Annotated in this window: 79 protein-coding genes and 1 other annotated feature; of the genes, 15 read left to right on the top strand and 64 right to left on the bottom strand. The window is 48.1% G+C overall.

Features of this window, described 5'->3' with window-relative positions:
• Positions 1 to 160 precede the first annotated feature (160 nt).
• The 27 genes from thrS to dnaE form a co-directional block, all read right to left on the bottom strand.
• Complete coding sequence (gene thrS, locus BM124_RS13095; protein WP_170841141.1) at positions 161 to 2104, bottom strand: threonine--tRNA ligase; 1944 nt, start codon at positions 2102 to 2104, stop codon at positions 161 to 163.
• A gap of 394 nt (positions 2105 to 2498) precedes the next feature.
• The gene (locus BM124_RS13100) at positions 2499 to 3389 is read right to left on the bottom strand and encodes a putative sporulation protein YtxC (RefSeq protein ID WP_139217130.1); all 891 of its coding nucleotides are present in this window, start codon (positions 3387 to 3389) and stop codon (positions 2499 to 2501) included.
• Between the two features lie 120 nt (positions 3390 to 3509).
• A complete protein-coding gene (mqnC, locus tag BM124_RS13105) occupies positions 3510 to 4619 on the bottom strand; it encodes a cyclic dehypoxanthinyl futalosine synthase (RefSeq protein WP_093338173.1) in 1110 nt (369 codons plus the stop codon).
• A gap of 111 nt (positions 4620 to 4730) precedes the next feature.
• Positions 4731 to 5663: a primosomal protein DnaI gene (gene dnaI / locus BM124_RS13110; protein WP_093338174.1), complete on the bottom strand. Its 933-nt coding sequence runs from the start codon at positions 5661 to 5663 to the stop codon at positions 4731 to 4733.
• An 11-nt stretch (positions 5664 to 5674) separates the two neighbouring features.
• Complete coding sequence (locus BM124_RS13115) at positions 5675 to 7081, bottom strand: replication initiation and membrane attachment family protein (protein WP_093338175.1); 1407 nt, start codon at positions 7079 to 7081, stop codon at positions 5675 to 5677.
• Positions 7082 to 7129: 48 nt separating this feature from the next.
• Positions 7130 to 7591, bottom strand: a complete 462-nt coding sequence (nrdR, locus tag BM124_RS13120; RefSeq protein ID WP_093338176.1) for a transcriptional regulator NrdR — start codon at positions 7589 to 7591, stop codon at positions 7130 to 7132.
• A 171-nt stretch (positions 7592 to 7762) separates the two neighbouring features.
• Positions 7763 to 8218, bottom strand: a complete 456-nt coding sequence (locus BM124_RS13125) for a DUF3237 domain-containing protein (protein WP_244504339.1) — start codon at positions 8216 to 8218, stop codon at positions 7763 to 7765.
• Between the two features lie 948 nt (positions 8219 to 9166).
• Positions 9167 to 10195 (bottom strand): glyceraldehyde-3-phosphate dehydrogenase, encoded by a 1029-nt coding sequence (locus BM124_RS13130; protein WP_093338178.1) that lies wholly within the window; start codon positions 10193 to 10195, stop codon positions 9167 to 9169.
• 171 nt (positions 10196 to 10366) lie between these two features.
• Positions 10367 to 10972, bottom strand: a complete 606-nt coding sequence (gene coaE / locus BM124_RS13135) for a dephospho-CoA kinase (protein ID WP_093338179.1) — start codon at positions 10970 to 10972, stop codon at positions 10367 to 10369.
• A 24-nt stretch (positions 10973 to 10996) separates the two neighbouring features.
• Positions 10997 to 11623, bottom strand: coding sequence for a sporulation membrane protein YtaF (gene ytaF / locus BM124_RS13140; protein ID WP_093338180.1), 627 nt, complete (start codon positions 11621 to 11623; stop codon positions 10997 to 10999).
• Between the two features lie 72 nt (positions 11624 to 11695).
• The gene (gene mutM, locus BM124_RS13145) at positions 11696 to 12523 is read right to left on the bottom strand and encodes a DNA-formamidopyrimidine glycosylase (RefSeq protein WP_093338181.1); all 828 of its coding nucleotides are present in this window, start codon (positions 12521 to 12523) and stop codon (positions 11696 to 11698) included.
• An 18-nt stretch (positions 12524 to 12541) separates the two neighbouring features.
• On the bottom strand, positions 12542 to 15163 hold the full coding sequence (gene polA, locus BM124_RS13150; protein WP_093338183.1) for a DNA polymerase I: 2622 nt from the start codon (positions 15161 to 15163) through the stop codon (positions 12542 to 12544).
• 106 nt (positions 15164 to 15269) lie between these two features.
• Complete coding sequence (gene hflC, locus BM124_RS13155; protein ID WP_093338184.1) at positions 15270 to 16214, bottom strand: protease modulator HflC; 945 nt, start codon at positions 16212 to 16214, stop codon at positions 15270 to 15272.
• Entirely contained in the window at positions 16204 to 17211 is a 1008-nt protein-coding gene (gene hflK, locus BM124_RS13160) for an FtsH protease activity modulator HflK (RefSeq protein ID WP_093338186.1), read from the bottom strand. Before hflK ends, hflC begins: the two co-directional genes overlap by 11 nt.
• A 368-nt stretch (positions 17212 to 17579) precedes the next feature.
• Positions 17580 to 19334, bottom strand: coding sequence for a two-component system histidine kinase PnpS (pnpS, locus tag BM124_RS13165; RefSeq protein ID WP_093338187.1), 1755 nt, complete (start codon positions 19332 to 19334; stop codon positions 17580 to 17582).
• On the bottom strand, positions 19331 to 20044 hold the full coding sequence (locus BM124_RS13170) for a response regulator transcription factor (protein WP_093338286.1): 714 nt from the start codon (positions 20042 to 20044) through the stop codon (positions 19331 to 19333). The genes pnpS and BM124_RS13170 overlap by 4 nt, the downstream gene beginning before the upstream one ends.
• A 136-nt stretch (positions 20045 to 20180) precedes the next feature.
• Positions 20181 to 21125, bottom strand: a complete 945-nt coding sequence (gene mdh / locus BM124_RS13175) for a malate dehydrogenase (protein ID WP_093338189.1) — start codon at positions 21123 to 21125, stop codon at positions 20181 to 20183.
• Positions 21126 to 21141: 16 nt separating this feature from the next.
• On the bottom strand, positions 21142 to 22431 hold the full coding sequence (gene icd, locus BM124_RS13180) for an NADP-dependent isocitrate dehydrogenase (protein WP_342028637.1): 1290 nt from the start codon (positions 22429 to 22431) through the stop codon (positions 21142 to 21144).
• A 32-nt stretch (positions 22432 to 22463) separates the two neighbouring features.
• Positions 22464 to 23579, bottom strand: coding sequence for a citrate synthase (gene citZ, locus BM124_RS13185; RefSeq protein ID WP_093338192.1), 1116 nt, complete (start codon positions 23577 to 23579; stop codon positions 22464 to 22466).
• 261 nt (positions 23580 to 23840) lie between these two features.
• Entirely contained in the window at positions 23841 to 24314 is a 474-nt protein-coding gene (locus BM124_RS13190; protein ID WP_093338194.1) for a DUF441 domain-containing protein, read from the bottom strand.
• Positions 24315 to 24399: 85 nt separating this feature from the next.
• Positions 24400 to 24795 carry an FxsA family protein gene (locus BM124_RS13195; protein WP_093338195.1) on the bottom strand — a complete coding sequence of 132 codons (396 nt, stop codon included), beginning with the start codon at positions 24793 to 24795 and terminating at the stop codon, positions 24400 to 24402.
• Positions 24796 to 24846: 51 nt separating this feature from the next.
• Positions 24847 to 26601, bottom strand: coding sequence for a pyruvate kinase (pyk, locus tag BM124_RS13200; RefSeq protein ID WP_093338197.1), 1755 nt, complete (start codon positions 26599 to 26601; stop codon positions 24847 to 24849).
• A 59-nt stretch (positions 26602 to 26660) separates the two neighbouring features.
• Positions 26661 to 27620, bottom strand: coding sequence for a 6-phosphofructokinase (gene pfkA, locus BM124_RS13205; protein ID WP_093338199.1), 960 nt, complete (start codon positions 27618 to 27620; stop codon positions 26661 to 26663).
• A gap of 110 nt (positions 27621 to 27730) precedes the next feature.
• Complete coding sequence (gene accA / locus BM124_RS13210) at positions 27731 to 28708, bottom strand: acetyl-CoA carboxylase carboxyl transferase subunit alpha (RefSeq protein ID WP_093338201.1); 978 nt, start codon at positions 28706 to 28708, stop codon at positions 27731 to 27733.
• 2 nt (positions 28709 to 28710) lie between these two features.
• On the bottom strand, positions 28711 to 29586 hold the full coding sequence (accD, locus tag BM124_RS13215) for an acetyl-CoA carboxylase, carboxyltransferase subunit beta (RefSeq protein WP_093338202.1): 876 nt from the start codon (positions 29584 to 29586) through the stop codon (positions 28711 to 28713).
• 95 nt (positions 29587 to 29681) lie between these two features.
• A complete protein-coding gene (gene ystJ, locus BM124_RS13220) occupies positions 29682 to 30920 on the bottom strand; it encodes an NADP-dependent malic enzyme (RefSeq protein WP_093338288.1) in 1239 nt (412 codons plus the stop codon).
• Between the two features lie 102 nt (positions 30921 to 31022).
• Positions 31023 to 34355, bottom strand: a complete 3333-nt coding sequence (dnaE, locus tag BM124_RS13225; protein WP_093338204.1) for a DNA polymerase III subunit alpha — start codon at positions 34353 to 34355, stop codon at positions 31023 to 31025.
• 143 nt (positions 34356 to 34498) lie between these two features.
• Here dnaE and ytrH point away from each other — a divergent pair, with 143 nt between their 5' ends.
• Both ytrH and ytrI read left to right on the top strand, forming a co-directional pair.
• Positions 34499 to 34834, top strand: coding sequence for a sporulation membrane protein YtrH (ytrH, locus tag BM124_RS13230; RefSeq protein WP_093338206.1), 336 nt, complete (start codon positions 34499 to 34501; stop codon positions 34832 to 34834).
• Positions 34831 to 35346 (top strand): sporulation membrane protein YtrI, encoded by a 516-nt coding sequence (gene ytrI / locus BM124_RS13235; protein WP_093338207.1) that lies wholly within the window; start codon positions 34831 to 34833, stop codon positions 35344 to 35346. Before ytrH ends, ytrI begins: the two co-directional genes overlap by 4 nt.
• A gap of 70 nt (positions 35347 to 35416) precedes the next feature.
• On the opposite strand, the gene BM124_RS13240 is transcribed toward ytrI, so the two are convergent.
• A complete protein-coding gene (locus tag BM124_RS13240; RefSeq protein ID WP_093338209.1) occupies positions 35417 to 36370 on the bottom strand; it encodes a DHH family phosphoesterase in 954 nt (317 codons plus the stop codon).
• Between the two features lie 74 nt (positions 36371 to 36444).
• Between BM124_RS13240 and BM124_RS13245 the strand changes: the two genes are divergently transcribed.
• The gene (locus BM124_RS13245; protein ID WP_093338210.1) at positions 36445 to 36777 is read left to right on the top strand and encodes a YtpI family protein; all 333 of its coding nucleotides are present in this window, start codon (positions 36445 to 36447) and stop codon (positions 36775 to 36777) included.
• A 26-nt stretch (positions 36778 to 36803) separates the two neighbouring features.
• Here the strand turns inward: BM124_RS13245 and BM124_RS13250 are convergent, their stop codons facing one another.
• From BM124_RS13250 to BM124_RS13265, 4 genes are all read right to left on the bottom strand, one after another.
• Entirely contained in the window at positions 36804 to 38114 is a 1311-nt protein-coding gene (locus BM124_RS13250) for a CBS domain-containing protein (RefSeq protein ID WP_093338212.1), read from the bottom strand.
• Between the two features lie 226 nt (positions 38115 to 38340).
• Complete coding sequence (locus BM124_RS13255) at positions 38341 to 39021, bottom strand: metal-dependent hydrolase (protein WP_093338213.1); 681 nt, start codon at positions 39019 to 39021, stop codon at positions 38341 to 38343.
• Positions 39022 to 39106: 85 nt separating this feature from the next.
• A complete protein-coding gene (locus tag BM124_RS13260; RefSeq protein ID WP_093338215.1) occupies positions 39107 to 39484 on the bottom strand; it encodes a hypothetical protein in 378 nt (125 codons plus the stop codon).
• Positions 39485 to 39540: 56 nt separating this feature from the next.
• Positions 39541 to 40299: an SDR family oxidoreductase gene (locus BM124_RS13265; RefSeq protein WP_093338216.1), complete on the bottom strand. Its 759-nt coding sequence runs from the start codon at positions 40297 to 40299 to the stop codon at positions 39541 to 39543.
• Between the two features lie 152 nt (positions 40300 to 40451).
• Between BM124_RS13265 and BM124_RS13270 the strand changes: the two genes are divergently transcribed.
• A complete protein-coding gene (locus BM124_RS13270) occupies positions 40452 to 40886 on the top strand; it encodes a universal stress protein (RefSeq protein WP_170841142.1) in 435 nt (144 codons plus the stop codon).
• Positions 40887 to 40955: 69 nt separating this feature from the next.
• Here the strand turns inward: BM124_RS13270 and argH are convergent, their stop codons facing one another.
• The 14 genes from argH to BM124_RS13340 form a co-directional block, all read right to left on the bottom strand.
• Complete coding sequence (argH, locus tag BM124_RS13275) at positions 40956 to 42335, bottom strand: argininosuccinate lyase (RefSeq protein ID WP_093338219.1); 1380 nt, start codon at positions 42333 to 42335, stop codon at positions 40956 to 40958.
• On the bottom strand, positions 42332 to 43537 hold the full coding sequence (locus tag BM124_RS13280) for an argininosuccinate synthase (protein WP_093338221.1): 1206 nt from the start codon (positions 43535 to 43537) through the stop codon (positions 42332 to 42334). Before BM124_RS13280 ends, argH begins: the two co-directional genes overlap by 4 nt.
• A 350-nt stretch (positions 43538 to 43887) precedes the next feature.
• The gene (locus tag BM124_RS13285) at positions 43888 to 45078 is read right to left on the bottom strand and encodes an acetate/propionate family kinase (protein ID WP_093338222.1); all 1191 of its coding nucleotides are present in this window, start codon (positions 45076 to 45078) and stop codon (positions 43888 to 43890) included.
• 177 nt (positions 45079 to 45255) lie between these two features.
• Positions 45256 to 46248, bottom strand: a complete 993-nt coding sequence (locus BM124_RS13290) for a class I SAM-dependent methyltransferase (protein WP_244504340.1) — start codon at positions 46246 to 46248, stop codon at positions 45256 to 45258.
• A gap of 995 nt (positions 46249 to 47243) precedes the next feature.
• Entirely contained in the window at positions 47244 to 47744 is a 501-nt protein-coding gene (tpx, locus tag BM124_RS13295) for a thiol peroxidase (protein ID WP_093338225.1), read from the bottom strand.
• Between the two features lie 130 nt (positions 47745 to 47874).
• A complete protein-coding gene (gene ytfJ, locus BM124_RS13300; protein WP_093338227.1) occupies positions 47875 to 48306 on the bottom strand; it encodes a GerW family sporulation protein in 432 nt (143 codons plus the stop codon).
• The gene (locus BM124_RS13305; RefSeq protein ID WP_093338228.1) at positions 48306 to 48986 is read right to left on the bottom strand and encodes a DUF2953 domain-containing protein; all 681 of its coding nucleotides are present in this window, start codon (positions 48984 to 48986) and stop codon (positions 48306 to 48308) included. The genes ytfJ and BM124_RS13305 overlap by 1 nt, the downstream gene beginning before the upstream one ends.
• A gap of 193 nt (positions 48987 to 49179) precedes the next feature.
• Positions 49180 to 49695, bottom strand: coding sequence for an RDD family protein (locus BM124_RS13310; RefSeq protein WP_093338230.1), 516 nt, complete (start codon positions 49693 to 49695; stop codon positions 49180 to 49182).
• An 11-nt stretch (positions 49696 to 49706) separates the two neighbouring features.
• A complete protein-coding gene (gene sppA, locus BM124_RS13315; RefSeq protein WP_093338231.1) occupies positions 49707 to 50705 on the bottom strand; it encodes a signal peptide peptidase SppA in 999 nt (332 codons plus the stop codon).
• 15 nt (positions 50706 to 50720) lie between these two features.
• Complete coding sequence (locus BM124_RS13320) at positions 50721 to 52316, bottom strand: amidohydrolase (protein ID WP_093338233.1); 1596 nt, start codon at positions 52314 to 52316, stop codon at positions 50721 to 50723.
• Between the two features lie 110 nt (positions 52317 to 52426).
• Positions 52427 to 53638 carry a tRNA uracil 4-sulfurtransferase ThiI gene (thiI, locus tag BM124_RS13325; protein WP_093338234.1) on the bottom strand — a complete coding sequence of 404 codons (1212 nt, stop codon included), beginning with the start codon at positions 53636 to 53638 and terminating at the stop codon, positions 52427 to 52429.
• Positions 53635 to 54780 (bottom strand): cysteine desulfurase family protein, encoded by a 1146-nt coding sequence (locus BM124_RS13330; protein ID WP_093338236.1) that lies wholly within the window; start codon positions 54778 to 54780, stop codon positions 53635 to 53637. The genes thiI and BM124_RS13330 overlap by 4 nt, the downstream gene beginning before the upstream one ends.
• Positions 54781 to 54946: 166 nt before the next feature.
• Positions 54947 to 55357: a hypothetical protein gene (locus BM124_RS13335; RefSeq protein ID WP_093338238.1), complete on the bottom strand. Its 411-nt coding sequence runs from the start codon at positions 55355 to 55357 to the stop codon at positions 54947 to 54949.
• A 112-nt stretch (positions 55358 to 55469) separates the two neighbouring features.
• Positions 55470 to 57152, bottom strand: coding sequence for a septation ring formation regulator EzrA (locus BM124_RS13340; protein ID WP_093338239.1), 1683 nt, complete (start codon positions 57150 to 57152; stop codon positions 55470 to 55472).
• A 248-nt stretch (positions 57153 to 57400) separates the two neighbouring features.
• Between BM124_RS13340 and hisJ the strand changes: the two genes are divergently transcribed.
• Positions 57401 to 58198 (top strand): histidinol-phosphatase HisJ, encoded by a 798-nt coding sequence (gene hisJ, locus BM124_RS13345; protein ID WP_093338241.1) that lies wholly within the window; start codon positions 57401 to 57403, stop codon positions 58196 to 58198.
• A gap of 3 nt (positions 58199 to 58201) precedes the next feature.
• On the opposite strand, the gene refZ is transcribed toward hisJ, so the two are convergent.
• The gene (gene refZ, locus BM124_RS13350) at positions 58202 to 58849 is read right to left on the bottom strand and encodes a forespore capture DNA-binding protein RefZ (protein ID WP_093338242.1); all 648 of its coding nucleotides are present in this window, start codon (positions 58847 to 58849) and stop codon (positions 58202 to 58204) included.
• 187 nt (positions 58850 to 59036) lie between these two features.
• On the opposite strand from refZ, the gene BM124_RS13355 reads away from it, so the two are divergent.
• On the top strand, positions 59037 to 59522 hold the full coding sequence (locus BM124_RS13355; RefSeq protein WP_093338244.1) for a GAF domain-containing protein: 486 nt from the start codon (positions 59037 to 59039) through the stop codon (positions 59520 to 59522).
• A gap of 519 nt (positions 59523 to 60041) precedes the next feature.
• On the opposite strand, the gene BM124_RS13365 is transcribed toward BM124_RS13355, so the two are convergent.
• The gene (locus BM124_RS13365; protein WP_093338246.1) at positions 60042 to 61763 is read right to left on the bottom strand and encodes a sensor domain-containing diguanylate cyclase; all 1722 of its coding nucleotides are present in this window, start codon (positions 61761 to 61763) and stop codon (positions 60042 to 60044) included.
• 442 nt (positions 61764 to 62205) lie between these two features.
• Here BM124_RS13365 and rpsD point away from each other — a divergent pair, with 442 nt between their 5' ends.
• Together rpsD and BM124_RS13375 are read left to right on the top strand one after the other, a co-directional pair.
• Complete coding sequence (rpsD, locus tag BM124_RS13370) at positions 62206 to 62808, top strand: 30S ribosomal protein S4 (protein ID WP_093338248.1); 603 nt, start codon at positions 62206 to 62208, stop codon at positions 62806 to 62808.
• A 194-nt stretch (positions 62809 to 63002) separates the two neighbouring features.
• Entirely contained in the window at positions 63003 to 64520 is a 1518-nt protein-coding gene (locus BM124_RS13375) for an AbgT family transporter (RefSeq protein ID WP_093338249.1), read from the top strand.
• A gap of 162 nt (positions 64521 to 64682) precedes the next feature.
• Here the strand turns inward: BM124_RS13375 and tyrS are convergent, their stop codons facing one another.
• Positions 64683 to 65960, bottom strand: coding sequence for a tyrosine--tRNA ligase (tyrS, locus tag BM124_RS13380; protein WP_093338250.1), 1278 nt, complete (start codon positions 65958 to 65960; stop codon positions 64683 to 64685).
• Between the two features lie 50 nt (positions 65961 to 66010).
• Positions 66011 to 66215 (bottom strand) — a binding site (T-box leader).
• A 137-nt stretch (positions 66216 to 66352) separates the two neighbouring features.
• Here tyrS and BM124_RS13390 point away from each other — a divergent pair.
• Both BM124_RS13390 and BM124_RS19010 read left to right on the top strand, forming a co-directional pair.
• Positions 66353 to 69343, top strand: coding sequence for a transglycosylase domain-containing protein (locus BM124_RS13390; RefSeq protein ID WP_093338253.1), 2991 nt, complete (start codon positions 66353 to 66355; stop codon positions 69341 to 69343).
• A gap of 313 nt (positions 69344 to 69656) precedes the next feature.
• Entirely contained in the window at positions 69657 to 69827 is a 171-nt protein-coding gene (locus tag BM124_RS19010; RefSeq protein ID WP_170841143.1) for an RING finger protein, read from the top strand.
• Positions 69828 to 70348: 521 nt separating this feature from the next.
• Here BM124_RS19010 and acsA read toward each other — a convergent pair.
• Complete coding sequence (acsA, locus tag BM124_RS13395; protein ID WP_093338255.1) at positions 70349 to 72067, bottom strand: acetate--CoA ligase; 1719 nt, start codon at positions 72065 to 72067, stop codon at positions 70349 to 70351.
• 268 nt (positions 72068 to 72335) lie between these two features.
• Here acsA and BM124_RS13400 point away from each other — a divergent pair, with 268 nt between their 5' ends.
• From BM124_RS13400 to BM124_RS13410, 3 genes are all read left to right on the top strand, one after another.
• A complete protein-coding gene (locus BM124_RS13400) occupies positions 72336 to 72968 on the top strand; it encodes a GNAT family N-acetyltransferase (RefSeq protein WP_093338256.1) in 633 nt (210 codons plus the stop codon).
• Between the two features lie 86 nt (positions 72969 to 73054).
• Positions 73055 to 73702 carry an acetoin utilization AcuB family protein gene (locus BM124_RS13405; RefSeq protein WP_093338258.1) on the top strand — a complete coding sequence of 216 codons (648 nt, stop codon included), beginning with the start codon at positions 73055 to 73057 and terminating at the stop codon, positions 73700 to 73702.
• On the top strand, positions 73699 to 74892 hold the full coding sequence (locus BM124_RS13410) for an acetoin utilization protein AcuC (protein ID WP_093338260.1): 1194 nt from the start codon (positions 73699 to 73701) through the stop codon (positions 74890 to 74892). The genes BM124_RS13405 and BM124_RS13410 overlap by 4 nt, the downstream gene beginning before the upstream one ends.
• Before the next feature lie 86 nt (positions 74893 to 74978).
• Here the strand turns inward: BM124_RS13410 and motS are convergent, their stop codons facing one another.
• From motS to BM124_RS13430, 4 genes are all read right to left on the bottom strand, one after another.
• Positions 74979 to 75749 carry a flagellar motor protein MotS gene (gene motS, locus BM124_RS13415; protein WP_093338261.1) on the bottom strand — a complete coding sequence of 257 codons (771 nt, stop codon included), beginning with the start codon at positions 75747 to 75749 and terminating at the stop codon, positions 74979 to 74981.
• Complete coding sequence (motP, locus tag BM124_RS13420; protein WP_093338263.1) at positions 75739 to 76548, bottom strand: flagellar motor protein MotP; 810 nt, start codon at positions 76546 to 76548, stop codon at positions 75739 to 75741. Before motP ends, motS begins: the two co-directional genes overlap by 11 nt.
• A gap of 62 nt (positions 76549 to 76610) precedes the next feature.
• On the bottom strand, positions 76611 to 77612 hold the full coding sequence (gene ccpA / locus BM124_RS13425; RefSeq protein WP_093338265.1) for a catabolite control protein A: 1002 nt from the start codon (positions 77610 to 77612) through the stop codon (positions 76611 to 76613).
• A gap of 245 nt (positions 77613 to 77857) precedes the next feature.
• Positions 77858 to 78931 (bottom strand): bifunctional 3-deoxy-7-phosphoheptulonate synthase/chorismate mutase, encoded by a 1074-nt coding sequence (locus BM124_RS13430; RefSeq protein WP_093338266.1) that lies wholly within the window; start codon positions 78929 to 78931, stop codon positions 77858 to 77860.
• Positions 78932 to 79138: 207 nt separating this feature from the next.
• On the opposite strand from BM124_RS13430, the gene BM124_RS13435 reads away from it, so the two are divergent.
• Complete coding sequence (locus BM124_RS13435; protein ID WP_093338268.1) at positions 79139 to 81316, top strand: cell division protein FtsA; 2178 nt, start codon at positions 79139 to 79141, stop codon at positions 81314 to 81316.
• Positions 81317 to 81343: 27 nt separating this feature from the next.
• Here the strand turns inward: BM124_RS13435 and BM124_RS13440 are convergent, their stop codons facing one another.
• The 10 genes from BM124_RS13440 to BM124_RS13485 form a co-directional block, all read right to left on the bottom strand.
• Positions 81344 to 81778, bottom strand: a complete 435-nt coding sequence (locus tag BM124_RS13440; RefSeq protein WP_093338270.1) for a YtxH domain-containing protein — start codon at positions 81776 to 81778, stop codon at positions 81344 to 81346.
• 6 nt (positions 81779 to 81784) lie between these two features.
• Entirely contained in the window at positions 81785 to 82240 is a 456-nt protein-coding gene (locus BM124_RS13445) for a DUF948 domain-containing protein (protein ID WP_093338271.1), read from the bottom strand.
• Between the two features lie 377 nt (positions 82241 to 82617).
• Positions 82618 to 83916, bottom strand: a complete 1299-nt coding sequence (gene murC / locus BM124_RS13450) for a UDP-N-acetylmuramate--L-alanine ligase (protein WP_093338273.1) — start codon at positions 83914 to 83916, stop codon at positions 82618 to 82620.
• A 570-nt stretch (positions 83917 to 84486) separates the two neighbouring features.
• Positions 84487 to 85152: a hypothetical protein gene (locus tag BM124_RS13455; protein ID WP_139217131.1), complete on the bottom strand. Its 666-nt coding sequence runs from the start codon at positions 85150 to 85152 to the stop codon at positions 84487 to 84489.
• 20 nt (positions 85153 to 85172) lie between these two features.
• Positions 85173 to 86267, bottom strand: coding sequence for a nicotinate phosphoribosyltransferase (locus BM124_RS13460; RefSeq protein WP_093338276.1), 1095 nt, complete (start codon positions 86265 to 86267; stop codon positions 85173 to 85175).
• A gap of 180 nt (positions 86268 to 86447) precedes the next feature.
• On the bottom strand, positions 86448 to 86636 hold the full coding sequence (locus BM124_RS13465; RefSeq protein ID WP_093338277.1) for a hypothetical protein: 189 nt from the start codon (positions 86634 to 86636) through the stop codon (positions 86448 to 86450).
• A gap of 179 nt (positions 86637 to 86815) precedes the next feature.
• A complete protein-coding gene (locus BM124_RS13470) occupies positions 86816 to 89119 on the bottom strand; it encodes a DNA translocase FtsK (protein ID WP_244504341.1) in 2304 nt (767 codons plus the stop codon).
• Between the two features lie 65 nt (positions 89120 to 89184).
• Positions 89185 to 89808, bottom strand: coding sequence for a YtpR family tRNA-binding protein (gene ytpR, locus BM124_RS13475; protein WP_093338280.1), 624 nt, complete (start codon positions 89806 to 89808; stop codon positions 89185 to 89187).
• A gap of 66 nt (positions 89809 to 89874) precedes the next feature.
• Positions 89875 to 90672: a DUF1444 family protein gene (locus tag BM124_RS13480; protein ID WP_093338282.1), complete on the bottom strand. Its 798-nt coding sequence runs from the start codon at positions 90670 to 90672 to the stop codon at positions 89875 to 89877.
• A gap of 94 nt (positions 90673 to 90766) precedes the next feature.
• Positions 90767 to 91777, bottom strand: a complete 1011-nt coding sequence (locus BM124_RS13485) for a PTS sugar transporter subunit IIC (protein ID WP_093338283.1) — start codon at positions 91775 to 91777, stop codon at positions 90767 to 90769.
• A gap of 137 nt (positions 91778 to 91914) precedes the next feature.
• Here BM124_RS13485 and BM124_RS13490 point away from each other — a divergent pair, with 137 nt between their 5' ends.
• A complete protein-coding gene (locus tag BM124_RS13490; RefSeq protein WP_093338285.1) occupies positions 91915 to 92361 on the top strand; it encodes a YtoQ family protein in 447 nt (148 codons plus the stop codon).
• Positions 92362 to 92729: the final 368 nt, after the last annotated feature.

Consider the following 92729-nt stretch of genomic DNA (forward strand, 5'->3'; position numbering starts at 1 on the left):
ACATTTCTGTTATAATGGTTGTCATGAGAAGGCCTCTTTTCACTCTGTATTTGCTTCCTAGGCATACATGGATGATAGAGGACCTTCTCTTTTTTTGCCAATCATCAGCTTTCGTCGCTACCGAGAACTATTTTACACATACTTCTTACACCGGATCCAATCAATCCAGCCGGCGGTTGTCGATTTCATCTTTGATCCGGGCGGTGAAGCTCTCAAGAGAGGCGGATTCTGAATCCTGCTGTCCGTAACGGCGGACATTCACGGCATTGTCTTCGATTTCCCGGTCGCCGATGACGAGCATATAGGGAATCTTTTTCGTCTGGGCCTCCCGGATTTTGTACCCGATTTTCTCATCGCGGGTATCCACTTCCACCCGGACGCCGGCTTTACGGAGCTCATCCTGTACTTTATTGGCATAATCCAGATGAACGTCCGCCGATACCGGAATCACTTCCGCCTGCACCGGTGCGAGCCACGTCGGCAGCGCGCCTTTGTATTCTTCGAGTAGAAAAGCGATGAAACGTTCCATTGTGGATACAATGCCGCGGTGGATCACAACAGGACGGTGATCCTGCCCGTCCTGTCCGACATAGGTCAGGTCAAAGCGCTCCGGCAGATGGAAGTCAAGCTGTACGGTGGACAATGTTTCATCCTTGCCAAGCGCCGTTTTAACCTGGACGTCGAGTTTCGGACCGTAAAAGGCCGCTTCCCCTTCCGCTTCGACGTATTCGACATTCATACCGTCCATTGCCTCTTTCAGCATCGCCTGGGCTTTTTCCCACATCTCGTCATTGTCCACATACTTCTCTTTGTCCTCCGGGTCGCGGTAGGAAAGCCGGAAATAGTAGTCGTTCAGTCCGAAGTCCTGATAGACATGCTGTACAAGCTCGACGACGCGGATGAACTCTTCTTTCAACTGATCCGGACGGGCAAAGATGTGCGCATCGTTCAGTGTCATTCCACGCACCCGCTGCAGTCCGGAGAGAGCTCCTGATTTTTCATAGCGGTGCTGCATGCCAAGCTCGGCGATACGTACGGGAAGATCCCGGTAGCTGTGGAAATCGTTCTTGAACACCATCATGTGGTGCGGGCAGTTCATCGGACGGATGACGAGCGTTTCGTTGTCCATCTCCATAGGCGGAAACATATCATCCTGATAGTGATCCCAGTGGCCGGACGTTTTGTACAGCTCGGAGCTTCCAAGAACCGGAGTGTACACGTGGTCATAGCCGAGACGCTCTTCCATGTCCGTGATGTAGCGTTCAATCGTGCGGCGTATGGTCGCGCCTTTCGGCAGCCAGAGCGGAAGGCCTTGTCCCACCTTTTGATTGATGGAGAAAATGCCGAGCTCTTTACCCAGCTTCCGGTGGTCGCGCTCTTTCGCTTCTTCCAGCTGTCTCAGATATTCGTCGAGGTCAGCCTGTTTTTCAAACGCTGTTCCGTAAATGCGCTGCAGCATTTTATTGTCACTGTTTCCACGCCAATAAGCGCCGGAAATACTCATCAGCTTGAACGTCTTCAGCTTCGCCGTGTTCGGCACATGCACACCCCGGCAGAGGTCGAAAAATTCTCCCTGTTCATAGACCGTCACAGGTTCTCCTTCCGGAATATCGTCAATCAGCTCAAGCTTCAGATCATCCCCGATCTCCCGGTACATTTCTTTCGCTTCTTCCCGGGTCACTTCTTCACGGACGACGGCGAGGTTTTCATCGATGATTTTTTTCATTTCTTTTTCAATGACCGGCAGATCTTCGGGTGTGAGCTGGTGGGGCATATCGATGTCATAATAAAAGCCGTTTTCAATAACAGGGCCGACACCGAGTTTCACATCACTGAACAGCCGCTTGACCGCCTGTGCCATCAGGTGGGCGGTACTGTGCCGCAGAACATGGAGCCCGTCTTCACTCTTTACCGTGATGATCTCGATGTCACCGCCGGTATGAATCGGTGTGCGGAGATCGATATGCTCATTGTTCCACTTCCCTGCCAGGGCCTGTTTTTTCAGTCCCGGACTGATCGAAGCTGCAATCTCTTCGGTAGTGACGCCTTCCTCGAATGCCTTCTCGTTTCCGTCGGGAAAACGAATCTGAATGTTTACTGCCAATCCTGACTCCTCCTTTATGATATGTATAAAAAAACACCCCTTCCTCATCAGAAAGGGGCGTACACGGGACGCGGTTCCACCCTTGGTTTCAAAACGGTGTCTGCCGTTTTGTTCTCAAGCCCGGATATAACGTTCCGGTTCCGTCAGCGGTTATTAAGCATTACGCCGTTCCCCGCTGCAGCTCAAAGGGGGTGGAAAAGCCGTGTTTTCGAAAAGCTTCCAGCCGGGGCTTTTCTCTCTGGGGAAAAACAGACGGCTTTCCCGCGTCCTTATCTCTGCTTTCGTTATTGCGTATTCATGGTAGTCATTATAGAATCTAAGGCCGGAAAAATCAAGCCTTGTTTTCCCCGCAGAAACGCTTCTGAAAAAATATGACATAGATAGATAGCTGCCCTCAGCCTGAAGGCCATTCGTCCGGCGGAAGGACGATCAAATGTTCTTCAAAAATTTTTCTGAACGTCTGAACCGTGCCGTCTTCGTTGTCTGTGTACAGATACAGGTATTTTGGCGCCAGGCTGACCGCCGGGCTGATCACCATATACTCAAACGGAAGCTGATCTTCAAATACGATTTTCGGCTCCAGGTAATCTAGTCTCGTCCACTCATCAATCACCTGTTTGTCTTCATTCAGAAATACCGGTTCTTCCTGCAGCAGAATATGAACAGCGTCATGCCGAGGCTGTATCTGCTTCCGGTAGTGGCGGCAGCTTTCTACAAGCGTTTGATACTCCTGCTCCCATTTGTATTCATCAATGGCCGCCGATGCCGCTTTGACGAGCAGCTGATAATACGCGCCGAACCGGAATGTGAACATCGGGCGCCATTGTATGCTGCGGTGGTGTTTAATTTCTTCTGCCATTTCCCGGTAAATAAAATGCTTGCGTTTCTGGAGCAGCGTCGTTTCAGGGACTTCCTCGCGTTCCCCGTTCAGGAGAGAATGGGCAATTTCTGCAATCGCCGGGGCTTCTTCTTTATACAAAAAAGATTCCTCAATAAATTCCTTTACCCATTTCCATTCTTTCTCCCGGACGATGTAATCACTTAAACTCGCAGCAAGATACGGAACAAGACTCTCCCGCCACTCCCGTTCACTTCCGTGAAACTCCCAATGCAGCGCCGACTTATGTTTTTGAACAGCACCGGCTGGAATACCTTTGTTTCTCCACCTCAGCTGATCATCCCTGAACATATGATACACACCGAGGCTGTCCGCTTCGTAATCAAAATCGATGGAAAACAATCCTCTATTCCCCCTTGCTCCCAGCTTCACTATTTCTTGTTTCATCTGTTCTGCTGTTCTATTCGTATGGATGAACAAAGGGAAACATGCCTAAAATCAAAAAAGGGGAAATATCTTTGAAAATAAAAGACTTCCAGCTGTGCTGGAAGCCTTTTATCTTTCGCTTTAGTTTTGCATGACGAAGTCTTTGTCGGCGGTTTCTTCGCCTTCAAAACGCCGGAGAATATTGTATTTTGTGTCCCGCTGCACAGGGGTGCGGCCTGTTTCGCGGATGAGACGGAGAATTTCGTTTGTATTCACTTTATGTGTCGTGCCGGCGGCCGATACGACATTTTCCTCCATCATGGTACTGCCGAAGTCGTTGCAGCCGTAGTCGAGGGATTTTTTCCCGGTAACAGGACCCATTGTGACCCAGGACGACTGGAAGTTCGCAATGTTATCCAGAAACAGACGGGAAATCGCTACGTTCTTCAGATAACCCTCAGATGATATGATTTCGCCTTTCATTCCGTTATTGCCGGGCTGGAACGTCCAGGAGATGAACGCCAGAAAGCATCCGGTTTCATCCTGCGCATCACGAATCCGCTGCAGGTGCAGTGCTCTCTCTTCATATGTTTCCGTAAGCCCGATAACCATGGTGGCTGTGCCGTGCATGCCGACTTTGCTCACAGTTTTCATGCAGTCAATCCACTCCTGCCAGGAGGACTTCATTCGGCTTACTTTATGCCGTGTCTTTTCCGTCAGAATTTCCGCGCCGCCGCCCGGTACCGAATCGAGACCGGCACTTTTCAGCTCCTGCAGCACCTCTTCTATGGAAAGACCGGATACTTCCGACATCTTGTAGATTTCCGACGGGGAAAAAGAGTGCATGGTGATGCCCGGATAACGGTCTTTGATTTTCTTGAGCAGGTTGGTATAGTATTCAAACGGAAGATCCGGGTTGGTTCCTCCCTGCATCAGAATCTCCGTTCCATCCACATCCATGGTTTCCCCTATTTTCGCAAGAATATCTTCATCATCCAGCACGTAGCCTTCCGTCGATCCCGGTTTGCGGTAGAATGCACAGAAACGGCAGTATGTATCACAAAGATTGGTATAATTGACATTTCTGCCGATAACAAACGTCGTTTCTGGTTCCGGATGCCATTTTTTTGTTATTTCATTGGCGGCCTCGCCGATTTTTTCCGTCTCATCACTTTCATAAAGCTTTACAGCGTCTTCTGTGGTGAGGCGTTCGCCGCGCAGCGCCTTGTTTAAAATCGGATCGATGCTCATGATACCTACCTCCACTTAAAATATGTGACTCTCCTGATCGTGGTCTGCATCTTACCTCTTTTCCCATATTACCATATTTTCCATGGTGTGAGGGGGTCATTACGAAATTCTTCACATTTCCCGGCGGTTTTTTCCATCGACAAAGACCGGGGTGGTCATATGCCGGATCCGCTCCATGATCCGTTTCGCCTTCAGTTCCTCAATTCCGCCTTTCTGGGAATAGGCAAGGTGGTTTTCCAGTTCATCGTAATCATAATTGGAAGTATAGACCGTCGGCAGTTTTTCCATCAGGCGGTAATGAAGAATGACACCGAGTACATCATCCCGAATCCAGGCCGATGTCGTTTCAGCGCCGATATCATCGAGTATCAGCACTTCGGCGTTTTTCACTTCATCCATTTTTTCCTGGACGGTGCCATCGGAGAGAGCCTGCTTCATTTCCCGGAAAAAGTCAGGGGCATATACAATCATGGATGAGATGTCGCGCGCCACCAGTTCGTTGGCAATGGCGCCGATCATGAAGGTTTTCCCGACGCCGAATTTGCCGTGCAGATACAGACCCGTCACATTTTCCCCCGGCGCTGCCTCCAACGCGAACTTAAGACAGGCATTGCTCGCGGACAGACGACTGGCATGATCCTGTTCAATATCATCAAATGACGCTTCCAGGATTTCTTTTGGGATATACATGCTTTGTATTAAAGACTGCTGCCTTTTCTTTTCATCCGCCTGCTGCTTCAACTGGCAGGGATGATAACGGACGGTTAGCTGTCCGGTTTCCGAGTAAAGTTCAGGCTGAAATCCCTGCATCATGTTCGGGCAGTTCTCAAGACCCGGACAGGCATCGCAGTGTTCCCGCTCCCGTTTGTATTCGAACAGTTTCATCATGTTATTCTCAATCGTGGATTGTCCGATTTCCTCATGCTGCTGCAGAAAAGACTGGATTTTCGGATACGCCAGCACTTCCTCCCGCAGCTTCTCATAACGGCGGCGCCAGTTTGAATCGTTCATGTATCGGTCCAGCGAAGACCGGATGGAATCCATATGCGTTCACCTCATTGCTGCCGGCTGCTTCTGCGCAGCCTGAGCATTTCCTCAAATTGCTGTTTCTCTTTGTTGAGCTTTTCTTCGTCTTCCGCCCCCGATGCCTTTGCCTGCTCGTTCTGCTTATCCTGTTCAAGCCATTTCGGCAGTTTGTCCTTTCTTACATAAGGACGGGGCTGCGTGCCTGATGCCTGGGCCGCTTTAGCCTGGCTGCGATGTTTTTGCTGCTGGTACTCCCACTTGGCCAGCTGCATCGCATCTTTCACCGTGTTGATCTGTTTGCGCGCCCACTGTCCGGCGATTTTCTGAACAAAATTCTGGTTCAGCTTCATATTGTTCATCCGCATCACATAATCAATCAGGACATTGACGACGCCGGGCTGAAGCTGATAGTCACTCATCAACGATTCCACAAGCTTCACATCCGCCTGCGGCACTTTGGCCCCGTCAGCAATGGTTTCCAGAAAAGTGACCGGGGACGTCTGTTCACAGAAAACGGCCATCTGGTCATTGTCATCGGCCGGCTCCTTATCGTTCATCGTACGGTATTCTTCAGGCTGGGTTCTTCTTCCTAAAGCAGGCGGTTCATTGCCGTTTTCATTCCGGTACCAATCCTGCACCTGACGGCGGAACTCCTGTTCATCAAGCTTTTCATTGTCATCCAGCGAACGCTGCACAATCCTGCTGATCTGCAGGGGCTGCAGACGGTACACAAACGCCATGCGCTGTACGACTGCTTTCGCGTGCTCATCGAGAAGCTTGTCCCCATCCATAAAGACAGGAAGATCAGCTTTGAGCAGTTCAAAATCAAAATCTTCCTCCCGAAACGGAAGGCTTCCCTGATGCACCATTCCCTGATAGGCATGCGGATACTCTGCTTCTGTATCCGTTGCAGCCGACACCATTTCCGAGTGATGCAGCGAAGTATAGACTTCATTAAATGCAGCTGTCACCTCAGTGTAAGCCTCTTTGTCCACCGATTCCATCATAAAACGGCGGCGCAGCTCAATGTAACGGTTCCGGCCTAATCTGTTAAACAAAAATACACTTAACACGTCGTTTTGAAAAAACTGCGCCGGTGTCATAGGCGGCTGCAATTCGTAAACAAAAATAGTCGAGGTTTCTTCTTTACGTTGAAACGTCCGAAGCAGACCGATCCCTTCGAGTCCGCGCCGGGCTTCGAAAATATCATCCAACGGCAGATTCAGCATCGCCATCAGTTCGTGGTGAACGGATTCACTGCTCGTGAAGCTGTCTTTTTCCAGTCTGCTCCAAAACATGGTATAAAGGGAGACAGCCTTTGTTCCAATCAACGGCTGGTACAAAAGCTGCAGTGTTTTGTGTTCCCGCTCCCCAAGTTGATCCGCTGTCTGTACTTTGTACCGGTCTACTGGAAGAAGTTCTGTCCAATGCGGCATCTTCAGCTGTACCCCCTTCCTTATCGCTTTCGGAACGTACCGGCCGTTCTATTCTTCGTCTTTTTTTATCAAATCTTTCAGTTCATCGATAAACACATTGATGTCTTTGAACTGACGGTACACGGAGGCAAAACGCACGTAGGCTACGTCGTCGACTTCCGCAAGCCGCTCCATGACCCTTTCTCCGACTTCTTCACTTTTGATTTCGGATTTTCCTTCACTGCGGAAATCCTGTTCCACGTCGCTCACAATCTGCTCGAGTGTCTCTAATGCGACCGGGCGTTTTTCACACGCACGAATCAACCCGCGCAGTATTTTCTCACGGCTGAATTCTTCACGGGTCCCCTCTTTTTTCACAACAATCAAAGGAAGTTCTTCTACGATCTCAAAGGTCGTGAAACGATACCCGCAGGCATCGCATTCCCTGCGGCGGCGGATGGACTTTCCTTCACTGCTCGGTCTTGAATCCAGTACCCTTGTCCCATTCAAATGGCAGGCCGGACATTGCATTCTATCATCTCCACTACATGAACGGCTGCAGGCGTCCACGTTCGTTCATTCATATGTTCCATCATACCATTAACAAAAGTGGATTGGAAAGATGGAGTCCGGAGCAAAGAGATGGCATTCTTTTGATATGCTGAATCTATTTTTTAAAGCACTGTCGCAGGTTATGAGTTCTTACAATACCTGAAACACTTTTAATTTGACACAATCCGGTTCTCTCGTTCCTATTCCTACAAACAGGTTTCTATTCAGAAAGGCATACCTCTCATCACTCACTTCAAACGTGGGCATCGTTTTAAAATAGTAAGAGTTATCCGGCACAGGTTCTCCTTGTTTCAGTTTATTGATAATTTCTTCCGGGCCGTACCTGTATCCCCGGTTCACGATATAGATTGGTGTCCCATCTGTTGTCTGAAGCGAATAGTGAGCCACTACTTCCGTGACACCATCTCTCCTGATCACCTGATAATCAGCTCCGCCCGGCAGAATGACTCCTCTCATGTTCTTCCCTTCAAACGTTCCCCCGGTAATGTTAATAATACGCCGCTCTCCCGCAGAGACCGGACCAACTTCAATCGGAGAATCAACATAAATAGTTAAATCAAATACGTGTTTGGTTTCAATAGACATACAATTCATCCCTTATATAAGTTTATTACTGGTATTAACGTACAATTGTTTCCTGAGAGGAAAACAAAAATATTTCAGTGTTAAATACTATTCTTTCACATCCAATATTACAGCAACAACAATTAACCACTTACCCTACATGAAAGATCTTTATAAAAAGTATAGCATTAGCAGATTCAAAGCGATGCAACTACAAAATTTTTCGTAGATTTTTAATTAAGAATTGATGTTTTCTTTATCTCAAGCGGTGAGCATTTTCTTGTGAGTATGGGATACAAAAATATAGCGATGTTATCTACTCAAACATTTCGGATTCCGGGTTAAGAAACTCTTTAAAAACGAAGTTATAATACCAAGAGTTTTTGAGAAAAGCATATCCTCCAGGAACGGCTCTCTACAGCGATTGTTCAGCATGTGTCTCAAATCAACAACGTCACAAAATATAATTTACAGGATGTGGTGAATTTCATGGGAGACAAAACAGAAAATTCGATAACCACCAGCGAACAATATTGCCTTTGTACTCTGAAGTGAAAGCGAAGTACTTTGATGAAGTGTTGTATCATACACAACTCTGGTCTCTTTGAAGTGCTGTACCTTTTCCTACAGCTATCTTTACTTACACTCGAAGATGGGTGATTAGTGTACGTAAATCCTTGTGCAATGGACACTACGATGCTGAAATCAGGAAATAGTAGCCCCCGGGTAGAAATCACAGTACTCTAATTGCTCACATCGTAGTCATAGTGTACGTGAACCCAGCTTTTGTGGAGACTACAAACTGTTACAGTCTATTTAGTGTCCACAGCCCACTTACCATGAATAAAGTATTAGTCGTCCTAATGTAGTGGTAGTTCCAACCGTATCTCCCTGCCCCGAGGTAATAAAGCAGTCAACCGGACACAAACGGTTGACTGCTTTATTAAATTCCGATCGTCTATTTTATTTTCAGACGCTTACCATCGATTCTTTTTTCAGAAACCGGCCGACATAGCGTGCCAGATCCACAACACGGCAGGAGTAGGCCCATTCATTGTCGTACCAGGCTATGATTTTGACCTGCCTGTCATTTTGCACCATGGTGGACATGCCGTCGATGACAGCCGATCGCGGATCTCCGTTGTAATCGACGGAGACGAGCGGATCGCGGCTGAATCCAATAATGCCTTCCAGCTCTGAAGACGCAGCTTCTTCCAGCCGTTCGTTCACTTCTTTTTCTGTTACCCCCTGTTTCAAATCCACCACCATGTCCACGAGGGAAACGTTCGGAGTCGGCACCCGGAGAGCCATGCCATTCAGTTTTCCCCGCAGCTGCGGAAGGAGGTTTCCAATGGCGGAAGCGGCACCGGTGGATGTCGGGATAATCGACTGACCGCAGGACCTTGCCCGGCGGAGGTCTTTATGCGGATTGTCGATATTCATCTGGTCATTCGTGTAGGAATGCACCGTTGTCATCAAACCGCTCTCTATCCCAAATGATTGTTCCAGTACTTTTACAACAGGAGCCATGCAGTTCGTGGTGCAGGATGCATTAGATACCACGTGGTGGCGTGCCGGATTATAATCCGATTCGTTGACGCCCATCACGATCATAGCATCTTCCTGTTTCCCGGGGGCTGTGATGATCACCTTATCTGCCCCTGCCTGCAGATGACGGGCAGCTGCTTCGCGTTCTCTGAACTTACCGGTCGCTTCCACGACAAGATCTATGTTCATCTCCTGCCACGGAAGGTGCTCCGGCCTGCGTTCATTGACGATCTGAATACGCTTTCCATTCACGACAAGCGCGTTCTCTTCCGCTTTCACCCCGGCTTCAAACAACCCGTGCGTAGAATCATATTTCAGCAGGTGGGCCAGCGTCTCCACCGGGTATCCCGCATTCACCGCAGCTATATCCAGTTCATCTTCCATGACCGCTTTGCGAAGCACCATCCGCCCGATACGTCCAAATCCATTCACAGCTACCCGAGCTTTCATTCAAACATTTCCTCCTTCTTATTTGTGATATACTAATTATTCTTTAATATAAAATTAGTATATCACATTATGCGTAAAATGTGATATACATATTTAAAAAATCATACCTCGCTTCATGAACGGTGGAGCAAAAGCGGACGTACGGAATCTATCCATCTAAAAAACCCCTCTTCACAACGAAGAGGGGTGGATGTTCCATTCTTTTAATATGTGTTCCAGCTGCGCAAGGGATGCTTCCTGTGTGCCGTTGTTATCAATTACAACGTCCGCATGAGCTCTTTTGTCGGACATGGACAGCTGGGAGGCCATGCGTCTTTTGGCATCTTCTTCGCCGGCCTGGTCGCGTTCCATTAATCGTTGTTTCTGCTCCGCTTCATTCACATAAACAAGCATCACTTTATCTACCATAAAATGCAGGTTGTTTTCAATAAGAAGCGGGAGATCAAGCACGATGACTTCCTTCCCTTTTTTCTGCAGATCGGCTTTCTTTTGCAGAATACGCTGACGGATGGCAGGGTGCATAATCTGATTCAGCATCCGGCGCTGGTTATCGTCTGCAAAAATGCGATCAGCCAGTTTTTTTCGGTTCAACGTTCCATCTACTTCAAGAATCTCGATGCCGAACTGCTCCAGTATCTGTTCGTAAGCCTTCTCCCCAGGTTCTACGACTTCACGCGCTGTCTGATCTGCATCAATAACAGGGAAGCCATGTTGATGGAGGGCATCGGAAATGAAACTTTTTCCGCTTGCGATGCCCCCGGTCAACCCGATAATCATGTTCTTCCTCCTTATCCTGTCTGTTCACTGTAAATTCCACAATCCCATTCCTATCAGCAGAATACCGGGCAGAAAGGAAAACTGCTTCGTTAATCCCGTCCCGGCAAGGATCCGGCCGCCTTTTCTGCCAAGTGATAAAAACACCGCACACATAAAACCGACGGCACCTGCGAGATAGAATGGTGAAAACCCCAGCAGAGCTGCTCCCATACCCGCACCAAGAGCGTCGAGCGATAATGCAGCTCCAAGAAATACGGCTTCTTTCACACTGATTGTACCAGAGTGGTCCCAATCTGCTTCATCCGGTTTCCTCAAGACCGTTAAAAACTGCTTCCATGCTCCCTTTTCCCGCTCGATTCGATAGCTTTGGGAGGACGTATCCTGCTCCCGGAACACTTGAATCACGGCCCATAAACCAATCAAAATTAAAATCAGTCCGCCCGCGGCTTCTGTTACCCAATCAGGAAGGTACTGCTTCAAAAAACCAGCTGCGGCTCCACCGCCAAGTACAGACAAGGCGGAACAGACGCTGATGCATACGTAGGAATAGAAAGGCAGTTTCAATCTGCGCAGTCCGTAGGAAAGACCGGCACCAAAACTGTCCACACTTACCGCAAAAGCCAATACACATAACGAGAATAGTGACGCCATCGGAAGAGCCCCTTCCTGCTGTAATCTACGTTACTATATGGCAGGTCGGGCGCAGGCGTTCATACGCGCCTGTCAGCGTCTTTGACAGCCCGGGCAGTAATGGGTGCCGCGTCCGGCTGTTATGTTTTTTTCCACAGGGCTTCCGCAGTGCCGGCAAGATTCTCCTTTCCTACCGTATACGTTCAGCTCCAGTTGAAAATATCCGGTCTCCCCGTTGCCGTTCACATAGGAGCGAACGGAGCTTCCTCCTTTTTCCACAGCCCGCTCTATCGTTTCGGTAATTCGGCGGCGGAGCCGGTTGATGCGGTGCTGCGATATAACGGCAGCTCGTGCATCCGGCCGGATTCCTGCAAGAAAAAGGGCCTCATCCACATAAATGTTGCCAAGCCCGGCAATCTCCCGCTGGTCCAGCAGAACGGTCTTGATATCCCTGCTCGTTTTTCTGCAGCGGCGGTACAGGTACGCGCCCGTAAACTGCTTGTCTTCATAAGGCTCCGGACCAAGCTGCCGAAGCGGGAGTTCCTGCTCTTCCCGCCCCTTATCAAACAGATGCATCGTGCCGAACTTCCGGACGTCTTTGTAACGAAGCTCCGTCCCATCGGTAAAATAAAACCGGATATGGGTGTGTTTATCCGGAGCCTCCACTCCCGCCATTTCATACTTTCCTTCCATCCGCAGGTGGGACACAACAACGTAATCATCCAGATGAAACAATAGAAATTTCCCTCTGCGTCCGATATGCTGTATGGTCTGTCCACTGACAAGCCGGCGGAAAGCTTCGGCATCATCCGGTCTTTTTATCATTTTGGGCCAGTTCACTTCCACGTCCTGTATCGTTTTCCCTCCGGTCAGTTCCTGGAGGGTGCGTTTAACGGTTTCTACTTCCGGCAGTTCCGGCATCTTTCTTTTCTCTCCTCACTACTTTGCATCGTACCACGTTCCGCCGGTGGAAACATCCGCTTTGAGGGGAGCATCGAGGGTCATCGTCTGCTCCATCATTTCCGGAACGAGGGATGTCATCGTCTCCATCTCCTCCGGCGGCACTTCAAATATCAGTTCGTCATGCACCTGAAGAAGCAGGCGGCTTTTCAGGTTCTTTTTCTCAAGCTCCCGGCTCACGTCCACCATGGCTTTCTTGATAATATCAGCTGCGGTTCCCTGTATCGGCGTATTCATCGCCGTCCGTTCCGCAAACGAGCGCATATTGAAATTACGGCTTGTAATCTCCGGCAGGTAACGTCTCCGGTGCAGAAGCGTGGTGACATATCCCTGTTCGCGGGCCTCTTCTTTAATGTCGTCCATATATTCTTTTACTTTCGGATAACTCGCGAGATAACGTTCTATAAACTCCCCGGCTTCCTTTCTTGAAATTCCGAGACTCTGGGACAGACCATAATCGGAAATGCCGTAGACAATACCGAAGTTTACAGCCTTCGCGCTCCTTCTCATATTGGATGTGATATCATCAGCCGGGGTGTCGAAAACATCCACCGCCGTCTTCGTATGAATATCCATATCCTTCTGGAATGCCTCAAGCAGTCCCTGGTCGCCTGCAATATGCGCAAGCACCCGGAGTTCAATCTGGGAATAATCCGCCGCCAGCATATGCCAGCCTTCCTCCGACGGGATAAAGGCTTTGCGGATTTTCCTTCCTTCTTCCAGCCGCACCGGTATATTCTGCAGATTCGGTTCCGTCGAGCTTAAACGGCCGGTCTGGGTAATGGCCTGGTTAAAAATCGTATGAATTTTATGGGTGTCCTCGTGAATCACTTTCAACAGCCCTTCAATATAGGTCGATTTCAGCTTGGATACCTGCCTGTAATGAAGCAGCTTTGGAATAATGTCATGCTGGCCCTCCAGTTTTTCAAGCACATCGGCGGAGGTGGAGTACCCGGTTTTCGTTTTCTTAATGACCGGCAGTTCCAGTTTTTCGAAAAGAATCGGTCCGAGCTGTTTGGGGGAATTGATATTAAACGTCGTACCCGCCAGCTCGTGAATATCCTTTTCGAGTTCTTCCAGTGTGGCATCCAGTTCTTCCCCCATCGTTTCCAGCCGGGACTTGTCCACCTGGACACCGTTTGTTTCCATTTCGGCGAGGACGAGCGAAAGCGGCATTTCAAGATCCGTGAACAATGTGTATTGTTCATTGGCTTTCAGTTCGTCTTCGAGCGTATCTTTTGTCGTAAACAGAGCTTCCGCTTTCCGAACGAGATGATCGGCCAGAGCAGACTCGGCAGGTTTTTGGCGTTTAGCCCCTTTTCCGTATACAGCTTCATCACTGTTTACAATCCGCTTATGTTTTCTGGCTGCAATGTCGGCGGGACTGTGGGCCGAAACGGAAGGGTCAATTAAATAAGAGGCAATCAACATATCAAAGGTAACTCCGGTGAGTACAACATTCCTCCAGCCGAGCGCAACGACACCCCGTTTTGTGTCCACCATATATTTTTCCTGTGAACTGTCTGCCGCCCACGTCCGGAACACGTCAGATTCGAGAGCCGTGCCGGCCGGTATGTAATACCGGCCGTTTTTATTTACAACGGCAATGCCCCAGATATCTGCGTGGTGATAATTATCATCCGGTACTTCAATGATCAATGCCGAAGGGGAGATGAGCATATCTTCTGTGACTTCTTCGACCATGTCGTACGACAGCTCATCCATTTCTTCTTCCTCTTCCTCGTAGCCGAACCGGGACAGGAGCGTGTTAAATTCCATCTCTTTAAAAAAATCTGTTACTGTTTTTTCATTATAGGGCACCCGTTTCAGAGATTCCAGTGTCATATCAAGCGGAGTATCACGGTATATGACGGCAAGCTGTCTGCTCATCTTTGCCTGTTCTCGGTTTTCCTGTAGACGTTCTTTCATTTTCTGCCCGGAAATCTGATCAATGGATGCCAGAACCTGTTCGACACTTCCATATTCAGCAAGGAGTTTCAAAGCTGTTTTCTCCCCAATACCGGGCACACCGGGGATATTATCCGAGCTGTCTCCCATAAGCCCTTTCATATCGACAATCCGCTCGGGCGCAAAGCCATACTTTTCTGAGATGGCTCCGGTATCATACGTTTCTACATTGGTAATGCCTTTTTTCGTCAACGCCACCGTTGTCTGGTCTGACACAAGCTGAAGCAGGTCCTTGTCTCCTGAAAATATTTTAACGTTCCATCCTTTTTCCTCCGCCTGTCTGGACAACGTTCCGATAATGTCGTCTGCTTCAAAATTCTCCTTTTCCGTATAGGAGATCTGAAAAGCATCCAGCATCTCTCGTATCACCGGAAGCTGTTCCGACAGCTCGGTCGGTGTTTTCTGACGTCCGGACTTGTATTCTCCATATGTTTCATGACGGAATGTCGTTTTTCCGGCATCAAAAGCTACCATAAGGTGAGTCGGTTCTTCCTCCTCCAAAATTTTGAGAAGCATCGTCGTAAATCCATACACCGCATTCGTGTAGACGCCTTTATCATTATTCAAAAGCGGCAGCGCAAAAAAAGCGCGGTACGCAATACTGTTTCCATCGATCAGCACTAATTTATCCAAGTACTTCCACCTCCACTTTTCCCTCCGAACTTTTATCCGTTCTCATTTTACCACAGCTTTGATCGAAATAGAAAAAGCAGCCTCCCGTCAAAGGCTGCCTCCTCCATTATTCTACATACCCCATCAAAATACGGGCATACGGTGAATCGGAAGGAAGGACAATTACCGTTTCCTCATCTACCGTTGTTTCATATGTTTCCAGTGTCTTGTACAGTTCATAGAACTCCGGGTCACGGCTGAATGCTTCACTATAGACAGCAGCCGCTTCCGCTTCGCCTTCACCGATAATTTCCTGGGCATCGGCTTCGGCGCTTGATATCAGCTCCTGGACTTCCCGGTCGGTATTCGCCCTTATCCGGTTAGCTTCGGCATCTCCTTCCGATAAATATTCCTGGGCCGTGGATTCGCGTTCCGAAATCATCCGCTGGTATACCGCTTCTTCGTTATCTTCAGGGAGGTCTGTCCGCTTCATCCGGACATCGGTGACCGATATTCCGTAATTATCTGCAGCCAGCAGCTCATTTACACGTTCACCGACCATTTCGTTCACATCTCCGCGCGTCGATTGATCCTCTTCGTTGATGATTTGTTCGAAATTCATCTGCCCGAGCTGTGAACGGATAACCGAATTGATGAAATTCGCCATAATGGATTCAGCGTTTTCCACGGTGCGCGCGTTCGCTATCATTGCCTGCGGGTCATCTACACTCCACACGACATAGTTATCGACAAGAACCCTTTTTTTATCAAGAGTGTTGATTTCCGCTGAATTTATATCATAATTCATCTGGTATTTCGGGATGGATGAAACCTGCTGGATAAATGGAATTTTCGCATTCAATCCCGGTTCCTCCGCGATCCGTACTACTTCACCAAACTGGGATATGACTTTGTATTCATCCTGTTTTACGATGAACACATTCATGATACCGATAATCACCAGCAACAGGAGTACCGCCATGACAATACCTGAACGTATCCATCTTCTCGTTGAGTCCGGGGAGAAGCGTCTCTCCTTCATTTCAAATACATTGTTGTTGTCATCCGTCATTGGAGCTGCTTCCCCCTTCCGGAACATTTTCGGGTTCAATATCTTCCGGTGACACAGAAGGCTGTCCATTTTCCTGGTTTAATGGGCGGATCGGGAGATAGTTCACCGTCTCCTGCTTACTGTCAATAATATAAAGTTCCGAGTTTGGGAGTACATCTTCAAGCGTCTCCAATACCAGACGCTTTCTCGTCACATCCGGCTCATTGATATATTCTTCATACAGAGCATTAAACCTTGATGTTTCCCCGCGGGCTTCCTCGATGCGTTCCGCACTTTCGCCCTCCGCTCTTGAAATAATGGCGTCTTCTTCCCCTTCTGCTTCATTCATTTCCTGATTACGGTACCGGTTCGCTTTATTGATTTTCGTCTGCCGTTTCTCCCTCGCATCTGTTACAGCGGTAAATGCCTGTCTGACTTCTTCGGTCGGCAGTTCAACATTCTGAAGCTTGACATCAAGCACTGTAATGCCGATATTATACCCGCCCACAAGCTCTGTGAGCGATTCCAGTACAGTGCCTTCAATCTCCGCACGCTGATCCGTCAGCACATCATCCACTTCGGAATTACCGATCACACCACGAAGGGAAGCAGATGAAGCCTGATACAAAATATCTTTCGGCTGCCTGGCGTTGTATAAGTACTGCTCCGGATTGGTAATCCGCCACTGAACGACGAGATCGACGAATAATATGTTCTCATCGCCGGTAATCATTTTAGCTTCATCGTTATATTCCGACACTTCCCCATCTTCTGTCGTCGTGTAACCGACACTGGTCGTATTCGTAGAGCCTGGAAGAATTTCTGCCTTCTGCACCGGCCACGGCAGTTTAAATTTCAGTCCCGGCTCTGTTATCGTTTCATCGACTTCCCCGAATGTAACCAGCGCAGCCTGCTCTGACTCATCAACGGTATACCATCCTGTGATTAAAAATAAAACCAGGGCCGCCAGACCGATCAGGGAAATGAAACCAATAATAATCTGTTTGATCGTAAACAAAGCTTGTCCCCCTTTTTTCTATCCCCCGTATTAAACGTTCTACTTCGATTATGTAAGCGAATAAAACATCGACTCTATTATTATATAATATTTACCTTTGTATTCCATCCCGTTTTTTCACATTTGTCACAAAAAAACGACGTTTAAAAAAGAGTTGGTTCAAAACGCCGTACAGCGGTTGAGCGTATGAAAAAGGACGAAAGCCAAGGGGAGACTTTCGTCCTCAAAAGGGGATGTTGATTTCTACTATCCTCTCAGCATTGAAGGGATGGTCAAAAACTGAGGAATAAAAATAGAAGAAATCATTCAACTTTATGGTAGCGAACAGACGTAAACACATCATTTAGCATGTATTAAGTTTTTGTAAATTATTCCTTCTCCCGCTTCTTCGGGAAGGTTATGGTAAATATTGTACCTTTGTGCTTCGCGCTTTCCACATCAATGCTGCCGTGGTGGGCTTCAACCAGGTGTTTTACAATGGCAAGTCCCAGACCGGTTCCTCCTGAATTGCGGCTCCTGTCTTTATCCACACGGTAAAAGCGTTCAAAAATACGCGGCCACTCTTCCTTGCTGATGCCGATACCGGAATCGGCTACAATGAACACAATGCTGTCCTTTTCCTGTCTCACTTCCGCTCGGATCGTTCCATTTTCCGGTGTGTAGGCGATCGCATTGTTCATTAAATTGATTAAAATCTGTTTGATGCGGGCTGTATCACCATCCATCATGAGATCTTCCTCTTTATGGGAGTTCAGTTTTAACCCTTTGCCCCGCACCGATGGATATAACAGTTCCATCACTTCATCAAATGTCCTTGTTACATTCACTTCCTGCCAGTTCAACTGAAAGAATTCCTGCTCAATATGGGACAGCTCCAGCAGATCACTAATCAATCCCTGCAGCCTATCCCCTTCTTTCCAGATAATATCAAGGAACTGCTTCCTGGCGGTTTCGTCTTCCATGGCCCCGTCCAGTAGTGTCTCTGTGAATCCTTTCAGGGAGGTGACCGGCGTTTTCAATTCATGGGAGACATTGGCGACAAAATCTTTGCGCACTTGTTCCAGCTTTTTCAGCTCCGTGATGTCGTGCAGAACCAAAACGATGCCGCGGAGTTGTTCTTTCTCACCTAAAATAGGAGCACCGTACACATCATAGTGATGCACTTCAATCCGCGAATTCAATTGTACCTGTTGTCTTATTTTTGTTTCTGTCAAAAAAATCTGCTGAATCAATTTAATCAGTGCCGTATCCTGAATCACTTCATGATAAACAAGATGGAGCCATTGATCGGTATCTGCGTCAAATATATCTTTGCAGTACTGGTTAATTAATGTGATATCGCCGCGGTCATTAATGAAAATCAGGCCGCTCCCCATATTGTCGATCAGAGCTTCCAGTCTTTCCTGCTGCGTTTGGTAGCGGGAGGTGATTTGATCCAGGTTGTAGGCAAGAATATTAATGGAACGGGTGAGCTGTCCTATTTCATCCCTGCTTTCCACGTATGTTCTTGCTTTAAAATTCCCCTTTGCCAATTCATTGGCTACATCTGTCACCTGACCAATCGGACGAGTCAGTTGATTGGTTATCCTGTAACTTAACGCCATAATAATAACAAATGCCACCGAGAAACTGATTCCTATAAAAAGCCAGATCCTCTGGTTAATGTCACCAAACCGTTCTACGGGCAGCGCAAGCCGGATATAGCCGCTCTCTCCATTGCGTGTATAGGGATAGGCATAAAACAGCGATTCATCCTCGTTGACCGAGCTGTATCTTATGTTCGTTCCACCGGATTCATCCGCCTGTTCAATCTCGGGAACATGAATGTCTGTGGTTTCATCCGCACCTTCAGCTGTTTCGGCAAGGACTGTACCGTCGTTTCTTATGATTGTCACCCTGACATCCAGACGATCCTGTATGTTTTCTGAAAACTGCTGCATGTCCTGTGTATCCATGTCTTCCATGGCAAGTGCTGCCAAAGCGGCTTCTTTTCCAAGCCTTTCTTCCAGCTGATCGACGTAAGAACCTTTCAAAAGCTGTCCTACCAGTACTCCCAAAGCTGCCAGCACAAATAAAATGACAATCAGAATACCAAATATCAACCTTGTCCGAAATTTCATCATAGGTTGGCAGGCTCCTCAAACTTATAGCCGAGACCTCTCACCGTTTTGATATAAACAGGTTTCTTCGTGTTCGGTTCTATCTTCTCCCGGAGGTGGCTGATGTGGACATCCACGATTCTCGTATCACCTACAAATTCGTAGTGCCAAACCGCGTTCAAAAGCTGATCTCTCGTCATCACCCGGCCTTTGTTGTTTGATAGATACAACAGCAGTTCAAATTCTTTCGGCGTCAGTTCAAGCTGATCTTCATTCACAAACACTTCATAGTTATCCGGATAAATCGTCAAATGGCCGATGACCATTCTGGCGTCATCGTGTCCTTCCTTTTCATCACCGGGTGCATATTGAATCCTCCGTAGAATGGCTTTCACCCGGGCAACCAGTTCTCTCGGGCTGAAAGGTTTAGTCATATAATCGTCGGCTCCAAGCTCCAGACCGAGCACTTTATCAAATTCCTCATCTTTTGCTGTCAGCATTAAAATGGGTACTTTTATTTTTTCCTGTCGTATCTCCCTGCAGACTTCCAGTCCATCCATTTCTGGAAGCATAAGATCCAGGACAACGAGATCGTAGGTATTCGTTTTTATCTTTTCCATTGCTGACTGTCCATCCATAGCTGTATCCACTTCATACCCCGACTGGCCGAGATTGTAGGAAATCAATGTGATGATGGATTCCTCATCATCCACAACTAACAGTTTATGAGACATATTATCCCCCATCCGGCCGAATTCCCCCTTATGAAAACGGCCACTATAATTAGACTGTTTTTCTGGTCAGCGGCTGCATCACACGCTTGTTTTTTCTAAAAAAGTCAGCTGTTTCCAAAAACAGCTGACTTTTCATTTATTCTTCTGGAAGAGCTTCCATGACGCTGCGGACAGAAGAGACAGACTTGGATAACGCAGCCTGTTCTTCTTCTGTCAGATCAAGTTCGATAATCCTTTCCATTCCATTACCGCCGATAATGGTCGGAACACCAAGATAAAGGTCCGATTCTCCGTATTCGCCTTCCAGATAAGCGATCGAAGGCAGCACGCGTTTTTTGTCTTTCACGATGGCTTCCACCATTTTCGTGAGAGATGCCGCCGGAGCGTAATACGCACTTCCGCTGCCGAGAAGGCCGACGATTTCGCCACCACCTTTGCGGGTCCGTTCCACGATGGCGTCAATACGGTCCTCTGAAAGGAGCTTGGTCAGCGGCACCCCGCCGGCATTGGAATAGCGTATAAGTGGTACCATATCATCGCCGTGGCCTCCCAAAACAAATCCCTGTATATCTTCAACAGAAATACCGAGTTCCTGAGAGACAAAGGTTTGGAAGCGGGCGGTGTCAAGAACCCCCGACTGGCCGATAACACGGTTCTTTGGAAACCCGGATTCTTTATAGACGGCGTATGTCATGGCATCAGCCGGATTTGTCAAAACGATGATGCAGCACTCCGGAGAATGGTTAACCACCTGCCGGGTCACCGATTTCATGATGTTGGCATTTGTGTTCACGAGATCATCCCGGCTCATTCCAGGTTTCCGCGCAATACCCGCCGTAATGACTACTACATCGGAACCTGCCGTGTCTTCGTAGTTCGATGTACCGGTAATGTTCACATCAGAGCCTTCCACCGGTGTCGCTTCAAGCATGTCCAATGCTTTTCCTTTTGTCGGATCTTCCATACCCGGAACATCCACCAGCACGACATCCCCGAGTTCTTTCTGAGCCGTCATCAATGCGGTCGTTGCACCGGTAAAACCGGCGCCAATTACGGAAATCTTTCTGCGGTTAATTCCCATCTGCCGGACCTCCTATTTACTGCATGTTTTTGATTAATTCGTCACCGAACTCGGAGCATTTCACTTCTCTTGCTCCGTCCATCAAACGTGCAAAGTCATAAGTAACCACTTTGCTGCCAATCGTCTTATCCATGGATGAAAGAACAAGATCAGCCGCTTCGTTCCATCCAAGGTGGCGCAGCAGAAGTTCACCGGAAAGAATGAGGGAGGACGGATTCACTTTGTCCATTCCTGCATACTTCGGTGCCGTACCGTGCGTCGCTTCAAAAATAGCATGACCGGATTCGTAGTTAATATTCGCGCCGGGAGCGATACCGATGCCGCCGACCTGTGCCGCAAGCGCGTCGGATACATAGTCCCCGTTCAGGTTCATCGTCGCTACCACATCAAATTCTTTCGGGCGGGTCAGGATCTGCTGGAGGAAGATGTCGGCGATTGCGTCTTTGATAATGATTTTGCCGTCCGCTTTTGCTTTATCTTCTGCGGCATTTGCAGCTTCTTTGCCTTCTTTTTCGACAATCTCATCATATTCCTGCCAGGTAAAGACTTTGTCGCCGTATTCGCGCTCGGCCAGTTCATATCCCCACGCCTTAAATGCGCCTTCCGTGAACTTCATAATGTTACCTTTATGAACTAGCGTCACACTCTCGAGACCTTCTTCGAGTGCATAATCAATAGCGGCACGGATCAGTCGTTCGCTGCCTTCTTTTGACACAGGCTTAATGCCGATACCGGATGTTTCGGGAAAGCGGATGTTTTCTGCTCCCATTTCATTCTGAAGAAAATCAATGACTTTCTTTACTTCAGATGATCCTTCCTTATATTCAATGCCGGCATAAATATCTTCTGTGTTTTCACGAAAAATAGCCATATTCACATCTTCCGGATTCTTTACCGGGGATGGCACACCGGTAAAGTGGCGGACCGGGCGGAGGCATGTGAAGAGGTCCAGCTTTTGACGGAGTGCCACGTTTAGGGAACGGATGCCGCCGCCGATCGGCGTACTGAGCGGTCCTTTGATGGCAATCAGGTATTCACGAATGGTCTCAAGGGACTCGTCCGGGAGCCATTCGCCGGTGTTGTTATACGCTTTTTCTCCGACGAGGGTTTCTTTCCAGTGGATTTTCTTCTTGCCGTTATAGGCTTTTTCCACTGCCGCATCAAGGACACGGCTCGCTGCCGCCCAGATGTCAGGTCCGGTTCCGTCTCCTTCAATGTAAGGAACAACCGGCTCATCCGGTACATTCAATACTCCATTTTGTGTTGTGATTTTTTCTCCTTCAGCCATAACAAAAACCTCCTGTATTTATAATTCAAAGGTATGAAAAGTTAAACGTACTACCGCTTTTCCACCGGAATGTATTCCTGCTTATCCGGACCAACATACTCTGCACGCGGACGGATAAGCCGGTTATCGGCATACTGTTCAAGAATGTGCGCGAGCCATCCGGAAACCCGGCTTGTCGCGAAAATCGGGGTGAACAGATCATGGTCGATGCCCAGACTGTGGTAGACAGAAGCAGAATAGAAATCCACGTTCGGAAGCAGTCCCTTTTCTTTCGTGACAATATCTTCGATTTTCAGGGACATGTCATACCATTTGGATTCTCCTGTAATTTCTGTCAGCCTGCGCGACATATCACGAAGGTGTTTGGCGCGCGGATCCCCGTTTTTGTATACGCGGTGGCCGAAGCCCATGATTTTTTCTTTATTATCAAACATTTTCTGAATGTAATCGTCGACACGATCGGTATCTCCAATATCAGAAAGCATAGCCATTACTCTTTCATTGGCTCCGCCGTGAAGCGGTCCTTTCAAAGCGCCGATGGCCGATGTGACACCGGAATAAATATCGGACAGTGTTGCCACGCAGACACGGGCGGTGAATGTTGAAGCATTCAATTCGTGGTCGGCATGCAGAACCAACGCTTTATTAAAGGCGGTCACCGATGTTTCATCCGGTTCCTCTCCATTCAGCATATAAAGAAAGTTTGCTGCAAAACTCAACGTGTCCTTTGGTGCGACCGGCTCTTTTCCATCCCGTATTCTGCTGAATCCGGTAACAATAGCAGGTATTTTAGCCTGCAGGCGGACAGCCTTCTGCTTGTTGGCTTCTTCTGTCATTTCATCCGCTTCATCATCATAAAGACCAAGCTGGGACACTGCGGTTCTCAGTGCTGCCATAGGGTGAACTTCGGAAGTTTTGTAGGCCTTCATGTACTGAAGCACCTCATCCGGAACCTCCATATTGTCAGCCAGATCTTTTGTCAGTTCATCCAGTTCACTTTTCTTTGGAAGACGGCCGTTCCACAGCAGAAAAATGACTTCTTCAAAGGAAGCATTTTCAGCCAGGTCGTCGATATTGTAACCTTGATACGTTAATACATCATCAATAATGGAACTCACGCTCGATGATGTTGCGACTATACCTTCAAGACCACGGGTTGCGCTCATACCTACCTCTCCTTTACTCGAAAATAAAAGACCAGCGTCTGCTAAAAGAAAATGCTTACAATTCACACTTCCCGTCCCTGCTGCATGTACCGGCGGAATCATTAGAATACTCAGTCTGTTCCCGGTATAAACAGCTGCTTGGGTCTTCCGTCTAAAAATCACCAATTACTTCGGACTTACCATCTATGTAAGAAGGACGGTGTATCCGTTCCATTATAAACATTTTTAAAGAAGTTGTGAATGTAAACAGGCTTATTTTGTTCAACCGCCGGCCGATGAGAAAAATTCCACAGCTTTCATGGCCGCATAAGCTATGCCTGCACCGATTAACGGCCCTACAGCGACCCCGTTGAAGAGAGCGACCGCCAGTATGGTCCCAATCACAAGTACGGCGGTAATATGCGGGTCATTCTGCAGCAGTACCACGCCGCCTTTTGCGATTAACGCTACAAATATACCGGAAGCAAGAGCTATCCAGGCATAATACGATTTTACTGCCTCACTAAGCTGTTTAAAACCAATTTCACCGGTCACAATCGGTACTAAAACAGAGACGGTAAGAATAGTCACAGCAATTGGAATACCTTTTGCCTGTAAAAACGGGAATGCTTTGTCTCCCATACCGGTCCATTTCAAAAGAAGCAGGATACCGACTGCGGCTATCAGTGTTTGATTTTTCCCAAGTAGTCCGACCGCAAGCAGAATAAGCATAAAAACGGTTGCCTGCGATATCAACGATTCGTACATCCTTCCACATAGACTTCGTTATTATCCTACCACATCTACATCATTTCTGTCATGTTTCAACAGACTGCCCGGTTTATTTTCTATTCAGAAACACAATGCTGCCGCTGCTCATCAGTTTCTTGAATACTTTCTGCAGGAGGGCTTTCACAATCCCCCTTGTATAGGGAATGAGCAGGAAGAAGCCTGCAGCATCTGTAATAAAACCGGGAGTGAGAAGCACAGCGCCGCCTATCAGTATGCAGATACCATCCAGAGCAAGAGATCCGGGGATTTCATTGTTCTGCATCTGCAGACGTGCGGTGCGCAGTGTTTCCATTCCTTCTCTTCTGGCAAGCCATGCACCGAGGAGGCCTGTCAGGATGATCAGCAGAATGGTGGGCCATACCCCTATAATGTTCCCGGAAAGGATGAGTATCCCTATTTCAAAAGCCGGGACGATAATCAAAAGCAGCAGGAGCCATCTCCCCATTGTTAACAGACCTCCTCATGATGAATGGTGTTTCACGAATACCTGTGTTCTTTAAAGGACACTTGCATGGCCGCGGTAAAGATCCCCGCGTGCGCTGTCCACTGTTACCTCTTCTCCGTCTTCAAAGAGATTCATCGCACCTTCCACTCCTACAACAACCGGTGTTCCAAGGTTCAGCCCGACTACTGCGGCATGGGACGTCAATCCACCTTCCTCGGTCACGACGGCCGCCGCCTTTTCAAAAGCCGGCACCATATCCTTGTCTGTATTGTACGTAACGAGAACGTTTCCGGCCTGCACTTTTTCATTTGCTTCTTCCGCGGTGCGGGCTGTCACGACATGACCGGACGCAGTCCTGCGGCCGATGCCCTGTCCTTTACCAATCACCTCACCGATGACATGGACTTTCATGATGTTGGTTGTTCCCGTCTCGCCAACAGGAACGCCGGCTGTAATAACAACCAGATCGCCATGGCTGACAAGATCCGCTCTCAATGACTCATACACTGTGCTGTCGAGCATTTCATCTGTTGTCTCCGCTTTCTGGCCGAGAAGCGGTGTTACTCCCCAGACAAGGGAAAGCCGGCGGTATACTTTTTCATTGCTCGTTACTGCGACAATTGGTGATTCCGGTCTGTACTTGGATACGATTTTTGCGGTATAGCCGCTTTCGGTAGCAGTCAGAATCGCTGCTGCATCCAGGTCATGCGCGGTATGGGATACAGACTGACTGATCGAATTGGTGATGGAACGGTGACTTTCTTTTTTGCGCTGGTCCAGAATCGTTTCATACTTCAGGGCGGATTCGGCCTTCACAGCGATATTTCTCATCGTCTGCACAGCCTCTTCCGGGTAGTCTCCGGCAGCTGTTTCACCTGAGAGCATGATGGCATCGGTGCCGTCAAAAATGGCATTGGCCACGTCGCTTGCTTCCGCGCGTGTAGGCCTTGGATTCCACTGCATCGAATCGAGCATTTGAGTGGCTGTAATGACAGGCTTGGCCGATGTGTTGCAGTGTTTGATCAGCTCTTTCTGGGCGAGCGGCACATCTTCCGCCGGAATTTCTACGCCGAGGTCCCCGCGCGCAACCATTAAGCCATCTGCGACTTCCAGAATGTCATCGATATTTTCGATTCCTTCCTGATTTTCGATTTTCGGAATGATCTGGATGTCTTCCGCGCCTTTCTCCTCCAAGATTTCTCTGATATCCAAAACATCGGACGGACGGCGTACAAAGGAAGCGGCGATAAAGTCCACACTCTGCTCCACGCCGAATTTAATATCTTCAGCGTCTTTCTCTGTGATCCCGGGCAGATTGACTTTCACGTTTGGAAGGTTTACCCCTTTTTTGTTCTTCAGCTCTCCGTTATTCAATACTTTGGTCTTCACGTCACTTCCCATGATTTCTGTGACTTCAAGTTCAATCAGACCGTCATCAAGAAGTATCTTCTTGCCCGGCTCCAGGTCCTCTGCTATGCCGGGATATGTAACAGAAATTTTGTCTTTTGTACCTGTCACCTCTTCCGGCGATACAATCAGCTGCTGACCTTCTTCCAGATTGATAACCCCGTCTTCCATCGTATGCGTACGAACTTCGGGACCTTTCGTATCAAGCAGGATGCCGACATTTTTTCCGGTTTCGGCAGCAATTTCACGAATGGTGTCAATGCGTCCTTTATGTTCATCAAAATCTCCGTGGGAAAAATTCAGGCGTGCTACATTCATTCCTGCTTCGATAAGCTTTCTTATCATGTCCGGTGATTCACTCGCCGGTCCTATCGTACATACAATCTTTGTTTTTCTCATCATTGTCCTCCTCTTCTAAACAGCTCCAATTATACCACAGTTCCCTTTCTTAACGCCTGCTAAATGGACAGTTCCTGGGACAGACGGTACATCTCTGTGTCGATTTGGTGCTTTTCACTGAGTACGTCGCTGATACCGCGGTGGATTACTTTATTGTTGATGATACCCACCATACATCCTTGTTCACCATTTAACAGCAGTTCCACAGCACTGGAGCCGAGCCTGCTGGCGAGAACACGGTCGTAGCCTGTCGGCGATCCTCCGCGCTGGATATGTCCAAGCACCGTTACTCTCGTCTCGAGTTCTGTCGCATCTTTTATTTTCTGTCCGACATCCGGACCGCTTCCCACTCCTTCAGCTACGATGATGATACTGTGTTTCTTGCCCCGTTCGTGACCGCGGCGGAGCCTTTTGATGATATCGTCCATACTGTATTCCTCTTCCGGAATCAGAATCGTTTCCGCACCGTCGGCAAGACCCGACCACAACGCAAGATCGCCTGCATTCCGTCCCATTACTTCGATAACGTACGTTCTTTCATGGGAGGTGGCTGTATCGCGGATCTTGTCAATCGCGTTAATGACGGTATTCAGAGCGGTATCAAATCCAATCGTGTAATCCGTTCCCGGAATATCATTATCGATGGTGCCCGGAACACCGATGGTTGGAAAACCAATCTCCGTCAACTTCTCCGCCCCGCGGAACGAGCCGTCACCACCGATGACGATCAATCCTTCAATTCCAACAGCATTCAGGTTGTCCACCGCTTTCTGTCTTCCTTCCGGCGTTTTGAATTCGTCACAGCGGGCCGTATAAAGTTTCGTACCGCCGCGGTGGATAATATCACCTACATCGCCGATTTTGAGTTTTTCAATATCATTGCTGAGAAGTCCGGCAAATCCGTATTGTACGCCGTACACCTCCACTTCATGATAGATAGCTTTTCTAACTACGGCGCGGATTGCCGCGTTCATTCCCGGCGAGTCCCCGCCGCTTGTCAGCACTCCTAATTTTTTCAAAATGGTTCACACCCTCATTTAAAAAGTTATTGTTACCTTTTAGACAAGTATAACATGCAGCGTTCCTATCAAGAAAAAATGCTTCCCGAAGAGTTCAGAAAGCATTGGTGTTAGTCACCGGAAGATACAGCGCTTTCACCGGTCGTCTGTCCAATTCGTTTATATTTTTCCCAGCGCTCCTGTACCAATTGTTCTGCCGGTTGATTCCGCAGAGTATGTAACGAACGCTCCAGTACATCATCTATGTAGGCAGCCTGCTGTTTCAAGTCTTTATGCGCTCCGCCTCTTACTTCCGGAACCATTTCATCGATCACACCCAGGTCTTTCAGGTCGGGAGCAGTAATACGCATTGTTTCGGATGCCTGCTTCGCAAACGAGCCATCTTTCCAAAGAATGGAAGATGCTCCTTCCGGTGAAATCACGGAGTACGTGGAGTTTTCAAGCATATGAATATAATTTCCTACACCAAGACCCAAGGCTCCACCGCTTCCGCCTTCACCTATAACCAGGCAGACGACAGGCACTTTCAGCCCTGCCATTTCGGCAAGATTACGGGCTATCGCTTCACTCTGTCCGCGCTCTTCCGCGGCTTTCCCCGGGAACGCCCCTTTTGTATCAATAAAAGTAATAACCGGACGGGAAAATTTCTCCGCCTGCTTCATCAGACGAAGCGACTTGCGGTATCCTTCCGGATGCGGCATACCGAAATTCCGTCTAAGGTTTTCTTTCGTATCTTTTCCACGCTGATGGCCGATAACCGTCACCGGCACCCCTTTATAACGGGCAATGCCTCCTACGACAGCTTCGTCATCGCCATAGAGCCGGTCCCCGTGCATTTCGAGAAAATCAGTGAACAGTTCATCGATGTAATCCAGGGTTGTCGGACGCTCACTGTGCCTGGCAACCTGTACCCGCTGCCACGGCTGAAGATTACCGTAAATATCTTTCTCGAGCTGTTCGAGACGCTCTTCCAGCCTGGTGATTTCGGTGGAGAGGTCGATATCTTTCTCCTCTGTAAACGACTTAAGTTCCGCAATCTTTTCCTTTAGTTCAACAACCGGTTTTTCAAACGGAAGATAGCTGTGCACGTTCACTCCCCCCCCTCTGTTGTTTCTTTATAGTTATGAAAATCAAGTACTGTTGACAGTTCCTGTTTCAACTGGTTTCTCGGAATCACACGGTCGAGATGCCCGTGCTGCAGCAGAAATTCCGCCGTCTGGAAATCCTCCGGCAGCTCTTCCCGGATCGTTTCTTCTATGACACGGCGTCCGGCAAAACCTATCATTGCCTTTGGTTCCGCGAAATTATAGTCCCCGAGAGACGCAAAACTGGCGGATACTCCGCCGGTTGTCGGATCTGTCATCACCGAAATATACAAGAGACCCGCTTCATCCATCCGTTTCAGCGCAGCGCTTGTCTTCGCCATCTGCATAAGGCTTAAGACTCCTTCCTGCATACGGGCGCCGCCTGAAGCCGAAAACATAATAAAAGGACGTTGTTTCTCCAGCGCACGTTCAACAGCACGAGTGATTTTCTCCCCGGCTCCCGATCCCATACTTCCCATCCGGAATCTCTTGTCCATGACAGCCAGCACCACAGGGCAGTCACTCATATATCCTTCACCGGTAACCACTGCTTCATTCAACCCAGTCTTCTGACGGTCTTTTTCCAGCTTTTCCTCGTATTCCGGGAAATCAAGCGGATCCGCAGAAGCAATATTCTGGTCATATTCTTCAAATGTCCCGTCATCGAGCAGAAATTGAATACGGTCATGTGCATTCATCGGCAGGTGATGACCGCAGCTGAAACAGACCATGTGATGTTTTTTCAGTTCTTTCGTGTAGATAATGGACCGGCACTGGGGACATTTTGTCATGACACCGCTGTTCATTTGAGCGGGCTGTTCACGGTCGGATGGAATCGTCGCGTATTTTCTTTTTTTGTTGAAAAAGTCTTTTAATGACACGAGGACACCTTCTTTTATCGTCTGTATGTGAAAACAGGAAGCCGCCTTTTTTACAGGCAGCTTCCGGGCTTTTTCCTCTCCGGTTTTCTTCCCTGTTACTCTTTATCAATGATGGAAAGCCGGCTCGTCTTTTCTGCTACGTAGTCAGGATCCACCTCTTTACGCGCAACACCGGTTTCCATCGCCGTTTTCGCAACAGCAGAAGCTACCGCAGGGGCCACACGTGGATCAAAAGGAGCGGGGATGACATAGTCCGAATGCAGTTCGCTCTCTTCAAGCAGATCCGCAATAGCATAAACCGCCGCTTTCTTCATTTCTTCGTTGATATGAGTGGCATTGACTTCCAGAGCTCCGCGGAATATGCCTGGAAAAGCAAGAACATTGTTGATTTGATTTGGAAAATCGGATCTGCCGGTACCGATAACGGAAGCTCCTGCTTCTTTTGCTTCTTCCGGCATGATCTCAGGATCAGGATTTGCCATAGCGAAAACAACCGGATCTTCATTCATGCTCTGCAGCATTTCTTTTGTGAGAGCGCCTGCCACCGATACACCGATGAACACATCGGTTCCTGCAACTACATCCGAGAGACTGCCTTCCTCTTTATCTTTGTTGGTTACTTTGGCGATTTCCGCCTTCTGATCATTCATGCCGGTGGTTCTGCCTTCATAGATGGCCCCTCTCGAATCGCATAGAATCACATCGCGGACTCCCATGCTCAGAAGAAGTTTAATAATGGCTATACCAGCTGAACCGGCACCATTGACGACAATCTTAAGCTCGGACAAGGATTTTCCGCTCAGTTTCAGCGCATTAATCAATCCGGCTGCCGTTACGATGGCTGTACCGTGCTGATCGTCGTGAAATACAGGAATATTGACTTCTTTTTTCAAGCGCTCTTCAATGATAAAGCAGTTCGGCGCCGCAATATCTTCGAGGTTCACACCACCGAATGTCGGCTGAAGCAGCTTAACCGTCTCCACGATTCTGTCCACCTCGGACGTATCAAGGCAGATCGGGAACGCGTCTACTCCTGCGAAAGATTTGAATAATACCGCTTTGCCTTCCATAACGGGAAGAGCAGCTTCAGGGCCGATGCTGCCCAGTCCCAGAACAGCTGAGCCATCTGAAACGACAGCTACCATATTGCCTTTCATCGTGTAGTCGAATACCTTCTGCTTATCTTCAAAAATTGCTTTACAAGGTTCGGCCACTCCGGGGGAGTAAGCAAGACTTAAGTCTCTTGTGTTACGAACAGGAACTTTCGATTTGGATTCGAGTTTCCCCTGGTTTTCCCGATGGATCTGCAATGCTTCTTCTCTCGTCGTTGGCAAATTCTCCACTCTCCTTCTTCCTGGTCCGCATTCTGATGATTACTCTGTATGTTTTCAGCCACTGCAAAACTTATCTTATTATAACAGATGAAATGAACTTGTTCACCCTCTGTGTTTCTTTAAAACTACAAATTCTTCGGGAAGAACAGTCTTTAAATCATTCAGGAGAGCGTCTTTTTCAGAAACCCGGTATTTATCGGACAGCCGGACAGCTGTTTTCTCATTTTCATAATACAGGCAGACAAGTGTCCCCCCGGGATAGCGTTTTACAATGTCCTTGATTTTTTTCGCTTTCTGCACATCGCCTTGACGGCTTGTCAGTTTTAAATACAGGACATCATCCACTGTCCGCTGCAATTCTTCAAGATCGAGTACTTCATCAACAAGAAGTTTATTTCCCTCCGCTTTTTGATCCGCACGGCCACGGATTAAAATCGGCCGCTGTTCCTGCAGAAGATTGTGGGACGTGCGGTACACATTCGGGAAAAATACAGCTTCCATCGAACCTGTTCCATCGGTCAAACTGGCAAAAGCCATCGACTGGCCCTGTCTTGTCCGGACATTTTTTACTTCTTCCACCATTCCCGCTGCCCAGACTCCATTTCGATTGCCGGGCAGTTCCTCATGAAAAGACACCGGTTCAAATGGGGCAAGGACGCGATCGTATTTGTGAAGCGGATGACCGGTGAGGTAAAAGCCGGCGGACTCTTTTTCAGCTTCATAGTTTTCCAGTTCCGTGAACGGCGGCATATCCACAAACCTGAAATCCATGTGCCCCTCCGGCAGGAGACCCCCTACATCTTTTTGAAAGGCTGCATACTCCACCGCCCTGTCCAGTGACGCAAGCAGCACAGCCCGGTCGGTGCCGAACTCGTCAAAAGCTCCGGCTTTAATCAGCATTTCAAGCGGACGACGCCTCCACACATCCGGGTTCAATCTCATAAGAAAATCGATAAAGCCACTGTATTTCACGTGCCTGCGCTCCTCTATCAAACTTCGTATCATTTCCGCATTTACGTTTTTAACCGGAAGAAGTCCGAACCTTATGGAACGGGAGGCCGCCTGAAATACTGCTGTACTCTCATTGACGGAAGGAGGAAGAATGGCGATATCTTTTTGCGCCGCCTCCCGTATATATTCCCCCATTTTATCCGGATTTCCAGCGTGAAGTGTTAGAAGGGCTGCGTAAAAATGGGCAGGGTAATGAGCCTTCAGATACGCGAGCTGGTAGGCAATGAGACTGTAGGCTGCTGCGTGGGAGCGATTAAATCCATAATCAGCAAACTTTACAATCAGGTCATAAACAGCTGATGCGGTTTGTTCATCATAGCCTTGTTTCTGTGCTCCTGTTACAAACCGTGTTCTTTCCTGGTCGAGCACACGCCTGTCCTTTTTGCTCACCGCGCGCCGCAGCAGATCCGATTGACCAAAAGAGTACCCTGCCATCGTAGACGCAATCTGCATAATCTGCTCCTGATACACGATAACGCCGTAGGTAGGCGCCAGTATGTCCCGAAGATCTTCATGAGGATATTCCGGCTCGGTTTGATTATTTTTTCTTTCGGCATAAACAGGAATATTTTCCATAGGACCAGGACGGTACAGAGCATTCACTGCTGCGATATCTTCAAACCGTTCGGGCTGAATCTGTTTAAGAGCACGGCGCATACCTGCCGATTCCAGCTGAAAAATGCCCGTTGTATCGCCGTTTGAGAGCATTTTGTAGGTAGATTCATCATCAAGTGGAAGACGGCGCAGATCAATGGTTTCGTTTTCTCTGTAACGAATGGACGCCGTCATCCGCTCGAGCAGACTCAGATTCTTCAGACCGAGAAAGTCCATTTTCAAGAGACCCAGTTCTTCGAGGTCATCCATCGGATACTGGGTAAGCAGAATATTTCCGTCTTTTTTCATCAGCGGCACATGATCAAACAACCGGCTTCCGCTCATGACAACGCCGGCAGCATGGACGGAAGTATGCCTTGGAAGGCCTTCAAGCTGTACAGCGAGACGAAATACGGCATACGCCGTCGATTCTTTTTCTAAAAGGTCACGCATGACTTGATTATCCTTATATGTTTTTCGAAGGGACGTTCCCGGACCCTGCGGCACAAACGATGCGAGTCTGTCCACAAGAGCCTGCGGGGCTTCCAGAATCCGACCTGCATCACGAAGCGCCGCGCGCGCTCCAAATGTCCCGAACGTAACGATTTGTGCAACATGCTCCCATCCATACGTCCTGGCTGCATACTCCATCACTTCATCACGGCGGTAATCAGGAAAATCAATATCAATATCCGGCATGTTCAGACGTTCCGGATTTAAAAAACGCTCAAACAACAGGTTATGGCGGACCGGATCAATGTCAGTGATTTCAAGGACGTACGAGACAAGACTTCCGGCCGCCGACCCCCGCCCCGGGCCTACGAGCATGCCCTGCCGCCTTGCAAAGTCCACAAAATCAGCAACAAGTAGAAAATAATCCTCAAATCCCATGTCATGAATAATTCCGAGTTCATGCTCCAGCCGCTCCAGGACAGTTTGCTCCGGCTCCCCAAACCGGTACTTGAGTCCCCGGAAGCATTGATCCCTCAAAAAAGACTCCGCCGTATGCCCTTCCGGAAGCGGAAAAGATGGAAGCAGCGACTGGTTAAAATCAATGGTCACATGGCAGCGCTGTGCAATCCGGCCCGCCTCCCGTACAACGTCCGGTTCATTCTCCATAAGCCGGCGGATTCCTTCTTCATCTTTCATCCAGCCCTGATGCTTTATATGTTCCAACGATACGTCTGACAACGGCTTCCCTGTTTCCACCGCCTTCAAAGCAAGAAGCGCTTCCCGTTCGTCAAATGATGTCATATGTACATTAAAACCGGCAGCAAGAGGCAGCTTCTGCTGTGCGGCCAGTTCTTTCCAAGCCTGTATCATATCATCTTCGTCCTGCACCGGCTGTCTTTCCATATACATAGATAACGCTCCAACGCGGCCGGTCCAGGCTTCGAGTACTTCTTCAGCACCGGAGGGATCTCCATCCCGGAGCAAAGCAGCCGGTTCACTCTCAGCATAGGGAAACAGCACAACGGCATTCTCCAGAACAGCAGCCGTTCTGTCTAACGTAATGACCTGCTCCGTCTGTTTTATCGTGGATAGACGCATCAACTCACGATATCCGCTGTTATTTTCGGCGAGAAGCAGCACTGGGAAGCTGCCGCTTCGTTTTAAGCCTTCCACCCACAGCTCTATTCCGATAATCGGTTTAATACCGGCTTGTTCACACTTTTTATAAAAGGGAATAACACCATGCATCCCATTTTTGTCCGTTATGGCGAGAGCTTCCATTCCGGCATCGGACGCCTGCTCAATAAGCGTGTCCATCCGCGCTGTACTCTCCAGGAGACTATATTCGGTATGAATATGTAAATGGACAAACTCCATATCCGTCAGCTCCTTTTTGTTCCATTCTACGTTTAAGTATGAACAGCTTTTCCATGGAAAACAAGCATATCCTCTTCGTTCATTTCTTATATTTATAGTACAGGCGGTATGGAAGATGTCAATAGAAAGGGGTCGAACAGAAGATGAGCAGGGATTTCGCTGGAACTCTTGTTATGGATTTTTTTGTCGCGTTCGGTGTCATTATCGGCGGTTCTTTGATTGGAGGGATGGGAGCGCTAATGATAGGAAGGCCCCCTCTTTCCACCATTCATGATCTCGCTTCCGGGCTTAAAATCTGGGCGCTGGTCGCAGCCATAGGCGGCACATTCGATGCGATCACGTCGCTTGAAAGGGGTCTTTTTGCCGGCACCCACGCCGACATGTATAAAACCATTGCCATGATATGTGCAGCACTCGGCGGTGCCAATACCGGCACGTTAATTATTCAATGGATCACGCAGGAACAGATAACGTCATGAGAATTCCTCCGTATTACAGAAGACCGGGATGGCAGCGTTTTTTTGCCGGCACTGTCATCGGCGGCCTCGGGGGATGGGCCTTTTTCTTGTTCCAGTTCGGAGCTGTTCATGAAGAGCTCGTCATTGAAATCAATAAGCAGCGGATTCAGATTGAAGAACAGGAAGAGCAGATCGAAGTCCTTCGAAGCGAGGAACGACGGCGAAATGAAGAGAATGAGCAGAAACTGACCATTCAGGACATTGAACTGCTTTTCACGAATGAAAAAAGTACAGAGTTAAATGAACTGGCGTTGTATGAATTAAGGCAGCAGGCAGAAGACACAGTAAAATTTTTGAACGGAAAAAATATCGAGAGTGTGGTGGAGGGAAAAGAATTGATAAAAAAAGCGGTGGAAAATAAACGCTATGAAACCGGGGATAACGAGTTCCGGCTCAGCATCCGCGAGATGCACATTTACTCCACCCTCGAACTTCACCTGAAGATTCTTCCGCCGGAACAGGAAACATCCTGATCCTGCTTGAAATGCCAGTCCGGCGTGTTAACAGTCTGGCCAGGAACCCTCATCCGGGGGAAGCAAACGATCAGGATTCGTACTCCCGGCACAATTCTTTCAGCTCCTGAATGACCGCCTGCACTTCCTGTTCATCCACAGCTTTTGCACCGGATGCCATTGGATGTCCTCCCCCATTATGGGCCGCTGCGATATGGTGGATGGCAGGTCCTTTGGAACGGAGACGAACGCGGTAATACTCCTCCTGTTCGACGAAAAAAACCCAGGCCTTAAGCCCTTTTGTTTCCGAGAACGAATTGACAAGCGCCGATGATTCATTGATTGAAATATCATATCGTTCCAGCATTTCTTTTGTAAGCCGGGCTACACCGACTCCTTCCGGTGACAGTTCAAACTGCTGCAGTACTTCTCCCTTAAGACGAACAAGCTTCTCCTCACTTTCATAAAAACGTGTGAATAACTCCGTCGGATCAAAAGGAAAACGAAGGGCCTCTGCTGCCAGCCTCAAGGTGTCCGGTGTCGTATTGGAAAATTGGAAACGTCCCGTGTCTCCCACAATCCCGGCATACAAAAGGCGCGCCGCCTCCGTCGTCATTTCCCAGCCTTTTTCCTCCCTGGCGGTTAAGAACAGATCAATGACCATCTCGGATGTAGAGCTTGCATCTGTGCTCACCCAGCTGTCCTGCCCGTAAACTTCCACCTCGGGATGATGGTCGATTTTCACCACATAATCCGCAGCGTGCCACATTTGGCCATCAATCCGCTCCGTATTCGCCGTATCGCATACGATGACGAGAAAACCATCCGATGACGTCAGCGTTTCTTCGGTTCCGGTCATTTCTGTGAGAAAAGAGAGGGATGGTTCGTCTTCCCCGATGGTACATACGGTTTTTTCCGGATAATTATGCTGAATCAATGCCGCCAGGCCGCCCTGGGACCCCAGTGCATCCGGATCCGGTTTCTCATGACGGTACACGCCGATAACAGAATATCTTTCGATGGTTTGCAATATTGTCTGTTTCATGCTATCTTCCTTTCTGTCAGCTGTCATAATAAAACGATTTCGTGCTTCGCATGTTAGTCTTGGGAGGGAAATAAATGACCCCTGTTTTTATCATTATTCTCACAGCAGCCATTGCGGTGTATGTCTATTACAAAGTGAAAGCCGTCCGCACAAGAGCCCATGCCCACAGACGATGGGTGCAGGCCAAGGCCAATATCAGCCTCGGGGTTTTTATGGCGGCGTTTGGAGCGAACCTGCTCCAGTTGATCCGTGGTCCTGTTGATATTATTGTGGGTATCGTCTTTCTTCTTATCGGTGCCGCCAATATTGTGTTTGGCTGGAGAGCCTATCGCATACACGGCCCCTACGCTGCAGAAGAAGCGAAAAGACAGCGTCTGGCCGACGAGCAGAGGCAGGGACGTTCGTAAGCGCGGACGCCCCGCAGCACGCTGATTTACCTGTCCAGCATCTGTGCCATCATGAGGGCTTTCCCGACGATGCCGCCCTCATGGTACAGTTCAACATCCACTTTTCCATGCCTTCTCCCCACTTCGAGCAGTTTTCCTTTCATATCAACCGTGCTCTCAATCTGAACAGGCTTGATGAAATACAGGGTAATATTCTCCACAACAATATCCCCCCGTTTATACTGACGGAGCAGACGGCTTCCGGTCTCGGTGACAAGCGTCGAAAGGACACCGTAGGATATCATGCCGAGATGATTTGTCATCTGAGGGGTGACGTCACATTGATAATGGTAGTCGGAATCCGGTCCTGTTTCATGGAAGCGTCCGGTAATCAAATCATCAATCGTTTCCCCGACATGAGGCTGCCGCTGGGTCATCTGCAGTGCTTTCAGCACATCCTGACGGCTGATCACACCAAGAAGCCGGTTCTGTTCATCTATTACCGGAAGCAGTTCAATACCCTCCCAAACCATAACGTGCGCCACAGAAGCAACAGACGTTCTTTCTTTCACCGTGATGGGGTTTTTGGTCATAACCTGATCAATCGGAACGCTCATGTCGGCTCCAAGGACGTCTTTTGCGGCCACCATTCCGCGTACTTTCATGTCATCGTCAATGACAGGATAACGGCTGTGGCTGGTATGGCCGTTTATTTCGTGCCACTTTTTCACATCGTTATCAATCGAAAGGAAAAAAGTATCCTGCAGGGGAATTAATATATCGTCTACCAATACAATTTCTTTTTTGATCAACTGGTCATAAATAGCCCGGTTGATCATGGTTGCCACCGTGAATGTATCGTATGTAGTGGAAATGACCGGCATCCCTAGTTCATCGGCCAGTGCAATGACACTTTCATTCGTATCAAATCCACCGGTAATCAGCACGGCGGCTCCGGCTTCAAGCGCCAGCTTATGTACCTGGTAGCGGTTCCCGACAATCAAAAGGTTGCCCGGCTCCACGTACCGCATCATCGCATCGAGTTTCATCGCTCCTATCACAAAGCGGTTGAGTGTTTTATGAAGTCCGTTTCTGCCACCAAGCACCTGCCCGTCCACAATATTAACCACTTCGGCATAGGTCAGCTTTTCAATATTGTCCTTCTGCTTCTTTTCAATACGGATGGTGCCAACCCGCTCGATCGTGCTGACCAGTCCTTGATTCTCCGCTTCTTTAATAGCCCGGTACGCTGTGCCTTCACTGACGTTCAGCGTTTTGGCCACGCGCCGCACCGAAATCTTTTCTCCCACACCGAGCTCAGTGATGTGCTGTAATATCTGTTCATGCTTTGTCGCCAATCTGCTTTCCACCTCTCCTTCGGCTCAAACTGTATCATTTATTCAATGATTCTGTATTACTTTTCATTATACGCAGGCCATAACAGGAAAGCAAGACGACCCATCGGACAGAGCATGCAGAACAACAATGAAAGCGTAATCTTATATGCGGTGAAACACGTTATATATAAAAAAAGCTGTTTCAAGGTTTACAGCATTACCTTGAAACAGCTGTTCAGTCGATTCTTTATAATTGAATCGATCCACCGGGCTCCACAGCCCGTCCCTTTACAGGGGAAATCGATTCGATGAACGCGTCACCGTCCTGGTTAATGGTCGGGAATGTGTTGTAATGGACCGGCACGACGTACTCCGGTTTAATCCATTCTACCGCTTTGGCAGCGTCAATCGGACCCATTGTAAAATTATCTCCGATCGGAACAAAAAGAAGATCGATATTACTGCGCTCTCCAATCATTTTCATATCCGAAAACAGCCCAGTGTCTCCCATATGGTAGATGGTTTTACCCTCTGCTTCGAAGATAATCCCCGCCGGCATACCGGTGTACACAATATTTCCGTTTTCTTCGGTATACGAGGAACTGTGAAAGGCCTGCGTGAGCGAAACCCGTCCGAAATCAAAGGTATAACCGCCGCCGATACCAAGTGGATGTGTTTCCAGACCCTGCTGACCAAGATAGGCAGCCAGTTCAAATGGAGCCACAACAAAGGAGCCGCTGCGTTTGGCTATGTCAATGGTGTCTCCCACATGGTCTCCGTGTCCGTGGGTTAAAAGAATAACATCCGGATTCACGTTTTCTGCGTTTAAATCCGTATTTCCATTACCGGTAATGAAAGGATCGATTAAAATACTTTTTCCATTCGCTTCGATATGAACGACTGAATGGCCGTGATATGTTACGTTCATCATTTATGCCTCCTTTACTTGATACCGGTAATGGTGTTCCCCTTTTCTTTCGCTCTTTAAACATTTTTTCGAATACATTTCTGCATTACTTGTCTTGTTCCCAAAGCCAGGTGTACAACTCTCCTTCACCATCCTGCCAGCGTACATCCAGGCGTTTGAGCGGAGGAAGATCCGTGTTCTGGAACACTTCGGCAAGCTCTTCTTTCGTGGATGACGGTGAAATGCCGGTCTGCTCATACAGTTTCTCGACATGCGGCCGCGCCTTTCTCCCGTGCCATGCCCTGCCTTCTGCATGGTATTCATACGAATCAGGACTGTTGTATTCCCAGTGAAAATAGGTTCCATCCTCGGTCTCGGCTGTTGCCTGAAAGAGAAAAACTTCGTTTAGGGAAGCTGCAGCTGCACTGCTGCTTCCAGCCGCCAATATCAGAAAAACGGCTGCTGCCGCTTGTAAGTTTTTCATACTTATCACCTCTGTCGGTTAGGGTGTGCGGCAGAGATGATTTTTATACCCGGAAGTCAGCGCCATTTATTCAATACGTCCACACCACCTGTGATTTCCAGGACAGAACCGGTGATCATATCCGAATGTTCCTCACATAAAAACGTAATGGCACGGGCGATATCTCCGCCGGCTGCAGGACGTCCCACCGGTGTTTTTGAATCCTGTCCGCGGCGGGCTTCCGGAATGGAAGCTTCTTTATAATCTGACGTGACGACACCCGGACATACCATATTTACCGTAATGCCGTTTTCTGCTTCTTCAATGGATACGGATTTGGTCAGGGAGACAAGTCCGGATTTCGCAGCCGCGTAGGCCGAACGGTAAATCCACGCCGGGGCACTGCCGGCTCCCTGAAAACCGTACGTGACAATACGTCCGTACTGCTGCTCTCTCATCACAGGGATTACTTCCTGGAAAAGGTGGAACACCGCGGAAAGATTCCCCTGAATCATCTCATTCCATTCTGTTGTAGAATAGTCCATTAATTTTTTTCGTTCAAATACATAAGGACCGGCATTGCATACGAGCACATCCAGCCTGCCGAATTGTTTAACAGCGGAGGAAGCGAGTGTTTTTATGTCTCTCTTTTCTGTCATATCAGCCTGAACGAAATGAAGGCGGTCCCTGAAGGTCGTCCATTCCTTCTTCATCGCTTCGGCAGCTTCTGTGTCCCGGAAATAACTGACTGTTACGGAGTATCCATGTTGGAGAAATTCTTCGGCTGCCTTTTTCCCCAGTCCTTTCGTCCCTGCTGTAACCAGCGCGTGCCTCATCCTGCAAACCTCCTTCAATCATACAGGTATATTATACATCATTTACAAACACGTGGGAAAAACATTGACGTTTGACTCTTTTGCGGGAAGGGAATTATAGTAAAAATTCAGATAATCAAATGGTTATTTGATTACTTCAGGGAGGGAATATCATGACGGTTTATAAAAATATTCTCGTAGCCGCAGACGGTTCCAGGGAGTCAAAAACCGCGCTGAATAAAGCGGTGGATATGGCATTGGATCACCAGGCCGCTCTTATCATTGTTCATATCATTGATACCCGTACCTTTGCGACGATTGAACAGTACGACAGAACCGTTGTATCCCGGGCGGAGGAGTACGGACGGGAACTTGTAGAACAGTTCAGGAAAGAGGCAGAACAGGCCGGAGTGGAAAAAGTAAGCACTGTCATCGACTTTGGCTCGCCCCGGGTTAAAATTCCTAAAGACATCGCCAGAAAACACGAGGTTGATTTGATTATGACCGGTGCCACCGGACTGAATACGGTCGAACGAATTTTAATCGGCAGTGTATCAGAAGGTGTGGCAAGACAGGCAGAGTGCGATGTGCTGATTGTCCGTTCCTGAGCCTTTACCGCAGCGAAAAAACCAGCCGCATGGTTTTCATGCCGGCTGGTTGAAAGAAGTGTTGTTTTTTTATTTCTCCTGTATTTTCCGCTTCGCCTTTTTTATGGCGCTCCGGACCTGGTCGAATCCGGTTCCACCGGCGCTGTTCCGTCTTCCCACGACGGTGGACGGTTTCAGTACCTCGTAAATATCTTCTTCAAACAGCGGACTGGCTGTTTGGTATTCTTCCAAAGAAAGATCCAGCAGGTATATTCCTTTTTCGATACACTGGAGCACCAATTTTCCGACGACTTCATGAGCTTCCCGGAACGGCAGGCCTTTTGCTGCAAGATAATCGGCGAGTTCGGTCGCATTGGAAAAATCCGAATGGGTCTCTTTTTCCATGACACCGGTGTTTACACTCATCGTTTCTATCATACCGCTGAAAATCTTAAGAGAACCTTCAAGCGTTGTAACGGTATCAAACATGCCTTCTTTATCTTCCTGCATATCTTTGTTATAAGCAAGAGGAAGTCCCTTTAAAAGCGTCAGCAGAGAGACAAAATTGCCGTACACCCGGCCTGTTTTACCGCGCACGAGTTCCGCCATATCCGGGTTTTTCTTCTGCGGCATAATACTGCTTCCGGTGGCAAATGTGTCATCGAGCTCCACAAAGTTGAACTCCTGACTCGACCATAGAATTAATTCCTCGGAAAAACGGGATAAATGCATCATAATCATGGATGCCGCACTCATGAATTCCAGAATAAAATCCCGGTCACTTACCGCATCCAAACTGTTATCGTATACCCCGTCAAAGCCAAGCCGTTTTGCTGCATATTCCCGGTCGATTGGAAATGTTGTACCGGCAAGCGCCCCGGCGCCGAGCGGCGACACATTCAACCGTTTCAGACTGTCTTCGAGTCTTGTGTAATCCCGCTCAAGCATCCAGAAATAAGCCATGAGATGATGGGCGAACGATACCGGCTGCGCCCGCTGCAGATGGGTATACCCCGGAATAATGGTTTCCACATGGTTTTCAGCCTGCCCAAGAAGCGCCTGCTGCAGCTGCTTGATATTATCCATGATTTCGATGGTATGTTTTTTTAAGTAAAGATGCATGTCCGTTGCAATCTGATCATTACGGCTCCGGCCGGTGTGAAGTTTTCCACCAACCGGTCCGATTTCATCTGTAAGAAGTTTTTCAAGATTCAGATGAATATCTTCATTCTCTACAGAATAGTCAAGCTCCCCCTGCTCTGCTTTTTCCTTCAGCGTTTCGAGTCCTTTTTTTATGGTAGAGGCTTCTTCCACCGTCAGGATATTACAATATTCCAGCATACTGACATGGGCTAGGCTGCCTTCGATATCTTCATGCACCAGTTCCTGATCAAAAGGAATGGATGCCCCAAAGGCATCCACCCATTCTTCCGCACTTTTTGTAAATCTTCCGCCCCACAATTTCATCAGACGTTGACACCGTTTCTGTTAACCATGCTGTGTACTTTTGTAGGAAGTCCCCACAGGTTGATAAACCCAATCGCGGATTGATGATCAAATTCGTCATCCGGCGTATAGGTAGCAAGCTTTTCATTGTAAAGGGAGAGATCAGACTTCCTTCCTTCCACGACAGCGTGCCCTTTAAACAATTTCACTCTGACAAACCCTGTTACGTTCTGCTGTGTTTCTTTCAGAAATGCTTCTAGACCATCTCTGATTTGGGAGAACCACAGTCCGTCGTAGATGACTTCGGAAAGTTTTTTCTCAATAACCGGTTTGAAGTGTGCCACTTCTTTTGGAAGCGTCAGATCTTCTAGTTCTTTGTGGGATTGAATAAGGGTCATCGCACCCGGGCACTCGTAAACTTCTCTTGATTTGATGCCGACCATTCTGTTCTCCACATGATCGATTCTGCCGACGCCGTGTTTCCCGGCAACACTGTTCAGCTCCTGAATCAAATCATCCAGTTCATAGGTCGTACCGTTCAGGGCCACCGGTCTGCCCTGTTTGAATTCAATTTCCACTATGTCCGCTTCATCGGGTGTCTTTTCCAGAGGATTCGTTAATGCGTACGCACCTTCCGGAGGAGTCGTCCACGGATCTTCGAGAATGCCGCACTCATTACTTCTGCCCCATAAATTCTGGTCGACCGAATACGGATTGTCGAGGTCAATCGGGATCGGAATCTCATGCTGTTTCGCATATTCGATTTCTTCATCCCTGGACCAGCCCCAGCTTCTCACCGGCGCAAGAACTTCCAGTTCTGGATTAAGTGCCTGGATGGAAACCTCAAACCTAACCTGGTCGTTTCCTTTTCCGGTACAGCCGTGGGCTACCGCATCGGCATTGGTCTGTTCCGCGATTTCAACCAGTTTCTTGGAAATAAGAGGTCTGGAGAGAGCGGAAACAAGCGGATACTTCTGTTCGTATAATGTATGAGCCTGCATAGCCGGAAGGACAAATTCTTCGGCGAATTCTTTCGTTGCATCGACGGTATAGGATTGAACCGCTCCGACCTGCAGCGCTTTATTCTTTACAGACTCAAGATCATTTCCTTCTCCTACATCGAGACCTACCGCCACTACATCATATCCCTGATCCGCAAGCCACCGGATCGCTACAGATGTGTCGAGTCCCCCGGAATACGCCAAAACAACTTTCTTGTTCGCCATGTGTATGATTCCCTCCATCTTCAGGTGAATATTAATACTGAAGTTATTATTTTTATACATCGATGACCAAAAATAGGAGAGGCTGCCGCCTCACAATTCAAATCATCTGTCATTTCTATTTATCTGTTATCAATAACTTTAACAAGAGTTTTATGATTTTGCAATACTTATTCATAAAAAAGCATAAAAATTTATGAACCTGTATACATCAAACAGCTATTCATAAAAAGAAAAAAGACCGGAATTACAAGGAATCCTTGTTATTCACAGAGTCTTACTGCTGTGAACAGATTCTCTGTATTCCAGCTTTTTCACCCATCATGATACATTTTTATTCATTTTTCATTGAATCAATCGAAACCAAGTCTCATTGTATCTCTTGCAATCATCACTTCTTCATTGGTAGGGATGATGAGCACTTTGACCGGGGATCCATCTTTGTTTATGAAGGTTTCTTCCCCGCGGGTTTCATTTTTGGATTCATCGAGATGAATGCCCATAAAATCCAGCCCCTCGATAACCTCTTTGCGGACCGTGCTGCTGTTTTCTCCCACACCAGCTGTGAAAATGACAGCATCCAATCCGTTCATGCTTGCCGCATACGTGCCGATATACTTATGAATACGGGTTGTATAAATGTCGAGTGCTGTACGGGCTTTTTCGTCCCCTGCGTTTCTTTTCTGCTCGACATCGCGCAGGTCGCTCGATGCTCCGCTCACACCGAGAAGGCCGCTCTTTTTATTCAGCATGGTAATGACATCTCCGGCAGACTGTCCGGTTTTTTCCATCATATAGGGTATAAGCGCCGGGTCAATGTTGCCGGAGCGGGTGCCCATCGATGTTCCGGCGAGCGGGGTGAAGCCCATGGACGTGTCCACCGAGCGTCCGCCGTCAATGGCTGTAACACTTACTCCGTTTCCAATATGGCAGGAAACAAGCTTGAGATCTTCCTGCGGCTGTTCCAGAAGATCTGCTGCCCTCTGTCCGACGTACTTATGTGACGTCCCGTGAAATCCATATTTACGGATGCCGTATCGTTCGTAGTATTCATAAGGGACACTGTACATGTATCTGGATTTTGGCATCGTCTGATGAAACGCGGTATCAAACACGGCGACATCCGGTACGTTTGGCAGCATGTCCCGGAAGGCCCGGATACCCGTCAGATTTGCGGGATTATGCAGCGGAGCCAGTTCGCTGACCTCTTCGATGGCTTCCACCACGTCGTTTGTTATTTTGACGGAGTCCGCAAACTTTTCTCCTCCGTGAACGACGCGGTGGCCGACGCCTTCTATATCATCGAGGGAGTGAATAATCCGGTTGGCGGTCAGGCTGTCCAGCAGTTTTTTAACCGCCTCTTCATGGTCGGAAATATCGAGCTGTTCCTGGATTTCTTCTTCTCCCCATTCGATTTCCATTTCCGCTCCATCGAGTCCTATTCTTTCTATCTGGCCTTTGGCCGCCAGTTCTTCTTCAGGCATGCCGAGAAGCTGAAACTTAAGCGACGAACTCCCCGCATTCACTGCCATAATCATTGACATGGAAAACGCTCCTTTTACACTTCATTCTCATTTTCACTTTTTTCATTTAAACACCCGGATTTTCAAATTGCAAGGCAGCGGCCGGGTTTGCATCCATATTCAATACTTTCATCCAATTCAGACTTGTATGCGTTACAAAAGCAGCCGGGCTGGAACCCGGCTGCTTTTATAACAATCTTACGATGTGAAGCCTTCTTCCTTAAACCAGTTGTCCATCTGCTTCATCATATCGAGCAGCGCGTCCTGGTTGTTGAACGATGGCAGTTCGGCGAGCAGGGCCTGGCCGGGTTGTACAACGTTTGGCCCTTTTTTCTGAAGAAGCCAGATGCTTTTGCCGGCCTGGGTGTTTTTGAACATCGACGACGGCAGCTGAAGAAGACCCAGAATGACTGCTTCATCTTTAATGTAAGCGTGCAGCGCATCTGCCTGATCGCTTTCAAACATATAGTTTGGAATGAGCAGAACAAAGAAGCCGCCTGGTTTCACCTGCGTCATGCATTTTTCAATAAGCAGATGATGAACGTACGAATGTCCTTCCTGCGCCTGCAGCCGGAATTCTGCGGCAATGTCATCTTTCGGATAATAGCCGACAGGCAGATCAGACACAACAACATCTGCTTCCGGCGGAGCAAGCTGCTCAATACTGTCCTGGTGAAACAACTCCACGTCGTGTTCCTGCAGATTCGACAGGACATAGGCAACTTTAAGCAGCGTCTCATCGACTTCTGCCCCGTATGCCGCCGTATCTTTGGATACTTGGTTCAACACCGCGCTTAAGAGATTCGCTGTGCCGGCCGCCGGATCAAGCAACGCGAGATTTTCACGTTTGGAAGTCAGCTTTTCGACGATGTAGCCCATAAACATCGCGACTGCGTCCGGGGTCATCGCGTGATGGGGCTGAACCGCTTCTTTCATTCCTTTGATCACTGCCAGCTGAAATGCTTTCCGTATTTCCTCGCGTTTCATTTCTTCCGGCAGGTCTTGATCGAGTTTGTTCTGAAGCCGCTCTGCTTCTTGATCCGGGAGAGATTGAACAATACTGTGCTGAAATACGTTTTCGCCTGCTTCGGCGAGTGCTTCCAGATACGTCACATCGGTGTGCCGCTGAATCGATACCGCCATCTCATCTATTAAAACGTGTAGTTTTTCCACTCCTGTAGCTGGTTCCACTTTCTTACCGCCCTTTCTCGTTTCATGCATGTCTTTGGAAAGTATAGCAGAAATACCGCCGCGGTTAAAACGAGACGCAGAAAAGAGTCTGGGACAAAAGTAAAATAGTCGGAAGAAAACACGAATGTCTTGCGGCGTTGTTCAAGAGCCGCATAGCAGTGGAGCCAAAATGCTTCGGCTCCTGCTGAGAAAAGCACGAGTCACGGGTGCCCCGCAGGATGTGCGGTCAGGTCGGCGCCCGCACGTGACGTACTTCCACAGGCTAATGACGTTTAAGGGCGCACCGAGTACGCTAAAGTGTCTTATGAATCATTTGTGATGACGTTTTGAGGGACACCGGATGCTCTAAAGTGCCTCATGCATCATGCCTAACGACGTTTAAGGGGGAGGTGAACCCTCTAAAGTGCCTTATGGACTATTCCTCTCTCTTTTCATGCAGCGACGCAGGCTCTTTGTTTCCCGGCTGAACGCAGCCTGAATTCGTTCATGACGACGTTTACGGGGGTATGAAACCTTCTAAAGTGCTTTAGGAACTATTCATAATGACGTTTATGGGCACACCGGGCACTATAAAGTGTCTCAGGCGCCATGCCGAACGACGTTTAGGGGGGCGCCGAACTCCTTAAAGTGCCTTGGGACCCACTCCCAATGACATTCCGTCCACCCGTTTCCCACCCAACCTGAAGGATACAAACAAACGTCTCCATTTTCTACGAACCACCGTACATCCGCCCTGCATGGTTCTGCATCCGTACGGCCGGGTCCGTTGATTTCGACAAGCAGCTGATCCTTCAAAACCGGAGCCGCGATCCGTACCAGGGGCAAAGAAGACACGATGAGCCCCAGTGAATCGATGCCGCCCTTGTGCTATGGAGTAAAAACAAAGGATGCTGCCGCAGTAGTGTGTTTTAGAAACGAAAAATGCCGGACGTTTTGAAAAAAATCGTTCGGCATTCTTTATGTGATACAGGTTTTGTCCCAGACTCTTTATCTGTTTATTCCGCAGTTTTTGCTGCAGCGATTGCGGAATCATAGTCGGGATGGTTGGTCGCTTCCGGCACGTATTCCGCGTACGTGACTTCCCCTTTGCTGTTTACGACAAAGACAGCACGGGCGAGCAGGCGCATTTCTTCCATAGCTGTTCCGAAGTTCTGCCCGAAGGAGAGGTCACGATGGTCGGAAAGTACCTGAACGTTTTCAATTCCGGCGGCTCCGCACCATCTTTTCTGTGCAAACGGCAGGTCGCAGCTGATGGTGAGCACTTCCACTCCGTCCAGATTTGCAGCTTCTTCGTTAAAACGGCGTGTCTGCTGATCGCATACACCGGTATCAAGCGAAGGTACGACACTGATTAACCGCACGTTTCCTTTGGAGTCATTCAGAGTCACTTCGGACAAGTCGTTGGCAAGCACTGTGAAATCCGGTGCCTGATCCCCCTGTTTTACTTCGTTCCCCATCAGTGTCATTGGACTTCCTTTAAATGTTACTTCGGCCATGTTATCTTCCTCCTCTTCCAGTAATTATGTACACTTACATCGTACGCGTTTACGACCATTTTATCAATCATCACGGGATACTCCCCGCTGACGCAGAAAACCCGGTGGATTCATCCACCGGGTTTATATGTTAAATAGGCGGTTCCTCTTTGTTTTCTGCTGAACGGGACGAGGTTTCGGCGTTGGTTCCTTTCAGCATATCCTGGATTTTTTCCACGACCTGGGGCGTGAATTCCAGCAGTTTTTCATATAGGTGTGTATTTTCATCCAGATGCACCATATTAATACCTTTCGTCCCTACAATCAGAAAAGCGATCGGCGTGATGGAAACTCCACCGCCGCTCCCTCCGCCGAACGGATGTTCAAGAGCAGTCTCTGATGAATCTTTTCCATAAAACTCACTGCCGCCGGCGGCAAATCCAAAACCAACTTTTGTTACAGGAATGATGACACTGCCGTCCGGGGTTTCCACTGGATCGCCGACGATTGTATTAACATCCACCATTTCCTTTAAATTTTCCATGGCTGTCCTCATTAACCCTTGAATGGGATGATCCGTCATCAGGATGCTTCCTCCCTTCTTCTTTCATCTCTTGATTTTTTCCACAGGGCGAACACGTCTCCCCTGACATGTTTCACCACCCGAATGCCGGTAATGATAGCATGTCCCGCGCGGACGGTTACCATACATAAAAACTCGCTTTCAAACTTGCGGCGCTGAAATTCCGGAGACACAGACACGTCCGGCCTGCAGGTCATCTTCATGACAGCAGACAGCAGTCCTCCCGCCGTCTGCTTGACCGTCCAGGCCATTCCGGAAATAAAACCCGTCCACGCCGCATCTCCCGTTCCAAAGCGCGTGTTCCAGCGGAACTTTTTAATTTTCCATGTATGCAGAAACCGAAAGAGAAGCGGACGAAGGTGGTTTATATGACCCAGCCACATCTGCATGGAATCCCACTGGCTTTTCATTTCTTCCGGTGTTTCTTTCACTTTTCTTTCCTCTCCCTTTCCCATGCTGGATTCCGTCTTTTCCCGGGCGAGAATGGAACCAGTCTCTTCATCCAGTTCAAGCAGCGGCAGGTGAATGGTTTTATAAAAAACGTGCCATATGGTAACTGTTACATGAATATCCTGTTTTTGCTGCCTGTACTGAATATGGAGCGTTACGGTAATCGGTGTCGCTGCAGCAAGCAGACATAAGACAAAAAGCACCGCAGCCGCTCCAATAAGCCAATCCATATCTCCCGCCGCCTTTTATCGTTTTCTCTCTATTATGACCAATCATTTCCTGTTTTAATCATGCATAACATGAATCTTTTTGGTCAGCCGCCGTATCCAAAGGAATCCTTTCAATACGGCTCAGGTATAATGATAAAAAAACACTTCAACCATTTTTGTAATGGTCGAAGTGTTTTTTACACCAGAGAAATGGCTATTCTACATGAATCACACGGGTGTCCGCGATGGAATCGTGGACTCCTTCTTTCTGTGCGGTAAAACCAATAATGATATACAATACATTGGTTATCCAGACGCTTCGATGAATAAAGCGTCCGATAATTTCCCGGAACACAAGGTCCATCCAGCGGAGCGGAAGATGGTCTTTGCGGATAACGCGCAGGCCGAATACCATTTTACCGAGCGTCTGGGTGCGCCATTTCGTCATCAGCAGGAAATAAAGGTATGCCGTCAACGCGCTCAGCACACCCTGCAGTGTAAACCACCCGAGTACCGACATGGTTTCCGCTCCGGAGAACCAAAGCGGGCTGATAAGCAGTCCGTTTAAACTGAACACGATAAGAAGGTCCAGAAGATACGCCCACAACCTCATCCAGAAGCCGGCATATCTTACAGACGGGGGATCTTCCCGGGTGTCATCCAGAGAATGATCCCGGTTTTCTTCTGTATATTCCCGTTGTTCCTCATGTTGATCGGAATAATTGTCCATCGGACTCCCTCCTATTTTGTATACAGATACATCGCTCTCGGAGAATTGGAATCCATCAGCATATCCTTGATGCCAAGCAGATCTGTATCTTCAAGAATCAGACTTCTCGCCGACGAGCCGAGAAATTGATTGAAACTAAATGCATTCGACTGATAGCGGACCACTGTCGGATTGTTTATTCCTTCTTCTTCTTTCATTAGTGAAATGGTATCATCCAGGCTTCCCAGCTCATCCACCAGACCTAGTTCCTGTGCCTGCTCGCCTGAATAAATACGACCATCCCCGATGTCACGCACCTCTTCTTCCGACATGCCCCGTCCGTTTGCAATCACGGAAACAAAATCCTGGTAGAAATCGTCCACAAGCCGCTGTAAAATCTGCTGTTCATTTTCGGTCATGTCCCGGCTTCCGGACATAATATCTTTATATTGACCGCTTTTGATAGTCTGAAAATCAATACCGAGATCTTCTGCGAGCGCGGAGTAATTGACACTCTGCATGATGACACCAATCGATCCGGTAACAGTGGCGGGATGAGCGACAATGTTATCCGCAGGAGCGGCAATGTAATAACCGCCGGACGCTGCCGTATTACCCATGGACACATAGACAGGCTTTTCTGTTTCTTCCTGGATGTTTACAATCTTGTCATGAATTTCATCACTTTCGACAACACCGCCCCCCGGTGTGTTCACTTCCAGAATAATTCCTTTTACAGAGTTGTTTTCTCCTGCACTTTCCAGCGTGCGGAGAAACTGCTGGTGATTATAGGTACCTGTACTCATGAGGCCGGACGTTCCGCCTGTATCCTGGATTGTCCCCTGCAGCTTGATGACCGCTATTTTGTTGTTTCCTCCCTGTTCCATCACTTTTTGCTGTGCATTGTTTGCACTTCCGGATACGACGTTTTCCATGTTTGCTGTAGCGAGTGATCCCGCAAACTGAAAACCGATGGAAACAACAAACAATAGAGCTGCGATTCCTAAAGCGACCCAGCGTTTGGCATTCAATGTGATAACCTCCCTTTATGTAGTAAGCGTTCCATATTGCACCGTGTCATCCACAACGACAGCCTTTACCGCCGTGGTTACAATCTCATCCAGCGGTACATGGAAAATGTCTTTTTCCAGTATCGTAAAATCAGCCCGGAATCCAGGAGCGATCATACCATACTCTTTTTCTGCGGATACAGCTTTGGCGCTCCCTGTTGTATACAGCTGCACCGCTTCAAACCGACTCAGTTTTTGGTCCGGGAGCCATCCATCGTGGGACTCTTCCGGGTTGCGGCGCGCTATGGCGGCGTGGATTCCTTCAAGTGGAGAAACAGGTTCAATCGGCGCATCGGAGCTTCCCGCACAGTAGAGCCCTGCCTCCAGCAGCGTTTTCCAGGCGAACGACCAGCGCAGGCGCTCTTCTCCCAGTCTTTCCTGTACCCACGGGAAATCAGAAACAACAAAACGGGGCTGCAGGTCGAACACGACATTCATATGCTGCAGACGTTCCACAAGATCCGGCGGTGTGACCTGCCCGTGTATCAAGCGGTCTCTTGTACCAGCGGGCGGAGGGTTTTTCCCGAGCACCTCCACCGTGTATTTCAATGCAGCATCACCAATGACGTGAACGGCTGCCGGCATCCCTTTCTCCCTGGCTTTTTTCACGATGCTTTCCATTTCTTCTTTTGGCGTTACAGCTACGCCGCAGGTTTCCGGAGCATCATTATACGGTTTTTGTAAAAGAGCTGTCCGCCCGCCGAGTGCCCCATCTGCAAAAATTTTTACAGCACCAAAAGAAAGGGAGTCGTTCGCCGGTCCGAAACGAAAACCTTCGTCATGCATAACATCAAGCACTTCATGGTGAACGAGCAGGTTCGTTCGAAACTTCAGTGTATCATGATCTATCAAATCCTGGAAGATCCGAAACGTTCGTTGAAATCCGCCGTAGTAGTTCAAATCTTCTGTGTGTCCACCTGTCAGACCTTTACTGAGCATGTTCCGAACCGCTTCCCGGAGTGCTTCCTGGAGCTGTTCGTCACGCACCGGAGGCATCATCTGCCTCACGGTATCAACAGCGGTGTCGAGAAGATAGCCTGTCGGCTGCCCCTTCTCATCACGGACAATGATTCCTCCCGGCGGGTCAGGCGTTTCCTCTGTAATACCGGCCAGGTGCAGCGCTTTTGAATTGACCAGAGCCGCGTGCCGGCATATTCGTGTTAACAGTACAGGGTGATCGCCTGCGATAGCATCCAGTTCCGAACGGTGAAAGATTTTACGGTCCGTAAAATTGTTTTCGTTCCATCCTTCTCCTGTCAGCCACTGCTTTGGTGCCAGCCGGGTCTTTTTATCCTGAAGGGCCTGCTTCATTTCCGCCGCCGACTGCATCCCGGAAAAATCAAGACTCATCAGCGTTTCTCCCATTCCAAGCATATGTAAATGGCTGTCCTGAAAACCGGGATACATCGAAGCCCCCTGCAGATCCATTTCTTCGTCCGGCGCATAGTCCTGCCGGAGTTTTGAAACAGAACCGGTATCGGCCACTCTCCCATTTTCCGTATAGACCGCATCTACGGTTTTGTTTTCGGCTGTCATGGTATAAATGGTGCCGTTAAACCATATTGTTCCCATCCGCTGCTTTCCGCCTTTCCATCTATAATACGTACAGCACAGCTCAATGTTTCAACCTTTTCTGAAAAAAATCGGTAAAGTCCCTCTCCTTGAAAAGAGAGGGCTTTGAACTAGAGGAGCGAGTCCATATCTTTTTCTGTTTCTCCCGGCTCTCCGCCGAAAGTGAGTACTTCCGTGTTTGCCACGGCTTCCTCCACATACGGCTGAAAATCCAATCCTTTCTCAAACCGCGCAGCTTTTTCCCGGCGTGGTCTCGTAACGGATTCGGAAGGTAGAAATATCGTACAGCAGTCCTCATATGGACGGATCGAAATAGAATAGGTGCCGATTCTTTCTGATATATCCATGACTTCCTGTTTGTCCATCGTCACAAGCGGCCGCAGAATAGGCATGTTGGTCACTTCGTTGATCGTATACATGCTTTCAAGGGTCTGGGATGCGACCTGGCCCAGACTCTCCCCGTTTGCCAGCGCCAGCACCCCGCGGTCCGAGGCGATTTTTTCTGTGATACGAAGCATCATCCGGCGCATGATTGTCATCGAATAGTTGGAAGGGATGGAGGAATGAATCGCTTTTTGAAGTTCCGTGAAAGGAACAACATGAAGTGTCACCGGACCGCCGAACGTGGTGAGCACTTTGGTCAGATCCTCCACTTTTTTCCGCGCCCGCTCATTTGTATAAGGCGGGCTGTGGAAATGGACCGCTTCAAGCTCCGCTCCTCTTTTCATCGACAGATACCCGGCTACCGGACTGTCTATGCCTCCGGAGAGCATGAGCATCACGCTGCCTGCTGTCCCTACCGGAAGTCCGCCGGCTCCTTCCATACGTCCGCATGTAATATACGTTCCCTGCTCACGGATTTCCACATTGATTTCCACATCCGGATGGTGAACATCCACGAAAGTCTCTTCTGTATTTTTGAGAATATGGCTTCCAATCATCGGATTTACGTCCTGCGAAGAAATCGGAAACGGTTTATAGGACCTTCGTGCGTTCACTTTAAACGTTTGTTTATCTCCGTCATGATGAAGAAAGGCCTGCAGCGCTGTTTCCTTTATGTCTTCAATATCATTGGATGCCCGCATCGCCGGACTGAATGAAGAAATGCCGAAAACATGGCGCAGCGGCTCCATGACTTCTTCCAGCGGTTCGCCATTCAGTTCAATCAACGTACGTCCAAAGGTGCGTTTCACGTTTGTGCGCGGATGCCCCTGCAGGGCAAAACGGATGTTTCGGGCAAGTGTTTGTTCAAATTTTGTTCTGTTTTTCCCTTTGAGCGCCAATTCACCGTATCTAACTAAAATGTGATTATATTCCATCATTTTTTCTCTCCCATTACCTGCATCATGTCTGATACAGCTTTGTGCAGCGTACGGACAAATTCTTCGACTTCCCAATCCTCTGTGTCATGGGAAAAACTTACCCGCACCGCGCTGGATGCGCGTTCTGTACCAAGTCCCGCCGCAAGTAGTAAAGGACTTGGCTCCTGAAGCTTTGAAGCACAGGCGGATTTTGTCGATACATGAATGTTGTTTCTTGTCAGCTCCTGAACAAGTACTTCCGGTTTCATACCGGGAAACGACACATTCACAATATGCGGGGCGGAACCTGTCTTTGGTGTGTTGACGACTGCGCCTTCGAGTTTGTGAAGATGCTGAATGAGGTGTTGTTTCAGATCCTCAAGCCGCCCATTCTGCTGCTGCCGTTCGTTATCGGACAGACGCAGTGCTTTAGCCAGTGCCGTTATACCCGGGACATTTTCCGTTCCCGCTCTGAACTGCTGCTCCTGGCTGCCTCCATGCAAAAGAGGAGACAAGGCGGTTCCCCGGCGCACAAACAATGCGCCCGTTCCTTTCAGTCCATGAATTTTATGCCCCGAAATAGTACACAAATCCACATCCTGAAGATCCAACGGCACATGTCCTGCCCCCTGCACATGATCCGTATGAAAAAACAGTTTCGGGTACGCCTTTAAGGCACGTGCTGTATCTTCCACCGGATTGATGGTTCCCAATTCGTTGTTCACATGAATAATGGATACGAGAATAGTGTCTTCCCGTACAGCTTCCAGGACGTCTTCCACCTGCACCCGGCCTTCCTCGTCCACATCGACATACGTAACATCGAATCCAAAATATTCCAGTTCCTGGAAGGCCTGCGTGACGGAAGGGTGTTCCGCCGATGACGTAATCAGGTGATTTCCGCGTTCTTTATGCTCTACAGCAATCCCTTTAATGGCAGTATTATTGCTTTCCGTTCCGCCGGAAGTAAAAACAATCTCTTCCGTATTAACATTCAAAATACCTGCCACGGACGCCCTTCCTTTGTTCAAAAGGGTTTCTGCTTCAACTCCCGGGTGATGAAGGGAAGAGGGATTGCCGAAATAGTCCGATGCCGCCCTGTAATAGGCATCCAATACTTCCGGCCACGGTTTTGTTGTCGCACTGTTGTCCAGATAAACCATTGGACCCCCTCCTTTTTTATATGATATATCGATTTGATTTAACAGAATACAACAACTTATCTTATCACATATTGTTAACCAAGAAAAATGCGTGATAAAGTTTCAAACGATGAACGCCGTCTTCCCTCACAAAAAAACTGCCCTGTTTCAAGGGCAGTTTTTTTATTTATTCTTCTATTCTCTGCAGAAGCTCATCCACAGAAATGCTCTTTTCTTCCGGTCCTAACGATATGGCATTCGACTTTCTTGCGCTTTGCTTCCAGTCAGATTCCGATGACGAAACGGCCCGGCTTTCCAGTGATTTATTATTTTCTGTATCCGCGGCTGGAGTTTGACGTGCTGTTCTGCTATTTTCCGTTTCTTTCCCGTCGGAATCCGTTTTATTGTTCTCCGGCGTTTTCTCTTCAGCGGGCGGATCAACACCTAAAGCCTCATCGAGGTCGGCCGCAAGTTCTTCGGTCGTTCGTTCTTTCTGCGTGCCGGTTTCTTCTGTATTAAATAGAAACATGGCTCCTGCCGCCCCGGTAACCGCTAAACATATCATCACAACTGTCCCCAGCATGTAAATGGGCTTCAACGTCCGCCCTCCTTTCGCACAAGACGATTGTATCATATCCATCTTGGATTAAAAAGGACTTTTGTTTTATTTCCAGAAATAAAACAACTATTTACTGGTTATAAATACCCGTTTAATGCATTTCCAGCTTCTGCATTGCATTGGGTTCTTTCCGCTCCACTGCCTGTACAGCCGCGTTAACCGCCTCATCATAATAGCCTTTTTTAAAGAGGGACTCCGCCTCTATTAATGCGTTATGAATGACTTCCGAACTGCTTCTGTGCCGATTTCCAAGCTGAATGGCTCTTTCCGCCAAATGTGCCTGATCAATCGTAGCATGCAGCTGCTGATGAACTTTTTGAACATAATGCTCGGCATCCTCTACCGAAGCATTGACTCTTCCCATTTCCACCGGTGATTCCTCCAGGTTGGATGCTGCCGCGTTCAGCCGTTCTCCGGCTGCATCCATTTCATTCAACAGACTGGATGGGACTTTCGGTAGATATGAACGCTCAAGTGTCATCCGGTCCCGCAGAAGCTGCCTGCGCAGCGTCCGCAGGGTTTCAAGAGCTTTTAGTTCATCTTTGCGGAGCGTGTGGAGTTTCTCTTTGGAACGACGGATACTCTGGTCAATACCTGCTATATCTTTTTTCAGCTGTTCGAGATTTTTTTTCAGACCGGTAAAAGGCTGTTTTTGGTTTTCCTGAACATCCTGGAACACCCGCCATTCTTTCAGGGCTTCCTGAATGGACGTTTCCACCTTTTCCTGCCTCTTCTGTTCGTCCTCAGGAATCCGGTAGCTTCGTTCCACTTTCCTCCGTTCCTCGCCTAGTGAAGAGGCCTGTTCTTCCAGGCGTGTCAGCTCTTCCCGTGTTTCAGGAGCATTTTCTTCCACGAAACGCCGGGCTTCGACCTCTTTTTCCAGGGAGTCGTACGTTTCTTCAATGAATGTCCGGATTTCATCAAGTCGTTCCTGCACCCTTTCCAATTCAAGGTTTTCCACAGCTTTTTTCAGTTCCGGAAGTTCTTCCCTGATGCTTTTGACTTTATCCCGGATGTCATAATGACTGAGAATATACCCTTCCTGCTCCATTTCCTGTACACCGTTCTCCAGTTCTGTACATTCGGCGCAAATATCTGTTTCAATATCCACAAGCAGTCCCGGCACCGTACTCATATTAAGTTCTTCCTGCTTCAGTTCAGTGTGAACCCGGCTTAAAATCTGATTCGCTTTTGTATAGTTTCCAGCGTCTCTTTCTTCCTGAAACTCCGTGAAGGCGGCTTCCATTTCCTTCAATTTCCTTTCGAAGACAGGAGCAGTACTGCCGAGAGAGAGACGGTTCTCTGCAAGATGCCCCTGCAGCTTCCCGAACATTTCACGGTTTTCTGTAATACCGCTGCGGTTTTCTTCTTCGCTATGTATGAGCTGTTCCACTTCACGGAAGATTTTTTGAATATGGGCATCCATATCCTGAAGCTGGTTGTCGACGCCTTCAATAAGCACGCGCGCTTTACCAAAACGGTATCTGTTTGCCCGTTCTTCAATATCAAAAAGGGCTTCCTCAATGTCAGGAAGATGTCTGCCAAGAATGTCATCCCACTCTTTACGCCATTCTTCGAATTTTTCCTCCGTCTCCCCGGACATTTTCAGATCTTTCACTTTTGCTATTTCATCAGCAACCGGCTTGTTCGATATTTCCGATTTCCACTTTTCCAGCCGGTCCACACTTTTGTAAATGCTGCGGCGGGAAACTGCTCCATAGATAATAACAGCCGCCGTAACCAAAACTGCCGCTATAATGACGTAGTATACCATGAGTCTTCACTCCAGTTTGCGCACACTTTTCTGTATTTTTCGTCAGGACTCGTCCATTTTCCTGCTTAATGAGACAAAATATTCACTCCGGCACAGGGCGTGCGCGGATGACTTCCTAATGGAAATTATCATTCCATTTTCGTATTTTTTATGAGAAAGGTACCTTTATGATAACATGGAAATACTTATCATGTGGGAGAAGTTTAAATAAAATTAAAAATCAATGGAAAATGGATGGAGGAGAGGAGATGCACATCACACGCGACGGTCATATTCATACGCCTTTCTGCCCGCACGGTTCGACAGATTCGTTTCATGCGTATATCGAGCGTGCTTTGAAGGAGGAGCTTGAGACCATCACTTTCACAGAGCATGCACCGCTTCCGGAAGGATTCACAGATCCTGTGCCGGATAAAGACAGCGCGATGGCAGCGGTTGATCTCGAACAATATATCGAAACGATCAATGAATTGAAAAAAGAGTACCGCAGCGATATCACGATATTAACTGGACTGGAAATCGATTATATCAAAGGGTTTGATGCCAGTACGAAAGCGATGATGAACGAGATCGGTCCTTACCTGGATGACAGTATTTTATCCGTTCACTTTCTGCACGCGGCTGATTCCTGGTTTTGTATCGACTACAGTGCCGGCATGTTTGCAGCCTTTGTCGAGGCAGCCGACTCTCTGGAGAATGCCGTGAATCTCTACTACGACACCGTTCTCCACTCGATAGAAAGCGATCTTGGACCTTATAAACCAAGGCGCCTGGGCCATATGACACTTATAAAAAAGTTCCAGAAAAAATTCCCGTCAATAAATACCGCTTCTTATACCGGAGAGGTGCTGGATGCAGTCCGCCGCTGTGATATGACGCTTGATTTCAACGGTGCCGGCTTCGCAAAAACCTGGTGCCGCGAACCTTACCCGGATCTTAATACAGCAAGGGAAGCATCGAAAAGGGGCATCCCTCTTATATACGGATCCGACGCCCATCAGGCTCTGGATATGATGCAGGGGGCAGAAACCATTACGGCTCTTTAATAATCAAAGATGGACCGGACGGGGACGTTTCTGCTCTGTATGTCCCGGCGTCACAAGTGCACTGTACATCCAGTTCCTGATTTCTTTCAGGTACAGTATTACAAAGGGTGCCTGCTGGGGCTGCATGTGAAACACTTCCCGTACGTACTGATGATGCAGAAAAGGCATCAATATCATACTGCGGAAATGCATGATGGTCCAATGAGACACCCCGGGGTGAAATACACCTTCTTTCACCCCATCCTGCAGTACAACCGAATAAAGGTGCTTTTCCTTCATCAAATAGGTGGAAGTGAGTTCCCGGATAAGCATCGAATCCAGCGTCATTTCGCGGAGAACAAAACGCGCCCGCTGGTGATGCTGCTGCATATAAAGCAGAATGTGCTCCGCCATATCCATCATCCGCTCAAACGCATTTTTCCCTTCACGGATTGATATGTCCTCCAAATGGGCCATGTATCCTTCCAGAAAATCAACGACGAGCGCTTCAAGAAGCCCCTGTTTCCCTCCAAAATAGTAAGAAATGAGGGATAGATTGACACCTGTCCGCCCTGCAATGTCCCGCACGGATGTGCCGTCAAATCCCCTGTTGGTGAACAACACAGCCGCTTCCTGAATAATTCTGCCGCGGGTGTCTGCCATCTGCGTCATTTCGTTCCTCCTTTTGCTTTTCTTCCTGTTCCGGCCGGCTGTAGTATATCTTCCGCATGCGGTCCTTGTTCTCCTTTAAAAACATGTCGACATTTCCCATTGTATTTTGCAGTCATTATGAAAAGACGGTGCCGGAGCGTTTATGCTATACTCCTTTTTGAAAAAGTGTTTCGAAGGAGGTAGACCTATGTTTGAACCCGTTTCCTATCAAGGAACGCAGAAGGACCATTTTGACATGCTGCGTAAACAGCTCCTTTCCCTGATTGAAGAAGAAACAGACAGAACGGCAAATCTTGCCAACGCTTCTGCACTGCTTCATCAGTTTTTGGAGAATGTAAACTGGACAGGGATTTATCTATATCATGAGGAAGACGAAGAACTTGTGCTGGGACCTTTTCAGGGGCTGCCGGCCTGCATACGGATTCCGTTTGAAAAGGGTGTGTGCGGAACGAGTGCTTCAGAAAAACGCACCGTCCGGGTGGATGATGTGAACAGCTTCCCCGGTCATATTGCCTGCGATGCTGCATCCCGATCCGAGATTGTGGTTCCTCTTCTCAAAGACGGCCATCTTATCGGTGTTCTCGATATTGACAGCCCCGTCTACAACCGGTTCAGCGAAGAAGACCAGCAATTCCTCGAGCAATTCGCCGCAGCACTTACAACGCATCTCTAAACAAACAGAACAGATAATTTCAAAAGAGCCAAATAGGGATTCGCTGACATATAAGCAGGCGTTTTTTCTTGGGTGCAAAACGGCGGCGCTTTCAGAGCGGACCGGCTCCCTAGACACTATAACAACTGCTGCTGCCCTTAGTGTCCACGTAAGCGGGATCGGTGGACTCTGGAACTCCTCCACCGGCCGATAGTGTCCACGGATTTTTACCGGCATCCACTATCATCTGATTACAGCGGCCTAATGTCCCCCAAACAGTGATCCGCGGACACTATACCTTTATTTTTCGGTGTTAGTGTCCACGGTCCGATGACTGACAGCCGGCCGCTGCCTCGCTCTGGTATACCCGGCATGCGCTGCAGACGGACGCCTTTTTCGCTTCCGCCCTTGGTTACATGCGCTGTATCATAGAAAAAAATCCCGAACGATCCCCTTAAGGATCGTTCGGGATTTTTGTTCTGCCTATGCTGAATGTTCGGTTTTTCCTCACCGTTATTCTTTGTTGCCCCAGTCTCGTTTTCATATTTCATATACTACTTGATTTTTTCCTTCACGCTTTGCGCGGTACAATGCCTGGTCAGCACTTAGGAACAGGTCATGGAGCGTGGTCTCCCCACCGCTGATCCATGATGATGCGCCGCATGATATCGTGACAGAGGGGTAGGAAGCGGTCTCCACATGCCTGACAATGCGGTCCGCTACTTTCCGTCCTGCTTCCAAAGAGGTCTGCGGGAGGTAAACAGCCAGTTCTTCGCCTCCCCATCTTGCCGCGGTATCCTGTGATCGTATATTCTGCTCCATAATTTCGCCTACCTGAACAATGAGACTATCTCCGGTCTGGTGGCCGAAATTGTCATTGATACTCTTGAAATTATCAATATCAAAAAGAAGAAATGTCCCCTGGTTTTCCTTATTAAGGGAGTCACTCATCTGCTGCTCCAGGTACCTTCTCGAATGCAGTTTGGTCAAGTGATCTGTGATGACAAGTTTTTCAAGTTTCTCATGAAGCACCGCATTCATAAACGCGAGGGTAGAGTGATGAACGAGAGACTGCAGCAGTTTGAACTGATGAAAGGTGAACGTTTTTGGTTCGATGCCGAGAACAATGACCGCCCCTTTCAGTTCATCGCTCTGCTTCATCGGAACAGCCATCATGGAACGGAAACCATCGAAATGGTACGACGGTTCTTCCAAAAGATCTCCAGTGAACACCGCTTCATGATTACGTTCAAAATAATCCATCACTCGAAAAATGGTCTCCATCCGCTCCGGTGCCTGAAAATACTCATCGTTCAGCATCCTCAGATTACGAACATCATCCATCAAAATGTAACCCTGCCTGCTCTCAGGTATAAACTTTTCAATCTGTCTCTGCATGCTCTCCACGGTTTCCTCAAATTTTCTTGTGGAATTGAGAAAGTGGGATGTTTCGTTAATCAGCTGCAGATCTTTTATCAATGTGCGCGACTGCTGGTACAGCTCCGCATTTTCCAGCGCACTTCCGCCTGTGTCGGTCAGCGTTTTAATATAATCCCGTTCCTTTTCATCCTCGACAAGCTGCTGCCCGGCTTCCATGCTCAATACACCATAAACCCCCTGTTTACCGAGCAACGGTATATAAAGAACAGATATTCCTTCTTTTTCTGTATCCGCTGTCTGGATCTGTCCGAGCAGGTATGTCTGCTGCATTTTTTCGTTGATGTTCTGAAAACCAAAGGAGCAGTCAATATGCCCCATATCTGAGTGAACCTCCCAGTCCTGGGCGAGATGAAGCGCGATGCGGCTATCGGGATAGATGAATTCAAGAGCCTGTACTATTTCTTTCAGTACAGCCGCCGCCTTCATCGAAGAATGGAATTTCTTTGTTACCTGCACCATCAGGGCGTAACGCTTATCTTTCTCTTTACCGATGCGATACTGCTCCTGAAGCCTGCGCTTCAAGAAAGGAATCAGCCCGCTGAGAAAAAAATATAGTCCTGTGCTATTTGGTTGATCCCGGTTAATAATTGCTCCGGCGGTCCAAAAACGCTCCTCAATCTGAAACAGTTTTTCTTCCTTAAATGTTTCTGTTTTTTCCGGAAGGGTTCCATCGGTGTAAGCAGATACTGTTTCGCCATGGTCATTCTTTAAAAAAAGAGTGCAGGGGCCAAACAGGTCCCTGACTTCCTTCGTGTCCAGAATATCTTCCCACATCCTCCGGTATTGCGCTGTTTCGTCCGATGATAATTCTATATTTTTCATATTTTCACACCACCGCCTGCGTTTTTTCCCCTGAATATTTCCGATCCCCTCAACCTTATTTGAACCGTCTGTAATATTTGATTCTTTATACCTGTGACTTATTTATATACTGCATTATAACTTATTTTTATTAAAATTTCTGTGATTTTTTTCAATTTATTAAAATTATCTTACCAGTGTTTATTTGACGGTATTTATGTTGACTTCAGCTGCACAAAAATATATAATTGCTTTTGTGTTAAAAGACAGCCCGGACATACTTGATGTGTGCACCCTTGTCATTTTGTTCCTTGCATCCGCGGCTGAAGAGACGATGCAAGGTGTATTGCGTACCCCCTAGCTGTCGGGGCGAAGATACATGAAAACAAAATGAGCATGTCAGGAGATTGTCAATGGTCTTCTTTTTCCAATACTTTTTAAAAATAAAAGGAGGCGCTCTTGTATGGCACGTTATACAGGACCTACTTGGAAAAAATCGCGTCGTTTCGGCGTATCGCTGAGCGGCACTGGTAAAGAACTCGAAAAACGCCCGTATCCTCCGGGTGAACACGGACCGACCCAGCGTCGGAAGCTTTCCGAATACGGCGAGCAGCTCCAGGAAAAACAAAAGCTCCGTTACATGTACGGACTTAATGAAAAGCAGTTTCTCCGCACGTTTAAACAGGCAGGTAATCTGCCGGGCGTACACGGTGAAAACTTCCTTATTCTTCTGGAATCCCGTCTTGATAATATCGTGTACCGTCTCGGACTTTCCCGCACCCGTAAAGGTGCCCGTCAGCTCGTGACACACGGTCATATCACGGTAGACGGCGGCCGGGTCGACGTACCTTCCTACCGCCTGAAACCAGGACAGACGATCAGCGTACGTGAAAAGTCCCAGAATCTCTCGGTTATCAATGACGCTCTGGAAGCAAGCAGTTTTGTGCCGGAATTTCTTAACTTCGATGAAGATAAAAAAGAAGGCACATACACCCGCTACCCGGAACGCTCCGAACTTCCATCCGAAATCACCGAAGCGCTTATCGTTGAGTTCTATTCCCGGTAATCGCTGCAGTTTGCGGGATACTATTCAAAAACCCCCGGAATGTTGGAATACAACATTCCGGGGGTTTTTCATTATCCGTCTTTCTGAAACAGCAACATCGTGTTTCATTATAAGTAAAATACGTTGACTTTTGCAGCGAGGCTTGATATGTTTCATTCCGACTAAATAGATAAGATTAAAAGGGAGGTATAGAAATGCCGGAAAATAAAGATAGTATTTCCAGGCCTCGAAAGTTTTTATTTCGTATTCTGGATGGCATTGAGTGGATTGGAAACAAACTTCCCTCTCCCCTATTACTGTTTGCCATATTAGCACTTATTGTTATTGTCATTTCCGGAATTTTTTCAGGAGTATCTGTTACGAATCCTACAACATCCGAGGTTGTAGAAGTCAAAAATCTTTTAAGCGTCAGCGGGCTGGAGTACATATTCAGCAGTGCTGTGGATAACTTCATTGGTTTCGCTCCACTCGGGGCTGTCCTTGTTACGATGCTTGGTATCGGTCTCGCTGAACAAACCGGACTGATTCATTCTACATTAAGAGGCGTTGTTTTCAGCGTTCCAAACCGCCTGTTAACGGCAGCTCTTGTATTCGCAGGTGTGATGTCCAGTCTTGCTGTCAACGCCGGGTATGTTGTCCTCCCGCCTCTGGGAGCTGTGTTGTTCCTTGGGTTGGGCCGGCATCCGCTGGCTGGTCTGGCTGCAGCATTCGCCGGAGTGTCCGGAGGATTCGGTGCGAATCTGGCGCTCACATCTACAGATGCGATTCTTCAGGAACTGACCGCGGAAGCAGCGCAAACAATTGATCCTGCGTATGCGGAGACGATAACCGTGACGATGAACTACTTCTTCGCCGCGGCATCCGTGCTCCTTATTACGTTCATCGGCACGATTGTTACCGACAAAATCGTGGGACCCCGTCTTGGAAAATACAGCGGCGGAGCGCAGGAAGATTTAGAGAAGCTGACGTCCCAGGAGAAACGCGGGATGCGGTTTGCCGGTATCGGCTTTATTGTAACATTCGCCGTTATGGTTTATCTGTCTCTCGGCCCTCTCCGTGGAGATGGCGCATATATAGATTCTCCGTTTTTCAACGCTCTCGTCTTTGTGATTTTTATTTTGTTCTTTGTCCCGGGTCTTATTTACGGTATCGTATCGAAAGAAATACGAAATGATAAGGACCTGACGACGTTACTCGGAAAAACGATGGCGAGTATGAGCGGCTACATTGCGTTGGCTTTCACAGCCGGGCAGTTCATCGCGTATTTCCGTGAAACAAATCTTGGAACGGTTATTGCGTTCAACGGAGCAGAATTTTTACAGGACACGGGCTTCGACGGCATTAATTTGATCCTCACTTTCATGGGGATTACGATGATCGTCAACTTCTTCATTGGAAGTTCTTCGGCCAAGTGGACTATTTTAGCGCCGGTATTTGTTCCCATTATGATGAACCTTAATTACTCACCGGAATTCACGACATTGTTATACAGAATCTCAGACTCGGTCACAAATATGATTACACCGCTGCTTTTGTACTTTCCTGTTATTATCGCCTTTGCCCAGCGTTACGATAAAAAAGTCGGCATTGGTACGTTAATTGCCATGATGATTCCGTATTCCATCGCTTTTCTTGCAGGGTGGCTGGTCCTTCTTCTCATCTGGGTACTGCTCGGCATTCCGGTCGGCCCAGGCGCCCCTATTTACTATTAGTTTTCTGCCGCGGTACCTTTTTCGGCATTATTTCGGCGGAACGCGGGCGTTTATCGGCGGTTTCCATCGATTTATCAGCGGTTCAGCCATGTTTACCGGCGGAATTGCTGCGGAGCATAAAAACGAAGCTGCCCCCTTTTTCAAAGAGGCAGCTTCGTTTTTTTATGCAAATTGGATGAGAAAATACTTTTTCTTGCCGCGGCGGATGACGGTGAAAGATCCGTCGATTTTATCTTCGTCTCCCACGACTTTATCCAGATCCTGACACCGGTCTCCGTTAATATAGACCGCGCCGTTTGAGATATCTTCCCGCGCCTGTCTTTTGGAGGATGCAATGCCTGCCTGGATCAGCAGGTCAATCAGTCCCGCTTCGTTTTCTTCGATCGTATGCCCCGGTACATCTTTAAAGCCCTGCTGAATTTCTTCAGCGCTTAAGCGTTTGATATCCCCGTCTTTTCCAAACAAGGCCGCCGAAATATTCTGTGCCTGCTTCAGCGCTTCCTCTCCATGTACAAACGTTGTCACTTCTTCGGCAAGACGGCGCTGGGCGGCGCGTTCTTCCGGCCGGTTCTCAAGCTCCTGCTCATAGATGGCTATTTCGGACTGCGGCAGAAACGTGAAATAATGGAGAAATTTGATCACATCTCTGTCGTCTGTGTTAATCAGGAACTGATAGAACTCGTACGGCGATGTTTTTTCGGGATCGAGCCATACGGCACCACCTTCGGATTTGCCGAATTTCTCACCGTCAGCCTTTGTAACGAGCGGAATCGTGAACCCGTACACTTCTGGCTGCTCCCCTTCTTCTCCGCCCTTCATCCGGCGGATAAGTTCAAGCCCGGCCGTAATATTGCCCCATTGATCACTGCCGCCAATCTGCAGCTGACAGTGTTTTTCTTCATGCAGGTGGTAAAAATCAAGCGACTGCAGAATCTGATAGCTGAATTCCGTGAACGATATGCCGGACTGAATTCTTGAATCCACCGACTCTTTGGACATCATATAGTTCAGACTGAAATGCTTGCCGACATCACGCAAAAAGGTAGTTATCGACATTTGTCCGATCCAATCGTAGTTATTCACAACTTCCGCCCGTCTGCCGCCTGAAAAATCCAGGTATTTCTCCAGCTGGCCGCGAATCCGGTCAGTGTACATCTGTACGACATCTTCTTCATTCAGTGTCCGCTCTGCTTTCTTTCCGCTCGGGTCCCCGATGAGTCCGGTCGCTCCTCCCACGAGAGCCAGCGGTTGATGCCCGGCAAGCTGAAAACGGCGCAGCGAAATAATCGTCAGCAGGTGGCCGACATGAAGACTGTCACCAGTCGGATCAAACCCGCAGTAAAGGGTGACCTGTTTCTCACGCAGCAGCTTCTGCAGCCCTTCTTCATCGGTAACCTGGTTCACAAGACCTCTTGCCTTTAAGTCCTCAAAAATATCCATAGTTCCTTCTCCTTCATGTCAGAATAAAAAACGCCCCTCCCGTGCTGTACGGAAGGGACGATAGTCATCGCGGTACCACCCTTGTTGAAAGCCGTTGCTTTCCACTTCATATCAATAACGGTAAAAACCGTCCCATTCAAAAATGGGAAAGGCTCCAGCACGTAATTCGCTGTATTCTTTGTACCGGCTCGCAGCGGCCGCCGGCTCTCTGCCTGCAGGGAGAATAAAGCTACTTCATACTTTCCATGCCTGTTATACAATATATAGACTATCTTTCTTTTACCATACCTTTTTTTCTATTGTCAACGTAAACTGATGAAAATCGCCAAAATCCATAGGAAGCAAACCATCCTTATGCTATAATATCGTTGATGTGTAGGAGGAATTATAACATGAAAAATTTTCTTGGAAACTTGAACGAACGCTTTGATTCCTGGAAAAACAAACCGGTGATCAAGGGCTTGAATATCACATCTTACGTTTTCTGGAACTTATTACTTGTCGCATTTGTGGTCTTTATTGCCCTCGGTCTTTTTGCCGGTGGAGCAGGAGCCGGCTATTTCATGTCTCTTGTGGAGAATCAAGAAGCGTACAGTAAAGAGGAATTTGAAAACCAGGTCTACAATTACGAAGAAATTAGTGGTATTTATTTTGACGAAGGGGAATTCCTGGGGGAAATTCCTGCCAGACTGGAGCGGAAAGAACGACCTTTGGAAGAAATGTCCGATCATTTGATTCATGCTGTCATATCAACTGAAGATGAATATTTTTACGAACATGAGGGGATTGTTCCAAAAGCATTGCTGCGCGCGGTGTATCAGGAAGTTTCCAATGCCAGCAACCAGACAGGCGGAAGCACACTGACCCAGCAGGTCGTCAAAAATCAGATTTTGACAAATGAAGTGTCATTTGAGCGAAAAGCAAAAGAAATCGCACTCGCACTTCGGATGGAAAATTATTTTGAAAAAGACTCGATTCTGGAAGCTTATTTAAACATCGTTCCATTTGGACGTAATTCGGACGGGAGAAACATTGCCGGAGCGCAGTCTGCTGCGGAGGGTATTTTCGGAGTGGACGTCTCGGAACTGAATCCGGCCCAGGCTGCATTTATTGCCGGCCTGCCCCAGAACCCATACATTTATACACCATTTGCCCAGGGAGGCAAAGTGAAAAGTGATATGGAAGAAGGGCTGGCACGGATGGAACGGGTGCTTGGAAATATGCGCGAAAATGACTTTCTTACTGAAGAAGAGTACCAAAATGCGCTGGATTATGATATAAGGGCCAACCTGGCTGAACCACAGGGCAGCATCGTGGAAAACTACCCTTATTTGACATACGAAACACAGCGCAGAGCCGTTGATATCATCCGGAACGATCTGATGAATAAAGCAGGCGTAAACCTGGACTCCATGAACGAAGAAGAGCGCCGGGAAACCATCGGGCAGTACCAGGCGCAGGCGGAAAATGAACTGGCGCTTGGCGGGTATAATGTGCATATTACTGTCAAAAAGAACATTTATGATGCCATGCAGGAAGCAGCTTCCAATTCCCAGTGGTACGGTCCGGACAGAGAAGTGGAAGGAAACGTCGAACAGGAACAGGTCGGCGCCATGATGATCGACAACCAGAATGGTGCTATTCTGAGTTTTGTCGGCGGCCGCAATTTCGAGCAGAATAATTTAAATCACGCCACCCAGGCTTACCGGCAGAATGGGTCAACTATCAAACCACTGCTTGACTATGGTCCCGCTATGGAGCAGGGCCTCGTCCAGCCCGGGACCATTCTCCCTGATGTGCCGGGAGAATATGAAAACGGAGAAGACAGCTATCAAAACTACGGCGACAGTTATCAGGGATTTGTAAGCGTCCGTGAAGGACTGGTAGAATCACGAAACTCCCCGGCTGTCCGCACATTTGAACGGATGGAAAAAGAAACAGCGAGACAGGCGCTGCTCGATTTAGGGTTCAATAATATCGGTCCCAATGAGCCCTACCCTTCCGCCGCAATCGGCGGACTGACAAACGGTACAACCGTTGAGACAAATACCAACGCGTATGCTGCTTTCGGTAATAATGGAACATACAATGATTCCTACATGATACAGCGGATTGAAACGAAAGACGGAGAAACGATTTATGAACATCAAACACAGTCCAAAGAAGTCTTTTCGCCGCAGACAACGTTTTTAACCGTTGATATTCTCCGTGACGTTCTCGGATCCGGAGGAACAGCATCCGCACTGCCGGGCATGATGAACTTCGGCGGAGACTGGGCCGGAAAAACCGGAACGACAGATGATACCCACGATTCCTGGTTTGTCGGTTTCAATCCGAATGTCACGTTCGGTATATGGATCGGCTATGATACACCACAGGAAGTAGCAAATTACTATAAAGGATTAAGTTACGGAACACGTACCCAGCAGATATGGGCTGATTATATGAATGCGGCCTATCAAGCAGAACAGGAAAGCGAAGAGTCCGTCTTTGGACTGAATGACCGTTTTCAGCAGCCGGACGGTATCGTCAGACAGACCATCTGCGGTATAACCGGCAAACTTCCGACGTCAGAATGCTCAAACGCCGGCTTTACGACGACCGATTATTTTAACGAGCAGTATGTTCCGACAGAAACCGGCGACGGGCTGCAGCAGGAATTGTTTGTGACGATTAACGGCGCCCGTTACCAGGCCTATGACTCGACGCCTTCCGCCTTTACAAGAAGTGGTATATCCGTTGACGATGATCTATTTGATACGGAGGGAATATCGGAATACCTTCCTGAGGAATGGCAGAATGTCGCACCGGACCGGCAGGCCCCGGATAACGGAAGAGCACCTTCTCCGGTTGCGAATGTATCTTTCAGCGGAAACCAGGTTACGTGGTCCCCGCATCGTGATGGTGATATCGTTGGTTACCGGATTTACCGTTCAAACGGTGAACTTGTTGGAAGCATCCGCGCCGATGGAACGACATCTTTCAATGCCGGATCCGGATCCTACTTTGTTACCGCGGTTGATTCGCGCGGACGCGAATCAAGCCAGTCTGCCACGGCCCAGCGCTACGTAAATACGAATGATGGCGATAAGGAAAATGATGACAATGGCAGCACAACAGAGAACAGCGGCGAACCCACTGAAGAAGATAACAATAACGAAGAATCGCAGGATAGCGGCTCCGAAGATTCAAACGGCAGTGAAGAAACCCAGGATAATAACACGGACAATAACAATGACCAGAACGGCGGAAACAACTCGTCTGAAGGAGCGGATCAGGAGGAGAGTTCAAATCAGAACGATGGAAACAACTCTTCTTCTGAATCCGGAGAAAGTGGATCCGGCAATAGTTCCGGAGATAACAACAACGAAACGGAATCGTGAAGATAAAAGACGACGCTGGGGCAACACCTTTATTAGATAAGAAATGCCGAACGATTTTTTTCAAATCGTTCGGCATTTTTCGTTTCTAAATCAAACGTCTGCGCCAAAATACTTCGCTTTTACTCCAGAGCACAAGAGCGGCATCGGTTCGCCGGGGGATCACCGTGTCTTCTTTTCTTCACCCCGCGCACGGCTCGAAAACGAGGAAGATCGGCTGAGAAAAAGGGGACCCTCTCCCAAAACCGTGTACGTCCTGTGCCGGGTGTAGAAGCCACCACGACTCACGGCCGCGGTTCCACCGGATCAGCTTTTTGTGGAAACCGACGAACTCCGGTCGTTCAAGGGCCCGTTTGCCGGGATCAAAACCACACCTGAGCTGCTCCGCGATGTAATCACGACGCCAGCCGGTATAACGGAGGAAAAGGAAGCAGAGCTGGAAGCGTGGACGCAGAAAAATGCCGGGTGGATGTACGGTGGTTTGTAAATGGGAATGGGTCATAAGGCACTTTAGGGGATTCAGCGCCCCTTAAAACGGCGTTAGACATGGCTCATGAGGCACTTTAGAGTACCCAGTGCACCCTTAAACGTCATCATGAATGATTCATAAAGCACTTTAGAGGGTTTCGTACTCCCGTAAACGTCATCATGAACGAATCCAGGTTGCGTTCAGCGGGAAAAGGAACGAGCCAACGCAGCAAAGAGCCCGCGTTGCTGCATGAAAAGTAGAATGAATAGTCCATAAGGCACTTTAGAGGGTTTCGTGCCCCCTTAAACGTCATTAGCCTGTGGAAGCACGAGCTGAAGTATTTTGACTACGCTGCTATGCGGTTCTTGAGCCACGCCGTAAGATATTCGTGTTTTCCTGTGCTTATTTAATTTTTGTCCCAGTCTCGTCTTTCTTTTACGGAATGATTCAAGCCTTACCATCTCAGCAGATATAACAAACCCGAACGACACAGCAGGTGGTATCGTTCGGGTTTGTATATGCCTTGAGGTTTTTATAATTTAGTCATCCATCGTAGATAAATCACCGGTTGGAAGATTAAGCTCCCAGGCTTTGAGGACACGGCGCATAATTTTACCGCTGCGCGTCTTCGGCAGTTTATCACGGAATTCCAGTTCACGCGGCGCCGCGTGGGCGGAAAGTTCTTTTTTGACAAACTGCTGAATTTCTTCTTTCAGTTCATCGGACGCCTCATTTCCATCAAGCAAAGCCACAAAGGCTTTGATGATTTCGCCGCGCACAGGATCCGGTTTGCCGATGACCCCGGCTTCGGCTACCGCTGGATGCTCAAGCAGTTTGCTTTCCACTTCGAACGGGCCGACTCTCTCGCCCGCTGTCAGAATAACATCGTCCACTCTGCCCTGGAACCAGAAATACCCGTCTTCATCCATATAAGCGGAATCGCCGGACACATACCAATCGTTCAGCTCAAAATAGCTGTTGTATTTCTCCGGACGGTTCCAGATGGATCTCATCATGGAAGGCCATCCTTTTGCAATGGCGAGGTTCCCCATTCGATTCGGCGGCAGTTCGTTGCCCTGATCGTCGACAATCGCCGCCTTAATACCGGGAAGCGGCCGTCCCATGGATCCGGCTTTGATGGTCATGGATGGGAAGTTGGTAACCATGATCGCTCCGGTTTCTGTCATCCACCACGTATCATGAATCCGCAGATTGAACACTTTTTCGCCCCACATGACCACTTCCGGATTTAACGGCTCGCCGACACTCAGAATGTGACGCAGGCTGGAAAGGTCATAATTTTTGACGATTTCATCGCCCGCACTCATCAGCATACGAAAAGCCGTCGGGGCACTGTACCAAACCGTCACGTTATACCGCTCAATCACAGCGTACCATTCTTCCGGACTGAACCGTCCGCCGCGTACGACGTTGGTCGTTCCGGTAAGCCACGGAGCGAAGATACCATAAGATGTACCGGTTACCCAGCCCGGATCAGCTGTACACCAATATACATCCCCGTCTTTCAAGTCCAGAACCCACTTGGCTGTCTGATAATGCTGAATCATTGCATTGTGAACGTGCAGGACACCTTTGGGTTTACCGGTGGAACCGGATGTGTAATGGAGAATCAGACCGTCTTCCCGGTCCACCCACTCTACATCGAAATCGTTGGATGCATTTTCAAGCCGCGTCTGAAAGTCATAGTACGGACCTTCTTCTTTGACGTCGTCTCCCATGATAAATACAGTATCCAGGTGAGGCAGATCATCCACCGGAACGCGTTCAAAAAGCCGGGGGGTCGTTACAATACATTTTGCTTCACTGTCTTCAAGCCGGTCCCGGACCGCTCCTTCCATAAATGCTTCAAAAAGCGGACCGACAATGGCGCCGATTTTAATCGCGCCGAATACAGCAAAATACAATTCCGGAGAACGGGGCATGAAAATAAATACCCTGTCGCCTTTCTGAATTCCAGCGTCTTTCAGAACATTGGCTGCTTTATTTGTCCAATGTTTCATCTCCTCGAATGTATACTGTTCGTCTCTTGCAGCATCGCTGTAATACAAGGCTGTCTGATTTTTCTTTTCAGAGGAATCTGCAAAGCGGTCAATGGCTTCATGAGCAAGATTTACTCTGCCGGTTTCATACCAGCTGAATTCTTTTTCAACCTCACTCCAGTCAAATGTTTGAACGGTTTTATCATAATCTTTCAGGTTATAGTTACCGTCTACAGATGGAAGCGTTTGCACTTTCATTTAAATCTTCCCCTCTCTTTTATGTATTTGTGTTCTAAAACACATTATAATATATTGAAACTGTTCCTTCAATTTTTATTACATCTCATCACACTCCTTATTCATTTAATGGTTCTGTATATTTCATTCCACTGTATGATTTATTTAAACTTCTCATTTGAGCATATCATTATTTTATTTTGAGTATTCAAATTTTTCATGCCTTAGATACGTCCCATCATGTATAATGGTGAGTAACAATTATTGTGTTAATAAAGGTGGTACTCGGATGATCCATAAGAAGACGTATTTTTCAAAGGAACTGGAAGTGGACGGGCGTACGATCCTTATGGAAGGACCGCTTTCCGGCACCAGTATTCATAATTATGATTTCCACGAAGGGCTTACGTCTTTTAGAAAACCCGAAGAGCAGAAGAAAGCTTTAATAGGGATTGCCGACCTTCCCGAAGGGCGCATTAACGCCGTGATAGACGAAAATACCATCGTCGGCTATGTTACATTTGTGTACCCGGATCCTTTAGAGCGCTGGGCGGAAGCAGAACTGGATACCCTTTTGGAACTGGGGGCCATTGAGATTGCCGAAGAATACCGTGGCGCGAAAGTAGGAACCCGGCTTCTCGAGTTTTCCATGCTGGATGATGCCATGGAAGATTATATTATTATTTCAACAGAATATTACTGGCATTGGGACCTTAAAAACAGCGGCCTTTCCATCTGGGACTACAGAAAAGTAATGGAGCGCATGATGAATGCCGGGGAGTTGAAATGGATGGCAACGGATGACCCGGAGATATCCACCCACCCTGCCAATTGTCTGATGGTGCGGATCGGAAGCAGAGTGGGATATGATGATATGGAAACATTCGATAACACCCGTTTCACCAACCGTTTTATGTTCTAGTCCGGATGGTCTTTTCCTGTTTTATACCAGATGCAGGATATTCTCCGTTATTCACTGACAATTCAAGAAGATGAGGTGACATGACCATGCTGGTCGAAGAAATAATGAACGAAGATCCAGTGTATCTCCATGCCGGTGACTCCATTGAAAAAGCACTGAAATACATTGACCAACATAAAATCAGACATATACCCATCGTGGACGAGAACCATATCCTCACCGGCATCGTGTCGGACCGTGATATTAGAGATGCGTCTCCATCCATTTTTCATACACGTTCCCAGGAGGAACATCTAAAAAAGGCGGTCTCCCGGATTATGAGTGTCCCTGTCATTACAGCGAATCCGCTTGATGTCGTGGAAGACGCAGCCGTTGTGCTTTACAACAACGGCATCAGCTCCCTTCCTGTAACCGGGGATCATGACAATCTGCTCGGTATGGTAACAGAATCAACCGTTCTTCATACCCTTGTCGAGTTAACAGGTGCCCACCAGCCGTCTTCCCGTATTGAAGTCAAAGCCAATGATCGGCCCGGCGAATTAGCAGCGGTCACATCTATTTTTCACCGGAAACAGATGAATGTCATCAGTGTTCTGGTGTACCCGGGAAGAGACGACGTGTCGAAATACCTGGCGTTCCGTGTGCAGACCATGGATCCACGGGATGTTATTCATGACTTAAAAGAGGCCGGTTATGAAGTCAGCTGGCCGCGGATACCGGGGTTGAACGAATGATGCAGGAAGCAGCTTTTGTCTATTCAGAAAAACAACTCGCCTATAAATTAAGTGAAGATCATCCATTCAACCCTCTCCGTCTCACACTGACATATGACCTGCTGCGACATATCGGAGCTTTGGATGACGATAGTGTAAAAGCTCCGCGGGCAGCCTCGGATGAGGAAATAGCACTTGTTCATGATTCCTCCTATATCGAAGCAGTAAAAGCCGGCGGACATGGAACATTAAGCAGGGGCATCGCCAATAATTTCGGACTGGGCACCGAAGACACACCTGTATTTAAAAACATGCACGAAGCCGCCTCCCTCTTAGTTGGAGGGACATTAACAGCGGTTGATCTTGTGATGGAAGGAAAGACCGGCCATGCCCTGAATCTTGGAGGAGGACTTCATCATGGGTTCCGGGGAAAAGCCTCCGGGTTCTGTATCTACAATGACAGTGCGATTGCGATTGAGTACATGAAAAAACATTACGGAGCCCGTGTGCTTTATGTGGATACGGATGCCCACCATGGAGACGGTGTTCAGTTCACCTTCTATGAAGACCCGGACGTCTGTACACTTTCCATCCATGAAACCGGACGCTACCTTTTCCCAGGCACCGGCGATGTGTATGAGAAAGGAAGCGGTGAGGGATACGGACTCGCTGTCAACGTTCCCATTGATGCATTTACTGAGGATGCCTCTTTTATCGAGAACTATGAAAAAGCACTGGAGGAAACCGCAGCCTTCTTCAAACCGGATGTCATTTTGACACAGAACGGAGCGGATGCCCATTACTATGACCCTCTTACCCACTTGTCGACAACAATGGAAACGTACCGGGAAATCCCCCGGGCCGCCCGCCGCGTCGCGCACAAATACTGCGGGGGAAAGTGGATAGGTGTCGGAGGCGGTGGATATGATATATGGCGCGTCGTGCCCCGCGCATGGGCGATGATCTGGCTTGAAATGACCGGCCGGACAGACCTGCTCGATCATCCGCTTCCAGCGTCCTGGATTCAAACGTGGGAATCCGGATCCCCCGTGCCGCTGCCACATAACTGGAGCGATCCGGAGAACATGTATCCCTATATTCCAAGACGCGGCGAAATCACAGAAAAAAACCGAAAAATTCTCGAAAAAGCTTTGTTTCACATTCGAAACGAAAATAAAAGCGGTCCAACCCCAAGCCCCGACCAGCCTTAAAACGGAAAAAAGACGCTTCCACCTATCATTTTTGATACCCGGAAACGTCTTTTTCTCTCTGGAAATCGTTATATTGTATGGTGTCTTTATGCTCCTCCCGCCGATTGCTCCAGATCTTCTTCAAATTCCGGATCTGAAATCACAACGACAACCCGCCGGTTTTCACGCAGGTTCTCTTCTGAATCATTAGGGGCAATCGGACGGGTGTCCCCGTAGCCGACAGCCAGAAACTGATCCCGCGGCAGAGGATGATTATCAGTCAGATAGCGGATGACACTGCTCGCTCTGGCTGATGACAATTCCCAGTTTGACGGATAACGGAAAGTCGATATCGGCCGTTCATCCGTATGACCCTCCACTTTTACAAGGTTAGGGAGGGACTGAAGCAGCGTGCCGACTTTGTTTAAAAATGGTTCGGCAGCTGTCAGAATCTCTGCCTCCCCAGTTTCAAACAGAAGCTGTTCCTGCAGAACGAGAACTACCCCGCGGTCATCTCTTGTGGCTGAAATCTGATCGTTTAGGTTATGTTCTTCAAGGTACTGCCGTACTTCCCGCAGCAGTCTGTCCAGCTCCCTGTCATCTTCTGTCTGCTCTTCTGATTCAGCTGCTGATGCTTCGTTTTCGTCCTCCGTATCAGCATTGCTTTGATTCGGCTGCTCCCTTTCCATCATGGACGGCAGATTTTCAAGAATGGCCCTGCTCTGAAAAGACTCGGAAATCGCTTCGAATTTCTTGGCATCAATCACAGACATGGAAAACAGCATAACAAAAAAGACAAGAACAAGCAGAATCATGTCAGAAAACGTAGTCATCCATCTCGGCGAACCTTTTTCGGGCTCTTTTTTTCTACGCTTCATTTGCCAGTTCCTCCTGTTCCTCCAATTCATTCTCTTTGCCGTTTTCTTTCACAAATGCGCTTAACTTCTCTTCCAGAATTTTTGGATTCTGGCCGGACTGGACCCCTATCACACCTTCAATGATAATCTGTTTTGTAAAGACTTCATCTTCGGTTTTCTGCTCCAGTTTAGCTGCCATCGGCAGAAATATCATATTGGCAAGAATGGTACCGTAAAGCGTGGTAATCAGAGCAAGAGCCATATTCGGCCCAAGTGTCGCCGGATCCTCCAGATCCTGGAGCATGAGTACAAGTCCGATCAATGTACCTACCATTCCCCAGGCTGGCGCATATTCACCCGCTTTTTCGAAAAGACGCCGGCCTTTTTTATGGCGCTCTTCCATTGCCGTTACTTCCGCCATCATAATATCTTTGATGATGTCCGGTTCAATACCATCCACGGCGAGGAGAACTCCTTTTTTGATAAAAGAATCTTCCACCTCATCAAGACCTGCTTCCAGAGCAAGAAGTCCTTCCCTGCGGGCCTTGGTGGAAAGGTCGGAAAATGTATGAATCAGTTCACTCAGATTATTCTCTTTATGTTGGAAAGCTTCTTTTGTAACAGAAGGAATAAGTTTTAAATCCTGGGATGAAAAACCGATCAGCAGGGCGGCAGCCACTCCGCCCAGCACAATCGATAAAGATGCCACCTGAACAAAAAACACAACGGAACTCAAACCCGCATTCGTATAAACTGCAAAAAGCAGTGTACTAACCCCTACTACTATCCCTATAGGTGTCATTAAATCCATTTTTTTCATAAAATAATCCCTGACTCCCTGTAAATATTTTCAGCGGCTGCGATGCGGGCACTTCTCAGCAGTTAAAACGACGTAGAGTTTCGATTTTCCAGAAGATGCGGAAGAACAACAACTTCGTCTTCTACATCTTCTTTGTTCATATACTTAGTCAGCAAACGCATCGAAACAGCGCCGATATCATACATTGGCTGTACGACTGTCGTAAGTGTCGGTCTGACCATCTGGGCAAGGCGTGTGTTATCGAAACCGACAACCTGCACATCTTCCGGAACATTCCAGCCCTTGTCCTGCAGGCCGTGAATCACCCCTAGAGCCACTTCATCCGTGGCGGCAAAAATCGCCGACGGTGCCTTGTCCAGCTCCATTAACTGCTGTGCTGCTTCAAGCCCGGAATCGTATGAATAATCACCGACAGCCACCAGATTTTCGTCGAATCCATTTCCAATCTCTTCGCATGCCTTTTTGTAACCACTGAACTTCTGAAAACCGTTGACAGGATCTTCAAGCGGTCCGCTTACCATGCCGACGTTCTCTGATCCTGACCGGATTAATTCTGCTACCGCATCAAAAGCAGCCTGATGATAATCTATATTGACCGACGGCATTTCTCTGTTTTCATCCAGCGTCGCCGCTAATACGACCGGTACGGAAGAACGCTTAAAGGTTTCGGCATGATCCTCTGTAATTTCGCCTCCCATAAACAGAATACCGTCCACTTGTTTTTCAAGCATTGTATTAATTAGGTGAAGCTCTTTTTCTTTGTTTTGATCGGAATTGCACAAAATAATATTATACTTGTACATCGTCGCAATATCTTCAATTCCCCTTGCCAGTTCAGCAAAAAATATGCTCGAAATGTCGGGAATGATCACTCCGACGGTTGTTGTCTTTTTACTGGCCAGACCTCTCGCCACAGCGTTGGGGCGGTAGCCCAGTCCTTCAATAGCGTCCAGCACTTTTTTCCGGGTGGCCGGCTTTACGTTTGGATTGCCGTTTACCACGCGGGAAACTGTCGCCATCGAAACTCCTGCTTCTCGTGCTACATCGTAAATTGTTGTATTCAATGGAAAGCCTCCTCTAGTTTCCTTTCATTTTTTTTCATACGTACTGTAATCATATTATAACTGAAGGAGGTTCCGCAATTCCTCTCCCTGGTTATATCGGTAAAACAACCGAAAATTACACCGTGATATACAAATTTGACATATTTCCTGCCTTCTATATGATTACATTCCGCCTCATGTCTGCTTTTGGCTGGCACTTTTCCACAAAAAATGCGCCCCCCTTTTCCGGGAGGCGCTGGTGTCGTTCACTTGTAAAGTCCGGTATCGCGGAGGTTCTTAACGAACGAGTGGAACTGATCGATATCCATCTGCTGCGCGGAGTCGGACAAGGCCACAGCCGGATCCGGGTGTACTTCTGCCATAACGCCGTCGGCACCTATGGCAAGCGCTGCTTTCGCCGTAGGTTCAAGAAGGTCACGGCGGCCGGTTGAGTGCGTCACATCGACAAATACCGGCAGATGTGTTTCTTTTTTCAGGATCGGCACAGCCGAGATATCCAGGGTATTTCTTGTTGCTTTTTCATACGTACGGATGCCGCGTTCACAAAGTATCAGGTTATTATTGCCGTTGGCGAGCACGTACTCCGCCGCTTTCATGAATTCATCAATGGTTGCCGAAAGTCCACGTTTTAACAGAACAGGTGTCTGATGGGAACCGGCTTCTTTCAGAAGATCAAAGTTCTGCATATTCCGCGCACCGATCTGGATGACATCCACATAGTCGGCAGCCATTTCTACGTCTTTCGGATTCATAATTTCACTGATAACACTCATATCCAGTTCGTCTGCTGTGCGCCTGAGAATTTCCAGACCTTCTTTTCCGAGACCCTGGAAATCATAAGGGGAGGAACGGGGCTTGAACGCGCCTCCTCTGAGAAGGTTGAGTCCCTGTTCTTTCATAGCGGATGCTACTTCATACACCTGTTCATAGCTTTCCACAGAACACGGTCCCATGATCAGACGCTGCTGACCGTCACCCACTTTTTCACCTTTGAGATCAACAATGGTATCTTCAGGCTTTTTCTTTCTTGATACAAGAAGTGCTTTGCGGTTGTCGTCTTCCTGAAGTTCCAGACTTGCCTGAAAAATCTGTTTAAAGAGATGCTGCATCGTGCTCGTTTCAAACGGTCCTTCGTTGTTTTCTGTAATCATGTCCAGCATCTTACGTTCGCGGACCGGGTCAAACCGGTTTTGTCCCGCACGGCTCTTCACCTTACCGATCTCCTGTACGAGACCTGCCCGTTTATTAATAAGCTCCAGCAATTGAAGGTTTACATCATCCAGCTGTTCTCTGAGCGCTTCCAGTTCTTCATTACTCATCTCTTCCCCACTCCTTACGTGATTTCCCTTTTCTCTTGATATGTGTTACATTTTTAATGATTAAGACCTATTATATAAGATGAGAACCGAAATGTCAGCCCCTTTTTCTTTGTTAATTGAACGCTTTTAAGCGTTAAAGTATTTTTGCCTTTAACACCAGCTTTTCTTTTATTATACGTATTAAAAATTTTCGAGGTGTATGTAATCATGACAGATAATGGGGAGATTATGTATGCGCTGGACATCGGTACCCGCTCCGTTACCGGGTTAATTCTTAAACAGCGCAGCGGGTCATATGAATTGATCGATGTCGAATCCAGAGAACATAAGGAACGGTCCATGATGGATGGACAGATTCATAATGTAGCTGCTGTCAGTGATGTTATCCAGGAAACCAAAGCAGCACTGGAAGAGCGTCACGGACCGCTGCATAAAGTGTGTGCTGCAGCTGCCGGGAGATCGTTAAAAACCCAGCGTGCATCGATGGAACTTGATATTTCAGGACAGCCCTGCGTGTTCGAAGGAGATATCGCTCCGCTCGAACTCGGAGCGGTCCAGAAAGCGCAGCACCAGCTTGCTTTTGAAACCGAACGCGATTCAGACAAAAGCCTTCAGTATCACTGCGTAGGGTATTCGGTTGTTGCTTATTATATTGATGGACAGGAGATAGGGAGTCTTCTGGACCAATCCGGAGAAAAGGCGTCCGCCGATGTAATCGCCACTTTTCTCCCGAAAGTTGTAGTGGAATCGCTCATAAGTGCGCTGCAGCGGGCGGACCTTGAACTGGAAGCTTTGACACTGGAGCCGATTGCCGCGATCAATGTGTTAATTCCCCCATCGATGCGCCGCCTGAATGTCGCTCTCGTCGATATTGGAGCGGGAACATCGGATATAGCCATTACAGATCTTGGAACTGTCACTGCCTACGGCATGGTCCCGGTAGCAGGCGATGAAGTGACCGAGGCACTGAGTGACGAATTTCTGCTGGATTTTCCCGATGCGGAACGGGTGAAACGGAATCTTGCAGCGGGAGAGAATGTTCTTGTCACAGATATTCTCGGAATGGAAACAGAGTATCCGCCTGAAGATGTAATTTCCCCCATCCGTCCGTCTATTAAACAACTTGCCGCAGAAATCAGCTCGGAGATCCTGACCCTTAATACGAAACCGCCAAAGGCTGTTATGCTCGTGGGTGGAGGCAGTATGACCCCTGAAATTTCCCGGCATTTAAGCGAAGCCCTCCATCTTCCGGAAAACAGAGTGGCACCGAGGGATATCGAGGCTATTAAAAATCTGTCTTTTGAAGGGATTCATCCCGGACCGGAACTTGTCACCCCTGTCGGTATTGCTATTGCGGCCAAAGAGCATCCGGTGGAATATATTCCGGTCTATGTGAACGGCAGATCCATCCGCCTTTTTGATGTAAAGACCCTGACGATTGGAGACGCCGTGCTTGCATCCGGCTTGTCCATCCGGACATTATATGGAAAACCGGGCGACGCTATGGTGATTACATTAAATGAGCGGATCGTATCCATTCCGGGGACGCGCGGGGAAGCACCGGTTATTAGAAAGAACGGCCTCCCTGCTTCCATAAAGGATCCCATTGCTCCGGGGGATGAGCTAGTTCTGGAAAAAGGGGAGGACGGTCAGCCTGCCTCTGCAGCGTTCAGGGATATTGTTGACGAAGCACCGGAAATGAAACTTGTCATCAATGACCGCAAGTACTCGATTCCACCGCTGTATGTGCAAAACGGCAGAAGGGTAGCCCCTGAAACGACACTGAATGACCGTGACGATTTGGTGTGTAGACTTCCTGAAAGTATCCAGGAAGTGTGGGAGATCATGAAATGGACGATACCTGCGTCAGTAGAGCATTCCGTGTATTATATTGACAATAAAGAAGTACCACCTCCCCAAGACTTGTATCCATTCCACCGGAACGGTCATCCTGCCTTTCTGCAGGAGCCTGTACGTACGGGGGATAACATTGTAACAGACCAGGAACCCAAAACAGTTACCGTGCGGAGTCTTCTTGAACATCAGGAAGTGCAGACGACGGCGCAGCAGCGTGTTTTTTTTAATGGAGAAACGGTAAACATGGAAAAGAAGATTATTGAAGCTGACATAAACGGGGAAAAAGCCGGACTGGACGACCAGGTGGCTTCCGGGGATCATATTACGACGGAGAAAACGATGTCTTCCCTTGATTTTATTGTACAGGACGTCTTCTCCTACGTTACGGTCGATCTTCAGTACAATGCAGAAAAAACGTGGAACCTTACAAAGAACAGACAGCCGGCTTCGTTCACGGAAGCTCTGCACGGCGGTGATCACATTGAACTGCAGCTGTTCGATAAAAGCGAAAAACGCTCTGCCGAATAACGGCAGAGCGTTTTTTTCATTTCCAGTTTACGTTTGATCTTTTTCTTCCGTGGATGCGTGAAGATCGCGGACATCTTCTTTTACGTTGTTCACACCTTCCTGTTCTGCTTCCAGATCTTCGGATATTTCTTCGGCCAGCTCATCTGCTGTCTTTTCCTGGCTGCCTTCATTTCCGGAAGAAGCTGTCTCTTTCACTTTGCCGTAAAGCTGGGAAGACTGTTCGGAAACATTTTTAGCAATTTCAGATGATTTCTCGCGCGCGTATCCCGCCCACTGTGATCCTTTTTCGTAAGCACTGCTTGTCATCTCATTAGTTTTCTCTTTGGCAGAGTAGGCTCCTTCTGACAGCTCACCGCGCAGCTCTCTTCCAGACTTCGGAGCCATTAACAGAGCGGAGCATGCGCCGACAATACCACCAATTAACGTGCCAATAACGAAATCCTTCGTGTTCATATCAGACATAGTACATCATCCTCCTGTTGAATACGTGTTTTCATTCTGACTCACTTCTTTTTTGCGCTTGCGGTCCTGCCATTTTGTATACAAATCAATGGCGGCATTGCCCCACTGTACAGCCTGGGCAACCTGTTCAGACTGCTCTCTGGAGTGGCGGCTGATGGAATCCGACATATCCTTAAATGAATAGTTCACATTTTCCAGAGAATCTCCCACATCTTTCAGAGACGTAAATAAACCGTTCAATGATTCGGTTTTATGTTGAACATCATCTGCTATAACATTGGTTTTCTGGATCAGCTGTTCTGATTCACTTGTAATACCTTGCACCTGCTTTTCCATGCGCTCCATCGTGGTGGATACCTTCTCCATCGTCTGGGTGGCAGCTTTTAATGTTTTAATAAGGTAAATGACTAAGACTGCGATGGCAATTGCGACTATCAGCGCACTTATGTACACTAGTTCCATTGAACGATTACACCTCCTTCGTGTAAGTGTACCACGAATCACACCACATGAAACATAAAATCTGATTCTTCGATTACATATTTGTTTCTTCGGGCCCGCGGGATGCGGGTCAGGTCGGCGCCCGCCACGACGTACTCCCGCAGGATGCGGTGGCTGCTGCGCCCGGCACAGGACGTGCGCAGATTTAGTAGAAGGTCCTCTTTTTCAGCCGATCATCCTCTTATTCTCTTCGACAATCATTCCTGAATTCCTTGTCGACGATGCATATTATTTTGTTTTCTGATCAGGAAAAGATGGCACCAGACGTGCCGGAGGTATACATTAGACTTTTAGATAAATAAAGAAGCTGTACCTTTTTGATACAGCTCCACAGTGAATTATACGAGTTGTTTTTCATAGGCTGCCTGGAATTTCTGAATGTCACCGGCACCCATAAAGAGAAGGATTCCGTTTTCATGTGCACCCAGGGAATCCACCTGCTCCTCCGTAATGACACAGGATCCCGGTATCTGATTCTGGAGGTCTTCGATCGATAATGCACCATCTTCTTCCCGTGCCGAACCGAAAATATTGCAGAGGTAGACTTGATCGGCTTCCCGCAGACTTTCAGCAAAAGCATCCAGGAAAGCTTTTGTTCTGGAAAACGTGTGCGGCTGAAAAACAGCTACAATTTCCCGGCCTGGATACTTCTGGCGGGCTGCTTCCACCGTTGCATTAATTTCCGTCGGATGATGGGCATAATCGTCAATTAATATCTGGCTTCCTGCCTCTTTTTCCGTAAACCGGCGCTTTACACCGGGAAAGGAAGCAAGCTGCTCTTTAATTATATCCGCCGGTACTTCTTCATAATGGCAGAGAGCAATGACCCCGAGGGCATTCAGTACATTATGTCTGCCATATCCCGGGATGGTAAACGTACCCAAACGGTCTCCACGGATTTTTACATCAAATGTTGTTCCCTGCTCATCTGTCTGAATGTTCTCTGCATTGAAATCATATTTTCCTTCTATGCCGTAATACACAATCGGTACCGGAACATTTAATGTTTGAAGATGTTCATCATCCCCGCACGCTACAATGCCTTTCTTTACGTTACGGGCCATTTCCTCAAATGCCCGGATCACATCATCGACATCTTCAAAATAATCAGGGTGGTCAAAATCAATGTTGGTCATCACCGCATAATCCGGTTCATAGTGGAGAAAGTGACGTCTGTATTCACATGCTTCGAACACAAAATATCTGCTTTCTTCTTCTCCTTTCCCTGAGCCGTCCCCTATTAAATATGACGTCGGTTTATAAGCTCCGATCACATGAGCAAGCAGCCCTGTTGTAGATGTTTTACCGTGGGATCCGGTTACGGCAATTGATGTGAACTGCTGCAGAAATCCTCCCAGAAAAGAAGGGTACCGGTGTACCTGCATGCTGCGCTCTCCGGCTTCTTTAATTTCAGGATTGCTTTCTCCGTAGGCCGGTGAAGCAATCACATGCTGATTGTCAGATATATTTTCTTTCTGAAAGGGGAAAATGGGTATTCCTTTGTACTCCAAAGGAAGCTGGGTGAAAAACTTCTTATCTACATCAGAACCCTGGACGTTATAGTTCATATCGTGAAGAATCTGTGCCAGGGCGCTCATTCCTGAACCTTTAATTCCTATAAAATGATAGGTAGTCATAGTTGTGGCCCTCCATCTTATCCTGTTGCCCGGTTCCACCACCGGAACCGAAGCGAAAATACACGGGCTTCTTTCCTTTAATTACTCAAACACCTACATCATTATATCAGAAACGTATCAAAGCTCCAATACAAAGTGAAACTTCCATTCATCGTGCTCTTCGATGAATAAGTGGATCAAAGGCTAAAAACGTCACGTCCTGTGACAACGCCTTTGTGACTCCCATCCTGGGAGCCCGAACCAGTCGGGGTGCCAGCAGCCGTCAGCATCTGGTTCCGCTTTTTGAACCAGATGCTTTACGGATGCTTGCACCGGGACACAGTGAAACTTCCATTCATCACGGTCTTTTGATGAATAAAGTGGATCAAAGGCTAAAAACGCCACGTCCTGTGGCAACGCCTTTGTGACTCCCATCCTGGGAGCCCGAACCAGTCGGGGTGCCAGCAGCCGTCAGCATCTGGTTCCGCTTTTTAAAACAGATGCTTTACGGATGCTTGCACCGGGACACAGTGAAACTTCCATTCACAGGGTCCTGCACGGGAAAGGAGAAGAGCATTTCCAGGGAAATGATTAAGGATTTGGTTCTGTATACACATACCACGAAGCCCCATTCTCCTTCATAAAACGAAGTCTGCGCTGTTCTTCTTCTTTTTTCTCGTAACGTTGTTTCCATTCTTTGAGCCGGGTCTCATTTTCAGGAATCGACAGTGGTACAACAGGGCTGAAGACCCTGTTTTCAAAGCCGCAGTAAACCGAACGGACAAGGATACTCGACGTTTTCTGCGAAAGCGGCACGTCACCGGTTAAAGAAGACAGCCTTTTTTCTTCTTTTTCCCAAAGAGGGGAGACAGTGGCGGCGCCGTTATGCAGGCTTAACACCTTGTATGGCTCCAGCGCAGCCGTTAATACGAGACCGCTCAGCTGTATCTGGGACGGAGGCAGGACAGCACTGTTTTCTTTAATAAACATGTCAAACAGCCTGCTCCCGATAACTGTCACATAATCAAAGGCAAACCAGTCCTCAAAATACCGCCGCCACGGCTCTTCCTCCAGCTCTTGAGTATCACACCCGGCCTGTTCGGCAAACATATGCTTTGCACGTACTTTTTCGCGCAGGTTCGTGTTATGTTTGAGCCAGTTTGAGTAGGCATCAAGCAGCGCCGTCAGATCATGGTCCGCCTGTTTCTGCTTTTCTCTGCGGTGTTTCTCAAAGTCCGGAACATTGGATATCATCAATACCGTCCCCCTCTGCTTTTCTAGACCCGCTCCAGACGGGGGTTCGGCCGGTAGACCCGTCCTGCTTTCGCCTCATGTTTATCATCTATTTTTACATTATCCCCGGTAAAGCCGATATGAATCTGGAGAAGACTGCTTCCGACACCGTAAAGATCAATCGGAACATTCATATCTTCGTATTCATTGATTTTCTCTGCCGTGAAGCCTCCGCTCGCCATTATTTTCACATGGTTATACCCTTCTTCATCCAACGCTTCACGAAGCGCAAACAGAAGTTTTGGATTGGCGCCGCGCGGATCAAAGGCTCCCATCACTTCAGGATGGCGGCAGAAATATTGATCCACCATATGATTGGAGGTATCCACCCGTACTCCTTGAAGCTCTCCGCCGAATTCACGCGCCAGTTTCAGAGAGTCCATGATGACATCATTATTATAGTCAACCAGAGCCATTAAATCATCATCGGGGTACGTCTCTTTATAGGCACGGCTGGCCGCGACAACGTCTCCTTCAAATAACTGAATCAGCGCATGCGGCATCGTGCCCATTCCTTCTTTCCCCCACCATTCACTCATCGCATGAGTAGCCTGGGCTTTTGACCCTCCGATATAGGCGGAGTATCCGTCACCCGCCTGCTGGGTGAAATGATCATCCCGGTCCCCCATAAAGATTACCGGTTTACGCGCCCCTGACTTACGGGCTGCTTTCACAACATTATATACATTCGTTGCAACAGATGTGCGGCGCGCGAAAATACCGTCAATCAGCCCTTCCAGATGACCGAAATTCTGGTATGGACCTTCGATGGTAAGGACCGTTTCATACGGTTCCACCTTGTCTCCGTCTTCGAGGGAGTGAATGACGAGCTCTTCGGGGTTTTTGGCAAACGTCTTGATTAAAGCAATCACTTCATCGGTTCCGCAGAGAACAGCATGCTTTTTCTGGAAAAACTGCATCGTTACATGTTGACTGGATTTATATTTTTCGGCAATTTCTCTTGTTTTCAGAAAATAAACAGCAGAAAACCAACCCTCTCCGACCCGTTCATCGAATTTGAACGTTTCATTTGTCAATCGCTTGATGTCCCCCTGCATTTTCAGTTCGATTTCTTTCATCTGCCTGCTCCTTATAATTAAAGAATAATTTCATTGTTTTCTATCAAAAGATAAAAGAAAAAGCTGTTTCAAAGAAGCACATGGCGCCGCTTTTCTTTCCAGAGCGCCTTATACCTTTTGAAACAGCCTTTGTTTAAGCAGCCTCATTTCCGGATGCCCCTCGGCTTTCAAGCTTCTTCCTCAGTGAACCATGTCGTGTTGGCCCTGTTCCATAATAACAGCTTCGAGAATTTCCTGTACATCTGCTTCCTTAACGTCTCTCAGACCGTCCTGAAGCACAATCGGAGTATCCTTCTCTTCCTGTTTCAACAGTTCCAAAGCCTCCGGGTACAAAAATTCCAACAGTACATTCAGCTGAATCTGTTCCATAAGAGCTCCTCCTTCTTAAGAAGTATGCCGGCTTCGGAATATCAGCCTGCTCCGTGATCATTCAAGAAAAACACTGTCACGGTGCACAGGCAAGTTCATGAATGCTGTGGTTCCCTGTCTCTTTCTATATTATAGAATGCGGAAAAGAAAGACAAGCTTTTTGCTGGGATATCAACTCGTCAACTGCTGATCTGTTCCTGAATATCATGTTCACTTAACAATACTCTTCTCGGTTTACTTCCATTCGCTTCAGAAATAATTCCCTGATTTTCCATCATATCAATAAGACGCGCGGCTCGGTTATAACCGATGGAAAAGCGGCGCTGCAACAGCGAAGAAGAAGCACCTCCCTGTTCTGATACAAAAAGACAGGCGTCCGGAAACAGTTCATCACTGTTTTCCTCCTGTTCTGCTTTTTTCTGAAGATCTTCCCGCTTAAAAATGTAGGAAGGCTCTTTTTGCTGCTTCACGAAATTCGTGACGGCATCAATTTCTTCATCCGTCACAAATGTTCCCTGCACCCGGAGAGGCTTCGCTGTACCGTTTTGATGGAACAGCATATCACCTTTGCCTATAAGCCGTTCCGCGCCTCCTGCATCCAAAATGGTGCGGGAGTCAGCCTGCGATGACACAGCAAAAGCTGTACGGCTTGGAATGTTGGCTTTGATCAGACCGGTGATGACATCAACAGAAGGACGCTGGGTGGCAACCAGAAGGTGTATGCCGCATGCCCGCGCTTTTTGGGCAATCCGGCAGATGGCATCTTCCACGTCCTGCGGGGATACCATCATGAGATCAGCCAGTTCATCAATGACAATGACGATATACGGCATTTTATCCGCGACATTTTCCATTTTCTCATTGTATTTCTTAATATCCCGTACGCCTTCAGCTGCCAGTTTTTCATAACGCTCATTCATTTCAGCGACAGCCCGTTTCAGCCCGGCGGTCGCTTCTTTGGCATCATTGATGACCGGCGTCACCAGATGGGGGATGTCTTTATAGGAAGCCAGTTCCACCATTTTAGGGTCAATCAGCATCAGTTTTACTTCATTGGGATCAGCTTTATACAAAAGACTGAGAAGGATGGAATTAATACATACACTTTTTCCGGATCCGGTGGCACCTGCGATTAGTCCGTGCGGCATATCCTGCAGATCGGTGACAATCGGGGAGCCGGATATATCAAGTCCCATCGCAACCGTAAGAGGGGACTCTTTTCGTATAAAAGCGTCCCGCCGCAGAATTTCCCGGAGAAGAACAGGATCGCTTTCTGCATTGGGAACTTCTATGCCGATTGTGTTTTTTCCGGGGATGGGAGCTTCCATTCTCAAATCTTTTGCTGCCATCGAAAGCTTTATGTCATCGGTGAGATTGGTGATTTTATTCACTTTCACCCCTGCGGCCGGCTGGACTTCGTAACGTGTAACAGAAGGTCCTTTTGTCATATCGACTACTTCGGCATCGACGTTGAAATTCCGGAGTGTCTGTTCAAGCTGCTGCTTCTGGTATGAAAAATCTTCTTCCTGCATGCCGGATTTTTTCGGGGGCTGCGCGAGCAGCTGGATCGAAGGAAACTGATAGACGGATGTATCAGCGGCTTCCGTCGTTTTACCGGCAGATGCACGTTCCGGCTTCCCTTCAGGATGACGGAGCACATTAAACGGAACGGCGGAGCGTTCAGCCGTTGATTCGGTGCGGGGAGCCTGTGCTGATTCACGCTCCCGGCGCCTTCGTTCCTGGCGGCTGGCAGGGGAAGCAGGGGCCGGCTTTTCATTGCGTTCCTCTGCGCTCTCTGTTTCTTCTATTTTTTCTGTTTTCTCCGTTACTTCCAGTGTTGTTCCTGTTTCCACAGCCGGCCCTTCCTCATCCGTTCCTGCATGTGCTTCATGCTTCTCTTTGTTTTCTGAAGGCGGCGTTTCAATAGCGGCCGTAACGGTTTCCTCTTCCGGCGGCACGGCAGACACAGCAGGGGTGGCTTCAAAAAGCTCAGGCTCCTGCCCGGTTCGTTCGTCTTCCTGTGTTTCCTGCGGTTGAACCATTTCTGCATGTTTTTTCAGGTAACTGGAATGAAGCGGAACGTTTTCAAAGCCGAATATGGGAGATGGAATATGTTCTGCAGTGAAATCATTTCCCTGGAAATATGCGCGGGAGTCCTCCTTTTTATTTCCCACCGCTGCAGGTGCCTGATTTTCCTGTTTTTCCGGCGGCGTAGAAAAACGTTCCTTCTGAGCTTTTTTGTTTTCTTTATCTTTTTCCGTCTCCCGCTTCTGCAATTTCAGATCCAATTTGTCCGACTCGCTTTTGGGGTAATAATGCATCATTTTAATGCGCGAATCCGACTGTTTATGAAGCTGTGCGGGTCTGCTTCCGGCAGCCGTGCTTCCTGCTTCTTTTCCCTTTTCTTCCTCAACGGAAGGCTCGTCGTTTCCCCAAAAGAAACGCTGCATTTTTTCTTTCAGCCGTTGAAAAGAACCAGCCATATTATCTTTCTCCTCTTTCCGGAATGTCATCATCAGCGGGGAATGCAGCCAAAGGGCAGCGGCGTTTACTGCTCATGATACTGCATCAGGAAGTCCCCGCCTGTCGTGTAGGAACTGTCCAGCTCGAGTATACCTTTTTCCGACGGTGCATCAGGAAGCACCAGTTCTTTAGCAGAACATATCATACCGCTTGAGGAAACGCCGCGGAGTTTTGATTTCTTTATTTTCATTCCGGAAGGCATTACAGCTCCCGGTTTGGCGACGACGACTTTCTGGCCTTTTTTGACGTTTGGAGCACCACATACAATCTGCAGTGTTTCCGTGCCCGTATCTACCTGGCAGACACTCAATTTATCCGCGTCCGGATGGTTCTTTTTTTCCGTAACGAGACCGACAATAAAAGGCGGTTCTTCCGGAAGAGAGACGTTATGCTGCTCCAGTCCGTTTTCGGTTAACGCATGATTGATCAGGTTCTTCAGCTCATCTGTCAGCGCGCACATGCCGGTCTGATTGATTTTTCCGTAGGACGAAGCATGAAAAATATGATACCCGGCTGTTTCTTTGCTTTCTTTATCAAAGAGTACCGCCACGTCACCACGCTGCTGTGTTCCCCGGTTCTGTTTATCGATTTCTTTCAGGGAAACAAGAAGCGTATCCCCAATGCCTTTGTAGTTGTAAAAAACGTTCATGACTGCTTCTCCTTTTTCTTTGAAATTCCTTTGTTATTGTAGCACAAACCGGGGCGCGGTGGGCTTTTAATTCTCCGGTTTTTTCCGCGCGAGAATAAAAATTGGTTCGAGCCCTCCATTTTCGTACAGGAATGGGAGAGCGGTCACGGGAATCCGGCCGTTGTTGAAAAAGCGGAACGCCATCTGACCGAGAACGTCATAGCCGGCGTCATTCTGAATATCGGCAATGATCAGCACATCCTGATGCGGCACTGCGACAGCCATATCACCTGTTACCCTGGTATCCATTTCTTCCATGAAGGCTTCATGAAGAAGACGGCTTGCATCGTATCCATCATTGGAGTTGATAAAATAGAATGTATTTCCCGCCACTTCGTCCGTTTTGTAATTATTTGGGAGTTGACGAACATTGAACAGGGCGATTTCTTTTATCTGTTCTTTCGAAAATCCTTCTTTGTTCACCGTCTCTTCTTCCAGCATCGTATAGGCATCTCCCAGATCCAATGCATAATAGATTCTGGTTTCAGCGGTGTGTTCGGAGAAAAGCAGCGCCCGGCCTTCTTTTGTTTCGGTCGGAAAGGAGGTGGACCGCAGCACCGGATAGATGCTTTTTTCCTTCCCTTGGAGGACCACGTTACGTTCCATCGCTTCAAAGGAAGCATCAATGAACATGACCGCCTCTTCCAGCGCTTTTTCATGATTGGTGTCATTTTTGGCGAGCAGTTTATTTAAATCAAGGTCGAGTCCTTTGTTCAGCCCCGTGTGTTCCACCCGGAGCGAACTTTTTTCTTCGTCGAATATAAATTCCCGGTTATTTTTCGCAAGCTGTTTTTCCAGCCTGTTTCTGAATTCCTGTAAGTCCATCGTTATCTCTCCTCAAAAGCATTATCCATGCTTTTCAACGGTATTTTCTTTAGTTTAACACGAAAAAAACCGGTACATAAATCAAGGCACGTCGTCACCCTTGATCAATGGTCATATCACCGTATATAATCCACTGCTTTTTCCTCATCCATTCCGATACGAGCAGACTTATGATGGCGGGGCCTGCAAGATGGGTGAGAAGCATAGCCAGCAGCACATCCACATGAAATCCCATCACCGAGAACGTCATAATCTGCCCGACGAGGCCGCTTGTCCCCATTCCTGCCCCTGATGCATTGTTTTCCATCAGAAAAACCATAGTTGAAAACGGGGCAAACACAGCTCCTGCTATCGTCGGCGGCAGCAGGATGGCCGGCTTCCGGACAATATTGGGGACCTGCAGCATGGACGTGCCGATACCCAGTGCTGCAAGGCCTTGGACACCGTTTTCCCGGTAACTGCTTACCGCAAATCCGACCATCTGTGCGGAACATCCTACGGCGGCAGCACCGGCGGCAATTCCTTCGAGCTCAATCATAATAGCAATCGCTGCGCTAGATATCGGGGCGGTCAGCGCAAGACCCATCAGGACCGCCACAATGATCCCCATGATAAACGGCTGCTGTTCTGTCGCCCACATTACCACATCTCCGAAACCAACCATTCCGCTTTGAATGACAGGTCCCAGAAAATAAGCCGTCGTATACCCTGCTGCAATCGTTACAAATGGTGTAACAATAATATCCAGTTTCGTTTCTTTCGATACAAGTTTCCCGATCTCAACAGACAAGAGCGCCGCAATAAACGCCCCTGCCGGTCCACCCAGTTCCGCTCCGGCAGCACCTGTGATCACAGCGGAAAACAAAACAAGCGGTGGAGCTTTCAACCCATAAGCCACCGATGCACCAATGGCAGGTCCCATGAGATCCATCGCAAGCTGCCCCATCTCTTCCAGAAACGAAAACATGAGCTGTTCCCCGATAGTGCGTATAATAAGGCCGATAATCAACGAAGAAAAAAGACCGAGAGCCATGAAGCTCAATGAAGTAACAGCATATGTCTTTACAGATAAATTTACACCTTTACGCAAAAAAAATTCCTTCATCGTTCTCCCCCTGACAGTAAAGAATTGTGATATGTTTCACTTTTTCTTATCGTACCCTGCCTCTGCATCGATTGACAAGAGGGAGGATGCATTTCATGATAAGAATATATCATTTTATACATAAGGGAGGCTGCAGCATGGAATTAAACGTATATCTTGCAGGACAAATTCACGATGACTGGAGGCAGGAACTGAGAGAACTGGCTGAAAAACAGGAACTACCGCTTCGGTTTTTCGGTCCGATGGAAAACCACAGCCGTTCCGACAATATCGGCGAAGAAATTCTCGGCAGCCAGCACGATGCTGTCCAGAAAGATGATGCTGCGTCCGACTTTAACAACCTGCGTACCCAGATTCTGATGCAGAAATCCGATGTAGTCATCGCTCTCTTCGGTGAAAAGTACAAGCAGTGGAACACCGCGATGGACGCCGGAGCCGCTGCCGCCATGGGCAAACCGCTCATTCTCATCCGTCCGGAAGACCTTCACCACCCGACAAAAGAACTCGCCAACAAAGCAAATGTTGTCGTTGAAACAAAAGAACAGGCCCTGCAGGCTCTTTCCTACGTATTCGAAACCACATAACACAGCTGTCAGCATGAAATCACAAAGAGTCTGGGACAAAAGTAAAATAGGCGGAGGAAAACACGAATATTTTGCGGCGTTGTTCAAGGGCCGCATAGCAGCGGAGTCAAAATGCTCCGGCTCCGGCTCAGAACAGCACGAGTCACGGGTACCCCGCAGGAAGCAGGGTACCCGTGACGTACTTCCACAGGATAATGGCGTTTAAGGCGGCACCGGATACTCTAACGTGCCTTATGACTATTCATCCCACTTTTCATGCAGCGACGCGAACTCTTTGTTGCGTCGGCCCGTTCATTTTCCCGCTAAACGGAACCTGGATTCGTTCATGACGACGTTTACGGGGGAACGAAACCCTCTAAAGTGCTTTA

The sequence above is a fragment of the Salibacterium halotolerans genome (assembly GCF_900115625.1).
In the GTDB taxonomy this organism is placed as follows: domain Bacteria; phylum Bacillota; class Bacilli; order Bacillales; family Marinococcaceae; genus Salibacterium; species Salibacterium halotolerans.

Bases quoted from the DNA above. Each gene is read 5' to 3' on its own strand.
- BM124_RS13100 (WP_139217130.1), bottom strand. From the start codon at position 3,389: ATGAAACAAGAAATAGTGAAGCTGGGAGCAAGGGGGAATAGAGGATTG.
- mqnC (WP_093338173.1), bottom strand. From the start codon at position 4,619: ATGAGCATCGATCCGATTTTAAACAAGGCGCTGCGCGGCGAACGCCTC.
- dnaI (WP_093338174.1), bottom strand. From the start codon at position 5,663: ATGGATTCCATCCGGTCTTCGCTGGACCGATACATGAACGATTCAAAC.
- BM124_RS13115 (WP_093338175.1), bottom strand. From the start codon at position 7,081: ATGCCGCATTGGACAGAACTTCTTCCAGTAGACCGGTACAAAGTACAG.
- nrdR (WP_093338176.1), bottom strand. From the start codon at position 7,591: ATGCAATGTCCGGCCTGCCATTTGAATGGGACAAGGGTACTGGATTCA.
- BM124_RS13125 (WP_244504339.1), bottom strand. From the start codon at position 8,218: ATGTCTATTGAAACCAAACACGTATTTGATTTAACTATTTATGTTGAT.
- BM124_RS13130 (WP_093338178.1), bottom strand. From the start codon at position 10,195: ATGAAAGCTCGGGTAGCTGTGAATGGATTTGGACGTATCGGGCGGATG.
- coaE (WP_093338179.1), bottom strand. From the start codon at position 10,972: ATGATTATCGGGTTGACCGGGGGCATCGCAAGCGGAAAAAGTTTCATT.
- ytaF (WP_093338180.1), bottom strand. From the start codon at position 11,623: ATGGCGTCACTATTCTCGTTATGTGTATTGGCTTTTGCGGTAAGTGTG.
- mutM (WP_093338181.1), bottom strand. From the start codon at position 12,523: ATGCCGGAACTGCCGGAAGTAGAAACCGTTAAACGCACCCTCCAGGAA.
- hflC (WP_093338184.1), bottom strand. From the start codon at position 16,214: ATGACGGATGACAACAACAATGTATTTGAAATGAAGGAGAGACGCTTC.
- pnpS (WP_093338187.1), bottom strand. From the start codon at position 19,334: ATGATGAAATTTCGGACAAGGTTGATATTTGGTATTCTGATTGTCATT.
- BM124_RS13170 (WP_093338286.1), bottom strand. From the start codon at position 20,044: ATGTCTCATAAACTGTTAGTTGTGGATGATGAGGAATCCATCATCACA.
- mdh (WP_093338189.1), bottom strand. From the start codon at position 21,125: ATGGGAATTAACCGCAGAAAGATTTCCGTAATTGGCGCCGGTTTTACC.
- citZ (WP_093338192.1), bottom strand. From the start codon at position 23,579: ATGAGCGCAACCCGTGGTCTTGAAGGTATAGTCGCAACATCATCGAGC.
- BM124_RS13195 (WP_093338195.1), bottom strand. From the start codon at position 24,795: ATGGGGAGATGGCTCCTGCTGCTTTTGATTATCGTCCCGGCTTTTGAA.
- pyk (WP_093338197.1), bottom strand. From the start codon at position 26,601: ATGAGAAAAACAAAGATTGTATGTACGATAGGACCGGCGAGTGAATCA.
- dnaE (WP_093338204.1), bottom strand. From the start codon at position 34,355: ATGGAGTTTGTCCATTTACATATTCATACCGAATATAGTCTCCTGGAG.
- ytrH (WP_093338206.1), top strand. From the start codon at position 34,499: ATGAGCAGGGATTTCGCTGGAACTCTTGTTATGGATTTTTTTGTCGCG.
- ytrI (WP_093338207.1), top strand. From the start codon at position 34,831: ATGAGAATTCCTCCGTATTACAGAAGACCGGGATGGCAGCGTTTTTTT.
- BM124_RS13240 (WP_093338209.1), bottom strand. From the start codon at position 36,370: ATGAAACAGACAATATTGCAAACCATCGAAAGATATTCTGTTATCGGC.
- BM124_RS13245 (WP_093338210.1), top strand. From the start codon at position 36,445: ATGACCCCTGTTTTTATCATTATTCTCACAGCAGCCATTGCGGTGTAT.
- BM124_RS13255 (WP_093338213.1), bottom strand. From the start codon at position 39,021: ATGAACGTAACATATCACGGCCATTCAGTCGTTCATATCGAAGCGAAT.
- BM124_RS13260 (WP_093338215.1), bottom strand. From the start codon at position 39,484: ATGAAAAACTTACAAGCGGCAGCAGCCGTTTTTCTGATATTGGCGGCT.
- BM124_RS13265 (WP_093338216.1), bottom strand. From the start codon at position 40,299: ATGAGGCACGCGCTGGTTACAGCAGGGACGAAAGGACTGGGGAAAAAG.
- BM124_RS13270 (WP_170841142.1), top strand. From the start codon at position 40,452: ATGACGGTTTATAAAAATATTCTCGTAGCCGCAGACGGTTCCAGGGAG.
- BM124_RS13280 (WP_093338221.1), bottom strand. From the start codon at position 43,537: ATGGCGAACAAGAAAGTTGTTTTGGCGTATTCCGGGGGACTCGACACA.
- BM124_RS13285 (WP_093338222.1), bottom strand. From the start codon at position 45,078: ATGTCAATGATTATGGCAGTGAATGCGGGGAGTTCGTCGCTTAAGTTT.
- tpx (WP_093338225.1), bottom strand. From the start codon at position 47,744: ATGGCCGAAGTAACATTTAAAGGAAGTCCAATGACACTGATGGGGAAC.
- ytfJ (WP_093338227.1), bottom strand. From the start codon at position 48,306: ATGACGGATCATCCCATTCAAGGGTTAATGAGGACAGCCATGGAAAAT.
- BM124_RS13305 (WP_093338228.1), bottom strand. From the start codon at position 48,986: ATGGATTGGCTTATTGGAGCGGCTGCGGTGCTTTTTGTCTTATGTCTG.
- BM124_RS13310 (WP_093338230.1), bottom strand. From the start codon at position 49,695: ATGGACAATTATTCCGATCAACATGAGGAACAACGGGAATATACAGAA.
- BM124_RS13320 (WP_093338233.1), bottom strand. From the start codon at position 52,316: ATGGGAACAATATGGTTTAACGGCACCATTTATACCATGACAGCCGAA.
- thiI (WP_093338234.1), bottom strand. From the start codon at position 53,638: ATGATGGAATATAATCACATTTTAGTTAGATACGGTGAATTGGCGCTC.
- BM124_RS13330 (WP_093338236.1), bottom strand. From the start codon at position 54,780: ATGGTTTATCTGGACAACAGTGCGACAACAAAACCGTGGCCGGAAGTA.
- BM124_RS13340 (WP_093338239.1), bottom strand. From the start codon at position 57,152: ATGGTATACTACGTCATTATAGCGGCAGTTTTGGTTACGGCGGCTGTT.
- hisJ (WP_093338241.1), top strand. From the start codon at position 57,401: ATGCACATCACACGCGACGGTCATATTCATACGCCTTTCTGCCCGCAC.
- refZ (WP_093338242.1), bottom strand. From the start codon at position 58,849: ATGACGCAGATGGCAGACACCCGCGGCAGAATTATTCAGGAAGCGGCT.
- BM124_RS13355 (WP_093338244.1), top strand. From the start codon at position 59,037: ATGTTTGAACCCGTTTCCTATCAAGGAACGCAGAAGGACCATTTTGAC.
- BM124_RS13365 (WP_093338246.1), bottom strand. From the start codon at position 61,763: ATGAAAAATATAGAATTATCATCGGACGAAACAGCGCAATACCGGAGG.
- rpsD (WP_093338248.1), top strand. From the start codon at position 62,206: ATGGCACGTTATACAGGACCTACTTGGAAAAAATCGCGTCGTTTCGGC.
- BM124_RS13375 (WP_093338249.1), top strand. From the start codon at position 63,003: ATGCCGGAAAATAAAGATAGTATTTCCAGGCCTCGAAAGTTTTTATTT.
- tyrS (WP_093338250.1), bottom strand. From the start codon at position 65,960: ATGGATATTTTTGAGGACTTAAAGGCAAGAGGTCTTGTGAACCAGGTT.
- BM124_RS13390 (WP_093338253.1), top strand. From the start codon at position 66,353: ATGAAAAATTTTCTTGGAAACTTGAACGAACGCTTTGATTCCTGGAAA.
- acsA (WP_093338255.1), bottom strand. From the start codon at position 72,067: ATGAAAGTGCAAACGCTTCCATCTGTAGACGGTAACTATAACCTGAAA.
- BM124_RS13400 (WP_093338256.1), top strand. From the start codon at position 72,336: ATGATCCATAAGAAGACGTATTTTTCAAAGGAACTGGAAGTGGACGGG.
- BM124_RS13405 (WP_093338258.1), top strand. From the start codon at position 73,055: ATGCTGGTCGAAGAAATAATGAACGAAGATCCAGTGTATCTCCATGCC.
- BM124_RS13410 (WP_093338260.1), top strand. From the start codon at position 73,699: ATGATGCAGGAAGCAGCTTTTGTCTATTCAGAAAAACAACTCGCCTAT.
- motS (WP_093338261.1), bottom strand. From the start codon at position 75,749: ATGAAGCGTAGAAAAAAAGAGCCCGAAAAAGGTTCGCCGAGATGGATG.
- motP (WP_093338263.1), bottom strand. From the start codon at position 76,548: ATGAAAAAAATGGATTTAATGACACCTATAGGGATAGTAGTAGGGGTT.
- BM124_RS13430 (WP_093338266.1), bottom strand. From the start codon at position 78,931: ATGAGTAATGAAGAACTGGAAGCGCTCAGAGAACAGCTGGATGATGTA.
- BM124_RS13435 (WP_093338268.1), top strand. From the start codon at position 79,139: ATGACAGATAATGGGGAGATTATGTATGCGCTGGACATCGGTACCCGC.
- BM124_RS13440 (WP_093338270.1), bottom strand. From the start codon at position 81,778: ATGTCTGATATGAACACGAAGGATTTCGTTATTGGCACGTTAATTGGT.
- BM124_RS13445 (WP_093338271.1), bottom strand. From the start codon at position 82,240: ATGGAACTAGTGTACATAAGTGCGCTGATAGTCGCAATTGCCATCGCA.
- murC (WP_093338273.1), bottom strand. From the start codon at position 83,916: ATGACTACCTATCATTTTATAGGAATTAAAGGTTCAGGAATGAGCGCC.
- BM124_RS13460 (WP_093338276.1), bottom strand. From the start codon at position 86,267: ATGAAAGAAATCGAACTGAAAATGCAGGGGGACATCAAGCGATTGACA.
- BM124_RS13465 (WP_093338277.1), bottom strand. From the start codon at position 86,636: ATGGAACAGATTCAGCTGAATGTACTGTTGGAATTTTTGTACCCGGAG.
- BM124_RS13470 (WP_244504341.1), bottom strand. From the start codon at position 89,119: ATGGCTGGTTCTTTTCAACGGCTGAAAGAAAAAATGCAGCGTTTCTTT.
- ytpR (WP_093338280.1), bottom strand. From the start codon at position 89,808: ATGAACGTTTTTTACAACTACAAAGGCATTGGGGATACGCTTCTTGTT.
- BM124_RS13480 (WP_093338282.1), bottom strand. From the start codon at position 90,672: ATGGACTTACAGGAATTCAGAAACAGGCTGGAAAAACAGCTTGCGAAA.
- BM124_RS13485 (WP_093338283.1), bottom strand. From the start codon at position 91,777: ATGAAGGAATTTTTTTTGCGTAAAGGTGTAAATTTATCTGTAAAGACA.
- BM124_RS13490 (WP_093338285.1), top strand. From the start codon at position 91,915: ATGGAATTAAACGTATATCTTGCAGGACAAATTCACGATGACTGGAGG.